Here is a 115,343-nt window from a genome sequence, read left to right as displayed (position 1 = left end):
ATGTACAGGATGGTTTGATGGGTTTTTTGATGGGTTTTTTGACCATGATTGTGAAATACTATAGAAATGTCAAATATCCTGTTAATCCTCTAATCCTGGATATCCTGATTCAGACAAAAATTAAACTCAATATCCATCAATTTAAGAATATGAAATACTATAGAAATGTCAAATATCCTGTTAATCCTCTAATCCTGGATATCCTGATTCAGACAAAAATTAAACTCAATATCCATTAATTTAAGACCGTGAAATACTATCAACAACATCCTAACGCCTTTCCTGTTCAATATCTCCAGGACTTGTGGGGAGAAATCCAAGCTTGTCCCTATTTCGCTATTAATAACCTCAACCGAGATTTTATTAATACTAAAGGCTTTTCTGTGGTATTTCAGCGTCAGGGTTTAGCAGAAGTTGTCCAAAAATTCCCCTATTTTAAGCCTTATTTAGATTTGGCGCTTTTACCCAATTGTAATGCTTTTTATTTGAATCCTTTATTACTCAAAGCAGGTTCTCGCGTTGACCCCCATATTGATCGGTCTTTGCGTTCCTATTGTAAAACCGTTGAACCTCCTGCATTTGTCAGCGTGCTTTATGTGCGCGTACCAGAGGATATGGAGGGGGGTGAATTGGTGCTAAAATCGCAAAAACGCCAAGTTGGACAAGTTAAACCCCAAACCAATTCTTTAATTTACTTTCAGGGTGATTTAACTCATTCTGTGAATGCAGTGACAACTCCTGGAAATCGCTTAAGTCTTGTGTGTGAACAGTATAGTTTGAGTGAGGATGAACTTGAGGAAATACCCCAGTTTACATTAGAGTCCAGGGCGAATCAAGGGAATGGGAAAAAACAAAGGAAGTAAGTTACAATGTTAGGAATTTATATATTGTTTAAGTTATGAAAATCATTTCACTTAGAATCAAGAATAATTTTTTAGGTTGGGATTTTGATGAAGTTGATTTTTCATCAAATTTAACTCTTTTGGTAGGTGTTTCCGGTGCAGGTAAAACTCAAATTCTGCGTGCAATGCTTAATTTGAAAGATATTGCAAATGGAGAAGCAATAAACGGTTTTGAATGGAAAATAAAATTTTGTACAATAAATGGTTCTGAGTTTATTTGGGAAGGTAGGTTTAATACTCTTGAATATGAAACAGATGAGATAATTTTTGTTGAAAAAGAACCACCATCATTACTCTATGAAAAATTGACTTCAAAAAATGATATTCTAATTGAAAGAAGTCAAGAAAAAATAAAATTCAAAAATCAAGAAATGCCTAAACTTTCTTCACATCAATCAATGATATATATCTTAAATGAAGAAAGCCTTATAAAAGAAGCTTATAATGATCTAAATAAAATAGAAGATAGTGACTATACAATAAAAAATCAGATGTTAAATAGATTATTACTAAATGAACCTTTGCAATCTCTACAAGAAAAATATAAAACGTTAGAGGATATAGTAAATAGTAGCGAAAACATTTATGTTAAATTACATTTAGTTTATGCAAAGAAATTAGATGTTTTTAATAAAATTAAATCAATATTTATTGATAATTTTAATCAAGTAGAGGATATGAAAATAGAGATTCTTCATGACACATATGCTCAAATAGATATTTTTTCATACCCGTCTATTTTTATCAAAGAAAAATCTGTAACAAAATGGATTAAAGATAATAGGATGTCTTCAGGTATGTTAAAGACATTTATTCATATTAGTAAAATATATCTTTCAAGTCCAGGAACTGTAATATTAATTGATGAATTTGAAAACAGCTTAGGGATAAATTGTATTGATATATTGACTGATGACTTAATTCATGAAAATAAAAATTTACAATTTATAGCTACCAGCCATCATCCTTATATTATCAATAATATTCCCTATGAATATTGGAAAATAGTTACTCGAAAAGGTGGACACATTAGCATTCGTGATGCGTCAGATTATCATTTAGGGAAATCTAAACAAGAAGCATTTCTTCAACTAACCAAAATTCTGGGAAAACAATCGTAATATGAATTTCTATTTTGTATTTGAGGGTAAAACAGAAGCGATTGTTTATAAAAAGTGGTTATCTGTACTTCTTCCACATTTAACAGAAGTGGATAGTTTTGATGCTGTCAGTCAGAATAACTATTATTATGAAAGTGATATGGGTGTTCCTGACTGTTATCGAGTTGCTGCTAATGCTATTCAAGAAATTAACGAAGTTCCAAAATATGATTATTTGGTGCTATTCACAGACGCAGATAGATTGACGATTTCCGAGAAAAAAGCAGAAGCATTCGAGAAAATTCAACTCAATTTACAAAATAAACCTTTTCAAACTTTACCAGAAAATTGCAAATTAGAAGTTATTATCCAAAAAGTTTGTATTGAAACTTGGTTTTTAGGAAACAAAAATTTCTTTGTTAGGAATCCCCAAAATAATGAACTCTTAAAGAAATACATTAAATATATTCAACAACAAGATCCCCGACTTCTTCAAGAAGTCGGGGATCTATTTATTCTATTTATTGTTACCCTACAGAAATTATCTGTGGCTGAATTGCTACCTTTTCCATAGCTGTGAAAACTTCTTGTCTAGCCCATTTATCTGCTGCCAAAATGTCATCTAAAGAGGGATTTTGTTTGTTATCATTTTGATGGCGATCGCACACAAATTCAATACACCGAGCAATATCCAAATAGTGAATTTTTTCATCTAAAAATAACGCCACAGCTTGTTCATTAGCCGCATTTAACACCGCCGGCATAGAACCACCAGCCCTCCCCGCAGCATAAGCCAAACCCATACAAGGATATTTTTGATGATCTGGTTCACGGAAAGTTAAATCACCGGATTTCACTAAATTCAATCTTTCCCAATTAGTGTAAACGCGCTCCGGCCAAGATAAAGCATAAAGTAAAGGTAAACGCATATCCGGCCAACCCAGTTGAGCCAAAACAGAAGTATCTTGTAATTCTATTAACGAGTGAATAATACTTTGAGGATGAATAACAATTTCGATGTTGTCATAATCTACCCCAAATAAATAATGAGCCTCAATTACCTCCAAACCCTTATTCATCAAAGTTGCCGAATCTACCGTAATTTTTCGCCCCATTGACCAGTTAGGATGTTTAATAGCATCAGCAACCTTTACCTCTGGTAATTTTTCCACAGGCCAATCTCGAAAAGCACCCCCAGAAGCAGTCAGCAATATCTTTCTTAAACCATCTTTAGGAACACCTTGCAAACATTGAAAAATAGCGGAATGTTCGGAATCGGCTGGTAATAGTTTCACTCCGTGTTTTTCCACCAAAGGTAGCACCACAGGAGCGCCAGCAATGATAGTTTCTTTATTTGCTAAAGCAATATCTTTGCCCGCTTCAATAGCTGCAATGGTTGGAAGTAACCCCGCACAACCAACAATACCAGTAACAACCGTCTGAGAATCGCCATAACGAGCAACTTCTATCACTCCCGCCTCCCCAGCCAGTAAAATGGGTTGAGGATTTAAGTCTTTAATGGCTTCTTTAAGTTCCGGTAATTTCTCAGCAGCAGAAATAGCCGCGATTTGGGGACGAAACTGGCGAATTTGCGCCGCGAATAGCTCCACATTCCGTCCAGCAGCCAATCCCACAATGCGGAATTTATCCGGGTGTTCAGAGACGATATCTAAGGTTTGCGTACCAATCGAACCAGTAGAACCAAGCAGAGTAATAGCTTTCACAATTATTTAATAATTAACGCTAATTTTAAATATAAATTGCTTAGGCTACTAATTTCCCGATTTTTTGAGAACAGAATTGATCTCACGATCTATAATCTGAGTACAAGAACCTGGACGCTTATAAACACAAGTTCCTTGCCAACATTTTTGTAAAGTATAATTCTTATATTGAGATGGTATAGATATATCACCAACAACGTAATTAAAACCTGCTTTTAGTGCTGCAAAATCTGCTATCTTCTCAACTGGAAATATAGGAACATGATGATGAAAATATGTATACCCTCCTGATAAAGCCCAATTAATACCCCAAAGACCAAGACCACAAACAGTATTTTCTTTACTTAAGCTTTGTAAGGCTAATAAATTATTAGTTGCAGCATATAAATGGGTGTTTTCTAAGTCAGTACCAAAGGTAGAAAAATTCAAATTATTATAAATATTAAATCGGCTCATGAGAGCAACAGAAGTGGAAGTCCAAAGGGAAAGACAAATTAATATTGCTATAACTATTTTTTGATGTGACTTCCATTTGCGCGACAAATTTAAAACTAATTCTGCTGTGCCTATTCCTGCTAATATCATCAGCATTGATAATGCTGGATAAATGAACCGATATTCTTTATGAGCTAAGAAACTATGAGACAAGATAATAATTAACGCCGACCATGCCAAAATAGGCAGACGACGTGAACCTATCAGCACAAGAATCATAATCGGCAGAAATAGCCAAGACCAACTTTTTAGCAATAAAATTAAATATTCATACCAAGGAGAAACCCCATAAAGTTTACTTTTACCTTCCACAAGGTTCACCCAAATATTTAACCAAAAAGATTGAAAAGGATAGGACCACGTAAAAGCATCAACAGTTCCAAAAATAAGTATAGGAGCAAAAATTCCTCCTAGCATAGGCAACCACTTTTGCTGCCAATCTTTTCTACAAATATAAATGACAACAAAAGCAATGCAAGGTAATAAATGTATTCGTAATGCCAAAGATATTCCCAACAAACATCCTGATAAAAATAGTCTATTCCTGAGTGGAAATGAATTTTTGTTCAACCCTAAATATATTCCTGGTAACAAAAAATGTGTAGCCACGACTTCAGTAAAAGCTTTAGGAGAAAAGTAAATAAGTTCAAACCAGATAGTACAAATACCCGCACAAATTAAAGCTGTAATTGTTCCCCCTACTTTTTTTCCCCATAGATATGCTAATAAAATATTACTCAAAGAAAGTAGAGACAAAAATATATTACTTCCTATTAAGTATCCAGTAGAACCTTCTCCCAGCCATGCTGTTAAACGCATAATACCTGCTAAAATGGCTGGTAATACCCAAGAGCGAATCCCGTCTCGAAATTCCCAGGTAACAATACCATTACCAAAAGCAAGTCGGTGTGCAGGTTCTAGGGTTTGGAAAATTTCATCTGCCCAAAATATATTAGGAAATCTTAAAGCAACACCAACCCGCAATATTAATGCTAGGAGAATTAGGAGGCTTAATAATAGATTATCTAAGTTAAATTTGCGATTCATCTGTTATTCTAACTAAAAGAAGTTATACCAATTTTATCAGAGGCTGCACAGAATCATGAAATCCATGAATTCATCCGAATTTATCTGCGGTCAATAATTATTAAAATCCTATTCCATGCAGTTTCATCTTAATTTGGTAATAAGTAGGTGAACACAATAAAATCAAACTGTATAAAGAAATGTAAAATCGCCCAAACCCTCTTCACTCTTGCCTTTTGCCTTGCCATAACGACAATTTTCAACACCAACCTACTTATTTCCAGAATATTATGAACAGACAACATTTACCCATTTTTTTCTGTTTCTGCTTGCACAAGTTCAAACTTTACTTTATTGTATAAATCTTGTAAAGAAATTTCAAAAGGTATGGTTTCCAGAGATATGTTTCCATCTTCTGCATCATACTCACACAAAGTCCATCTTTTTTTCCCAGTTTTGAAAAATTGTTCTACATGAATGCGGTTTTGATCAATTAATAGATATTCTTGAAAAGTGGGAATTGTTCTGTAAGCTGCAAATTTATCTTCTCTATCATAACTTTTGGTAGATTTGGATAAAACTTCAATAATTACCTGGGGATTTGTGATTGTATCTGTCCGATTATTGAAAAATTCCGGCTCATCTGCAATAATGATCACATCTGGATAAGTGTATATTAGTTTTTGAGGTATCCATAGACGCATATCACTGTTAAAAACCTCATATTTGCCTTGTTGTCTAAAGGCAAAATTCAGCCTAGCGTAAAAATTACCTGTAATCCGGTTATGATTTATAGATGCACCAGCCGTAGGAATTATTTGTCCGTCAATATATTCGCTTTTATACTCAGCAGTGGCTTCTAATTCCAGATATTCTTCTGGGGTGTAATATTGCTTTGCTATTAATTGCATATTTTTGATCAGAAAGCGATGTTCGTTAGTTTAACATATCAGTAATAATTATTGATTAAGTTTTTATCTATTAAGTTTCTAATACTTTTCATCTGTTGCATTAGAGATTCAACCAAAGTATGGTAAATTATAATACGTTAGTAATAGTAAAATTTTTACTAAATAGATCAATAATAGTACGGTATTTCCTATTTTTCTTAAAGTAAAATTTACAAAGATAAAAATATCATAATTAATAATCATGAATAATTCACACAAAACATTATTGAAGTCAATAAAAGATAAGTTTGATCATATATTAATTCCCAGATATTTGGCAATTGGCATTATCTTTGCTATAACAATCAGATTAGTTTGTGTTCCCAATAAATCAGTAGATTATAAATATTTTTTAGATCCTTGGTATGATTTTATCGCGTCTCACGGTGGTTTCAGTGCCTTAAAATATGGCTTCGCTGATTATACACCCTCATATCTTTACTGGCTTTTGATTGCCTCTACTCTGCTTTCTGGATTACCAAAAATTCTGGCAATTAAACTTTTTGCCATGAGTTTTGACTTTATTTGTGCATTTTTTACTTACAAAATTGTCAAGCTTAAATATCCTGTGGGGAGAATGGCAAATTGGGCTTTTTTAGCCGTTATCTTAAGTCCCACCGTAATTTACAATAGTTCCCTTTGGGGACAATGTGATGTTATCTATACCACGGGATTAATTGCTTGTGTTTACTTTTTATCTATTCACAAACAAATTCCTGCATTAATCAGTTTTGGGCTGGCACTTTCATTTAAATTACAAGCAATGTTTTTAGCACCTTTGTTATTAATTTTATTAGTTAAAAAAAGAATATCTTGGTTATACTTACCAATAATTCCTTTAGCCTATCTAGTAGCAATGTTGCCAGCTTGGATTGCTGGTAGACCAATAAAAGAATTACTATTGGTATATTTTGAACAGTCTAATAAATATAAAGAACTAGCTAAAAATGTCCCTAATCTTTATCAATGGATTCCTAATGAGTTTTACAACATTGTTGTGCCTATAGGGTTAATGTTAACTGTAACTGCCATACTTTTATTAGTGTATCTTGTTTATAGAAATAAATTAGAAATTACTCAAGATAGACTGATATATTTAGCTACAATGTCAGTATTTTTTATGCCATATCTTTTGCCAAAAATGCACGAAAGATATTTTTATCCTACAGATATTTTGTCTATTATCTTTGCTTTTTACTTTCCTCAATATCGTTGGGTAGCAATATCGGTGCAACTGGCATCATTTATTAGTTACTTGGGAACTCCTATATATATTCAATTGTTTTCTATTCCTTTAGGTTTTACTCTTTGGTTTATTGTGCGAAATTGTGATATGATCTACCAGAAATCAAAGCCTGATTTTTCCTTAAACATCAATAAATAATAAATTCTAATGTGGAAAAATTAATACCTAAAAATAACATTTCCGTAATTATTAGTATTAGTGCCTTAATTTTATTAGCAGCTAGTATTATTCGGCATGAGTTATTTAATTCATCTGGAGATTTAGCATTTTTTGATCAAACAGTTTACTTAATTAGTCAGGGAAAATTGCCAACTTCCTCTGTACTTGGTTTTCATGTTTTAGCTGATCATGCTGCTTGGATTTTGTATCCTATCGCCTTACTATATAAAATATATCCTCATGTCTATTGGTTGTTTGTAGTTCAGTCTGTTGCTTTGTCTTTAGGTGCTTTTCCTACATATTTACTTGCATTACAAGCAGGGTTGAAAGACAATCAAGCAATAGCAATGGTAGTTGTTTACCTACTATATCCAGTCCTATATAACAGTAATTTGTGTGATTTTCATCCAGATACTCTTGCTGTTCCTGCACTTTTGACAGCAGTTTTAAATGCAAGAAGCAAAAAAGTATTTTGGTTTTGTATAAATGTTTTGGTAGTATTGGGATGTAAAGCTGTACTTTCCTTGACAGTAGCAGCTATGGGTGTTTGGTTGCTACTATTTGAAAAACGGCGTTTGTACGGTTTCATAGCTATTATTAGTGGTTTAGCATGGTTTGTAATTGCTAACAAAATCATTATTCCTTTTTTCGGTAGCGAAGCAGCATTAGTCAGTCGGCATTTTTATCGTTATAGCTATTTAGGAAATTCATTTTCGGAAACATTACAAATTATCTTATTTCAACCAAAAATTATTATTAGCAACATTTTATCGTCTATAAATTTAGAATATTTGTTTTTTCTATTAGCACCTGTAATCTGGGGTTTAATACCTAAATACATGACACCATTAATAGGTGCGATTCCTTGTTTAGCATTAAATATACTTGCTGATCATCCTTCACAAAAAAACGTAATTTTACATTATTCTTTACCAGCAATTCCCTTCATAATGTTAGCATTAATTGCTAGTATTGCAGCAGATAAAGCATGGCTAAAACAAAAAAGAGTAATTTTTTTATGGTCTTTAATTTGGTTTTTGATTTTAGGTAAATGGGGTTTCTTTATTTCCAAATATCTTAATTCTGTAGATAATTGGCAAGCTACTAAAGAAGCAATATCTTTAGTGAAAACTCAAGACAGTGTGTTGACTACAGATGTAATTACTCCACATTTAACCCATAGGCAACAGATTAGTTTTAAATATAAACTCCATGAGTTGAATAATTTTCATTATATATTACTTAATACCCGCCATCCTGGCTGGGGCGCAACAGTAGAAGATTATAATAATTTGACTAAGGAATTAAAAAAGCGTTCTGATTTTAATTTAAAATATCAACGTGATGATGTATATCTCTTCGTATATAAAAAAATGGCATTGCCGATTTGAGGTATGAAGATAATTTTTGATGATTTTACAACCCTTGTAGAGACGTTACATGGAACGTCTCTACAGCTAAATTCATAAGCTGTTGTGCATTTAGTTTGTATAATTCTAGCGGGCAAGATGCTACAAAGTTCGAGTAAATTATGGTTATCAAATTTAGCTGCGTAACAGCTTACTTGGTTTCAGCAACGCCAAAAAAATTACCCACCCCGCCGACGGAATAGGCAATTTTCAAGAATTTAATAACTAAAAAACTTTAGTTAGATTTGGCTTAGACTTAATAGCGACCACCGCCGCCGCCGCCGCCACGGTTGCCACCGCCACCGCTGTAGCCACCACGTCCACCACCACCTGAAGGACCTCTGTCTTCTTTGGGTTTTGCTTTGTTTACTTTCAAATCACGACCCATCCATTCAGCACCATCAAGGGCATCAATAGCAGCCTGTTCTTCAGCATCAGTACCCATTTCCACAAAACCGAAGCCGCGCAAGCGACCTGTCTCACGGTCAGTGGGAAGCTGAACACGTTTCACAGCACCATATTCCGCAAAAACTTGACTCAGCGCATCTTGTGTAACTTCATAAGAGAGGTTACCCACGTAAATTGACATAGAATATTTCCAAAATCATAAGAGTGTAGAGATTTAGATTTCGGAGAAAAGTCTGTAAATACCAAAAGGGAAAGCCTGTCAATACTAACCACAAACATCACTGCCGAATTAATTCCCACTTCTCAATGATTACACAAAAAATCATAATTGTGGGAAGAAGTTAAAAAAATGTTGTAAAAAGTCATATTTGTTGCTTATGATCAGTCCCACCTGTAAGTTATGCCCGTTAATTAACCCTATCCCCTGCATTTCAGCCATGAACCGCTCGATTATATTCGCTTCTCCAGGTATTGACCAATCATTAATTGTTCACTGGCACGGGAAATGATGCTTTGTCGGGTACGATATTTACTACCAATGAGTTTAATCTCTTCCTCAAATACTGAATTATTATATTCAGTTCGCAAACACAGAGTTTGAGGATTTGATAAATAATAATCTGCTGTAACTGGTTTAGAGGTGGCAAAACCACGATCTCTATATAATAAATTCCCCAAAGCCCCGAATAGGGTTAAGCCTTGAGATTCTCGTCTGACTTTAATTATATCAGTGCTTTGCCAAGATACTTCAGCACCACAGGTCAAACTTTGCAAATCTACTAAATTATGGAGTTGGGCTAGTTTTTCCAATTCCTCACACCCCTGTTCTAAAAATCGGATGGTGATTATACTCTCCATTTCCTTGGTTTCTCCCTGGGGTAGGGTGTAGTAACGTCGTTCTGAGTGCCATTCACCTACCGATTCCTCAAAGAATGCGGCAATCTGCCTGTCATCAGCGGTTTTAACCAGTTTGAGGGATGCTTTCACTGTTTACTTTCCTCATTTATCCATAAATTCTTGCTTGATTTTCTATATCTTTCTGTGCTATCTGCTACTAGGCTATGGTAATACATCTGGCTTTACCGGATATAGGTATAAAAGGCAATTATTATTTACTATTCTTAATATAGAAGTGAATCATAGAAAATGCCAGGGGGAAATTCAGATAAGTAGTTGGTTATAGAGAATAGGTGGAAAATTATTGCTATGGAGATTATGCCGGATCATGTCCATTTGTTTTTAAATGTGAAACCAACCGATGATCCATCTAGTATTATGAGGAAAATCAAGGGGAGAGCTTCTCATCATCTCAGGAAAGAATTTCCCGAACTTTTAAAAATACCTACCTTATGGACACCAAGTTATTTTGTGAGTACCGCTGGGAATATTTGCACAGAAACGGTTAAGAAATATATTGAACAGCAGCGCGATTAACGTCAATGCAGGATAAAGGAAAGCAAAGGGTTTTCGGCATTTCCCTTATAATTGGGGAATTGAAATCTATTAATAAATTTGTGCTGTTAATTACGACATCAATTATTTTTCAACTATAAAATGTGTTTCTAAGCGATTCGTAGGTACATATATTTTAAATGATTGTGTAGCTACCGTTTCAAAAATAACTCTCAAAAGTATTTTTTGCCATTTTAGGTATTGATAATGACTTACAACGCAGAGGAAATGCAGCAGATTCTTGAAGTAGCTTTTAGACAAAAACAAAAGGGAGAATATACAAGAGAACAAATTATAGAAATAGCCTCAGAATTAGGTGTTTCTTCAGAGTCGCTACAAGCTGCGGAACAAGAATGGTTAAAAAATAACGTAGAAGTAAAAAAAGAGCAAATGTCTAATAGTCAACAACGGAAAGATTTCAAATCTCATCTACTTGCTTTTCTGGCAATTAATGGTTTTTTGGTGCTGTTAAATCTAGTGGTAAGCCCTGGATATTTCTGGGCTATTTATCCCATACTAGGATGGGGGTTAGGTTTATTACTGCATGGCATAAAGGTTTATATTAGTAATGACTAAAATAGATCCCGAATTCCTTATGAATTCGGGGATCTTATCCCCTTTTAATTTAAGATTTACTAGAGCGCTCTTTTGGGTTTGATAATTACTCAACTATATTCACTATTTGGGAACTAGCTAATGTTGGTGTGGTGAAAATTTGCGAGTATAAGTTTGTAGGTTGTTGACGAGCAACAACTGGTAAAACTTGACGAGCATGAGCCGCAACTGCCACTGTTTTTACATCATAGGTTTGTGTAATCATTTTAGGATAAAAACCAATACCGATGATGGGAACTAATAAGCAAGCGGTGATAAATAATTCACGGGGCTTAATATCAAGAACTACAGCATCTAAATGTAAGTCTTGATGTTGGTTGCCGTAGAAAACTTGACGTAGCATGGACAGTAAATAAATGGGTGTCAAAATCACGCTAACTGCTGATAGAAAGATGACTACAATTTTGAAGCTGGAACTGTAAACATCACTGGTAGCAAGACCTAAGAATACCATCAATTCACCGACGAAACCACTCATTCCGGGTAAAGCCAGAGAAGCCATTGAACCGATAGTAAAGAGAGCGAAAGTTTTGGGCATTACTTTACCCATACCGCCCATTTTATCCATCACTAAGGTGTGAGTACGTTCGTAAGTTACACCGGAAAGGAAGAATAAACTAGCAGCAATTAAACCGTGAGAAACCATTTGTAATACAGCACCGCTGATACCGATTTCTGTATAAGATGCAATGCCAATTAACACAAACCCCATGTGGGCAATTGAAGAGTAAGCCAGACGGCGTTTGAGATTGGTTTGAGCAAAGGCGCAACAAGCACCATAAACAATATTAACTACACCTAAAATCGCTAAAACTGGAGCAAAGGTAACATGAGCATCAGTTAACATTTCTACGTTAAAGCGAATTAAGGCATAACCGCCCATTTTTAACAATACACCTGCCAAGATCATTGAACCGGGTGCGGATGCTTCACCATGAGCATCAGGCAACCATGTATGTAAGGGAAAAATGGGTAGTTTGACACCATAAGCGATTAAGAAACCTGCATAGAGGGCTAATTCTAAGGTTTTGGGATATTCTTTCATTCCCAATTCGGTCATGTTGAAGGTGAAGTTATCACCATAGAAAGCCATTGCAAAACCAGCTACTAGTATAAATATGGATGCTGCGGCGGTATAGATAATAAACTTGGTAGCTGCGTAACGGCGGTTTGTGCCTCCCCAGATGGAAATTAGTAGATAAACAGGTACTAGCTCGATTTCCCACATCAAGAAGAACATTAATAAATCTTGGGCGAGAAATACCCCTAATTGAGCGCTGTACATGATCAACATCAACGCATAAAATAAACGCGGCTTGTTGGTTACTTTCCAAGCCGCGAATACTGCGAGTGTGTTAATGAAGCCTGTGAGAAGTATCAGGGGCATTGATAAACCATCAATGCCTAGAGACCAGTTAAAGCCAATTTGGGGTATCCAAGGATAGCTTTCTGTCATTTGCAGGGCGGAACTTTGAAAGTCGTAATTCTGCCAAAGGGCAAAAATCATGAGTACAAAGTCTAATAATGCCACTCCCAAGCCGTACCAGCGGACGGTTTTACCCTCTTTATCGGGAATAAGAGGAATTGCGAGGGCTGCCACTAAAGGCAGGAAAATTATGGCTGATAACCAAGGAATTTCTATGGCATTCATCACTGTTGACAATGTTTTTTTGGTTTTGCTTTTGTTTACATTATATTAAGGAATCGTTACGTCTGTAAACGATTTCTTATGAAGATTTCCAATTTGGAGGACAGATAGTAATAAATACTTACTAAATTATGCCGCGAGTCCATTCTAAATGTAAATTTTTGCAACGTCAACAAAAAAACAGCGACTAATATCACTGTCTTTAGTTATAATGAGCAGCTTGAGGATAAATTGAATTTTTATCAAAGTTATCTCTGTTTCTTAGACAATACGGTTGACAATCATCCACACTTCTCCATCTGATCTTACGAAAGGGACAGAAATGGTCTTAAAGCCTGTGATGAAAGGTTTGTAGTAAACTTGCCAATACATGGGACTAAGTTCATCGGCACAGGTTTTGAGGAGTTTAATTTCTTTTGCCAGTTCTCCAGCTAGTTCATTAACTCGTTCGGCATGAACTTGAGCAATTTTTTTGGCTTCTTCTAGCTGTTCTTGTTGTTGAGAGATGCGGATAGACATGGGCAAATACCGATTGAGATGAGCTTTCCTTTGTTGTATTTGCTTTTCTAGGTAATATAGGGCATCGTCTATGCCTTTAAGTTCGGCGGACAGTTGGACGTTTTCTCTGGCTTGACGGCGGTAAGCTTCAACTATGGCTAGGGGTGAGTCGTTTTCACCCGATTCTACATGATGATTAGTCAGTGCAGTGCGTTCTTGCTGGAGTGCTTGGATTTGAGATTTCAGTGCTGCTATTTCTGACTGGATTTTTTCCATATCCATATATATATGATGATTGGGGGTAAGTGAAAAAGCTGTTACTTCTTCTGGGCGATCGCTTGACAATCAAAATAGTCACGGCAAGAACAGTACTCTGCTTGCAGCAGTGCTACGCGATCGCATTAAGTTGTTGGCTGAATTTGTTTGTTAGCTTTTGATATTTCTTGCTTCTCAATTTCATGTAACTTTTTGCCGGAAGAATCTTTCCATTCCTTCAATCCGTTTGCACTACGCCCCATTATTACATTTGCTGCTGCTGATGGGCTACTAAACAACCAATCGGATTTAAAAACAAGTTTGTCATCTACTTGAACAGTAATTTCATTCCAAAATTCTTTTTTTGATACATGGTCAACAAGTCTAGAATAAGCATTTTCAGCCTCACCAATGTATATTTTAGCCTTATCAGTCAATGTCTCAGGTTTTCCAAACAATAAGTAGGCATCACACAAACAATGACTTAATCAATTAGGTAAATAATGAATATCAAGAACTTCCTCCAAAGAATAAGGACATTCTGCGGGAAAATTTACAGTAAAACCTGTTTTTTCTTGAACATAACCCAAAGCGTCCTCATAAATAGTTGTAAAAATAGAATTCAAATAATTATATAAATTAGATGTTAATCTATCTTTTAACTGTACTCGAAAACTTCTAATTTCTGAACGCCAATGATTTTTATTTCTGTCATATTCTTGTGTCCAAAACTGCAATAATAAAAGATGTCTAATTACTTGTTCTAGTAGGCTTTTAACTTGATGCTTATCTCTTTTTGCCAATGATTCCAACTCCTCAATTAAATTTTCTAAATCTAACTCATCAAAACGACTTTGTTTTAATAATTTAATAGTTTCTAATAACCATAAATGGTCATCTGTTTCATATATCTGCTGCAAATTAGTAATAACTGTCATAACTTCACCTTTTGTTATTTATAAATTACACATACAATCAATATATATTGTAAGGTGCATCGGACTCGATAATTTAATGTTAATCAACAAAATGAAATGTTTAAAGTAGGGAACACTTCTGTTCCGTTCCCATGACTTACAGCAAATTGTCATCAAACCCGGAACAAGAACCCCACCCCCAACCCCCTCCCGTATCAAAAGCTTATCCTTTTCTTCCCCCCGCAGCGGGGGGATTTAGGGGGGTGCGATGAGGGGGCTAAGATGTACCTTATATGATTGGAAATCGCTGTAAGTCACACTACGTTATCAACTCAAATAGGATTGCTATAGATGTTTGGTGTTGCTGCATTTGTAATTATCTATTACAAAATAACCACCCCTTGGGGATCTATGGGGAGCGATCGCACAATTGAGTCCATACCCATTGCCGTCCAGGTATTTGCCATCGCCGTTTCTACGAATTTGGTATGACTTGTATTAACTAAAGCTAAAAGTGTGGGACCTGCGCCACTAATTACCATGCCATAAGCACCAGCAGCAACAGCCGCCGCATTCACAGCATCATAACCAGGAATCAAGGATTGGCGATAAGGTTGATGTAATTTATCTTGCAAAGCTGCTGTTAACCATTCCTGCCGATTAGTTGCTAAACCGCGTAATAATAAACCTAAATGAGAAATATTGAAAATTGCATCAGCACGACTGACTTCTGTGGGGACAACCTTTCGTGCTTCGGCGGTTGATAATTCAAAATTAGGAATTGCTACAACTGGAACTATATCTCGATGCCAGAGAATATCACAAATTTCCCAACCTTTTTTGCTGGTAGCAGCCAGACGACAGCCACCTAATAACGCTGGTACTACATTATCAGGATGTCCTTCCATGGCGATCGCTAATTCCATCACCTTTAACTCAGACAAAGGCGAACCCGCCAACTCATTAGCCGCAACTAACCCCCCGACAATAGCAGTCGCCGAACTACCTAAACCTCGCGCCAAAGGTACACCCAACTTAATTTCTATTTTCACCGCGGGTGGTGTTTGTTCTATATATTCATATAACTTGATAAAAGCCTGATATAAAAGATTACTCTCATCAGTTTGTACCTTTGCGGCTTCCAAACCAGAGACTTGAATAATTAACTCACCTGCATCAAGAACAGTAAACTTAAATTCGTTATACAGCTTTAAAGCTGCACCTATACAATCAAACCCCGGTCCCAAATTCGCCGTCGTCGCGGGAACTTTAACAGTAATGGTAGAAACTACAGACATTGAAGTTAATTGACAATTCCAATATGAACTACCCCATTTTACTTCCTTATACGAAATTAAGATATGGAATAAGATATCAAGAATTATTAAACGCAGATGAACGCAAATAAACGCAGATAAATTCGGATGAATTGATGGATTTGATGATTCTGTGCAGCTTCACATAAAAATCACAATAACCTAAAGTCTTTGTCTGATTTTCATAAAAGCCGCACCCGTCACTAACGCCGCAAATTGTCCCCAATAACTGACGCTAGAGAAGGAACTACCACCCGCCATATTTAAACTCCCTATGCCATAAAATGACTGCTGGATAAACCACCAAAATAAATATAAAATAGCTGGAACTTCCACAGGGATATACAAAACCAATAAAGTCAAAACCGAATATATTTTTGCCTGGGGAAATTTGATCAGATATGCACCCAAAATAGATGTAATAGCTGCATTAGCACCGATAATTGGCATTGTTAAATCGGGGGATAAAATAATTTGGACTATGCCAGAAAAAAAGCCAGAAGTTAAATAAAGTAGTAAATACTGTTTATGTCCTAAAATACCTTCGACTGTTTTCCCAAATACCCATAAAAACAGCATATTTCCTAAGATTTGGCTAAAACTACCATGCAGAAACAGCGATACAGGTAAAGAAAGTAGCCGCCAAAATACAATTACCCACGCCGCAGAATTGTAAAAAAAAGCGTTAGCAATTGCAATATTTATTTGAGATGGAATAATTCCCCAATTATTAATTAAATCTCCTAATTCATTACTCCATTCTAATTTGATTTCCCAGAAAAATATGACTATATTAATCCCAATTAACCAATAATTAATAATAGGCTTTTGCCAACTGCGAATATTATCATCTATAGGAATCATCTTGATTTTAACATTTGAGCTACTGATTTTTAACCACTAATTAATATTTTTCCCCATCTCCTCATTTTTGTATGGGAAGATTATCATAAATGTAACACAATAGTCAAATAGGCTCAGGAAATGCTAGGAAACACCCTTGTAGGCAGATACCAAATCACCAATTACCTGGGAGGTGGCGGATTTGGTGAAACTTATGTTGCTAATGATACTCAATTACCAGGCTCTCCTCAGTGTGTAGTTAAGAAACTCAAACCTCAGTCTACGGATATTGCCACTTTAGAAATAGCTCGGAGGTTATTTGATACAGAAGCTCAAGTTTTATACAAATTAGGAAATCACGATCGCATTCCCCAACTTTTAGCTTACTTTGAAGAAAATGCCGAATTTTATCTGGTTCAAGAACTAATTATTGGTAATGATCTCAGTCAAGAATTAAAATCTGGTGTCATCTTTACTCAAAATCAGGTAATTTCTCCATTACAAGAAATTTTAGTATGGTATAATTTAGGGAATACACAATATAATTTACAAAAATATCAAGAAGCGATCGCCTCCTATAATAAAGCCATCCGTTATCAACCCAATCATTATCAAAGTTGGTACAGCAAAGGCAATGCCTTGTTAAATTTACAACAATACCCACAGGCGATCGCCTCCTACGACAAAGCCATAGAATATAAACCAGACTACCAACAAGCCATAGAAGCCCGCACCAAAGCCCAAAATACTCCAAAATTCCCCATCAAACTCTAATTCCCCTCAACTCCTTCTCTCTGCGCCTCTGCGTGATAAAAAAATCATCCCATTAACTCAGCAACACCCTGAGACATTGCCAAAATCCAGTAAAATCTAGAATATTATCTCAAAGAAATCTCAAGCCCTTGCAACTTGAGTCAAAATTATGGACGTATTAGAACTAAAACGCGAAATCGAAACATTGTCTAGCCGCCTGGGTAAAACCCAGGACTATCTTTGACGTACCCGCACTCAAAGCTAAAATTCACGACTTAGAACAAATTTCCGCCCAAACAGAATTTTGGGAAGACCAAAACCAGGCACAAAATACCCTGCAAGAACTTAATGATCTAAAATCCCATTTAGATCAATATTACAAGTGGCACACCAACTTAGACGATACCAGGGCAGTTGTTGAGTTATTGGAACTAGAAACCGACACAGCATTATTGCAAGAAGCGGAATCTACCATTACCAAACTCAACCATGAACTAGACCAATGGGAACTACAACAACTCCTTTCCGGCACTTACGACGACAAAGGCGCAGTCCTGACAATTAACGCCGGTGCTGGTGGCACAGACGCACAAGACTGGGCATTTATGCTCATGCGAATGTATACCCGGTGGGCAGAAGATCATGGTTATAAAGTCACCCTAGCGGAAGAATCAGAAGGTGACGAAGCCGGCATTAAATCCGCCACCCTAGAAATTACCGGACGTTATGCCTATGGTTACTTACGTTCCGAAATGGGGACTCACCGTCTCGTCAGAATTTCTCCCTTCAACGCTAACGGCAAACGGCAAACCAGCTTTGCTGGCATCGAAGTCATGCCGCAAATAGATAACACCGTCAAACTAGACATCCCAGAGAAAGATTTAGACATTAGCACCACCCGTTCTGGCGGCAAAGGTGGGCAAAACGTCAACAAAGTAGAAACCGCAGTCCGCATAGTTCACCTCCCCACCGGTCTAGCAGTCCGGTGTACAGAAGAACGTTCCCAACTGCAAAACAAAGAAAAAGCGCTCGCCCGTCTCAAAGCCAAGTTGTTAGTTATTGCCAAAGAACAACGCGCCCAAGAAATTGCCGAAATTCGCGGCGATATGGTCGAAGCTTCCTGGGGTAATCAAATCCGCAACTATGTATTTCATCCTTATCAAATGGTGAAAGACCTCCGCACCAACATCGAAACCACAGCCATTACAGATGTCATGAACGGTGAACTTGATATGTTCATTCAAGCCTATCTTAGACAAGAAAACCAGATAGTTGATGCGTAATCACCAGATCCCCGACTTCTTAGAGAAGTCGGGGATCTTTGTCTTTGCTATATTTCCCTGACACAGGTTACAGTAAGAAAAGAGATGATAATGAATTAATTATGGAAAAGTCCCCTGCCAAAGAACCCCAGCCTAGCTATGTCAAACTCGCCATGCGAAACATGGTTAGAAAAGGCGGCACTTCCCTCAAACACTTTGCGTTAACTGCCGTAGGACTGTTATCTGTCCTCGTGGGTTTGGCATATCTTACTCGCTAAGAGAGGAAAACTTGTGCCGCTACAGGTTGAATTATATTTAGAAAATTGCTTTGATGACTCTTCCCCAATTCCTCTCGAAACTTGGGAAAACTGGTTTTGGCAATGGTTGGAAATTCTTGAGGATTACTTGCCAACTGCACCTAGTTATGAAATCAGTTTGCGTTTGACAACCGACACAGAAATTCAAACCCTTAATTCCCAATATCGCCAACAAGATAAACCTACAGATGTCTTAGCCTTTGCATCTCTAGAAGCAGATTTACCACAAAGCGAAGAAATGCTGGATGCCATGCCCTTGTATCTAGGTGATATAGTTGTCTCTATAGATACAGCACAGCGTCAGGCACAACAGCAGGAACATAGTTTGTCTACAGAGTTGGCTTGGTTAACGGCTCATGGTTTACTACACTTGTTAGGTTGGGATCATCCTGACGAAGAGAGTTTGATAGCAATGTTAAACGAGCAAGTTGTATTACTGAAGAAAATAGGTATTATTATTAACTTAGAGTTTGAGTAGGGAGTAGGGGAGGTAGGGGGGGTAGGGGAGGTAGGGGGGGTAGGGGAGGTAGGGGGAGTAGGGGAGTAGGGGAGTAAAGGAGGTTAGAAAGAAGATGATTGGTAACTTAGAAGAATCAAACTCAATATCAATGGTTAAATCTCATAGAGACTTGGGAATTTATCAAATTGCTTTTGAAGCAGCAATGAAAATTTTTGGGTTATCAAAAAATTTCCCTGTTGAAGAAAAATATTCTCTAACAGATCAAATTCGTCGTTCTTCTCGTTCTGTTTGTGCGAATATAGCAGAAGCTTGGCGTAAACGTCGTTATGAGGCTGCTTTTGTTGCTAAATTAAATAGATTGTGAAGCTTAATCTGCTGAAACTCAGACATGGATAGAATTTACAGTTAAATGTAATTACTTCGATATTGAAACGGGACGTAAACTTTATGGTAATTATAATCAAGTTTTATCTGGTTTAGTGACTATGATCAATAACCCATCACGCTGGTTAATGAACCATAAAAACCATAAAAACCATAAATATTAATCTCCCCCCACATCCCCCACTCCCCCCACATCCCCCACTCCCCCCACTCCCCCCACCTCCCCCACTCTCACCTCTATGCCCCCAAAAGTCTCATCGTCATCAACCAATAATAGCTTACCAACGCTCGTGTCTAAAGATAGGGAACTTTCCTGGCAGATTGCCTCTAATCTATTTGTTAGTTTTAAGTATGCTTGGGCTGGAATTACCTACGCTTTTCAGACTCAAAGGAATTTTCGCATTCATGTAGCTGTCTGCGCTTTAGCTATTGGATTAAGCGTATTTTTGCAGTTAGAAACAGTGCAAATATCTATAATTGCTATTACCAGTGGTTTAGTTTTAACTCTAGAGTTAGTGAATACTGCTATTGAGTCAATTGTAGATTTAACGGTCAAACAGTCTTATCATGAGTTGGCAAAAGTTGCTAAAGACTGTGCTGCTGGTGCTGTACTTGTTTCTGCTTTAGTAGCACTATTGGTTGCTTCTACATTAATATTTCCTCCTCTAGCAACATTAATTCTGTCTACTTTCTAAATGGTAGATTGTGAACAGTAGAGACGTTTTCAGGGAACATCTTTGATATTTTTAAATAAAATTAGGTAAAAATTGTGATATTAGTCATTGATAATTACGATAGTTTTACGTATAATCTAGTACAATACTTGGGGGAATTAGCAGTAGATTTCCCAGTTGCTAAAGACCTACAAGTCGTGCGAAACGATAAGATTACTATAGATGAAATTAGGGCATTGAACCCCGACGCAGTGGTGATTTCCCCTGGACCTGGTCGTCCAGATGATGCGGGAGTTTCCCTCAGTGCGATCGCCCAATTAGGAGATAAACTACCGATTTTAGGCGTGTGCTTAGGACATCAAAGTATTGGTCAGGTTTTCGGTGGTAAAATTGTCTCCGCCCCAGAATTGATGCACGGAAAAACCTCTCAGGTTTCCCACACAGGCATAGGAATTTTTCAAGGTTTAGAAAATCCTTTAACCGCTACCAGATATCATAGTTTAGTGATTGAGCGGGAAACTTGCCCGGAAGTATTGGAAATTACAGCTTGGGTAGAAGATGGCACAATTATGGGCGTGAGACATCGGCAATATCCTCACATTCAAGGAGTCCAATTTCATCCAGAGAGTGTCCTAACTGCCTTGGGTAAGGAATTGCTGAGAAATTTTTTGCGAACTTTGTAAGGCAGTATTCTTGTCAGTAACCCAGCCCTAAAGGGACTGGGCTTGCAAGAGTAATCAAGCAAGCCGTGCTGACCAGACCACCCTGAGTTTACTCTCATGGTAGCCGTTATTTGAGTGAGGACACCCCGGAATGCGTAGCTAGTTCCCTGCTCTGTCATTTGCAATTAAACAGTTTTAAGGTCACTGAAACAGTGTTGCAAGTCTAAAAAGCTCTTATAACTGGTCGTTCGCGCAGCGTGCCGGAGGCATCTAGCTAACATTACCCCAGAAATGGGAGTTGGTTTCCAGATTCCAATCAAAAATCTGGTTTCAATTTTAATATCCACAGCGGTTAAAACCGCACGTGTCGCGGCTGGTGAGCTGCGTCGAACCATCCCTCTCAGCCCTAAAGAGACTGAGTTTCCCACTTACCGCGATATCTTATGAAACGACGACAATTGATAGGCTATGCTGGAGCAGGTTTAATAACGGCTATAGTTACTAATTTAGGTGATCAAGTTCCAGTAAATGCCCAATCTAGTGGTGTATCAATTCAGTGGTTAGGTCATACCTGCTTTTTATTGACCAATGGTAAGGTCAAAATTTTGATTAATCCCTTTAGCAATTTGGGTTGTACAGCTAAATATCGTCTCCCAAATGTTGCATCAGATTTGGTATTAATTAGTAGTCAATTATTGGATGAAGGGGCAATAGATAAAATACCAGGAAATCCCAAATTAGTTTATAAACCCGGTGTCTATGAGTTTCGGGGCGTTAAATTTCAGGGAATTACCACAGACCATGATCGTAAGGGTGGAAAACAATTTGGGCAAAATATAGCCTGGAAATTAAACCAAGGTGGCATTAATCTGCTACATTTGGGGGGTTCTGCTGCACCGATTACCCTAGAACAAAAAATTCTCATGGGTCGTCCTGATGTATTATTTATTCCCGTTGGCGGCAGTGATAAAGCGTATAATCATCAAGAAGCAAAACAGGCAATTGATGTCTTAAATCCTAAGTTAGTTATTCCTACCCATTATCGGACTCAAGCTGCTGAAAGTGGCAAGTGCGACATTACTCCAGTAGATGATTTTCTAACTTTGATGCAGAGTGTGAATATTAATGTCCGCCGCAGTAACAATGATTCTGTATTAGTTGATTCTCAGAGTTTGCCAGAAAAAACGGAAGTTCAACTTTTGAGTTACAAGTTTTGATTCCTTAAGGCGTTGCTGAATCGAGGTATGAAATTTCCAAATTGAACCTTTAAAAATCTTACCTTTGCGTCTACTCTTCGAGATCACGAAGCGTGATTGCGCCTTTGCGTGAGACTAAAATTCATACCCTTAATCAGCAACGCCCTTAATTTATTGTAAATTGGGTTGGCACAAGGAAACCCAACAAATTTCCAACTAAAATTAAGTGAAAAGATGACTTGGTATGGAGCAGATGCAATGATGAGAGTTTGGCTTATATGTTTTTTTATTCTGTTTGCTTTAGCGGAATTTTTTAAGTGGTTACGAGGTTTTTCTGTTCCTGTTCCGTTACCAATATATATTTTAGGTGGGGTATTTTTAGCAGTTGCCTCTAATTATGATAAAATATTTGGCTATTATGTCAGTAATGCTAGTGTAATTACACCTGTGGAAATATCCCAAGAAGTACCTAAGTTAGCATCACCAGTAAACTCAACTCCAATTTCTGAATTAATACCTAGTGCTGTACCTAAATCCGATGTTCAAGAATCTGCCAACAATTGAGTTGCTATATAGGGGGAGTCAGGAGGTAGGGGCGCAGGGCCTGCGCCCAGTCAGGAGTATGGCTAACGCCACGCTGCGCTATCAGGAGTCAGAAAGAAGAAGAAAGAAGAATAAAATTGTTACCGGACTGTAGTCTGCGTCAGTACAATATGTGGATATTGCATCAGAAAATAAATAACTTTGTAAATATAACCCGCATAAAACATAAGATTTTTGTTAAACTTACTGGAAAATCAGAAGTTGAGTAGCTTTTAAGACAGAAAAAAAAAGTAGCAAATACTACGAATTGTATTGAATGAAGACAAATATCGTAGACACAGAGGAATGAAAATAAGTGTTCAGAAAATTGACCATCATTGGGTGTTTAACTCTATTTCTACTGGTAGGGTTGTTAACAGGAAATGCTTGGGCAGAAACCTCAGCAACCGTGCCTAGTCCGGATACAGGTGACACAGCATTTATGCTGATTTCCTCAGCTTTAGTATTGCTAATGACACCGGGATTAGCATTCTTTTATGGTGGGTTTGTGCGATCGCACAATATTCTCAACACATTGATGATGAGTTTTGTGTTGATGGCGATTGTGGGAGTCACCTGGGTTCTTTGGGGTTATAGTCTTTCCTTTGCCCCTGGTTTACCCTTCATTGGTGGTTTACAGTGGCTAGGGTTAAATGGTGTTGGTGTAGAAACCACAGGTTATCTGCAAGGTTCAGCCCCTGCGGAGGTAGTTTCCTATGCGGGGACAATTCCCCACCAAGCATTCATGATCTATCAAGCCATGTTTGCAATTATCACCCCAGCCTTAATTTCGGGAGCGATCGCCGAACGCATGAGTTTCCGTGCCTATTGCCTATTTGTAGTCCTGTGGTCAACCTTTATCTACACACCCCTAGCACACATGGTTTGGGCAAAGGGAGGATTCTTAGGTTTATACGGCGGCATCGGCGCTCTCGACTTTGCTGGTGGTACAGTAGTGCATATTAGTTCCGGTATTTCGGCACTGGTAGCCGCAATTGTCCTCGGTCCGAGAAAAAACTATCCAGATCGTCTTAGCCCTCCCCATAACGTCCCCTTTATATTGTTAGGTGCGGGCTTACTTTGGTTTGGTTGGTTTGGTTTTAATGCTGGTAGTGCCTTATCCGCCGGCACGGTAGCCACAGTCGCCTTTGTTGCTACTAATACATCCGCTGCCGCCGGGGCGTTGATGTGGTTGATTCTAGAAGCTACATTACGGGGAAAACCCACCGCAGTTGGCGCAGCCACAGGTGCAGTCGCCGGTTTAGTGGGAATCACCCCAGGGGCAGGATTTGTCACCCCTGTAGCCGCAATTTTAATTGGTTTCATTACCTCCGTCGTCTGCTTCTATGCTGTCAGTTTCAAGCACAAATTGCGGGTTGATGATGCCCTAGATACCTATCCTGTACATGGTGTTGGAGGTACTATCGGGGCGATTCTAACAGCTATCTTTGCCACAACTGAAGTAAATAGCGGAGGTAAAGATGGGGTACTGCGCGGTAACTTCGGTGAATTGTTTGTGGAACTAGCAGCGATCGCCATAGCCTATATTATTGCTGGTGTAGGAACTTGGATCATTCTGAAAATTATTGCTGCTACAGTTGGTTTACGAGTCCCAGATCAAACCGAAGATCAAGGCTTGGATATCAACGAACATGGGGAAGAAGGTTATAACTCCGAATTTGCAGATCGGATTTCTAACAAGTAAAAGGCAGGGAAGTAGGGGAGAATATTTTTCTTCCCACTGACAACTGACAACTGACAACGAACAACTGACAACGAACAACTGACAACCAAACTCAATACTCGTAATGTTTTTTCGTCGTGTCTAATCGTGTAAAAACTTTTCCCATCTGGGGACTATTCGCACTGTTAACTAATATTATCCTAATGTTAGCGGTCGTCTTATTGATTTGGCGACAGCAAAAGCTAACCCCTGTGTTAGCAACCACAGCTATTCTAGATCCCCCAGAACCAGTTAACCTGAACTGGAAAAATCAATATGTAGCACCAGAATTAGGACCCCGTCATCAACTCAGTTATCCCCAATGGTTGGATATTCTCAAGCAAGAAGCTAAAATAACTGCTAGGAAAAATCCCCAGCGATTAACCATACTAGCGGGAGATTCTCTGAGTTTATGGTTTCCACCGGAGTTATTACCTGAGGATAGAAGCTGGCTAAATCAGGGCATATCCGGGGAAGTTAGCAATGGATTATTGCAAAGATTAGATTTTTTTGATCGCACCAAACCGGAAAATATTTTCATTATGGTGGGCATTAATGATCTAATTCGCGGGTTAGATGATCAGGAAATATTAGCTAATTATCAGCAAATTATCAGTTATTTGCGAAGAAAACACCCCCAAACAGAAATTGTCGTTCAGTCAATTTTGCCCCATGGTGGGGAGGGGATAACTTGGGAAGGAAAAGAAAAACTCCTAGCAATTCCCAATCCTCGGATTCGTAATTTGAATCAGGAACTGAATAATCTCGCTACTGAAAAAGGGGTGAAATATCTGAATTTACATCCCTTATTCACCGATAAACAAGGTAATCTTCGGTCAGATTTTACCACCGATGGTTTGCATCTGAGTCCCCCAGGTTATCTAGTTTGGCGGACTGCCTTACAGATGTATACTAACCAACAAATAACATCCCAAGCAACTAAACCTAAAAATATCAACTCAAAAACTAGGATATAAATCCAAATTTTCCATCTAAATCACCTCGAAACACGAGAAAATCAAAGATAGTAATTATTAGTGGTCAATCTAAAATGGATACAAAAGCTTTTAAACGTAGCCTCCAACATTCAACCAATTACAACCGTAAAGGCTTTGGTCATCAAGAGGAAGTCGCTACCAAGTTACAATCTGAGTTTCAGAGTAACTTAATTCAGGAAATCCGCGATCGCAACTACACCATCAAACGTGGTAATGTCACCATCCAACTAGCACAAGCATTTGGTTTTTGTTGGGGTGTAGAAAGGGCTGTAGCTATGGCTTATGAAACCCGGCAACATTTTCCCACAGAACAGATTTGGATTACCAACGAAATTATTCACAATCCATCTGTGAATAAACGAATGGAAGAAATGCAAGTAGAATTTATTCCCGTTATTGACAAACTGAAAGACTTTTCTGTTGTTAATAGTGGTGACGTAGTAATTTTACCAGCCTTTGGTGCAAGTGTTCAAGAAATGCAAATATTGCATGATAAAGGTTGCCAAATTGTTGATACTACCTGCCCTTGGGTATCCAGAGTATGGAACACCGTAGAAAAGCACAAAAAAGGTGATTATACTTCAATTATTCACGGAAAATACAAGCATGAAGAAACAGTTGCTACCAGTTCCTTTGCTGGGAAATATTTGATTGTTTTAAACATAAAAGAAGCAGAATATGTCATTAATTATATTCTCAACGGTGGCGATCGTGAAGAATTTTTAGCCAAATTTTCCAAAGCCTGTTCAGCAGGATTTGACCCTGATCAAGACTTACAACGAGTAGGAATTGCTAACCAAACAACCATGCTCAAAGGTGAAACCGAACAAATCGGTAAAATGCTGGAGCATACAATGATGCAGAAATATGGACCAACAGAATTGAATCAGCATTTTCAAAATTTCAATACCATCTGTGATGCCACTCAAGAACGTCAAGATGCTATGTTAGAATTAGTCGAAGAAAATGTAGATTTAATCATAGTTATTGGTGGGTTTAACTCATCCAATACTACTCAACTACAACAAATTGCCTTTGATCGAGGTATTCCCTCCTATCACATTGATTGTGGAGAACGGATTCAATCAATTCATAACATTGAACATCGGCAGTTAACAGGAGAATTAGTAATTTCAGAAAATTGGCTACCAGCAGGAGAAATTAAAGTTGGTGTAACTTCTGGTGCTTCAACACCAGATAAGGTAGTTGAAGATATAATTGAGAAAATTTTTACCCTCAAAGCAATAGCATCTGTAGTTTAAAATATACTCAACACGGTTGGGATATGGACTTTTAAGAAATTACGAAAAACCTAGATTTGTAGGGGTAAAGCAAAAGCTGATATGTGTCAACTTAAGCTCAAATACCTACCACATCTCGTTCCTAGTCTCTGACTAGGAATGCAGTTGATGAGGCTCTGCCTCTAATATCAAGGCTAAAATAGCCCCATATCATGCTAACTTAAGGAATCTATAACAATGACTGGTAATACGTTTTTTGATAAACTCCAACCTGCAAGTCAGCAACAGTCTATCGTGTATCTACCCTATATTCAGGGTAATAAGCGGAATTTGTTACCCTATGCCATCACTCTTTATAAAAAACGTGAGTTAGAAGGACACCGCAAAATAGAAGGTAGTGAAAATGTTCCCTTCGTTGCCACTTGGAATGATCCTACCTTACCCTCCGACTTAACCGTTTGCCGGTTACAGTTTGATTCTACGTCTGAATTAACTTATGAAGTCATGATGCCAAGTTTTGAATTTATTAGTTTTTTAATTGAACTAATGGAAAACTATAAGCGGAATAAAATCACGGATTTTTCTAAATCCTTTTACCGCAAATTATTACGTTTAGATGATTGAAGCAAAATAGAACAGCCTTCATGAACCTCTAGATTTTTCCAACATAACTAGCTATTATACGGAAATTTAGGTTTATACGCCTTACACAAATCACTATGAACACACCACTAACAAACCAACCTATCCGCGTTGGAGTCCTGGGTTTTGGCGGACTTGGACAGGCAGCCGCAAAACTCCTTTCCAGCAAACGAGAAATGATTCTTGTTGCCGTCGCAGACCAAAATGGCTACGCCTACTCCACTGAGGGTTTAAACACCCAAGCTTGTATTACAACTTACCAAAATCAAGGTACAATCGGTCATTTAGAAGCATTTGGTACATTAAGCAACAACAGTATTCAGGATTTAATTCAAGTCACTGGTGACACTGTAGATGGTTATTTCCTGGCTTTACCTAACCTCCCCAACGACTTTATCCCCTCTGTTGCCAAAGAATTTATTCAAGCCGGTTGGCAGGGTGTTCTGGTAGATGCCATTAAACGCACCAGTGCAGTCGAACAACTCCTATCCATGAAAGATGAACTGCAAGCCGCTGGAATTACCTACATGACTGGCTGTGGTGCTACTCCTGGGCTATTAACCGCTGCTGCCGCCTTAGCTGCCCAAAGTTATGCGGAAATTCACAATGTGGTGATTACCTTTGGTGTGGGAATTGCTAACTGGGAAGCCTACCGCGCCACTGTTAGGGAAGATATTGGTCATATGCCCGGTTATAGTGTAGAAGCCGCTAGAGCCATGACTGACGCAGAGGTAGAAGCGCTACTTGATCAGACCGATGGGGTGTTAACCTTGGAAAATATGGAACACGCCGATGATGTGATGTTAGAGGTGGCGGGAATTTGTTCACGGGACAGAGTCACGGTTGGCGGTGTAGTTGATACCCGCAACCCCAAAAAGCCCCTAAGTACAAATGTGAAAATCACTGGACGCACTTTTGAGGGAAAAATATCTACTCATACCTTCACCTTAGGGGATGAAACTAGCATGGCAGCCAATGTGTGTGGTCCTGCCTTCGGTTATCTTAAAGCTGCTCAAGAATTGCGTCAACGGGGCATTTCTGGCTTATTTACGGCTGCGGAAATTATGCCTAAGTTTGTCAAGTAGGTGGTTGGTAATTGGTAATTGGTTATTATTTCCATAATCTTTAACTCAATTTGAAGAAAGTTCTGAAGATTGACAACAGCCTTGATTTGTAGCGACTGTCTTGATTGTCAAGCGATCGTTAAGGAAAAATTTAAAGTCTAGGAAAAAAGTCAGAAAATAGAGGAGAAAAACAGAACAGAACAAAACAGGTAAATTATAGATTGCCATAAATTACCAAACTAGATTGGAGGTATAAAAACGACAGTAGAACTTTATGCAGAAATTGGTTGTGAGTCTTGAGAAATAGACCAAGGAAGATGATCTCGAATCATCGCATTTAAAATAACTAACATTTTATGAACGCAAGCAGTAATGGCCAATTTTTTGGGTTTACCACGTTCAACCAAGCGCTCATAAAAAGTTTTGATAACAGGATTATGACGCATGGCAACAACAGCACCCATATAAAGAATGGCACGAACATGGGCGCGACCACCATTAATCATGCGCTTACCTTTGTGCTGACCACTATCATGATTAATTGGTGCAACACCAACTAAGCGAGAGATTTGTTTGGCAGTTAATTGACCTAATTCTGGTAAGTCAGAAACTAAAGTGGTAGAAATTACTTGACCAACGCCAGGAGTAGTTTTGAGTAGATTGACTTTATCAATCCATTGTTGATTATTTTGGGTCAACGTCTCAATTTCTTGATTGAGTTGTTGAAGATGTTGCTCAAGATAATCAATATGGGATTCAATATCTGTCAAAGCTTTACCACGAGCGCGGTCACGGCGATTCTTTTCCGCTGTAGACATTTCTACTAATTGTCTTCGGCGACTAATTAATTCGCCTAATTGACGTGACATTTCACTTTCGATTGCTAACACCTCCGGTTTCATTGCTTCACCGAAATGCGCCAAAATCTGTGCATCAATGGCATCGGTTTTGGCTAACTTACCTGTAGCTTTAGCAAAGTCTCTTCCCTGACGAGGATTGATTAATGCTACTGGTAAAAGAGCCGCTTGCAATTGAATGATTAATTCTGTTTCTAGTCCTCCTGTTGCTTCCAGTACGATTAGGTTTAAATCGTTAGATTGAAGTTGCTTAACTAGATTAGCTATTTCTGTTTCAGTATTAGCAAATTGAAATGCTTTACCCATTGGACGGATATAAACATCAAGTGTTGCTTTACTTACGTCAATGCCTACCCATTGGGAGATATAATCCATTTTTAACTCTCCAATTTCAATTACTTCTTTTTAATTTGTTTTGTTTTTATTCATCCCCTTGATTTCACTCATCCTTGCACGATACGGGCTATATTATCTATGTCTTTGTTCATAGTTTTTACCCCAGGCGACTGTTCGAGTTCTGTCATGGAGATTGTTGTGGTGATCCTTGCTACAAAGCGGTCTTTTCTGACCCAGGTTGGGACGGTCTACCACTTCTTCTAACATACCTCTAAGATACAAGGTTGGGTTGTTCGCGTCAGCGTTGCGGAGCAATGGTACGTATCCCTGACGGGAGGCATTAGCCATAACCCAACGCATTTGTTGGGTTGCGCTGTCGCTTAACCCAACCTTGTATCTTAGAGGTATGTTAGAAGAAGTGGTAGACCGTCCCAACCTGGGTCAGAAAAGACCGCTTTGTAGCAAGGATCACCACAACAATCTCCATGACAGAACTCGAACAGTCGCCTGGGGTAAAAACTATGAACAAAGACATAGATAATATAGCCCGTATCGTGCAAGGATGAGTGAAATCAAGGGGATGAATAAAAACAAAACAAATTAAAAAGAAGTAATTGAAATTGGAGAGTTAAAAATGGATTATATCTCCCAATGGGTAGGCATTGACGTAAGTAAAGCAACACTTGATGTTTATATCCGTCCAATGGGTAAAGCATTTCAATTTGCTAATACTGAAACAGAAATAGCTAATCTAGTTAAGCAACTTCAATCTAACGATTTAAACCTAATCGTACTGGAAGCAACAGGAGGACTAGAAACAGAATTAATCATTCAATTGCAAGCGGCTCTTTTACCAGTAGCATTAATCAATCCTCGTCAGGGAAGAGACTTTGCTAAAGCTACAGGTAAGTTAGCCAAAACCGATGCCATTGATGCACAGATTTTGGCGCATTTCGGTGAAGCAATGAAACCGGAGGTGTTAGCAATCGAAAGTGAAATGTCACGTCAATTAGGCGAATTAATTAGTCGCCGAAGACAATTAGTAGAAATGTCTACAGCGGAAAAGAATCGCCGTGACCGCGCTCGTGGTAAAGCTTTGACAGATATTGAATCCCATATTGATTATCTTGAGCAACATCTTCAACAACTCAATCAAGAAATTGAGACGTTGACCCAAAATAATCAACAATGGATTGATAAAGTCAATCTACTCAAAACTACTCCTGGCGTTGGTCAAGTAATTTCTACCACTTTAGTTTCTGACTTACCAGAATTAGGTCAATTAACTGCCAAACAAATCTCTCGCTTAGTTGGTGTTGCACCAATTAATCATGATAGTGGTCAGCACAAAGGTAAGCGCATGATTAATGGTGGTCGCGCCCATGTTCGTGCCATTCTTTATATGGGTGCTGTTGTTGCCATGCGTCATAATCCTGTTATCAAAACTTTTTATGAGCGCTTGGTTGAACGTGGTAAACCCAAAAAATTGGCCATTACTGCTTGCGTTCATAAAATGTTAGTTATTTTAAATGCGATGATTCGAGATCATCTTCCTTGGTCTATTTCTCAAGACTCACAACCAATTTCTGCATAAAGTTCTACTGTCGTTTTTATACCTCCAATCTAGTTTGGTAATTTATGGCAATCTATAATTTACCTGTTTTGTTCTGTTCTGTTTTTCTCCTCTATTTTCTGACTTTTTTCCTAGACTTTAAATTTTTCCTTAACGATCGCTTGACAATCAAGACAGTCGCTACAAAAAGTGGCAAAGGTAAGTAGTAAGACAGAATTAATTACACAATGTCATTGCGTTAGCGCAGCGTGGCGTTAGCCATATGGAACGAAGTGAAATGAAGCAATCACAACCCTGGCGATTGCTTCCCTTCCCTCGCAATGACTGTAAATATTTTTGTCCAATTACTTATTGCCTGATCAGAAGAGGTTTTAGCAGCTAAATTATGTGATAATAATAACCTAAAGTTATGAATTGATAACGGTGTAGTTAGGCATGGATTATCGGGATGCAGGCGTTGATGTGGAAGCAGGTAGAGCTTTTGTAGATCAAATTCGCAATTTGGTTCACAGCACCTTTAGAAAAGAGGTTTTGGGGGGACTGGGTGGCTTTAGTGGTTGCTTTCAACTGCCTACAGGTTACAAAGAACCAGTTTTGGTTTCGGGAACAGATGGTGTGGGGACAAAGCTGAAAATAGCTCAAATTCTCAACCGTCATGATACTGTGGGCATAGATTTGGTGGGGATGTGCGTTAATGATGTGTTGACATCGGGTGCAGAACCGCTGTTTTTTCTAGATTATGTGGCTACAGGTAAGTTAGATAAGGAACAATTAACTCAGGTGGTAGCGGGGATAGCTACTGGTTGTAAATTGGCGGGTTCGGCTTTGCTGGGGGGAGAAACGGCGGAAATGCCCGGTTTTTACCAGGTTGGTGAATACGACTTGGCTGGTTTTTGCGTGGGAATTGTGGAAAAAAGCCGAATGCTGGATGGTTCTCAGGTGCAGGTGGGTGACGTGGCTATCGGTTTAGCTAGTTCAGGTGTCCATAGTAATGGTTTGAGTTTGGTGAGGAAAATTGTCAGTGATGGTGGTTTTGCTTGGACTGATACCCCAGATTTATTCAATGGTGCATCTATTGGGGAAACTTTGCTTACACCTACACGCATTTATGTAAAATCTGTTTTAGCTGCGTTGCAATCAGGTTTAGAAGTTCATGGCATGGCTCACATTACTGGCGGCGGTTTACCAGAAAATTTACCAAGATGTTTAAGCAAGGGTCAATCAATTAAGATGATTCCTGATGGTTGGACTGTTCCCCCTGTATTCCATTGGTTAGCTGCGGCTGGTTCTGTAGGTGCTGAGGCTATGTATAATACATTCAATATGGGTATTGGCTTTGTGTTATTAGTTCCACCTCAGCAAGCAGAACAGGTAATTACTCATTTTCAATCTCAGGATATCTCTGCTAATGTAATTGGTGAAGTGATCAATGGAGCAGGTGAATTGATCAGTTTGTGGTGACAATGGCGGTAAACATATAGAAACTAAGTAGGTTGGTGTTGAAAATTGTCGTTATGGCAAGGCAAAAGGCACTCATGCAAGAGGCAAGAGTGAAGAGGGTTTGGGCGATTTTACATTTCTTTACACAGTTTGGTTTTATTGTGTTCACCTACTTATACGCAAAATTTATATTCTCTTGATGGAAGTAATCAAAAATACTCATCGCCATCAGCGTTAATATTTGCTAACGTAGTCTTAACATATTGCAAAAATCAATTGGTGCCGTTGAGGAAGTATCTGTGTTTACTGGTTAGTGGTATTGGTTATATCTCGTTTACAAGTGTGGCGTGTTGGTGTTTTGAGAAGAATGTAATTTTTGTGTAGAGGGGTTATGGTTATAAATTTTGCCCGGACTACTGTTTCTAAGGAACTACTAAAGCAAGTATTTCAACGCATTGATGCACAAAGTTGTCCCCAGTTATTTAATTTTCATATGCACACGGTTCACTCCGATGGCAAACTAAAACCGGGTGATTTGATGGGTCAAGCGATCGCAATTGGTTTAAAAGGGTTAGCTATCACTGATCATCATAGTATTAGTGGCTACCAAGCAGCCCTGGTTTGGTTAGAAGATTGGAAATGGCGTAATCCTGATGCTCATGCTCCATATCTGTGGAGTGGTGTAGAAATTAACGCCAATCTGTTGGATAATGAAGTTCACATTTTGGCTTATGCTTTTGAGTTAGAACATCCCAGTATACAGCCATATTTACAAAAAATTCCTAGTACAGGTAAGGCTTATCAAGCAGTTAACATTATTAAAGCTGTTCATGAAGCGGGAGGACTGGCGGTACTTGCTCACCCAGCCCGATATAGGCGATCGCATTTTGACCTCATTCCTGCGGCTGCGGGTGATGGTATTGATGGTGTTGAGACTTTCTACGCTTACAATAACCCCAAACCTTGGAAACCTAGTGTGGTGGAAACTGAGGAAGTTCAACAGTTAGCGGAAAAATTTAATTTATTTAGCACCTGTGGTACTGATTCGCACGGCTTGAATTTGCTGCATAGGTTGTAAATCTGTATTTACCTCTTTTTAACTCCTGGTTTAGGGAGTGGGGGGGTGGGGGGGTAGGGGGAGTGGGGGGGAGTAGGGGTAGAAACAGCTAGATAATTTCTACCCATAACTATCCTTATCTTACTGTTTGTCTAAGTCTTCAATAAGTTGATCAACAAAATCCCTTAACCGTTGCGGCCAGTCAGGGACGGTTTTAATTTTCTCCCTTTGCCCTTTCCGACCTTTAAAACAAATTGGTTGAGCGTCTAACTCAGCTTTGAGGATTTTTTTAGCACCAAGTTTATTATTTTTCTCAAATCTCATTAACATTAACCTTAATCGTTGGTATACTTACTACAATATAACATTGAAAGGTCGAATCAATGCTTTTATCATTCAAAACTGCACTAATTCCAAATAACCGACAGATTACAGCTTTTCGCAAGGCTTCTGGAGTAGCTAGACACGCCTATAACTGGGCAAATGCTCAAGTTATAGATATTTTAGCTACTCGCAAAGAAGGCGAAAAACTTAAATTACCATCAGCGATTGACTTGCATAAAAAGTTAGTCGCCGAGGTTAAATCTGAACACGCTTGGTATTACGAAGTTAACAAAAATGTCCCACAAAAGGCGTTAACTGACTTACGCCAAGCATGGGATAGGTGTTTTTCCAAAACATCGAAACAACCCCGATTCAAGAAAAAAGGACAGCACGATTCTTTTTATTTAGAGTCAGGGACTAAGGCGAAACCGTTAATTAAAAACGATGGTAAAAGAATTAAATTACCGTCAATCGGTTGGGTACGATTAGCCATACCTTTACCAATTACCGCAACTCATAACTGTGTAATTTCCCGACAAGCTGATAGATGGTTTATTTCTGTCAAGTACGAGATTGAAAAACCTCCTATACTTGCAGATAGACCGACCATCGGCGTTGACATTGGAATCAAAGAGTTAGCCGTTTGCAGTAATGGTGAAGTATTCGAGAATCCTAAAGCCTACCGCCGCATGAGTAAACGCATGAAACGCTTACAGCGTAGCGTTAGCCGAAAGGTGAAGGGGTCTAATAATCGCCAGAAAGCTGTAAGAAAATTGGCTAAATTACACGCCAAAGTTTCTAATATTCGCCAGGATTCCATACACAAATTAACCTACTATCTAGCTAAAAACCACAGCGTGATAAAGAGTGCGATTCGTTGTTAGTTGAATCACGGTAATCAGTCCGTACATAAACTAACCAACCTAACCCAATTAAGGAGAAAGGTTGAACTCTCGGTCTGATATGGGTGAAAGTCCCATCTACCAGACTCAGGTATGACTCCCTATCTGCCTACGATGACCCGACTCGATTTCGGGAGGTCGAAGCTAGGAACAGGACGCAATCAGACATCCGTTGTGGGGTGACACTTGGCGTTAATGGGGAGTTCCCACGGTGAAACAGAGCCTAGAAAAGCAACCTACACGCAAGCAGGACACAACTCAAAAACCTGACTTCACTGGAGCGAAATCCCGCCGCATCTTTTTTAAATAGCGGTCAGAGTCCAGGGAATCCAGTGGTTGAAATGGCTACACCTAACGGAACTATTAATCAACCGAGGGAACGAATAAAAACGGATTGAAGGTCTAGGGGCGGTCGAACCCCATAAGTAGGCTGGACGAGCAGCGGAATCCCTTCAATTCGGGTAGGACAGACCGTAATTGGTCTGAGGTGTTCAGAATACACAAATTGGAGCAGAGCATGATTGGACACAGAGAAAACTCTAGTGAATCTTGGAAGACGTTGCCCTGGAAGAAATTCCGCCGTAACCTATTCCGCCTACAAAGACGCGTGTATAAAGCGGTTCAAGTTGGAGATAAGCGGAAAGCGCAGTCACTACAGAAGCTGATTCTGAAATCAACCGCAGCAAGATTACTGGCTATTCGTCAAGTATCACAGCTAAACGCTGGGAAAAAGACCGCAGGAATTGATGGCAAAAAGTCCCTTACCTTTAAGGAACGCTTCGAGCTTAATGAACTGCTAAAAGCATCTGTTAGCAACTGGAAACACCAGGAACTAAGAGAAATACCAATCCCCAAAAAGGACGGTACTATGAGGATGCTGAAAATCCCCACTATTGCAGACAGAGCTTACCAATGCCTTGTCAAATACGCATTAGAACCAGCTTGCGCGTTGCAACTTTCCACGCCAGGAGCTATGGGTTTAGGACGGGTCGTTCAGCGCATGACGCACAGAAATACCTGTACAACAACCTATGCTCTACACGAAAAGGAATAGATAAACGAGTTATAGAACTCGATATCGAAAAATGCTTCGACAGGATAAACCACACCGCCATCATGGATAGACTCATCGCTCCTTATAGCATAAGACAGGGAATATTCCGCTGTCTCAAAGCCGGAGTTAACCCTCAATTCCCAGAACAGGGAACACCTCAAGGCGGGGTAGTAAGTCCACTATTAGCTAACATCGCCTTAAACGGCATCGAAAGTATCCACAGATATAAAGATGCCGGAAACAACGTAATAGAACCATCAGTCCGATATGCGGATGACATGGTGATAATACTTAGACCTCAAGACGATGCTACCGTTATACTTGACAAAATCAGTCAGTTCTTAGCAGAGCGGGGAATGAAAGTCAGTGAGAAAAAGACCAAGCTAACCGCCGCGACAGGTGGGTTTGATTTCCTCGGCTGGCACTTTAAAGTCCAGAAAAACGGGAAGTTTAAATGCGTTCCATCAGTGGATAACTTCAAAGCTTTTCGCAAGAAAGTAAAACACATCGTCAACAACTCGAATTATGGTGCTATCACTAAGGCTGAGAAATTAGCCCCTGTAGTTAGAGGTTGGAGGAACTACCACCGCTTTTGTAAGATGAAAGGGTCACGCAACTCGTTATTCCACATTCAACACAGAGCTTACAGGGTATTCAACAAGGAAACCAAACAGAATCGCTACACTAGCAAGGAATTACTAGATAAAGCGTTTCCATCAGTTCCTTACTCCGAAAACAAATACATCAACGTTAAAGGTGAGAAATCACCCTATGACGGAGATTTGAGTTATTGGAGCGAGCGTAACAGCAAGCTCTATGACAACCATACCTCTAAAGCCCTCAAACGGCAAAGCCATAAATGTGGTCATTGTGGTTTAAAAATGCTCAGTGATGAGAAGGTACATTTACATCATATAGATGGAAACCATAAGAATGGTAAACCTAAAAACCTTCTAGCAATTCATGAAAGCTGCCACGATTATATTCATATCAGCAAAAGCGAAAGCTAAGAACATCGGAAGCTGGGTGCAGTGAAAGTTGCACGCCCAGATTTAACAGAGAGGGGCAGGGAATAATATCCCTCCTCGACTCTACCTAGAGGATTTGCACGTTAAGGCATTTTTGAAGAACCACAAATTAGCGGGTGCTATCGCCGATTGTGGGATGTATGAGTTCAAACGACAGTTAGAGTATAAAACCGAGAAGTTCGGGAGTGAATTAATCCTTGTGGATAGGTTCTTCCCCAGTTCTCAAATATGCTCTAACTGTGGGAATCATCGTCATAAAATGCCATTAAAAAACCGCGTTTATGTTTGTCCTGATTGTGGCTATAAAGCCGATAGGGACTTAAATGCAGCGCGGAACATTGACCGATGGTTTGCGGATATTTTTATCCCTGTAGCGTAGCGGTTCCTTTTAGGAACTACGGTCAGAAACGGTAAGTTCTACCGAGATTGTCTGTCGAGTGGAAAAACCTCTTAGAAGTCATTCTAAGACCACGATGAAGCAGAAAGTAAACACCAAAATTATCGCTGTCCAGATGTGTCTAGATTTTGGTAATTTTGGGTAAGTTTTATAGAACGGAGTGAGAAAGAATTTTTCCAATGACCAATGACTAATGACTAATGACCAATGACTAAAGAACTATTAAAACAAGTAAGAGTAATTGATCCTGTTCAGAAAACTGATACCGTAGGAGATGTATTAATTATTGATGGTTATATCCAAGCTGTCGCTCCGCAAATTACAGATTTTAGTGCCGATACTTCTATTCGTGATTGTCAAGGTTTAATTCTTGGCACTGGATTAGTTGATTTATATAGTCATTCAGGCGAACCTGGATTTGAAGAACGGGAAACTTTAAGTTCTTTCTTACAAGCTGCTAAAGCGGGTGGTTTTACTAGAGTGGGTGTTTTGCCAGATACATCACCACCCATTGATAAACCTGCTTTAGTGGCACAGTTGCAGCAACATAGAGATAGAGCAAAAGCTTCTCCCCATTTGCATATCTGGGGAGCAATTACCTTAGATCTAGCAGGTAAACAATTAACAGAGGTAGCAGATTTAGCCGCAGCAGGGGTTGTGGGTTTTACTGATGCTAAACCTTGGGACAATTTGGGGATAGTCAGACGGGTTTTGGAGTATCTTCAACCCTTTGGTAAACCTGTGGCTTTTTGGCCTTGCGATCGCCATTTGGCAGCTAATGGTAAAATCAGAGACGGTGCGGAAGCCTTGCGAATAGGCTTATCTCCCATTCCAGTTAGTGCGGAAACAACGGCAATTGCCGCATTATTAGAATTAGTCGCGGATATTGGTACACCAGTTCATATTATGCGTGTTTCTACTGCTCGTAGTGTAGAATTAATTGCTAAAGCTAAAGCTCAAGGTCTGCCCATTACCGCTAGTACCACCTGGATGCACGTTTTATTAGATACAACAGCTATTAGAAGCTATCACACATCTTTACATTTAGATCCGCCCTTGGGAAACCACAAAGATATGTTATGCTTACGGGATGCTGTGCGAACTGGGATTATAGATGCGATCGCTATTGATCACGCACCTTATACTTATGAAGAAAAAGTTCAAGCCTTTGGGGAATCACCACCGGGGGCAATTGGTTTAGAATTAGCATTACCCCTACTTTGGCAAAATCTCGTCACCACTGGAGAATTTACAGCTTCAGAATTATGGCGCGTTTTGAGTCATCAACCAGCAGCTTGTTTGCAACAAGAAGTTAAAGCCATTCAAGCCGGGGAAATAGCCGAATTAACTTTATTTAATCCGTTACAAACTTGGCATATAAACAAGGCAAATCTCCAGACACTTGCCTATAATACTCCTTGGTTTGGTCAGGAAGTTACAGGTCGGGTTGTGCAAGTTTGGTGTCATAATAATTTAAAATGAAGCTACGTGAAGTAAGATTTTAAGAATAATTGACCGCAGATAAACGCGGATAAACGCCGATGAATACGGATGATAATTATTCTGAGCAGTTTCATATAAAATTGGTATAATCTATTTTAGTACATCAGAACTATATTAATACTCAATGTCTGATTTAATTCTGTTTTGGCATCGTCGAGATTTACGCATTTCTGATCATACAGGACTAGCTGCGGCTAGAGAAAAAAGTGCGAAGATTGTAGGTGTATTTTGTCTAGATCCCCAAATTCTCCAAGGTGATGATATTGCCCCCGTTAGGGTAGAATATATGATTGGCTGTTTGCAATCTCTCCAAGAAAGATATCAGCAAGCAGGTAGTCAATTATTAATTTTGCAAAATGATCCTGTGATTGCAATTCCCAAATTAGCAACAGCATTAAAAGCAAAAGCCGTATTTTGGAATTGGGATGTTGAACCCTATTCCCAAACACGAGATTTAGCAGTAGTTGAAGCTTTGAAAACTCAAGGAATTGAATTTCTTAACGACAATTGGGATCAGTTATTGCATTCACCAACAGAAATTTTTAGCGGTGCAAAAACTCCCTATACTGTTTATACTCCTTTCTGGAAAAATTGGATTACTAAATCTAAAGCTAAACCAGTTAAAACTTTAGCAAATCTGGAAAATTTAACAGCGGAAGAACAAGAAATTTCTCAACTCACAGGAAATATTAATTTACCTTCTGCCGCAGATTTAGGTTTTATTTGGGATGCACAATTAATAATTTCTCCCGGAGAATTAGCAGCGCAAGAAAAATTAGATAATTTTGCCAAATCTGCTATTAATGAATACCAAGAACAGCGGAATTTCCCCGCAATTGATGGTACATCTCAATTAAGTGCCGCTTTGAAGTTTGGTGTCATTGGTATTAGAACTATTTGGCAAACTACGATAGAAGCACTAGAAAATAGTAACAGTGAAGAAGTAAATGCCAGTATCCAAACATGGCAAAAGGAATTAGCATGGCGGGAATTTTATCAACACGCTATGTACCATTTTCCAGAATTAGCTAAGGGTGCATATAGAGACACTTTTAAAACTTTCCCTTGGCAAAATAACGAAAAGTATTTTCAAGCTTGGTGTGAAGGAAAAACAGGCTATCCTATAGTAGATGCCGCCATGCGTCAATTAAATGAAACTGGCTGGATGCACAACAGATGTAGAATGATTGTTGCCAGTTTTTTGACTAAAGATCTAATTATTAACCCCCAATGGGGAGAAAAATATTTTATGCAGAAACTCATTGATGGTGATTTATCTGCTAATAATGGAGGCTGGCAATGGAGCGCTTCTAGTGGTATGGACCCTCAGCCATTACGGATTTTTAACCCTGCCAGTCAAACCCAAAAATTTGATGCCGAAGCAGAATATATTCGTCAGTGGATACCTGAATTGCGTTATGTATCTCCAGAATACTTGGTAACTGGGAAAATTCCCCCGTTAGATTTTTATGGAACAAATTATCCCCAGCCAATTGTTGATCATAAACAACAGCAAGCTTTGTTTAAGCAATTATATCAACAACAAAAGACTATTGTCTAAAGCGGCGGCGGCGGGTAAGATAAGGTGAGCATAGCGGTCTCTTTTATGGTGATTGAGGATTGGTGATAACAAAACCCTTACGGGATAAGGGTTATAAACAATTATTTCCATATTTTCAATGAAATGCCTACACAATAGGGCTTTCAATGATTTTGAACCAGGTTTTCCATAAAAATAACCGAAGAACCATATCTATTTGTTTCCTGTTTCCTATTCCTAATAACCAATGACCAATAACCAATAACCAATAACCAATAACCAATTTGCTAAAGTGGCTTATTCATTCCACCAACTATACTTAAAATTTAATCATCCTGAAACCGGAGTGGTTTAAGCAATGTGTGGAATAGTCGGATATATAGGCACTCAGGCAGCGACAGATATTTTACTGGCTGGATTAGAGAAATTAGAATATAGAGGTTACGATTCGGCAGGAATTGCCACTATTTTGGAAGGTGACGTGCATTGTGTGCGGGCTAAGGGTAAATTACTCAATTTGCGTTCTAAACTGGAACAAATCGAAAATCCCGCCCAAATAGGGATTGGTCACACACGCTGGGCAACTCATGGTAAACCGGAAGAGTACAATGCCCATCCTCATTTAGATACGGCGTTGCGGATAGCTGTGGTGCAAAATGGGATTATTGAGAATTATCGAGAGTTGCGGGAACACCTGAAGGCACTAGGACATGAATTTCGCTCAGAAACAGATACAGAGGTAATTCCTCATTTGATTGCTGAGTGTTTAAAGCATACTCCTGAAAATCCTAATTCCCCTTCGATGTTTTTAGACGCGGTGCGAAAAGCTGTAAGTAAATTAGAGGGGGCTTATGCTGTTGCGGCTATTTCTGCTGATTACCCTGATGAGTTGATTGTAGTTCGTCAACAAGCGCCTTTAGTGATTGGGTTTGGACAGGGTGAGTTTTTCTGTGCTTCCGATACGCCGGCGATTGTTCCTTACACCCGCGCTGTGTTGTCCCTAGAGAACGGCGAAATTGCTCGGTTGACTCCTTTAGGAGTGGAAGTCTATAACTTTGCGGGAAATCGCTTGAAAAAGCATCCTCGGACTCTGAACTGGAATCCCATTATGGTGGAAAAACAGGGATTCAAACATTTTATGCTCAAGGAAATCTATGAGCAACCGGGGGTGGTGCGGGATTGTTTAGAGGCTTATTTCTCAAGGTTCGAGAATGGACAAATTACTGCGGAATCACCGGTGAAATTGGATTTACCAGCGGAATTCTACACAGATTTAGAACAAATTCAAATTGTTGCCTGTGGTACAAGTTGGCACGCGGCGTTGGTGGGTAAATATTTATTAGAACAGTTGGCAGGAATTCCAACTCAGGTACAATATGCTTCAGAGTTTCGATATGCGCCTTCACCGTTAACTGCTAATACTCTGACTATTGGGGTGACACAATCTGGGGAAACTGCTGATACGTTGGCGGCTTTGGCGATGGAAAAAGAACGCCGACAGGGGAAAGAATCTAAGTATCAAGCGCGACTTTTGGGGATTACTAATCGCCCAGAAAGTAGTTTGGGTAATATGGTGGCGAATATTATCAATACTCATGGGGGAATTGAAATTGGTGTAGCGGCGACAAAAACTTTTATAGCGCAATTGATGGCGTTTTATGCTTTGGCGTTAGATTTGGCTTATCGTCGTCAGGAGATTAGTGATTCGAGATTTGAGGAAATTCTCACGGGTTTACGGCAGTTACCAGGGGAAATTGAAGCGATTTTGGAAACTCAAGAACGTTATATTGAACATTTGGTACATGATTTTTCAGAAACAAAAGATTTTATCTTTATTGGGAGAGGAATTAATTTTCCGATTGCGTTAGAAGGGGCTTTAAAATTAAAGGAAATTAGCTATATTCATGCCGAAGGCTATCCAGCGGGAGAAATGAAACATGGACCAATTGCGTTGTTAGATGCGAAAGTTCCGGTGGTGGCGATCGCTGTTCCTGGTAATGTATATGAAAAGGTAATTTCTAATGCCCAAGAAGCTAAAGCCAGAGATTCCCGTTTAATTGGTGTAACTTCTGTAAAAGATGGAGAAGCGGCGGAAATCTTTAATGATTTAATTCCGGTTTCGGAGGTTGAAGAAATTCTTTCACCAATTCTCACGGTGATTCCATTACAGTTGTTAGCTTATCACATTGCGGCGCGGCGTGGTTTGGATGTGGATCAGCCAAGGAATTTGGCGAAGTCGGTAACAGTTGAATAATTGATATTTTGTAGGGGTTTAGCAATGCTAAACCCTGATATTTTGACAATTGCAAAATTTTCCTTCCCCATAGCTTCTTAATTTTGACTTCCCATATAATACCAGCATATTTATTGACAAAATCATCAAATCGCGTATAATTAGTAATATTTATTTTAAACTATATTTTTTACCGTCAGTTATGAAACTTAAACCAATTTTGCAAATACTTTCAGGACTCACCATCACCCCCATGATCGCCTTAGCTGTACATCAACCCAGCTATGCAGGGGAAAAATATGACTGCGATACCAGCACTAAAGACCCTATCACCTATGTTCGCACAAATCGCGGACGTGAACCAATGCTACTTTGGCAAAGTAACTATTTTCGCACAATATCTAAACAAGAACGCTGTCGCATCGTTAGCGATAGATTACAGAGATACGATGATAATAAAATGATACCGTATCTCACATCTAGAAAAAACATAAATGGATATCCCGTGCTGTGTATAGTTGATAGAGTGCGTGGTAACTGCCTCAAGGAAGATGTAGTTGTTACTCTTCAACCTGGTACTGATTCTGGAAGAGTTTTGAGACAGATAAAATATTTCCGTCGAGGTGCTGCTGGTGCAAGACCTGTACCCTTGAGTGGTAGTAAAACTATGTTCTATGAAGATGGTGATTTTTACATTAACCTGAATGAAATTTTAGAAGAAGAAAATTAAGACAGTGATAAACAAATAGTTGAGTCCAACTTTTCAATGATTCGCAAATGTCTACTGTCAGGAATCCATTCTGGACTCCTACTGTTCACCTGTCTGGGAGGAATAGCTGTTTCTCTCCCAGCAGAAGCACCAATGTTATTACCCTCATTATCTTTTAATCGGGTTTCAGTTGAACCAATAAAGCAAATAGCAAAATCAATCACTGTTAAAATTCTGTCAAAAGGGTTTTTGGGAACAGGAACACTCATCAATAAACAAGGGAAAATTTATACTGTAATTACTAATGATCATGTATTAAACGCTGCTGAACCTCCTTATCAAATTCAAACTCCTGATGGTAGAATTTATGAAGCTAAAGTTTCCCAATTGGTGAAATTTGGAGATGATGATTTAGGCTTATTACAGTTTAATTCTGATCAAGTTTATGAAATTGCATCTGTGGGAAATTCATCTGCATTAACAGTAGGAGATGAAGTTTTTGCGAGTGGCTTTACCAGCGAAAATAAAGAGATGATTTTTACTAATGGTAATTTATCCCTATTACTTGATAAACCTTTAGAGGGAGGCTATCAAATCGGATATATCAATGATATTTATAAAGGTATGAGTGGGGGTCCATTATTGAATATTCAAGGTGAGTTGGTTGGTATTAATGGCTTACACAAAAATCCTTTATGGGAAGCACCTGATTTATATATTGATGGTTCACAACCTTGTAAACCTTTACAGGATATGATAATTCGTTCTAGTTGGGCTATCCCGATAGAAACTGTAGGGCGACTTGCTCCTAAATTGGTACAATTAAAACTACCTCAGTTGTTTATTTCACCATTAGAATCGGAGAGGTATATTGATTATACAGCTTTGCAAATGCAGGTTGAAGCGGCGGCGGCTAAAAGTTGTAATATAAAATTGTGAGAATTAGGATTTACAGGATTGATGTTTTTTGTGATTTCTTGATTTCTGTTGAATTTTTAATTGTCTGATAGCGTAGCGTGGCGCAAGCCATATCAGGATTTTCAGGATTAGAGGATTTGCAGGATTGATGTTTTTTTTGATTTCTTGATTTCTGTTGAATTTTTAATTGTCTGATAGCGTAGCGTGGCGCAAGCCATATCAGGATTTTCAGGATTAGAGGATTTGCAGGATTGATGTTTTTTTTGATTTCTTGATTTCTGTTGAATTTTTAATTGTCTGATAGCGTAGCGTGGCGCAAGCCATATCAGGATTTTCAGGATTAGAGGATTTGCAGGATTGATGTTTTTTTTGATTTCTTGATTTCTGTTGAATTTTTAATTGTCTGATAGCGTAGCGTGGCGCAAGCCATATCAGGATTTTCAGGATTAGAGGATTTGCAGGATTGATGTTTTTTTTGATTTCTTGATTTCTGTTGAATTTTTAATTGTCTGATAGCGTAGCGTGGCGCAAGCCATATCAGGATTTTCAGGATTAGAGGATTTGCAGGATTGATGTTTTTTTTGATTTCTTGATTTCTGTTGAATTTTTAATTGTCTGATAGCGTAGCGTGGCGCAAGCCATATCAGGATTTTCAGGATTAGAGGATTTGCAGGATTGATGTTTTTTTGATTTCTTGATTTCTGTTGAATTTTTAATTGTCTGATAGCGTAGCGTGGCGCAAGCCATATCAGGATTTTCAGGATTAGAGGATTTACAGGATTGATGTTTTTTTTGATTTCTTGATTTCTGTTGAATTTTTAATTGTCTGATAGCGTAGCGTGGCGCAAGCCATATCAGGATTTTCAGGATTAGAGGATTTACAGGATTGATGTTTTTTTTGATTTCTTGATTTCTGTTGAATTTTTAATTGTCTGATAGCGTAGCGTGGCGCAAGCCATATCAGGATTTTCAGGATTAGAGGATTTACAGGATTGATGTTTTTTTTGATTTCTTGATTTCTGTTGAATTTTTAATTGTCTGATAGCGTAGCGTGGCGCAAGCCATATCAGGATTTCCAGGATTAGAGGATTTACAGGATGATATAAAAAATCATTAATTTCTTTCCTATCTCTTGTCTCAATCAGGATTTACTGCATTATTTTTGATTTTGATAAGCGGTATACACTTGAATGAGATACAGTCATAAGCCCCCTCCTCGCTTGCGGGGAGGGGGTTGGGGGTGGGGTTCTTGTATTTGACTCAACCAATAACCGTTATATCCGTTCTAATTTTCAATTTTATTCATTCTCAAATACTATACTATAAATCATGAATCTGTAGATAATTAAATCCTGTTCATCCTCAAATCCTGAAAATCCTGATTCAGACAGTTTAATAAATAAAATCCCAAATTGCAAACAATGAAATTTACCGATAGACTAACTGCGGCTGTAATGAGTTCTGTAATTATAGTAGTACAAGCACCATCAGCTAATGCTTTAGAAGAAAGTGCTATTAATAAGATTGCTAAACAAATTACCGTGCGGATTGATGGTAAAATCAAAGAATTTGAGGGAACATCCAATGGTTCTGGAGTAATTGTTGAAAAACAAGGTAATACATATACGGTGCTAACAAATTGGCACGTTGTCCAAATTCCTGGAGAATATACTATTACTACATTTAATGGTGATACTTATCAAATTAATTCTACTACAATTAAACAATTAGGAAATTTAGATTTAGCAATAGTGCAGTTTTCTAGTAATAAAAATTATGATAAAGCAAAATTAGGAAATTCTAGTCAACTGACAGAAACATCAAGAGTTTATGCTGCGGGGTGGGCTGCACCTGATGAAATATGTTTAGAATCATGCTATCGTTTTGTTGATGGGAAAATTACGAGTGTTCTGAGAACTTATAAAGATGGATATGGTTTAATTTATAGTAATAATATCGCCCCAGGAATGAGTGGCGGTTCTGTTCTCAATCAGGATGGGGTTTTAGTGGGAATTAATGGCCGTGCATCTACAAATTCTGAGAAGGGTACTACATCTTTTGCGGCTATTCCCATTAATGAATATAAGAAGTATCAGAATATTGCTACCACACCTCAACCAACTCCTACACCTACGCCACCGCGTCCTACACCTCAACCAAAACCTACAGCAATTTCCACACCTTCACCAAATATTAACAATAATACACCTACTGATTTTACTCTTGCCCAAACCCTGACAGGTCATTCTGGCTCGGTTTATTCTGTAGCCATAAGTCCAGACAGGAGAACTTTAGCTAGTGGTAGTGGGGACGATACCATCAAAATCTGGAATCTAGCCACAGGTGAACTAATCCGCACTTTATCTGGTCATTCTGACTGGGTTAGTTCTGTAGCCATAAATCCAGACGGGAGGACTTTAGCTAGTGGTAGTGGGGACAATACTATCAAAATTTGGAATCTAGCCACAGGTGAACAAATCCGCACCTTATCTGGTCATTCTGACCGGGTTCGTTCTGTAGCCATAAATCCAGACGGGAGGACTTTAGCCAGTGGTAGTTGGGACAAAACTAAAAATATCAAAATCTGGAATCTAGTCACAGGTAAACTAATCCGCACTTTATCTGGTCATTCTGAATCGGTTAATTCTGTAGCCATAAGTCCAGACGGGAGAACTTTAGCTAGTGGTAGTTGGGACGGAACTATCAAAATATGGAATCTAGCCACAGGTAAACTAATCCGCACTTTATCTGGTTATTACACGGTTTGGTCTGTAGCCATAAGTCCAGACGGGAGGACTTTAGCTAGTGCTAGTAAAGACAAAACTACAACTATCAAAATATGGAATCTAGTCACAGGTAAACTAATCCGCACTTTATCTGGTCATTCTGAATCGGTTAATTCTGTAGCCATAAGTCCAGACGGGAGGACTTTAGCCAGTGTTAGTGACGACACAACTATCAAAATCTGGAATCTAGCCACAGGTGAACTAATCCGCACTTTATCTGGTCATTCTCAAGTGGTTAAATCTGTAGTCTTTAGTCCAGACGGGAAGACTTTAGTTAGTGGTAGTGGGGACAATACTATCAAAATCTGGCGGGTATCTGGGCGTTAATTTGTCTGAATCAGGATTTACAGGATTTAAGGATTTACAGGATTTATGAGATGTTGTTGGTAAATTAATCAGTGGATTTATGTTAATTCGAGAAAGATAATAAAGAATGAGAATATAGAATGACATTTAAAGAACAACTGGTTACAGAAATTGAATCAATGACGGAAGAAGAAATAGCAGAAGTTCTGATGATGGTTAAAAATATGAAAATAAAAAAAGCAAAAACTCCTCAACGTCAAGGTTCAGGTAAATCACTTTTACGTCATGTTGGTAAGTGGCAAGGTGATGATCTTAAAGATTGTTTACAAGCAGTGTATGATTCACGTGGTTTAGCTGAATTTTAATTATATAATATATTAACAATTGGTGATAAAATCTCTATTTTCATCCTGTAAATCCTTAAATCCTGGACATCCTGATTCAGACAATTAAATTAATTCACCCAATTAATAACTTTTATCACTGCAACCAATTCTCCAAACTCAAACCCTCAACTCTTGTTAAATCACTATCATTAGAAACAACCGTTAAACCTTTAATCATTGCAGTTGCAGCAATTAAAACATCTTCAGTTTGAATTGGTAAACCCTTTAATCTTAAATTCGCATGAATTTCCGCAGCTTTTTCTAAAATTGCCAAATCATCTAAGAAAATAATAGGATAGTTTTGGCAAAATTTGTTAAATCTTTCTCTTTGTTTGGGAGCATCAACCGCTAAAAATCCTCTTCTCATTTCAAAATAGGTAATGCAGCTAATAGATATACTTTTTCTTTGAGCTTTAATATCTTCAATTCTTTCAGTAACTTGCAGATTCCTCCTAATAGCAAAGGAAACTATATTTGTATCTAACAAATAATTCATAAATTACCTATTTTCGTTTAACTGCGTCATCAAAAATAGCCATTTGTTCAGGAGTAAAATCATCCCCTATTTTTGATAATATTTCTACTGACATTATTCCATCACAATGTTTTTTTAATTCACTATCTGACATATTATTAAATTCTTCAAATGCTAGATTTTTCTGAAAAAGTTTAACCAAATGCTTGACTATTTCTGAATAATCAAGATCCTCTTTAAATAAAGGATATTCTTCTATTAAAAGAGATACCACTTGCTCAATTCTTTTAATTATTGATTCTTGTTTAATATCACTTGATAACATAATCATTACCTCTAATCTTAACTATTTTAACAGTATATCATATATCGTCACTCATAATCAACCTACTATTAGCATCCTGTAGTCAGAATCAGGATGTACAGGATGATGAAATAAAAGCAATTTTGACGCTGCTGATAGCTGTAAAAATTCGTGAAAAGGGGATGTCATATTAATTACCTTCTTTAATCTCAAAAGAATCAATCATCTTTTCCACCACAGGCCAGGATTGATCATATTCCTGTTCTGGGGCTTTATATATAATATAGTAGGCTTTCTTTAAATTCATAGTCCCACGTTCCAGCACCTTTAATGTACAGCCCTTTTCTTTACGGGTATGAGTAATCTGATATGCGTCAGAATTGCTTAATTTTGGTTCTTCATTAGCTTTTTCTAATGTATTCAATTCATCCTGAATAATTGTTTTGGTAACTATTCTTTTATAGTCTTCTAAAGATACAGCTTTACCTAAATCAGCAATATTCACACTAACTTCTAAAGGACAATTATCTGGTTCAGATTTATCATTGCGAGAAAATTTAACTTTCTCTTGTTCATCTGTTTGTCCAGGTGTTGCTGTCCATTTGTCAGAATATTGGATGACAAAACTCATGTATTTTTCTGGGTGAGTGTAAGATTTAGTTAATTCTTCTTTCCCAGATTTTAATGAAGATACAACTTTAAAACCAATAAATGCAAAAGCTAATGATGTAGCAATTCCAGCAATGATGACGAATTTACCCGATAGCAGACTTCGTTCTATAACTTTATTACTTTCATCTTTTTCAGGTGTAATTTCTATTGTATACACTGATGAAATTGTTCGTATTGTATTTTTGAAGTTATTTAATCTTTTTTCACTTTCTTGAGGAATCAATTCCAAGAAAAGTTTTCTCAAGGGTTGAATATTGGTTTCTGGATTGCTAATTACTAGATTAGAAATACTACCACTAGAACTATTAGGAATTTTTTCAGTAGACTTTATCGGTTCTATAGATTTTAATGCTTTTAACGCATCTGCGGCTGTGTTATAGCGAGTTTTTTGATAATCATGATGTACCATTTTATCAATGATACCAATTAGTTTTTGGGTAAATTGTTCATCTAATTGAGATTCTGCAAGCAAATGTCGCCATGTAATTTGACCATCATCTTCAAACTTAATACTATTATTATCATATTGCCCTAAATTTGGACAAACACCTGTTAAGGCTTGAATACCAATCATCCCTACAGCAAAAACATCAGTATTATACCTGTAAATACCATCAATACGTTCGTGTGGCATATATTCATTAGTGCCAATAACTCGACTTAGTAGATGATTTTCCATATTATTCATGTCTTTAACTGTACCAAAATCAATCAAAACGAGTTGTTGATCACTTTTTCTTCTGATTAAATTTGCTGGTGTGACATCACGGTGAACTAAATGTTTCTCCTCCTGGATAAATTCCAAAATTTCCAAAATATCATGGAGTATTTGCCAAACTTTACTACTGTCGAGTTTCTTCGTAGGTGGGAGTTCTTTAGTTAGTTGTTCACCCTCTATATATTCTTCGACTAAATAAAAATCTTGTTTGACTATTAGTAATAATCTGTAATTGATGACAAAATAATCTTTTAATTTGGGAATTTGGGAATGTTCTAGTTTATTGAGATGTTCTGCTTCTCGTTTAAATAATCTTTTTCTTTCTTCAAAATCATCTCTATTTGAGTTTTGTTTAGGCTTGAGGAGTTTGACAACATATTTCTGATTTTTATTAGAAATATCTTCAGCTAAATAGATTTCACCAAAACCACCTTCATTTAATTTGTCGAGGATTTGATATTCCCCCTTTTGACCTTTGAGGACTTGACCAATTAAGTTTTTGTTATTAAAGGTTGATATCATAATATAATTTCCAGTTAAAAATGTAGGATTTACTGAAATATGGCTATTTTTTACTTTACCTGTCAGTATGTATTTAGACAAGTTTTATTATTGACTATATGATTAAATTTACTTATGGGTTGCCAGTAGCGTTGCTGGGTGCGGCTGTGGTGGTGGTTCAGTCACAAAGGGTGGCAGCTTCTATTCCTCAGCAAGTTCGGGATATTGCTGATAAAATAACAGTTCGCATTGATGGGGCTAATACTGGTTCGGGAATTATTATTAAAGGTGAAGGAAATACTTACACTGTTCTCACTTGTTGGCACGTAGTAGACAAGAAAGGAAATTATACGGTGAGGACTGGAGATGGTAAAACCTACCAAGTTAATTACAGCACGGTTAAACGAATTGGTAATATAGATTTGGCAGAATTCCAGTTTACCAGTAATGAAAATTATCGTCCTGTGGAGATTGGTAATTCTAGTCAAGTAACTGCTGGAAGTACGGTTTATGCCTTTGGTTGGGCTGCACCTGACCAAGTAAGTAAGGGACGGGAATATGTGCCTTTAGAGACGACTGCCAGGGTTGTGATTCAGCCGGTGAGTGAGTATGCTTTGGTTTTAAATAATATTATTGTGAAACCGGGAATGAGTGGGGGTCCGATTTTAGATGAACAGGGTCGTTTGATTGGGGTTACAGGACTATCTACATTTGATGCGAGATTAGAAACAAGGGATTTTTTAGGGATTCCCATTAATACGTATAAACAGCTTGCTGGTAGTGGAATATCTCGGAAACCAGAGGAAATAATTACCGAAACTAAAAAACCGCGAGAAATACGTAATAATACACTTACTGATTTTACTCTTGCCCAAACCCTTACAGGTCATTCTGACGCGGTTAATTCTGTAGCTATAAGTCCAGACGGGAAGACCTTAGCTAGTGGTAGTTGGGATAATACTATCAAAATCTGGAATCTAGCCACAGGTCAACTAATCCGCACTTTATCTGGTCATGATAGCTTTGTTAAGTCTGTAGCCATAAGTCCAGATGGTAGGACTTTAGCTAGTGGTAGTGAGGACAATACTATCAAAATCTGGAATCTAGCCACAGGTAAACTAATCCGTACTTTATCTGGTCATTCTGACGCGGTTTTTTCTGTAGCCATAAGTCCAGACGGGAAGACCTTAGCTAGTGGTAGTAGGGACGGTAGTGACTATACTAAAAATAGGGATGGTAGTGACAATTACGATTCTCCATCCAAAACTATCAAAATCTGGAATCTAGCCACAGGTGAACTAATCCGCAGCTTATCTGATTATTTTAGCTTTGTTACATCTGTAGCCATAAGTCCAGACGGTAGGACTTTAGCTAGTGGTAGTGCGGACAAAACTATCAAAATCTGGAACCTAGCCACAGGTGAACTAATCCGCACCTTATCTGGTCATTCTAACTGGGTTTATTCTGTAGCTATAAGTCCAGACGGGAAGACCTTAGCTAGTGGTAGTTCAGACAAAACTATCAAAATCTGGAACCTAGCCACAGGTGAACTAATCCGCACTTTATCTGGTCATTCTAACCCGGTTTTGTCTGTAGCCATAAGTCCAGACGCGAAGACCTTAGCTAGTAGTTCAGACAAAACTATCAAAATCTGGAATCTGGCAACAGGTGAACTAATCCGCACTTTATCTGGTCATTCTAAAACCGTTGGGTCTGTAGCCATAAGTCCAGACGGGAGGACTTTAGCTAGTGGTAGTTGGGACAATACTATCAAAATCTGGCGGGTGTCTGGGCGTTAATTTGTCTGAATCAGGATTTACAGGATTAAAGGATTTACAGGATGAAATGAAAAATCAGAAAACTTCAGTCATAACTAAACATAATTAGACAATTTTATTTACTATTAATTATCCGCTTATAAACTTCCCCAACTAACCAATCTGCAACCACCTTCTGAAAATCACGATCATTCATATAACGGGCAAAAATCGCTTCATTTTGATCAACTCTCTCCACAAACAGAGATTCTAACATCTGACTAAAAAGCAACCCAAACTTATCAGCAGAATTTACCCGTGCAGCTTGTTGTAATTCATCGGAATTTGCAGCAGTTTCTACAATTTGATCGAAAAATAATTGATCAGCTTGGTTAAAATCAGTACCAAAACGATTATTAATAATATCAATTAGCTGTGATAATTTAACAGTGGTTTCTCTAGCAATACCTGTTCCAATATCCTTTGGTCCATCCAGAGGATGAGCATTACTTTTCCTTAACTCTATTGAACCTTCACTAATTTTCTGGAGACGGTAATACTCTAGCTGGACTTCGCTATCAAAATCATACTGCGCTTCCTGGGGACGACGTGGCAATTTAGATGATAGATAACGCAAAAAAATGTAAAGTCGTTCTAAATCAGAATCTTGGTAGGGTATAATCTGACTCAAAAAACTGTACAAATTCCGAAAAGCTGTGAGTTTTTTCCGCCAAACTTTCGCTTCCTCTGGTTTCTCATGATCGAAAATACGGAAGCGGTCAACTGCTGGATCAAGTGCTGCATTCATCCCTTGATGATCAGCCGGACTTTGACGCTGTTTTGGTTTAAAATAAATTTCGCAAAACCTTTCTACTTCTTCATGCAGATATATTCCTAAAGCCTCAAGTTCGCTTTGGAGTTGGTACAGTTGTTGAGGATCTGCTTCTATTCCTAATTCTGCTCCTTCATAAAACTGCTGAAATGCTTGGCGAATTTCTTCGCAGTCGTTCACAAAGTCTAAGACAAATGTATCTTCTTTCCTGGGATGGATACGATTAAGTCGAGAAAGGGTTTGTACTGCTTGAATACCTGACAGTCGCCTATCAATATACATAGTATGTAGCAAAGGTTGATCAAAACCAGTTTGATATTTTTCCGCTACGAGTAAAACCTGATATTCATTACTAGCAAATTGTTCTGGCAATTCTTTCTCTCGAATGCCTTGATTCATTTCCTCTTCACTGTAGGTTTTGTCTTTAATTTTGTCGTCTGTGACTACACCAGAAAAAGCTACCAGCGTTTTGATCGCATAGCCTTTTTCTTGGATGTATTTATCAAAACTCTGTTTGTAGCGCACTGCTTCTAAGCGAGAGCTAGTTACTACCATTGCTTTGGCTCTACCACCAATTTTATGCCGGGTAAAGGTGTTGAAGTGTTCCACCATTATTTCTGTCTTCTGGGCAATATTATGGGGGTGTAGACGCATAAAACGAGCTAGGGAACGGGCGGCGTTTTTGCGTTCTACATTGGGATCGTTGTTACTGGCTTTAATCAGGTTGTAGTAAACTTTATAGGTGGTGTAATTCCGCAAAACATCTAGGATAAAACCTTCTTCTATGGCTTGACGCATGGTGTAGCGATGAAAAGGCTCTCCTTGACGACCAAAGAATTTGAGAGTTTCATGTTTTGGTGTGGCGGTAAAAGCAAAGAAACTCAAGTTTGATTGATGGGAACGTTTAACTAAATTGCGGAAAAGTTCTTCTAAATGTTCTAGTCCTTCTTCTTGGGCGCGGTTACGTGCTTCTGCTTGCAATGCTTGTCCGCCTAATACCCCTTTTAACTCGGTGACGGTTTCCCCAGATTGGGAACTGTGTGCTTCATCTATGATGACTGCAAAGCGACGGGTAGGCAAAATACCGCTACTTTCTTCGTTGCGTTCTTCTGCTAGTTTGATTAATTGGCGTGTGACAAAGGGGAATTTCTGTAAAGTGGTGATAATGATGGGAACGGCACTTTCTAAGGCTTGCGCTAACTGTCGGGAGTTATCATCAATTTTTTCTACAACCCCTTGACGGTGTTCAAATTGATAAATAGTGTCTTGTAATTGCTGGTCAAGGACGCGGCGATCGCTAATTACTATGACACTATCAAAAATTCGCTGGTTTTGGTCGTTGTATAAAGATGCAAGGCGATGAGTCAGCCAACCTATGGTGTTACTTTTACCGCTTCCGGCTGAATGTTCAATTAAATAATTTTGTCCTACACCTTCACCCCTAGCCGCATCTACGAGTAAGCGCACAGCCTGAAGTTGATGATAGCGGGGAAATATCATGGTTTCTTTTTTGAATTTGCGCCCATCATCGTCTCGTTTTTCTTCTGTTTGCAAATGTAGAAACCGAGCTAGGAGATCAAGTAAACTATCCCGTTGTAAGACTTCTTCCCACAGGTAAGCTGTGCGGTAATTACGTCCTGCTGTGTCTGGTGGATTACCTGCCCCGCCATCGTATCCTTGATTAAAGGGCAAAAAGTGGGTAGCTTCTGCCGCTAGGCGTGTTGTCATCCAAACTTCTTCGGTATCAACTGCGAAATGTACTAAGGTGCGGCGTTTAAACTCAAAGATGGTTTCTCTAGGGTCACGGTCTTGACGGTATTGCTGTTTGGCGTTTTCTACTGTTTGCCCTGTCAGTGGATTCTTTAACTCTAGGGTGATAACTGGAATACCATTAAGACTCAGGGTAATGTCAAGCGATCGCTTTTTTTCCCGTTCACTGTATTCTAGTTGTCGGGTGATACCCACACAATTGGCAGCATAACGGGTTTCTAAGTCTGAGTTGAGTTTGTGAGCAGCTTTGAAGTAAGCTATCCGCAGGGTGCGACCGTAGCATTTAAACCCATGACGTAGGGTATGTAGTAAGCCGTAGTTGTCCAGCCATTTACACAGGTCTGTTAGCACTTGTTCACCTGTTTTTTCTTTGTGCAGTGCTTCTAGTTTTTTCCACTCTTTGGGTTGAGTTTGTTGGATAAATGCGATCGCTATATTGGGAAATAGGGCGCGAGTGCGATCGAATTTATCTGTAATTTTCACATAGCCATGACTGAGAAGGTGATTTTCAATCACGCTTTCAAATGCTGTTTCACCATCTCTGCCTATATTCATTTGCGCCTTTTCTAATTTTAAATTTTATTTTTTGTTTTTAGATGCAGCAATATACTCCAGTCTTTTAATATGTATTTCTAATGCTTGAATTAACACAAAACAGAAAGGTTCTAATCTACCTTCCTGTTGAGATTGTAGCTTTCTCAATCTGGTGCGTGCATCTTTAATAGGAAGATTATTTTTCAAACCGAGAGTGCCTTGAATTGCTGCTTTACGCAGCTTTTTAAGTTCATCATCCTTTAGTCCCAACTTATCAATAGTAGTTTCTGCTGCTTTATCTCCCGGTTTATGTTTTATCTCTCCCTTTAAATTGAATAAGAAACGATTTTCACAGGACTGATCTAAAGGAGATACAAATAAGGCTTGTTCTCCTGTTATGTAATTAGGCCAATTTCCTTTCTGTTCCCCAGCAAAAGGAGTTTTGTGTTTAGCGTTCGGACCTGGATAGGAAACAACCATATTAGTATATGAGACTGTTTCCTCGGCACTACAATAGTCCTGAGCTTTTACATGATCAATATGACAATCACATTTATCATATGTTGTTCCGTTTACTTCTAATTCTTCATAGCCCTTGATACGAATACCACTATAGGCACATAGCCAACCTTGTTCTTCGACTAATGACTCAGTGACAGCTTTTGTGACATCTTTATCTTGACGCATTAAATCATAGTTAAAGTTAATATCATTGGCGTTACGTATACGCCACTCGATCAATTCACGGGGTTCATTATTTTTCTTAATCCATCTCATATTTATATATCTACATCCTCTGCTAAAGCTTCAAGGTTATTAATACTTGCTTCCAGACGAACTACTTCACCGTCATATCCCTGAATCATGTCTTTCAACTGTTCCAGCCTATTGCGAGCCAGTTCAAGTTCACCTTCTTCAAGGGCATCTTCTACAAGGTTGATTTGAGCTTGGGTAGTTGCATTACGTGATTTAGTTCCCATTAATTCCTCAAGAATCCAATTTGAAGCCAAACCAAATCCTTGAAGTCCTTTTTCAAGTAGAACAATTCCGTTATCTTCTTTTCTGATTAAGGTTAAACCTGGTGGCTTGACTTCGCCTATAATTAGTGGTGAATGGGTTGTAGCAATAAATTGACAATTAGGAAATGTTTGGGTTAATTGGTCTACAATTGTGCGTTGCCAGCGTGGGTGTAGGTGCAAATCAATTTCATCAATTAAAACAACAGCTTTCCCATTCTCTAGCGGATCTTCTAAATTGGGATTTGCTTGACAAAGCCTTCTTGCTAGGTCTAGTACCAAGGCCAACAGTCCACGCTCACCGTCTGAAAGTTGGGTAACATTAATTGTGACTCCATCTTTGTCTAGGATTAGTGTAGTCTTAGTCTTGAGTTGGGAATCATCCCATTTCATTACCCAAATTAACGAGATTGCAAGATTTTTAAACCCATTTAAAATAGCTAATATGCAAAAATAGGATACTTTCTTCGGTTGAGGAGCAGCGGATAGACTAGTACACCCGGTTAAAAACTTTATTACAACGTTTTTCATAATTTCAAGACGTTGCTTTGCCAATGTTCTGTCCTCACCTAAAAGAGCATCCTGTACCAACCACCATTCTGCAAATTCGCGGAGACGTAGCATTCTATGAATTAATGCCTCAGCAAAAGCAGCAGACTGATTACCTGCGCTATTTTTCTTATTCAGCACTTTTTCAACAGGTACAGAGCGTCGCGTAGAAAAATAAACTACCAGTGGTTGTTCATCAGCATTTTTTAAAGGGTAAAGAATATTCTCATTATCTGGCTTAAACTCAACTTTATGACTTTTACCCCTGGTAACATTACAGATAAAAGGAATGTCAAACGCTTGAAATTTAATCTTAACAGCAAGTTGATCTCGCCCCATCATGATGTCATCAACCTCAAAATTGAGGCGTTTATCTTGATAGGCAGTAAAGTTAGGTAATACTCTTGACAGTGCAATCCGCAAAGCATCAAGTACACTAGATTTGCCTACACCGTTGATACCAACGAGTAGATTCATACCCGGTTGAAACTCAAAGGTTACTTGCTCAAAAGCACGAAATTGAGTGAGAGTAAGAGATTTAATTTGCATTTTTATAATACTGTCACAGTAATCTGTTCAGTAATTGCTCTATAATCAGTACAGCATTTTGCTGACTTTAATAGTTTACATCTATTGCAGCATATTGGGATCATGTATCAATTAAATTTTTCTTTTCTTAAAAAATTGATTCATTAAATGAAGTGAAAAATAAACATTGACTAATATTGACTAAGTATATTAGGCTGCTACTTTAATTTGTCCGGTAACTGCTGCTGTAATTAGTGCGGTGCGTCGTTCTTGTAAATAATTGATAGTCTTTAAAGCAACCTGAGATAACGTATCAATCGTACTTATTTTTTCTTTAATAAATGAAACGATCTTAATTTGTTCCTCAATTGGAGGTATAGGAATTAATAATTCACGAATATCACTTTGTGTAATATTGTTTGCTAGTCCTTCTGCACCACTCACAAACTGTAAAATTTGCTGTCGAATAATTAATGACCCCATTGTGATGACAAAAAAGTTAGCATCACAAATTTCAGTATTAAGCCTAAGCCTAAAAATTTTGTCTGACAGCAACAATCTTTCATTAGGTTGATTTTCTACAAGTGCTACTGAACCTATTAAGTCTGTAGATCCACTTGCACGAGACATCAGAATATCATCTTTTTTTACCTCAATTTCTAAAGGTATCTCAATTTCAGGAGGCAGAGTTTTGTTTTCTTGAGGATTAAAAATACCACCATTGACACATCCTGTTTTTAATACTCCCCATTCTCCTTCCTGTGCTGGAAAGTTATAACATTGTGGTGAAAAGCCAGTATCAATACCATGTATCAAAAACTTGATTCTTTTAATATTCCAATGTTTTGGAATATGTCCAATCCATTCAACACCAGAATCACGCATAGGAATATCAGGATTTAACCCACAAGTGATAACATTAGTAATTAAGGATTGACGCTTTTCTGTCAGTAAATCAAGCAGATGCTCTTTGGCTGAGATGAGTGTGTCTATTTTAGCAGTTTCATGATCAAGGTAATTTGCGATCGCACGTTGTTTAGATAGTGACGGACAAGGTATATAGTGCGATTTAATTTTTTCTGCATTCAAATTGGGTTGACCACCACCGCTTGCAAGACTCAATAGATAGTCTCTTGATGCTTGAAGAGTATATGAGACATATCTGGGTTCAAAGCAAATCGGTTGTGCTAATGCACAGACAGCCTGATTAACGCAAGCGGGTATACCAAGAATTGCTACCCGTCCTATAGTTGCACCGTACATTGCAATTAATACTGTGTTTTCAGGGAAGATTTTTAAAGCTGAAAATTCTGCTATTGCTAGTTCACTGACTGTTTGTGTTGTAGACGTAATAAAATTTTCCCGAAGTTCAGATGTAGTGACCCAAGGGACAGAACCACCGAAGTATTCCTCTTGTCCTGTAGGTGGTGTTGTTCCACTCCCGATCAAATTAAATCCATACTTAATGGGTATGAATTGCCAATTTTCGGGTATGTCACCCCAGTAATCTACTGAACGAAGTTGTGTAGCATTCAAATTATCACCTCATGAAGCAAACGCATAAACTCTTCTTCCATTTGCTTAATATCAGCATCAATTTCAGCTAAAGGTCGAGGAGGAGTATATTGATAAAAATACCGATTAAAATTAATCTCATAAGCACTGCGAATTTTATCACCATCTGCCCACGCATCACCTACTTGCGGCTCAACCTCACGGTGAAAATATCCCACAATTTCATCAGTTAAAGACACATTTTCAAAATCCCGTAGTTGCGTATCTGGCTCATACATACGCTCTAATTTGCCTTTAGCATCCCGAAACCAACCCCAAACACGCGCATTAGGTTCATCAGTCGCTTTACGTTCCTTGAGAATAACCCTCTCGGCTTCTACATTACGCTCTGTAAAAACATCCCGAAACAGCTTGATTTCTGCTTTTTTCCACTTGTTACCACGCTGCTTAATTAAACCATTCATCAGTTTATCAAACTCACTCCAATTAGGACGGGGTTCTCTTCCTAATTCTCTATCTATCGCTTGCACATCATCTAACAGATGAGGAACAGCATCTAAAAATCTGCTTTTGCGTTCTACATCCATTTGATAAAGCAAACGTAGCGGTCTTTCAATGGGAACACGATTATAACCAAAATCCTCATTATCGAAAATCTTGGAAAACTCATTTTCCTCAAAGTTTCCATACAGCTTGACAATATTACCGATTTGATCGGGTTCTCCTGCTTCTTTCTCACCTATCTTGCGGCGTTTATTTCCCAAACTGCGACGCATTTGTACATAAAAATTCCGAGCATCAATCAACTGAATTTTTCTCTTCCGATCTGACTGTTTCCGATTAGTAACAATCCAAATATAAGTACCAATTCCAGTATTGTAAAACATCTGCTCTGGCAAAGCTATAATCGCTTCTAACCAGTCATTTTCAATCACCCATTTACGAATTTCACTTTCACCACTACCCGCACCACCAGTAAACAAAGGTGAACCATTGAAAACAATTGCCAAACGTGAGCCATTTTTCCCCGCTTCTGGTTGATATGGCTCAAACTTACTAATCATGTGCTGTAAGAATAGCAAAGAACCATCATTAACTCGTGGTGTACCTGCGCCAAACCTACCAGCAGAACCAAATTTTTCGTGTTCCCTTTGTACTTCTTTTTGTTGTCTTTTCCAGTCCACACCAAAGGGGGGATTAGCTAAAAAATAATCAAAATACTCACCATCATACTGATCGTTAATTAATGAATCACCATAACGAATATCACTTTTTTCATTACTTTTTAATAACAAATCTGAAGCAGCAATAGCATAAGCACGAGGGTTAAAATCCTGCCCAAATACCCACAATTTTGCAGTTTCATGGTGTTTATATAAATAATTTTGTGCCTCTGCCAGCATTCCACCAGTACCACAAGTTGGATCAAGGAGTTTGCGAATAATCCCCGGTTGAGTCAAAATATCATCATCAGGATCAAATAAAATATCTACCATCAAGCGAATTACTTCTCTTGGTGTAAAGTGATCACCTGCTGTTTCATTAGCTGCTTCATTAAATCTGCGGATTAAATCTTCAAATAACAACCCCATCCCGATATTATCAACAGCATCAGGATGGAGATTAACATCACAAAATTTAGAAACAACGAGATAGAGAATATTAGCCTCGCGCATCTTCTCAATTTCGGCAGGAAACTCAAACCGCTCAAAAATCTCGTAAACGTTTTTTGAGAAACCTTTAATATAGCTAATTAGATGTTGATCTATATTGTCAGGATCACCTTTAAGCTGTTGAAAATCGAGTTCTGAACGGTTATGAAAACGCTGCCCAGCAACCTTGTTCAGCATTCTATCCAGGGCATTATCCTTCAGTCTACCATTGTCCCATTTTTTACACTCTGCTAATACTTGGGGTTTAGTTGAAGCAAGCACACAGTCAAAACGACGCAGCACCGTCATTGGTAACATTACACGCTCGTATTGCGGTGGGCGATATGGCCCCCGTAACAAGTCAGCAATTTGCCAAATGAAGTTGGAGAGTTGGTGATGGTCTGTCATGTGCGTCTGTTAGTGATCTGCCTATTATATCCACATTTCAGGTAAGCGGAACGTAATACTAAAACAGATTGCACAGGCAAAGTCACCTTGTCAACAGTCGGAGATGGTGGGATAGGAACTTTTGGAATTCTGAATCTGGTATTATTAGTTTTTTGATGCCGCTAAAGGCTTGTAGTGTAAGGCTTTAAGAAATTTTCCAACTTTTTTATTTGTAAATCACATTTAACTTGGTCAAATTTTCCAACTTTATTTTTGTTATGGCGTTCAGCCGTTAACGTAACAATAAGGGTTTTGAGCTTATAAATTTTCCAACTTTTTTATATTTCTACATCCTTTAGGCAAACTACGTTGTAGAGACATTTCCTGAAAAATCTCTACAACAGCATTAAACCATCCTGTAATTGATGAGATTGCTTTACCGTTCTATAAGTAATTAGACAAAAATATTTACAGTCATTGCGAGGGAAGGGAAGCAATCACAACCCTGGCGATTGCTTCATTTCACTTCGTTCCATTCCCAATGACATTGTGTAATTAATTCTGTCTGACTACTTATATCGAAGTTAAGGTAATTCACATTGATTTAATATCAAGACTTACGCAAAATATTCCTCAAACCCTCATTTCTCTGTGTTCTCTGTGTTCTCTGTGGTTCGTTATTCCGTGACTCGTGCATAAGTCCTAAATAAGTAATTAGACAAAAATATTTACAGTCATTGAGAGGGAAGGGAAGCAATCACAACCCTGGCGATTGCTTCATTTCACTTCGTTCCATTCCCAATGACATTGTGTAATTAATTCTGTCTCACTAAATATCACTAAAATTAATAACATTGACAGGTCACATATCACTTTTTTGTTAATTTGTCAATAGAAAATTTTTGCGATCGCTCAAATTAGATCACTTCTGAGCAAATTCATGGCTAAAATTGTCGAGGGAATAGCTATGAATTTTGTAAAGTTTTGTATTAGCCTGGGAAATTAATTTCTGAAACTACTGTCAATAAAGGGTTTGAGACTAGCATCTTCTGGAAGACCTAAAATTGACAATAATATCCTAATTATGAAATTCTCTGAAATTATAGCAAATCGCTGAAAGTATAGCAACCTCGTTGATAAATAGAAAAGATTCTCAACTAATTCTTAAGGAAATATAAAGGCAAGTTGCTAAAAGTTATAAATATCAAAAGTATTATTGATTTTCTATAATTTAAGCTTATCACATAGCCATGATGAATAATATATCTGATAAATAAGTAGGTGAACCGAAAAATTTAAAGGTATGTGAAGAAAAGTAAAATCGCCCAAAACTCTCTTCCTGTTCCCTGTTCCCAGTTAAGAGTTCCCTGACAATTTTTAACGCCAACCTACTTAGCATCTAGGATAAAACTAATAGCATACTATTAGATTATAACTGTGCGATAGCGAAGCACTGCTGCAAGTAGTTCGCTCCTTCAGTACACAAACCCTAAATTTATCCAGATTAGCAGCTTTCAAAATTACACAATGTCGTTGCGTTAGCGTTGCGTTAGCCATATGGAACGAAGTAAAATGAAGCAATTCCAAGGGTTATGATTGCTTCCCTTCCCTCGCAATGACTGTAAATATTTTTGTCCAATTACTTATAGGGGAAATAATTGGTTTATTTATCGGAATTAAACCAATAAGCAAGCCTAATGATATGTACTTCTGCCATACTTGACGATAAGCGTGGAAGATGATACAAGATTGTATGAGGGAAAAATTTTGACTACATCAGTCACTTTTATCTAGTTTGGTTGTCTGTAAATTTATTTAACGGTTTTATATAAGCAATAAAACTAGATAGAAGGCAGAAAAATTCAAATTTTGATCCTGATAGTAAGGGAACACCAAAAAATAAATTACCCAATTTTGTGGGACAGTCCGGATGCCCATCCTTGATGATTAGAGGGCTTTTCGTCCCGCACTACAAGAAATTTTTGGTATTACTTTAATTGGCAGTCCCTAAGTCAAAATTAATATTTAACAAAAATTTACACAATGTCTAACCGAAAAGGTTATGTAGTACCCAATGTGCATTCCCTAATAGGGGCTGAACAGCCTTCTAAAACTAGTGATAGTTTACGTCATAAGCTAACTACTTTGTCTGTGATCACTGAGTTTTTTCCTCCAGACTATGCGGCGACAGGACAGTTAATTGAAGAGCTAGTCAAACAGTTGGAGAAACAAGGAATTAACATTAAAGTATTCACTGGACAACCAGGATATGCTTTTAATACCGCTCAAGCCCCAGCCTTAGAACAATTAGGCCATGTTCGTGTTCAAAGATCCCGATCTACTCAGATATGGTCTAATAGGATTCGCGGAAAAGCTGTTAATGGTGTTTTATTTACATTGCGGGCTTTTTTGCATATGATCAGGAATGCTGGTAAAAATGATGTGTTTTTATTAACTTCAGCACCTCCTTTTTTATCAATAGCCGGATATTTAACTCATTTGTTCTTAAAATCTGCCTATGTATGTTTAATATATGATTTGTATCCAGATATTGCGATCGCTTTAGGAGTAGTATCTCATAAGCACTGGTTAGCCAAGGTTTGGTGGGCAATCAATCGCCAGATTTGGCAAAAATCAACAGGAATTATTGTCCTGAGTCCTGCTATGAAAGAGAGAGTCGTAGCCATCTGTCCAGAAGTAGCTGATAAGGTGTCTGTAATTCACAATTGGGGAGATCCTGAGTTAATTGTCCCGATTGCCAAAGAAAAAAATTGGTTTGCTAAACAACATAACTTGGATAGCATATTTACAATTCTTTATTCTGGCAATATGGGTAGGTGTCATGATACAGACACCATTTTGGCAACTGCTAAACAATTGCAAGATGAAGAAATTCAGTTCGTTTGTATTGGTGGTGGACCCAAACGGGAAAGTTTTATTCAAGATGTCAAGCGGTTAGGATTAAAAAACTTTCTTTTTCTCCCCTATCAAGAAAAAAGTGTGCTACCGTATTCCCTGACAGCTTGTGATTTGTCATTAGTGAGTGTACAATTAGGTCTCGAAAGTTTAGTTGCACCTAGCAAACTCTATCCAGCCTTAGCTGCCGGAAGACCAATAGCCGCTATTTGCCCAAAAGATTCCTACCTGCGACAGTTAATAACAGATGGTCAGTTTGGTATCAGCATTGACAATGGAGATAGTGATAGTTTATCTAAATTTATTCTCAACTTAAAGAGCGATCGCCAACTTGCAGAAAAAATGGGTAATGCCTCCCGTGAATATTTGCAGTCAAACTTTACGCCAGAAATCATCGCTAAACAATATATCAATGTCCTAGAAAAATCTATAATTTGAAACCTCACTCCAGCCTAATCGGCATCAGTGTGTGAATAAATTCAGTAAATTTCAGACAACTCAGTTAACAAAATTTAATACCTCAGACAACGTTGAATCAGGAGTTGGGCTTTGATGGTCTTTTTGATCTAAGTCCCTCCCTTACAACCTTCTTACGATCTATTGTTTAGTTAGTGATCCGGAGGCCTAAGTGCAGAAAAGGTGTGAGCGAAATCGGAAACGTTCCCAACGGAGAGCCATTTATTGTCCCATACATAGTTGTTACATAGATAGTGTTAGCCAAAAACACGGACTATTTGCCGAACAAGCCGGACAACTACAAGAACGCGGTATAGCCCGACGAGAAGCAATGATGTTAGTAGCAGCTAAAACTACAGTTTCTTTACAGGGTGAGTGGTTAGAGGCTTTTTGGTGCGAAGAATGCCAAGAAACAAAATGGTATCATGTGCGTAAGCATGAATCAAAATATGAGATATCTCTTGCCCCAGCCGAACTTTGGCAGCAAGCAACAGGTGTCATTCATCCCCATCGCAATCCTTCTGTGGGAGAATTTACCTATAGGCAATCCCGAATGCTTGGTGGTAACAGTGTTAAAGACTTTTGGGTAATGAACTGACATGAAAAAAGCTCTCATTTGTGGAGTATCTGGACAAGACGGATCTTATTTAGCACAATTGCTGCTCAATCGAGGCTATACAGTTTGTGGAACATCCAGAGATGCCCAAATATCACCTTTCCAGAACTTAGTTCACTTGGGTATTAAAGATCAAGTAAAGCTGGAGTCAATGTCCTTAACTGACTTCCGCAGCGTCTTACAGGTACTCACAAAAATCCAACCAGATGAAGTCTATAATTTAGCAGGACAAACTTCCGTAGGTTTATCTTTTGGACAACCTGTAGAAACTTTAGAAAGTATAGCCACAGGGACACTAAACTTATTAGAAGCTATTCGCTTTTTAGGCGCAACCATTAAAGTTTACAATGCAGGTTCGAGTGAATGCTTTGGTGATACTGGCAATGTAGCAGCAGAAGAAAATACTGCATTTCGCCCCAGAAGTCCTTATGCTGTAGCTAAATCTGCTGCTTTTTGGGAAGTAGCTAACTACCGAGAAGCTTACGGTTTATTTGCCTGTTCAGGAATATTATTTAATCATGAATCTCCCCTGCGTCCAGAAAGATTTGTCACTCAAAAAATTATTGCTACTGCCTGTCGGATTGCCCAAGGTAGTCAAGAAAAATTATATTTAGGCAATATGTCAATTCAGCGGGACTGGGGTTGGGCGCAGGAATATGTGGAAGCCATGTATTTAATGTTGCAGCAAGATCAACCTGATGATTATGTAATTGCAACGGGAGAAAGCACTTCCTTAGAAGATTTTGTCGCAGCAGCATTTACATCCGTAAATTTAGAGTGGCGTGATCATGTGGTGGTTGATAGTAGCCTATTCAGACCTACAGATTTGGCATTCGGTAAAGGTAATCCCCGTAAAGCCAAAATCCAATTAGGATGGGAAGCTAAATATAAGATGGCAGATGTGGTGCAAATGATGGTAAATACGAGGTTAGCTAGGTCAAAATAAGATCCCCGACTTCTGAGAGAAGTCGGGGATCTGAAACTCCAGGGTGGCGCTAATTGAGATATACTTTGTTGATCTTGAAAGCTTGGGGATTGTAACTTTATTATAAGATAAACAATTAAAGGGAAAAAATGAGCGAAAATTATCGAGCGAACTGCTTGCAGCAGCGTTTCGCTATCGCCCTTGAAGAATATAGACTATTAATTTTTATTTAGTGAATTGATTTGTGTATTAGCGATTTATAATCGCCGATAGCGTAGCTAAACTCATAGATAATCATCCAAAGCATCAGGAGAACAAATCCATGGCAGCAATTACAGCCCGCGAACTAGAGTTGCAAATGCCCGATGCCAGTAAACTTTTAAGTGATGAACCAGAAATGGAAAGCTCCCTGCACTATATGCAACTGTTATTGCTAGTCACCTGCCTAGAATGGGCATGGCAAGAGCGGGATGATTTTTTCATTGGTGCAAACCTGACCATTTACTTCAGTCGCCAACAACTCAAAAATCGTGACTTTCGAGGTCCAGATTTTTTCCTCGTCAAAAACACCACCAGAGAACCACGCAACTCATGGGTGGTCTGGGAAGAAGACGGACGTTATCCCGACCTGATTATTGAATTACTGTCCGACTCCACCGCCAATGTAGATCGCACCACCAAACTAGACTTATACGCAGAGAGATTTCATACCCCTGAATACTTTTATTTTTCACCAGAAACCTTAGAATTTGCAGGCTTTAGACTAGAGTTTAATAAATATCGCCCCATCACGCCCAACGCCCAAGGATGGCTATGGAGTGAAGCCCTGGGCTTTTTCCTGGGTATTCACAATGGCCAATTGCGTTACTTCTCCTTAGAAGGCGCTATCATCCCTACTCCCCAAGAATCCGCCAAAGATGAAATGCTCAAAGCCAACCAAGCAATTCAAATAGCAAAACAAGAATCCCAAAGGGCTGAACAAGAATCCCAAAGGGCTGAACAAGAATCTCAAAGGGCTGAACAAGAATCCCAAAGGGCTGAACAAGAATCCCAAAGGGCTGAACAAGAATCTCAAAGGGCTGAACAAGAATCCCAAAGGGCTGAACAAGAATCCCAAAGGGCTGAACAAGAATCCAAAGGGCTGAACAAGAATCCCAAAGGGCTGAACAAGAATCCCAAAGGGCTGAACAAGCTAACACGGAATTGTATGAATTAAAGCAAAAAATGCGATCGCTGGGTATTTCTCTTGACTAAGGGACTTCCAATTAAAAAAATACCCAAAAATTTCTTGTGGTGCGGGACGAATTGCCCGCTAATCATCAAGGACGGGCAGATAAGAGTTACAAAAAATAGATTCGATATTGTCCGAGAGTGACAGAACCGGGATAGTATTGAACAGTGAGTTGGGCTTTGATGGTCTTTTTGATCTCAGTCACTCCCATAAGCGTAAGCGTGCCGCAAAACGTAGGGAAGTGTGTGAAGTATATCACACAGATAGTTGAATCTTGGCAACAGCGATTAAATACAGGAGATAATTAACAATGTATCAAAGTGATGTGTATAGCAAACCTAGCTATGAGCCATTACCTCCTCACCAAACACTGCCAACGATGTATGATTTACCTAGCGAAGATCCAGAGGAACCAGGGTTGCCAGACGAATTTCACCTGTTACAACCAGAATTGCTGCGTAGTACCTTTCGTCCGCCTTCTTATGCAGAAGATAATGTATTTACAGGTAGTGACTTAAATTTATACTACGACAGCAAGCATACACAATGGTATAAAAGACCAGATTGGTTTGCAGTTTTGGGGGTATCCCGTTTTTATGAACAAACAGAACTAAGATTAAGTTATGTTACTTGGTATGAAGGAACATATCCCTTTGTGGTAGTAGAATTAATATCTCCAGGAACAGAGAACGAAGACTTAGGGAGAAATTTACGGGAAGTTAATCAACCACCTAATAAATGGACGGTATATGAGCAAATTCTCAGAATCCCTTATTATTTTGTCTATAACCATACTGACGAGATTCACTGTTATGGTTTGGTAATGAACCGTTATCAACCCCTCTCTATTAATGGATTAGGGGTATGGCTAGAAGAAGCTGAATTGGGTTTAGGGTTATGGGAGGGAGAATATCAAGGTCTAACTAGACAGTGGTTACGTTGGTATGATCAAGAGAATAATTGGTTGCCTACACCAGAAGAACGAGAAAAGCAACGGGCAGATTTAGCTGAAGCAGAATTAGCTAAACTAAGACAGTTAATAGCAGAACAAGGAATTAATCTGTAAGCAAAATTAAGGTTATAAGAAATGGCTTATAGTGACTTTACTCTAGACAGAATCACTAAAATATTTGGCATTAATATTGAAGAAAGAACAAATTTTTTCACCGCTTTCGACCAGTTAACAGTTGATGCTTTTTTTATCAAATACTTACAAAATAATATTCCCTTAGCTCAAGCAATTAGTACAGAGAAAGCCAAATCAGAAATGATTATTGCGCCTGTTTTAATTGAAGTAAGAAGATTATTAGATAATAAAATTAGTTTATTCTCAGGAATTGATTTTAATGTGAATATTGAGCAGGGTTTAAATGGGTTTTGCGATTTCTTAATCGGTCTATCATCTCAACAGTTATATGTAACATCTCCTGTGATTGCTTTGGTGGAGGCGAAAAATGATAATCTTAAACAAGGATTCGCTCAATGTATTGCAGAGATGATTGCTGCTGCTCAATTAAATCAATCGGAGGGAAATAATGTTGAAAATATTTATGGTTGTGTTACCAATGGCAATCAATGGGTATTCTTGCAATTAACTGGTAATCTAGTGATAGTTGATTTAGATGAGTATTATATAAATCAACCAGAAAAAATTATTAGTGTATTCGTGAGTCTAATTAAGTCAGAGTTAGAGTTAAGTAGGTGAACACAATAAAACCAATCTATGTAAAGAAAAGTAAAATCACCCAAACCCTATTCGCTCTAAGGAAATGAACGAAAAATACAATAGTGCCAAAGAATGGCGTAAAGCAAATTACCGAAAACTAAAACAATATCGTGGAGAATGGATTATTTACACTAAGGATGGTGTAATAGCTCATCACCAAGATTATAGAATCATGACACAGCAAATTGACCTTCAGAACTTAAAATCTTCTGACTACATCACTGAGCGGATCTACGAGAACGAATTTGTTGAGCCAGTGAAGTTTTTCCCAGTGCGTTTTAGAACAGTCAAAAAACATGATTGGCAGCCAAAATACGAAGTCTGTCTAACTTTTCAAAATTCTAAAATCCTGGAAATGCTTGTAGATTCTGGTTCGGATATTAGCCTAATTACATTTTATTTAGGCACAGACTTAGGATATGCCCTCTCTCAAGGAGAAGTTCTGAGTAATGGAGAAGGAGTAGGGGGGAGTGTACAATATGTACTCCGACAAGTTGAAATGCAGATTGATGATTATACCTTTTCTGCTCCTGTTGCCTGGTTACAAAGTGAGGATTGCCAAGAAGTTTTATTGGGTAGAGAAGTCGTTTTTGATTTATTTGATATTGAATTTAAACAAGCTGAAGAGAAAATCCTATTCAAATATAGAGGATAACTACTGGTAACTTATAAAAGAAGTGTGTTATGAGTTGTCCTGACTCCCCAGTATCGTGCACAGGCAATTATTAATAGTGCGGAAACAGAGGAAGAATTTCGGCGACTCTTGGATTTAGTAGAAGCTATACTTGTGAATAAATTCCCACAACTTGGTACAAAGGAGATTTTGCAAATGCTAAACCTGAAAACAGTAGATGTAACCCAAACACGGTTTTAAGCTGTTGTGCATTTAGTTTGCGATCGCTAATTGATAAAATCTCAAATTAGTCAGTGGAGAAATTCTTTAGCCTTCACTATATAAATAAAATAAGAACATCAGATCCCCGACTTCTCTAAGAAGTCGGGGATCTGAAACTGTTGATAAGCTGTTGTGCATTTAGTTTGTATAATTCTAGCGGGCAAGATGCCCGCACTACAAAGTTCAAGTAAATTATGGTTATCAAATTTAGCTGCGTAACAGCTTATTGAAAGCGATCGCTAATTGATGAAATCTCAAATTGGTCGTTGTTTATGATAAAATAAGTAACTCAGGGGAAAAAATGAGTGAAAATTGTCGAGCGAACTGCTTGCAGCAGCGTTTCGCTATCGCCCTTGAAGAATATAGACTATTAATTTTTATTGAGTCCACGTAAGTAGACTTGATTTGTGTATTAGCGATTTATAATCGCCGATAGCGTAGCTAAACTCATAGATAATCATCCAAAGCATCAGGAGAACAAATCCATGGCAGCAATTACAGCCCGCGAACTAGAGTTGCAAATGCCCGATGCCAGTAAACTTTTAAGTGATGAACCAGAAATGGAAAGCTCCCTGCACTATATGCAACTGTTATTGCTAGTCACCTGCCTAGAATGGGCATGGCAAGAGCGGGATGATTTTTTCATTGGTGCAAACCTGACCATTTACTTCAGTCGCCAACAACTCAAAAATCGTGACTTTCGAGGTCCAGATTTTTTCCTCGTCAAAAACACCACCAGAGAACCACGCAACTCATGGGTGGTCTGGGAAGAAGACGGACGTTATCCCGACCTGATTATTGAATTACTGTCCGACTCCACCGCCAATGTAGATCGCACCACCAAACTAGACTTATACGCAGAGAGATTTCATACCCCTGAATACTTTTATTTTTCACCAGAAACCTTAGAATTTGCAGGCTTTAGACTAGAGTTTAATAAATATCGCCCCATCACGCCCAACGCCCAAGGATGGCTATGGAGTGAAGCCCTGGGCTTTTTCCTGGGTATTCACAATGGCCAATTGCGTTACTTCTCCTTAGAAGGCGCTATCATCCCTACTCCCCAGGAAGCCGCCAAAGATGAAATGCTCAAAGCCAACCAAGCAATTCAAATAGCAAAACAAGAATCCCAAAGGGCTGAACAAGAATCCCAAAGGGCTGAACAAGAATCCCAAAGGGCTGAACAAGAATCTCAAAGGGCTGAACAAGAATCTCAAAGGGCTGAACAAGCTAACACGGAATTGTATGAATTAAAGCAAAAAATGCGATCGCTTGGTATTTCTCTTGACTAAGCCTTGATCAATAGACATCGCCAAAAAAAAGCCTTCACTCTATAAATGAAATAAGAACATCAGATCCCCGACTTCTTTAAGAAGTCGGGGATAAGTAATTGGACAAAAATATTTACAGTCATTGCGAGCGAAGGGAAGCAATCACAACCCTGGCGATTGCTTCATTTCACTTCGTTCCATTTGCAATGACATTGTGTAACTAATTCTGTCTCACTACTTATGAAACTGTTGATTTTGAAGGCGATAGCGAAGCGCTGCTGCAAGCAGTTCGCTTAGTTAAATGAAACTCTTTAGCAGGTATCAATTATTCAGAGGAGTTAAGCAAAGTGTACTGACAATAAAGATGACAATCCATTAGGGACTTCCAATTAAAAAAATACCCAAAAATTTCTTGTGGTGCGGGACGAATTGCCCGCTAATAATCAAGGACGGGCAGGATGCCCATTTCACAAAATTGGGTAATTTATTTTTTGGTGTTCCCTTAGAGAACGGCGATCGCAAACCTTGATAAAATCAGAGTTACAAAAAATAGATTCGATTATTGTTGTCCGAGAGTGACAGAACCGGGATAGTATTGAACAGTGAGTTGGGCTTTGATGGTCTTTTTGATCTCAGTCCCTCCGATGCAACCTTCGTATGATCAATTGTTTAGTTAGTGATCAGGAGGACGAAGTGCAGAGAAGGTGTGAGCGAAATCGGAAATGTCGTGAAAATGATGGTAAATGCCAGATGAAAGAAACTACTTTACAGCCAGAATTAATAATTGAAGCAGGACGCGCGGAAAAGCAATATTGGCAAGATTTATGGCGATATAGAGAGTTATTTTACTTCTTAGCATGGCGAGATATTTTAGTTAGATATAAACAAACAGCCATTGGGATTGTTTGGGCGCTAATTCGTCCTTTTTTGACAATGGTAGTTTTTACAGTAGTATTTGGACAATTAGCAAAATTACCATCAGAAGGTGCGCCCTATCCAATTCTTGTATTTTCCGCCATGTTACCTTGGCAATTCTTTTCCAATTCCCTTTCAGAGTGTAGTAATAGTTTAATTAGTAATGCCAATTTATTATCAAAAGTCTATTTTCCTAGATTGGTAGTACCCACTAGCGCGGTAGTAGTTAGCTTTGTGGATTTTATGATTTCTGGGATAATTTTATTGGCTTTAATGGCTTGGTATAACTTTATTCCCACTTGGCGAATTTTCACCTTACCCTTATTTATCGGTGTCGCCTTTGCAGCTTCAATGGGTGCGGGTTTGTGGTTAGCTTCCTTGAATGTGCAATATCGAGATTTCCGGTTTATTGTGCCATTTATAGTCCAGTTTGGTTTATATATCTCACCTGTAGGATTTAGTAGCACTATTGTTCCTGAAAAGTGGCGGTTTCTCTACTCCTTAAATCCAATGGTGGGAGTAGTTGATGGTTTTAGATGGGCAATTTTGGGCGGTAATTCCCAGTTATATTTACCAGGTTTTATGCTTTCTATGGCTCTAGTCGTTTTACTATTAGTGAGTGGAATTTGGTATTTTCGGAAGATGGAACGAACTTTTGCAGATGTGATTTAAGATCAAATTCTCAAGTATACTAAACACGGTTGAGAGATGGACTTTTGTAAAATCACGAAAAACCCTGATTTGTAGGGGTAAAGCAAGAGCTTCATTGGTGTCAACTTAAGCTCAAATCCATACCACATCTCGTTCCTAGTCTCTGACTAGGAATGCAGTTGATGAGGCTCTGCCTCTAATATCATTGAAGGCAGAGCCTTCTAGAATTCATTCCCAGTCAGAGACTGGGAATGAGATGAAAAACCCTGATTTGTAGGGGTAAAGCAAGAGCTTCATTGGTGTCAACTTAAGCCCTGGCGAATGGAATTCACGGCTACACAAACAAAGTCCGCCTGCGCGGACTAAGGAAAAATCAAGGATTGAAACCCACGCAGGTGGGTTTTGCCTGTGTAGACGCGGTTTCTAACCGCCCGTTTTACGTTAAGTTGACACCATTAAGCACTGCTAAACCCCTACGCATCTGGGTTCTTTGTCATTTGGCAAAAGTTTAGATATTACCCGTGTTTAGTATATTATTCCGATTTAACAAAAATGCGTGAACATTATCCTGACTGGGATATTACAATTTCCTTAGAAGAAACAATTAAGCAGATAGTTGAATCTTGGCAATAGCGATTAAGTACAGGAGATAATTAACAATGTATCAAAGTGATGTGTATAGCAAACCCAGCTATGAGCCATTACCTCCTCAACAAACACTGCCAACGATGTATGATTTACCTAGCGAAGATCCAGAGGAGCCAGGGTTGCCAGACGAATTTCACCTGTTACAACCAGAATTGCTGCGTAGTACCTTTCGTCCGCCTTCTTATGCAGAAGATAATGTATTCACAGGTAGTGACTTAAATTTATACTATGACAGCAAGCATACACAATGGTATAAACGCCCTGATTGGTTTGCAGTTTTGGGGGTATCCCGTTTTTATGAACAAACAGAACTAAGATTGAGCTATGTTACTTGGTATGAAGGAACATATCCCTTTGTGGTAGTAGAATTAATATCTCCAGGAACAGAAAACGAAGACTTAGGGAGAAATTTACGGGAAGTTAATCAACCTCCTAATAAATGGACGGTATATGAGCAAATTCTCAGAATCCCCTATTATTTTGTCTATAACCGTTATACTGACGAGTTTCACTGTTATGGTTTGGTAATGAACCGTTATCAACCCCTCTCTATTAATGGATTAGGGGTATGGTTAGAAGAAGCTGAATTGGGTTTAGGATTATGGGAGGGAGAATATCAAGGACTAACTAGACAGTGGTTACGTTGGTATGATCAAGAAAATAATTGGTTGCCTACACCAGAAGAACGAGAAAAACAACGGGCTGAACAGGAAAAGCAACGGGCTGAACAGGAAAAGCAACGGGCAGATTCTGCTGAATTAGAAGTAGCTAAATTACGACAATTGTTATGGGAACAAGGTATCAGCTTACCTAATGATCAATAAGCTGTTGTGCATTTAGTTTGTATAATTCTAGCGGGCAAGATGCCCGCACTACAAAGTTCAAGTAAATTATGGTTATTAAATTTGCGTTCCTTAGCCAGTCAAGATATAACTTTAATAACGTTTAAGGGTTTTATTTAATGCTTGTTTTTGATCCTGCAACAATGAATGTTACTCGATTTACTCTTGCCATAGGCCTTGTAAATGGGGGTTACTATGAAATGGCAAGGGCAGAAATTTTGAGTCAAATAGGACGAGACTTTGGTCAGTTATCAGCAGAACAGACAAAACAGATTGAGAAATTACCAGTACCTCAATTAAAATCTCTAGCAGAAGCTCTATTAGATTTTGACGGATTGGCAGATTTAGAGGTCTGGTTAGCGGAGGTGTGAGAAAAACCGCATTGGTGATCATATTTGCTAAGTAATTGGACAAAAATATTTACAGTCATTGCGAGCGAAGAGAAGCAATCACAACCCTTGGAATTGCTTCATTTCACTTCGTTCCATTCCCAATGACATTGTGTAATTAATTCTGTCTCACTACTTATTACAATTTCCGGCGTTGCTGAATCGAGGTATGAAATTTCCAAATTGAACCTTTAAAAATCAAACCTCAGTGCTTCTACTCTTCGAGATCACGAAGCGTGATTGCGCCTTTGCGTGAGACTAAAATTCATACCCTTAATCAGCAACGCCCTAGAATAGAAAAGTTATTTTTTGTCTAAATTCTCTCTCTCAGGGATCACCAAAAAATAAATTACCCAATTTTGTGGGATGGGCATCCTGCCTGTCCTTGGTAATTAGTATAATTAATCTATAGTTGAATCTTGGCAACAGCGATTAAGTACAGGAGATAATTAACAATGTATCAAAGTGATGTGTATAGCAAACCCAGCTATGAGCCATTACCTCCTCACCAAACACTGCCAACGATGTATGATTTACCTAGCGAAGATCCAGAGGAGCCAGGGTTGCCAGACGAATTTCACCTGTTACAACCAGAATTATTGCGTAGTACCTTTCGACCGCCTTCTTATGCAGAAGATAATGTATTCACAGGTAGTGACTTAAATTTATACTATGACAGCAAGCATACACAATGGTATAAACGCCCTGATTGGTTTGCAGTTTTGGGGGTATCCCGTTTTTATGAACAAACAGAACTAAGATTGAGCTATGTTACTTGGTATGAAGGAACATATCCCTTTGTGGTAGTAGAATTAATATCTCCAGGAACAGAAAACGAAGACTTAGGGAGAAATTTACGGGAAGTTAATCAACCTCCTAATAAATGGACGGTATATGAGCAAATTCTCAGAATCCCTTATTATTTTGTCTATAACCGTTATACTGACGAGTTTCACTGTTATGGTTTGGTAATGAACCGTTATCAACCCCTCTCTATTAATGGATTAGGGGTATGGTTAGAAGAAGCTGAATTGGGTTTAGGATTATGGGAGGGAGAATATCAAGGACTAACTAGACAGTGGTTACGTTGGTATGATAAAGAAAATAATTGGTTGCCTACACCAGAAGAACGAGAAAAACAACGGGCTGAACAGGAAAAGCACCGGGCAGAACAGGAAAAGCAACGGGCAGAACTAGAAAAACAACGGGCTGAACAGGAAAAGCACCGGGCAGATTCTGCTGAATTAGAAGTAGCTAAATTACGACAATTGTTATGGGAACAAGGTATCAGCTTACCTAATGATCAATAGAGTTGAAAAATTGTCCAGTCTGAAAGTCATTATTACAAAAGAAGGGAACTCTTAACTGGGAACTCTTAACTGGGAGCAAATAAGAAACACTCATTTGCACCAGTTTAGAGCTTCAGTCAAAAAAAGGATGTTTTTAAAAGATGCGTAGCACGAAAAAAACAGTGTCATTATTTCAATCTCATGTTTTTAAACATGAGTTTTTCCTGTTCCCTGTTGCCCGTTCCCTCTGAATAATTTTATGTCTAAATCACCTCTCTACGAAACAGATTTCATGGATTGGTTAACTCAACAAAAATTAGCCTTAGCCAGTCGAGATATCACAGCTTTGGATTGGGAGAACTTGGCAGAAGAGTTAGATGCTATGGGTATTAGTGAAAAAAATGAGTTAAAAAATCGGTTAATAATTTTATTAACTCATTTGCTAAAATGGCAATACCAATCTTCTAAGGAATGTCAGTAACCCAGCCCTAAAGGGACTGGGCTTGCAAGAGTAATCAAGCAAGCCGTACTGACCAGACCACCCTGAGTTTACTCTCATGGTAGCCGTTATTTGAGTCACGACACCCCGGAATGCGTTGCTAGTTCCCTGCTCTGTCATTTGCAATTAAACAGTTTTAAGGTCACTGAAACAGTGTTGCAAGTCTAAAAAGCTCTTATAACTGGTCGTTCGCGCAGCGTGCCGGAGGCATCTAGCTAACATTACCCCAGAAATGGGAGTTGGTTTCCAGGTTCCAATCAAAAATCTGGTTTTAATTTTAATATCCACAGCGGTTAAAACCGCTCGTGTCGTTTCCCTCTCAGGTCTAAAGACGCGCTCGTTTCCCACTTACCGGGTATTCTTATGAATTAAATAAAGTGCAAAAGTAGGGTGTGTTAGTTAAGTAGCGAGCAAGATGCTCGCATTACTTCAGGTTTCAAAATGGATGAGGTTTAATTAACTATGTGTTATAGCGGTATGCACTTGAATGAGATACAGTCATAAGCCCCCTCCTCGCTTGCGGGGAGGGGGTTGGGGGTGGGGTTCTTGTATTTCACTCAACCAATAACCGCTATATTCTATCATTCATCCATTAGAGAACAGCGATCGCAAACCTTGATAAAATCAGAGTTACAAAAAATAGATTCGATTATTGTTGTCCGAGAGTGACAGAACCGGGATAGTATTGAACAGTGAGTTGGGCTTTGATGGTCTTTTTGATCTTGGTCCCTCCATGCAACCTTTTGAGGATCTCTATTAAGATCTTGATCAAGAGGCAAAAGTACAGAAAAGATCTGACCAAAATCTGGAACTTTTTCCAAAAGACATCTAATAAGTAGTGAGACAGAATTAATTACACAATGTCATTGCGTGGCGTTAGCAATAGGGAACAAAGTGAAATGAAGCAATCGCCAGGGTTGTGATTGCTTCCCTTCGCTCGCAATGACTGTAAATATTTTTGTCCAATTACTTATTGTCAGCAATTAGGCGATTAAAGAAATAAATATAATGGCAACTGAAATATATAATCTGATCATGCCCAGATCCCCGACTTTCCTATGCTTATTCAGTTAAGAGAGTATGGTAAGGTTAAAATAGGTTGGGTTAAGCGACAGCGCAACCCAAGGCTCATGTCGGGTTTCATGCTATTGCTTCGCGTTCACGCAGTGTCCCGCAGGGATACATTTACGTTCCACAACCTAACCTACAAATCAAGGCTTTTTCTAATTTGGACAAGGTATTGTGTTAACAATCAATATTTAAACTGTAGCTGAGTAAGTAAAATGCAACCCACACAAGCAAATTACCAGATTTATGAACAAGATTATCCTGAATGGTTGGATATTACCCTTAACCAACTGCAAAATCGGGATTTAGAAAATCTTGACTGGGAACACTTAATTGAGGAAATTACTGCATTGGGAAACGAACAAAGGCGTAAAGTAGAAAGTTATTTGAGACAACTTATTAAACACTTACTTCTTTATCAATATTGGGAAAGTGAGAAATCCTATTGTGCCAAAGGATGGATTGAAGAAATTGATAATTTTAGGTCTGAATTAGATTTATTATTGGAGTCTAAAGTTCTTTATAATCATTGTACAAAAATCCTAGATAAGATTTACATTAAAGCTAGAAACAATGCTATTCGTAAATCTGAACTATCTCCAGCAATCTTCCCTGAAAATTGTCTTTATTCTTTAACAGAAATTCTCAATCCTGAATGGTTGCCATCATAAAAAGAATATTACTAATAAATTATGTCAGATACAGTTATTCGCGTTGAAAATTTTTGCATTTTATTTAATCCACCGTATATACTTAAATGAATTAGAACCTCCAGCAAATGCCTCAATTAGTCTGAAGTTGTTAAAACTGATTGTTACTCCTGCGCTTATTTGTTGGCTTCCACACCCACCCAGAAATGATAGCGCAGCGTGGCGTAAGCCATATTTCCGGGCTAATAAGTAAAATTTACTTTAGTAAACTGGGGATTTTTAGTCATCTTCAGATGACTTTTGCTATTAGACTGGGAATTCATTCCCAGGCGGGCTATGGGTTTTACGTTAAGTTGACACCATTAAGCTTTTGCTTTACCCCTACGTTTAGAATCAAACAATCAAGCCGTTTTGAGTATACTAATTAAATCTGTGTTATTCTATCATTCATCCATTAGAGAACAGCGATCGCAAACCTGTATAAAATCAGAATTACAAAAAATAGATTCGATTATTGTTGTGCGAGAGTGACAGAACCGGGATAGTATTGAACAATGAGTGGGCTTTGATGGTCTTTTTGATCTTAGTCCCTCCATGCAACCTTTTGAGGATCTCTTTTGAGATATTGATCAGGAGGCCAAAGTAAAGAAAAGATATAAAAGATTAAGTTTTATTCAAGCCTTTGCTAATTTATATTACGATATTGGGACTATAGAACTTGGAGGCAAAAATGCAATCTATTGATCAATTACCAGTAAAAAATACACCTCAAATCATTTCTGTCGTTATTGAAAGTAATGATGATGGTTACTTAGCAATGATACCGGGTATTCAAGGAGCTTTTGCAGAGGGAGATACACCCCAAGAGGCTATATTTAACTGTACTGATGTTTTAAAAATGATTATGGAGTATAAGCAAGAACAAAATGAGAACTTAAATTTAGGCTCAATTGAACTTTCAGCTAATACAGGTTGGGCTTTTACTATTCCTATTAAACTGTAATTGTTAGATAACAAAGTGGTTCTTTGGTACTTTTTATGGAGAACCCATTTCAAAATCATTGAAAGCCTTATTGTATTAGCATTTTACTGAAAATATTAGACATTATAGTTTATACCTGATTTAGGTCAAAAATTAGGACAAAATGCTAAACAGAAAGTCATAAGTAGTCGGACAAAATTACAGCGGTTTCCGCTCTTATGAGGTACAAAGTTGAATCATGAAACTCTTGTAGTGCGGGCATCTAGTTAGTAGATGGCAATGGTGCAAAGCGCGTTGTCTCAGCGATGGTCAGTATGTTAGCTTAGTGAGTCAAACTAGCGATCGCAAAACATATATGTTCTTGCTTTACCCCACCCAGAGCATCAAATAATTAAGTCGTATTAAGTATAATTACTATGAAAACCGATAAATGGTTTTACGAATTATTTTTGTCCCAACCAGGGATGCTGGCAGAATTGATGCCAGGAATTGAAGAAAACTGGGAGTTCATTTATAATGCTCCTGTTGTTAAGGAGAAAGAGTTTCGACTGGATGGAGTCTTTACGCCAGTATCAAATAACCCAATGATACCGATGGTGTTTGCTGAGGCACAAATGCAGTCCGATTCAGGATTCTATGGACGGTATTTTTCCCAATTGTTTGTCCATATTAATCAATATACAGTGAAACAAGACTGGCGGGGACTGTTGATTTTACGCGATCGCAATCAAGGATTAGGCTGGGAAGTTCCCTACGCAGAGTTATTGGAAAGACGGGTTACTCAGCTATATTTGAGTGATCTGCAGGACCAGCAAGAACTAACCCCGAATTTGATGCTTTTGCAGTTGGTGGTGACAGAAAAAGACAAAAGTGCCGTAATTGGTAGAAAGCTATTGCAGGAAGCCGACACAACAGGCGAGTTTCAAAGGCGATTGAGTTTAATCGAGACTATACTGGCTAATAAGTTCCCTGAGTTAACTAAGGAGATCATCATGAATATGCTAGACCTAGAAATTGTGGATATTACCCAATCCCGTTTTTACCAAGAGATTATTGTCGAAGGTCTTCAGGAAGGTCGCCAAAAGGGTCTTCAGGAAGGTCGCCAAAAGGGTCTTCAGGAAGGTCTTCAGGAAGGTCTTCAAAAGGGTCTTCAGGAAGGTGAGGCTAATTTAGTTATTCGTCAACTAAGGCGACGACTGGGGGAATTACCAGAGAGCCAATGTTCACAAATCAAGAGTTTTCCTGTATCACAGTTGGAGGACTTAGGAGAAGCGCTGTTGGATTTTCAGGGTATTGACGATTTGGATGACTGGCTACAAAAATATACTAAATTAAGTTAATTTATAAGTATCTGCCTTAACGATACAGAGATCCCCGACTTCTTCGAGAAGTCGGGGATCTGAAACCCTCACGGTCTGCAAATCAAATATGGTTGCTATATACATGGAACAACTCAATTGAATTCACAATCATTACGCTAGAGGGTGGTTGAAAAATTCTGATTAAGACAATTACAACATTAACCAACAAACAAATGAGCAATTACATCCTGTACATCTAGAGTTTTTTTGTCAGAATCAGGATAACCAGGATTAAAGGATTTACAGGATGTTATTTAATAATTGTTGGTGGAAATTTGGGGATTATTTTGTTTATTCTGATTAAGACAATTACAACATTAACCACCAACAAACAAATGAGCAATTACATCCTGTACATCCTCAAATCCTGGATATCCTGATTCTGACAAAAATTATCCGCGTTCATCTGCGTTTATCTGCGTTCACCTCTTAGATGATTTGGGCAGAAGTGTTAAATCAGGAAATATAATCAAAGGGATTATTTAATATGGCTAAACGTGAAGATTATCAACTAAGGGGTAAAGCAAAAGCTGATATACCAATATGGCAGCGATCGCCGAATTAGATGAAACAATAACCACCGCTAAACAAGCAGGTTTACCCCCCAAATACTACAATCTTTTATTAGGGAAAAAAATCAAAGTAGATGTTCAAGCGGGAACACCAGTAAAGTGGGAATTGTTAATGTAATAATGTAAGTTGCTAGTTAGGTAACGCCACGCTATGCGTTTAATAGCTTTTAGATTTTTGTTTAGGAGTTGGGCTTTGATGGTCTTATAGATCTCAGTCCCTCCCCAGAAGCCCTTCTTGTGAACTGTGTTGGGAGCATATTCAAGATGGCTGATTGCGGGAGGAGTGTGTCATGGGATGGAATCTTAAATTTATAGATCAGACAAATGACCAAGAAAAAAGCAGATATTGGCGGTAAACGCCTAATTAGTTTAGCACCTGAGCAATGGGTACGTTGGTTAACTAATAACCCTGATTTAACAGTCAAAGAGATTATTAGTTCCGATTTTCAATGGGTAGCAAGAGAAAATGATGTATTAATTAAAGTCTCTAGTCCCAAGGACGGAGAATTTTTAATTCTAAATGAGTTACAATTGCGTTACAACAAGCAAGTACCCGTAAGAATTTATGCTTATACAGCCTTAGCCAAAGAAAACTATAATTTACCGGTTTATCCCGTATTGCTTAACATTCTACCTAATTCTCAAACAGAAATAATTCCTAACTGCTATGAAACGGAATTTATGGGAATTAAAACTTATCAAAACTATCATGTTATTAATCTGTGGGAATTAGATGTTAATTTAGTTTTTGAGCATAACTTATCAAGTTTATTGCCTTTTGTGCCAATATTAAAAGGAGGAGGAAATGAGAGTATTGTCAGGCAAGCAGTAATTGAATTACGAGCCAATGAAACTTTAACGGATTTAGAGCCATTATTATCATTTTTTGCGGGTTTTGTCCTGGATATACCCTTAGTTCAACAAATAATGAGGTGGGATATGACCATATTGAGAGAGTCTCCTTGGTATCAACAAATCTTAAAAGAGGGTTTGGAGACAGGAGAAAAACAAGGTTTACAGCAAGGTTTGCAGCAAGAAAGTCGTAAATTGGTATGGAAATTAATTGACCGTCGTTTTGGGACTTTATCATCTGATTTTAGCCTCAAAATTAATCGCTTATCAGTTACTCAACTAGAAGAACTAGCAACAGAGTTACTCGATCTCACTGAGATAAATCAACTAGAAAATTGGTTGCAACAAAATTCAGAGTCTGGAAACATTCCTCTCAGCTAGTACACTAGGGCGTAAATAGCATGACCATTAAAAGCTCCAAAAATTTGATTAGACATCTCCAAAAAAGATTGTAGAGGCGTTCCATGGAACGTCTCTACAGGGTTTTCAGGTCAAGCATCTTTAATTTTTGGAGATGTCTATTGATTACAAGGCTTGAAAATGGTTTATTCACTTACGCCGTGCTGTACTAGTAATGTAAGTTGCTAGTTAGGTAAATTGTTAGAATCACGTGGTTATCGAGTTTCGACTACGCTCAACTACCGCGACTTGTACTGAGCGCAGTCTAGATCAACCAGTACAGGCGATCGCTAATTGATGAAATCTCAAATTAGTCCTTGGGGAAATTCTTTAACCTTGACTCTATAAATAAAATAAGAAAATCAGATCCCCGACTTCTTAGAGAAGTCGGGGATCTGAAAGATATTGAAGGCGATAGCGAAGCGCTGCTGCAAGCAGTTCGCTTGGTTAAATAAAACTCTTTCGCAGGTATCAATTATTCAGAGGAGTTAAGCAAAATGTACTGGCAATAAAGATGACATTTGAATCAGAATCTCTGAACTTAACGAACTATACTAAATACGGGTGAGATTTAAACTTTTGCCAAATGACAAAGAACCCAGATGTGTAGGGGTAAAGCAAGAGCTTCATAGGTGTCAACTTAGGCTACAGATGGCTTATTTGTTGGCTTCCACACCCACCCAGAAATGATAGCGCAGCGTGGCGTAAGCCATATTTCCGGGCTAATAAGTAAAATTTACTTTAGTAAACTGGGGATTTTTAGTCATCTTCAGATGACTTTTGCTATTAGACTGGGAATTCATTCCCAGGCGGGCTATGGGTTTTACGTTAAGTTGATACTAATGAAGCTCTTGCTTTACCCCTACGTTTAGAATCAAACAATCAAGCCGTTTTGAGTATACTAATTAAATTTGTGTTATTCTATTATTCATCCCTTAGAAAACGGCGATCGCAAACCTGTATAAAATCAGAATTACAAAAAATAGATTCGATTATCTACACCAGAAGAACGAGAAAAGCAACGGGCAGAACAGGAAAAGCAACGGGCAGATTCTGCTGAATTAGAAGTAGCTAAATTACAACAATTGTTATGGGAACAAGGTATCAGCTTACCTAATGATCAATAGACATCTCCAGAAAAGAATGTAGAGCCGAGAATCCCTACCCATGGAACGTCTCTACAAGGGTTGTAAGTCACGCATATTTAATTTTCACCAGATGTCTAATAGGGTTGAAAAATTGTCCATTACAAAGGTAATCATTACTAATTTTATGTCTAAATCACCTCTTTACGAAACAGATTTCATGGATTGGTTAACTCAACAAAAATTAGCCTTAGCTAGTCGAGATATCACAGCTTTGGATTGGGAGAACTTGGCAGAAGAGTTAGATAGTATGGGTATTAGTGAAAAAAATGAGTTAAAAAATCGGTTAATAATTTTATTAACTCATTTACTCAAATGGCAATACCAATCTTCTAAACGTTCTATTAGTTGGTTTACCACCATTGCTAACCAAAGAGATGATTTACAAGATCTACTCAATGAAAAACCAAGTTTAAAACAATATATTCCTGATATTTTACCTAAATCTTATCGAAATGCGAGAAGAGAAGCATCGGCAGAAACAGGTTTAGTATTAAGTACGTTTTCAGAATTTTGTCCTTATGATATACAAGAAATATTAAATCCTGAGTTCTTGTGTAACACTACAGATGATTTTGAGAGAGCGATTGATTAGAGATTGTTAGCTATATTTTTCTCATGATGACTAAAACTTTACCCATAAAAGATTGAGATAACATCAAAATAGCTCAATTAACCAACCTATCCATTTAATTAACTCGCAAATTTTAAAACCTAGATTAAAAGTATATTAAAAATGTCTGATACAGTTATTCGTGTTGAAAATCTCGGTAAAAAATATATTAAGCTGTTGTGCATTTAGTTTGTATAATTCTAGGGGGCAAGATGCCCGCACTACAAAGTTCAAGTAAATTATGGTTATCAACTTTAGCTGCGTAACAGCTTATTGGACATCAGCAGCAGTAACGCTACACAGCACTGCGAGATGTGATTACTAATAAAGTTAAGTCTATTGGTAGTTTAATCAATCCTCAAGCTAAAGCCGAAAATCCTGCTTTTGATGAAAATATGAAATTACTTAATTGAGCTTGCGAAAATCGCTAGATGGCTTATTTGTTTGGCTCACAGACCCGCCTGGAACTGAAGTTCCAGGCTAATAGCTAAAGTTTACTAAAGTAAACTAAAGAAGTTCAAAAATTTTCTAGTTCTTTTAGTTTGAATTTGATTTATCACAATTTTACTGGGGAAATTCTTTAACCTTCACTCTATAAATAAAATAAGAAAATCAGATCCCCGACTTCTTAGAGAAGTCGGGGATCTGAAAGATATTGAAGGCGATCGCTAATTTATGAAATCTCAAATTGGTCGTTGTTTATGATAAAATAAGCAATTCAGGGAAAAAATGAGCGAAAATTGTCGAGCGAACTGCTTGCAGCAGCGTTTCGCTATCGCCATTTAAAGAATATACTTTAAAAATGCAAGCAATAAGATATATAAAACTATACCAACAGGTCAGGCGATCGCTCCCCTCGGATTAGACATCGCAACTGAGTATACAATGTGATTATAGCTTCTAAATCAACCAGTACAGGCGAACTGCTTGCAGCAGCGCTTCGCTATCGCTCAAAGACTTAAAAACCATCCCTGAATATTCATTTAGTCTATCAAATACCTTTTTGTCGTCTAGGGTGGCGGTAATTGAGATATACTTTGTTTATCTCTAAAGCGATCGCTAATTATGAAATCTCAAATTGGTCGTTGGGGAAATTCTTTAGCCTTGAGAATCCCCAAGTATATTGCAGATGAATTGGCTTTATCAATCAATGATGAAGTTGACTGCCGTATTGAGCAAGGGCAACTCATGGTAAGACCAGTTCAAAAATTTCCCAAATACACCCTTTCACAACTCCTTAGCCAAGATTTAGAGCCAGAAGCGGAGATTGACTGGGGTAAACCAACAGGTAATGAAGAATGGTAGATTACGTCCCCCGTTATGGGGATCTTGTCTGGCTAAACTTTGATCCCCAATCAGGTCACGAGCAAATGGGGCAACGTCCCGCACTAGTGTTAAGTCATACAGAGTTTAACCAGCAACGAGGTTTTATTTTTGTTTGTCCTATCAGTAATACTAAGCGTAAAAATCCTTTCTACGTTGAGATTCCAGATGATCAACCTATTAAAGGCGTAGTGATGTGCGATCAGCTGCGTTCATTGGATTATCGCTCAAGAAAGGCAAAACTGATCTGTATTTGCCCTGAATGGTTATTAGCAGAAGTGCTTGGTCGCATTCATCCTATTCTTTTTTAGGATCTGAAACTGTTGATCTTGAAAGCGATCGCTCTTCTTTATGAAATCTCAAATTAGTCCTTAGGAATTGTAACGTTATTTTAAGATGAACAATTAAGGGGAAAAATGAGCGAAAATAAATTATCGAGCGAACTGCTTGCAGCAGCGTTTCGCTATCGCCCTTAAAGAATATACTTTAGAAATGCAAGCAAAAAGATATAGCAGTATGCACTTGCATGAGATACATCATAGCCCCCTCATCGCACCCCCCTAAATCCCCCCGCAGCGGGGGGAAGAAAAGGATAAGCTTTTGATACTGGAGGGGGTTGGGGGTGGGGTTCTTGTATCTCACCCAATCGAGAACCGCTATATATAGAACTATACCAACAGGTCAGGCGATCGCTTCCCTTGGAGTAGGCATCGCAACTGGGTATACAATGTGATTATAGCCTCTAATTCAACCAGTACAGGCGATCGCTAATTTATAAAATCTCAAATTAGTCACTGGGGAAATTCTTTAACCTTCACTCTATAAATAAAATAAGAACATCAGATCCCCGACTTCTTAGAGGGTGTTTGAGAAGTTTTTAATGTATAAACAAACCCCTCTCCAAACCTCTCCCCGAAGCGGGGAGAGGCTTTGAAAACCCCCTTCCCTCGTAGGGAAGGGGGCAGGGGGGTTAGGTTTTTGGAGATTATCGGTTTCATCTAATACTTTTAAAACATCCTCTTAGAGAAGTCGGGGATCTGAAAGATATTGAAGGTGATAGCGAAGCGCTGCTGCAAGCAGTTCGCTTGGTTAAATGAAACTATTATACTCAAAACGGCTAGAAGCTGGACTTTTTTATTCATACAAAGAACAAGGTTCAAATTAGTTATATAAATGAAAACAGATAAATTATTTTACAGAATTTTCTTAAATCAACCAGATTTAATAGCAGAATTAATTCCTGGTATTCCTAGTGATTGTGAATTTGAGTATAGCGCACCTGTACTCAAAGAAAAAGAAACTAGGTTAGATGGGTTATTAACACCGATTAGTAATAATTCTGATGTACCGCTAATATTTCTCGAAGCACAAATGCAGCGAGATATAAAATTTTATAATCGCTATTTTCGGGGAATATTTAGCTATATTGACCAATATGAAATTAGCGAAAATTGGCGCGGATTACTAATTTTACTGAATAAACGTTTGGAATTAGGTTCAGAACTTCCACACAGAAACTTACTTAATAGTCAAGTAGAAAGGTTATATCTAGAAGATTTATTACATCAAGATGATTTAAGTCCTAATTTAGCTCTACTAAGATTAATAGTAACGCCTAAAGACCAAGCAGGATTAGCAGCTAGGCAAATTTTAAACAGTGTCAGCACAGAAGCAGAATTTCAGCTAAAATTAGATTTAGTAGAGTCCATACTAGTCAACAAATTTACACAACTAACCCTAGAGGAGATTCAAAAAATGCTTAATCTCAAAGAGGCTGATATTACGCAAACACGGTTTTATCAAGAGGTGTTAGAAATTGGTGAGAAAAAAGGTTTACAACAAGGTTTACAACAAGGTGTGCAGCAAGGTTTACAACAAGGTGTGCAGCAAGGTTTACAACAAGGTGTGCAGCAAGGAGAAGCAAATCTAACTATACGCCAGTTAAAACGCCGTTGTGGTAATTTAACTGCTATTCAAGAGCAAAAGGTGCGATCGCTCTCCATTTCTCAACTAGAATCATTAGGAGAGGCATTATTAGATTTTCAAAATATGTCAGATTTGGAAAATTGGTTACAAGATAATCGCCGTTGATCTTGAAAGCGATCGCTAATTGATGAAATCTCAAATTAGTCACTGGGGAAATTCTTTAACCTTCACCCTATAAATAAAATAAGAACATAAGATCCCCGACTTCTTTAAGAAGTCGGGGATCTGAAAGATATTGAAGGCGATAGCGAAGCGCTGCTGCAAGCAGTTCGCTTGGTTAAATGAAACTATTATACTCAAAACGGCTAGAAGCTGGACTTTTTTATTCATACAAAGAACAAGGTTCAAATTAGTTATATAAATGAAAACAGATAAATTATTTTACAGAATTTTCTTAAATCAACCAGATTTAATAGCAGAATTAATTCCTGGTATTCCTAGTGATTGTGAATTTGAGTATAGCGCACCTGTACTCAAAGAAAAAGAAACTAGGTTAGATGGGTTATTAACACCGATTAGTAATAATTCTGATGTACCGCTAATATTTCTCGAAGCACAAATGCAGCGAGATACAAAATTTTATAATCGCTATTTTCGGGGAATATTTAGCTATATTGACCAATATGAAATTAGCGAAAATTGGCGCGGATTACTAATTTTACTGAATAAACGTTTGGAATTAGGTTCAGAACTTCCACACAGAAACTTACTTAATAGTCAAGTAGAAAGGTTATATCTAGAAGATTTATTACATCAAGATAATTTAAGTCCTAATTTAGCTCTACTAAGATTAATAGTAACGCCTAAAGACCAAGCAGGATTAGCAGCTAGGCAAATTTTAAACAGTGTCAGCACAGAAGCAGAATTTCAGCTAAAATTAGATTTAGTAGAGTCCATACTAGTCAACAAATTTACACAACTAACCCTAGAGGAGATTCAAAAAATGCTTAATCTCAAAGAGGCTGATATTACGCAAACCCGGTTTTATCAAGAGGTGTTAGAAATTGGTGAGAAAAAAGGTTTACAACAAGGAGAAGCAAATCTGACTATACGCCAGTTAAAACGCCGTTGTGGTAATTTAACTCCTATTCAAGAGGAAAAAGTGCGATCGCTCACCATTCCTGAATTAGAATCTTTAGGAGAGGCATTATTAGATTTTCAAAATATGTCAGATTTGGAAAATTGGTTACAAGATAATCGCCGTTGATCTTGAAAGCGATCGCTAATTTATAAAATCTCAAATTAGTCACTGGGGAAATTCTTTAACCTTCACTCTATAAATAAAATAAGAACATAAGATCCCCGACTTCTCTAAGAAGTCGGGGATCTGAAACTGTTGATCTTGAAAGCGATCGCTAATTGATGAAATCTCAAATTAGTCATTGGGGAAATTCTTTAACCTTCACTCTATAAATAAAATAAGAACATAAGATCCCCGACTTCTCTAAGAGGATGTTTGAAAAGTTTTTAATGTATAAATAAACCCCTCTCCAAACCTCTCCCCGACGCGGGGAGAGGCTTTGAAACCCCCATTCCCTCGCAGGGAAAGGGGGCTGGGGGGTTAGGTTTTTGGAAATTATTGGTTTCATCTAATACTTTTCAAACAACCTCTAAGAAGTCGGGGATCTGAAACTGTTGATCTTGAAAGCGATCGCTAATTGATGAAATCTCAAATTGGTCGTTGTTTATGATAAAATAAACAATCTAGGGGAAAAATGAGTGAAAATTGTCGAGCGAACTGCTTGCAGCAGCGTTTCGCTATCGCCCTTAAAGAATATACTTGAGAAATGCCAGCAAAATGTAACTATTGAGGGTTTGAGTTTAGCAATACAAGACTTAATTGGCGATCGCCCCCATCGGGAAACCATGAGTAAAAAAGGACAGCAGTTAGTAGATGGCAATGGTGCAAAGCGCGTTGTCTCAGCGATGGTCAGTATGTTAGCTTAGTGAGTCAAACTAGCGATCGCAAAACATATATGTTCTTGCTTTACCCCACCCAGAGCATCAAATAATTAAGTCGTGTTAAATATAATTACTATGAAAACCGATAAATGGTTTTACGAATTATTTTTGTCCCAACCAGGGATGCTGGCAGAATTGATGCCAGGCATTGAAGAAAACTGGGAGTTCGTTTATAATGCTCCTGTTGTTAAGGAGAAAGAGTTTCGACTGGATGGAGTCTTTACGCCAGTATCAAATAACCCAATGATACCGATGGTGTTTGCTGAGGCACAAATGCAGTCCGATTCAGGATTCTATGGACGGTATTTTTCCCAATTGTTTGTCCATATTAATCAATATACAGTTAAACAAGACTGGCGGGGACTGTTGATTTTACGCGATCGCAGTCAAGGATTAGGCTGGGAAGTTCCCTACACAGAATTATTGGAAAGACGGGTCACTCAGCTATATTTGAGTGATCTGCGGGATCAGCAAGAACTAACCCCGAATTTGATGCTCTTACAATTGCTGGTGACAGAAAAAGACAAAAGTGCGGTAATTGGTAGAAAGCTATTGCAGGAAGCCGACACAAGAGGCGAGTTTCAAAGGCGATTGAGTTTAATTGAGACTATACTGGCTAATAAGTTCCCTGAGTTAACGAAGGAGATCATCATGAATATGCTAGACCTAGAAATTGTGGATATTACCCAATCCCGTTTTTACCAAGAGATTATTGTCGAAGGTCTTCAGGAAGGTGAGGCTAATTTAGTTATTCGTCAACTAAGGCGACGACTGGGGGAATTACCAGAGAGTCAATGTTCACAAATCAAGAGTTTTCCTGTATCACAGTTGGAAGACTTAGGAGAAGCGTTGTTGGATTTTCAGAGTATTGATGATTTGGATGACTGGCTACAAAAATATACTAAATTAAGTTAATTTATAGTGACCTGCCTTAACGATACAGAGATCCCCGAATTCTCAAAGAAGTCGGGGATCTGAAACTCTAGGGTGGCGGCAATCAATCGAGATATACTTTGTTGATCTTGCTTGAAAGCGATAGCGAAGCGCTGCTGCAAGCAGTTCGCTTGGTTAAATGAAACTCTTTAGCAGGTATCAATTATTCAGAGGAGTTAAGCAAAATGTACTGGCAATAAAGATGACATTTGAATCAGAATCTCTAAACTTAACGAACTATACTAAACACGGGTGAGATTTAAACTTTTGCCAAATGACAAAGAACCCAAACGTGTAGGGGTTTAGCACTGCTAAACCCCTACGTTTAGAATCAAACAATCAAGCCGTTTTGAGTATACTAATTAAATTTGTGTTATTCTACTATTCATCCCTTAGAGAATGGCGATCGCAAACCTGTATAAAATCAGAGTTACAAAAAATAGATTCGATTATTGTTGTCTGAGGGTGACAGAACCGGATAGTATTGAACAGTGAGTTGGGCTTTGATGGTCTTTTTGATCTCAGTCCCTCCATGTAACCTTTTGAGGATCTCTTTTGAGATCTTGATCAAGAGGCAAAAGTACAGGAAAGATCTGACCAAAATCTGGAACTTTTTCCACAAGACATCTAATATTGTCAGCAATTAGGCGATTAAAGAAATAAATATAATTGGAAGATTTTCAGGTGAGAAAACCAAGTACATTGTCTAATAAATTTTTGTTCACCTACTTAGTGAAGACTCCTTCATTCAGTCAAGAAGTTAAAAAATTTAGTTGGGTGAGATCATTAAAATTTTATGCTAGAAAATAAAACAATTTTAATTACGGGTGGAACAGGGTCTTTTGGCAAAGTATTTGTCAGAAATATCCTAGAACGTTATCCAAATATCCCTCGTTTGGTTATTTTTAGTCGGGATGAACTCAAGCAGTTTGAAATGGCTCAAGAATTTCGAGATCAAGACTTTCCAGGGCTGCGCTATTTTTTGGGTGATGTCCGGGATCAAAATCGCCTAAGAAGGGCTTTAGAAGGAATTGATATTGTCGTTCATGCAGCCGCATTGAAGCAAGTTCCAGCAGCGGAATACAACCCCATGGAATTTATTCATACAAATGTCCTTGGTGCAGAGAATGTAATTCAGGCTTGCTTAGATACTGATGTCAAGCGAGTGGTGGCTTTGTCTACCGATAAAGCAGCAGCACCAATTAATTTGTACGGGGCAACCAAACTATGTTCAGATAAATTATTTATTGCAGCCAATAATATTAAGGGTAAACGAGAACTGAGTTTAAGTGCGGTGCGATATGGCAACGTTATGGGTTCTCGTGGTTCAGTAATTCCTTTTTTCCTCAACAAGCGCCATGAAGGGGTGATTCCAATTACTGATCCAAACATGACACGGTTTAATATCATGCTGCAAGAGGGGGTGGAAATGGTGCTGTGGACGATTGAGAATGGTGTGGGAGGGGAGATATTTGTGCCAAAGATTCCTTCCTACCGAATTACTGATGTAGCCAAGGCTATTGCCCCAAATTGTGAACATCGGATTGTTGGTATCCGTCCTGGGGAGAAAGTCCATGAAGAAATGATTACCAGTGCTGATTCCTTGACAACGGTGGATTTGGGCAAGTATTATGCAATTTTGCCCATAACTAACAGTTATAACGTGAAATCATATTGCGATCGCATGAACGCCACCCCAGTAAAACCAGGATTTAATTATAATTCCGGTGAAAATGATCAGTTTATGACCGTAGAAGAGATTCGGGAGTCAATTCAAACTCATGTAGATCCAAATTTCCATGTGTAATATAAGTAGTGGGACACAATTAATTACACAATGTCATTGCGTTAGCGTTGCGTGGCGTTAGCCATATGGAACGAAGTGAAATGAAGCAATTCCAAGGGTTGTGATTGCTTCCCTTCCCTCGCAATGACTGTAAATATTTTTGTCCAATTACTTATCAACACCGGGCTTGTTTAAAAAATTTAATTTTATTAGCTAAGTAGTGAAACAAAATTAATTACACAATATCATTGCGTAAGCGTTGCGTGGCGTTAGCCATATGGAACGAAGTGAAATGAGGCAATTCCAAGGGTTGTGATTGCTTCCCTTCCCTCGCAATGACTGTAAATATTTTTGTCCAATTACTTATCAACACCGGGCTTGTTTAAAAAATTTAATTTTATTGTGGTTTATTGTGGCATTTATCAATCTCCTGAGAAAAACTCAAACAAAATGGCTAACCCCATTTAAAATCTTCAGTACCCCGTCCTACCAGCAAATTGGGTTAACAATAAACCGGAACAAAAAGTTACTACTTTTGTCCTTTACCAGTAACCTACTAGCTGCTTCTTTAGAAACCGCCACCTTGGGGGTAATTTTTTTGGCGCTAGGGGTTCTAGAGTCTCATAAACTCCCTCACTTACCCAACCAAATAGCGTCCACATTTCCCTGGTTAGCTCAAAAATGGACTGGGGACAGCCAAACAATTTTTTTAGTCCTCATTGCCTTAGCAGTAGGGTTGCAATTAACACGCAGCCTCATGGACTATGTGAGTAAAGTAGCTACTGGAGATTTGACAGCCCGGATTCAAGCCCAGATGACAGAAACAATCTTTGCCCGGATTATTAGTCTGAGCTTTCCCTGTGCCAGTCGCTATAAAGTGGGAGACTTAAGTACCCATGTTAGTCAAGCTGGTAGCACAATTGACCTACAAATGAGGGATTGGAATCTGCTGCTGACGGGAGTGTTTTTAGTCCTAGCCTACTCAGTCACAGTCCTAGCAATTTCCGTGCCTCTGTCGGCAGTTGCAGTGTTATTGTTTATGGTTTTGATGTTTGTTCAACGCTGGTTACTGCCCCGCATTAGTGCCACCTCAGTGAAACTTTCCTATGCCCAGGTAGATGTTTCTAAAGACATGGTGGAAAATATCCAAGCCCTGCGAGTGGTCCATACCTTTGGTCGTCAAGCCGAGACAATTGAACGAGTAAGATCCCTACAGCAGGAAGTTGTAGGGATCTTACAGCACCAAGTGCGGTTAATATCCATTATCGCTCCTCTGAATAATGGCTTGACGATTTTAGTGGTTGCTGTTTTGTTGACAGCGGGTTCACTGCTCCTGCGGCGAGAGCAGTCGGCAGTATTACCTTCCCTAGCTACCTTTATTTTGGCATTAAATCGCCTGTCCATGCAGACGCAGTTAATAGCCGTAACAATGCAGCGGATGGCGGAAAGATCAGGACAGATGTTACGAATAGATGAAATTTTATACACAAAAGATAAAGAGTTTACTCGTTCGGGCGGCGCGGAATTTACCGGACTTAAATCCGCTATCAGCTTTACTGAAGTATCCCTCCACTATGATGGAACTACCACCCCATCCTTGGTGAATGTGTCATTTAAATTACCAAGAAATTCAGTCACAGCCTTGGTGGGGGAGTCTGGGGCTGGTAAGTCCTCCATCGCGGATTTGCTGATTGGCCTATATGAACCAACAACAGGGCAAGTCTTAGTAGACGGATTGGCTTTACAATCCTATAGCTTAGAAAGCTGGCGCAAGGGACTGGGAGTGGTTGGTCAGGATACCTTTATTTTTAACCAGAGTATCTTAGAAAATATCCGCTACGGATTGCCCCAAGCAACAGCAGATGAAGTGCGAGATGCTGCTCATTTAGCTCAAGCTGATGGGTTTATCTCCTCTCTCCCCCAAGGTTATGATACGGTAGTAGGGGAGCGGGGCTATCGGCTTTCAGGTGGGCAAAGACAACGGATAGCACTGGCACGGGCAATTTTAATGCAGCCGGAGATCTTGATTTTAGATGAGGCTACCAGTGCTTTAGATAGTCAGTCAGAACGCTTGGTACAGGAAGCATTAAATCAGTTTGAGCGCGATCGCACTGTGTTAGTTATTGCTCACCGTCTTTCTACCATTGTCCGTGCCGACCAAATTATAGTCCTAGAAAAAGGACAAGTGCTGGAACAGGGCAATCACCAGGAGTTATTGCAACTAGATGGGAAATATGCCCACTATTGGGCGCTGCAATCAGGAGAGAAATAAAGCAATAAGTAATTAAAAAAAATACCCAAAAATTTCTTGTGGTGCGGGCATCTTGCCTGCAAATCATCAAGGACAGGCCTGCTAATCATCAAGGACAGTCCTGCTAATTATCAAGGACAGTCCAAAATACCCAAAAATTTCTTGTGGTGCGGGCATCTTGCCTGCAAATCATCAAGGACAGGCCTGCTAATCATCAAGGACAGTCCTGCTAATCATCAAGGACAGTCCTGCTAATCATCAAGGACAGTCCTGCTAATTATCAAGGACAAGCCTGCTAATTATCAAGGACAGTCCTGCTAATTATCAAGGACAGGCAGGATGCCTGTCCCACAAAATTGGGTAACTTATTTCTTGGTGTTCCCTTGGTAACAGTAAAATTACTTATGGATATCACAAAACGTCAATATTAGTTTCTAGGGTTGATTTTTAACATCTTTCTAAGTTTTCAGTTTTATGAACTATATTCCCTACGGACGGCAAAATATTAATCAGCAAGATATTGATGCCGTGGTCAGCGTTTTACAGTCAGATTGGTTAACCCAAGGACCAGCGATCGCTCGATTTGAAAACTTAGTAGCTGAATACTGTGGGGTAAAATATGCAGTGGCGGTGGCTAGTGCTACAGCGGGGTTACATATTGCCTGTTTAGCTGCGGGATTAAGTTCTGGTGATAGACTGTGGACTGTACCTAATACCTTTGTAGCTTCTGCAAACTGTGGTTTGTACTGTGGTGCAGAAGTGGATTTTGTGGATATTGATCCTCAAACCTATAATCTCAGTATTCCCGCCCTAGCTGACAAATTAGCCCTAGCAGCAGAACGGGGGAAATTACCTCAAGTTGTGGTTCCAGTCCATTTTGCTGGGCAATCCTGCGACATGAAAGCGATCGCTCAGTTGTCACAAAAGTATGGCTTTCAGGTGATTGAAGACGCAGCCCATGGTATAGGTGGCCGTTATGGCGATCGCCCCATTGGTTGTTGTCAGTTTTCTGATTTGACTGTATTTAGTTTCCACCCAGTTAAAATCATCACCACTGCCGAAGGAGGCATGATTTTAACCAATCGTCAAGACCTCTATGAAAAGTTGATCCGGCTGCGGAGTCATGGTATTACCCGCGATCCTCGCTTTATTCAGGGAGATTCCCCAGGACCTTGGTACTATCAGCAGTTGGAGTTGGGTTATCATTACCGGATGACTGATTTACAAGCCGCTTTGGGTGCAAGTCAGATGGAAAGGTTGGATACCTTCGTCAAGGGTCGTCATGAGTTGGTAGCAAGATATAATATTGGCTTGCAAGATTTACCTGTTACTAGACCCTATCAACATCCTGATACCTATTCCAGTTGGCATTTATACGTAATTCGGTTACAACGCCATTCCATCAATCGCTCCCATCGAGAAGTATTTGAGGCACTCAGAACCGCAGGAATTGGAGTCAATGTACATTATATTCCTGTTCACACCCAGCCCTATTATCAGCAGTTGGGATTTAAGCAGGGTGATTTTCCTGAGTCTGAATCTTATTATCAGGAGGCGATTAGTTTGCCGCTTTATTATGATTTAACTGAAGACAATCAAAATTATGTTATTAAGACGTTAGGGGAGATTTTACAATAGGAAGATAATAAGTAATTGGACAAAAATATTTACAGTCATTGCGAGCGAAGGGAAGCAATCACAACCATTGGAATTGCTTCATTTCACTTCGTTCCCTATGGCTAACGCCACGCTGCGCTAACGCAATGACATTGTGTAATTAATTCTGCCTCACTACTTATCAACAGACATCTTGACCTGATGGAGAGTCAACATGAGTGACACATTGTATGAATCTGACTTTTATAGCTGGGCGCATCAACAATCAGATTTACTGCGTCAGGAGAAATTTGAGCAGTTAGACTTATCTCATCTGATCGAGGAGCTAACAGATTTGGGTAATCGTCATTACGATCAGTTAGAGTCAAGGTTGATGCAATTAGTGGCGCATCTGCTCAAATGGCAGGTGCAACACTGGCGACGTTCTAACAGTTGGCGAGCGACAATTCGCCTACAGCGAACATCAATTGACAAGTTGCTGCGTCGTAATCCTGGGTTAAAGTCCCGTCTCAATGAAGCCTTAGTAGAAAGTTGGTCTGAAGCTAGAGATTTAGCGATCGCAGAAACTGATTTACCCGATGAAAATTTCCCTGAAACTTGTCCTTTTAAACTAGATGAGATTATCAATCCAGATTTCTGGCCAGCCCCTTAAATTTTTGATAGAAGACTTAGATATTTTCAAATGAACATTGCAGTTATTCCAGCAAGGGGAGGAAGTAAACGTATTCCTCGCAAAAATATTAAAAACTTTTTTGGTAAGCCAATGATCGCATGGTCAATTGAGACGGCGATCGCTTCTGGACTATTTGACCAGATTATTGTTTCGACCGATGATCAGGAGATCGCCGAAGTCGCCAGAAATTACGGAGCCGAAGTTCCATTTTTACGTCCCGCAGATCTGTCCAATGACTATGCAGGAACAACTGAGGTAATTGCCCATACAACTCAATGGCTGATTGATCAAGGTTTATCTATTTCTGCTGTCTGTTGTATTTATGCGACCGCTCCTTTTGTGCAAGTCAAAGATTTGACAAGAGGTTTGCAGGCTTTAGAGTCTGGTTGTTGGAGTTATGCTTTTTCAGTAACAGATTTTGCTGCACCTATTTTTCGAGCATTTACGGAAAATCCTGATGGTGGGATTGAGATGGTTTTCCCAGAACACTTTTTAACGCGATCGCAAGAATTGCCCAGAGCGCTCCATGATGCAGGACAATTTTATTGGGGACAGCCATCGGCTTGGTTAGAGGGTAAACGTATTTTCGATCGTCATTCCCTACCGATTATCATCCCTAGATGGCGTGTACAAGATATTGATAGTGAAGAGGATTGGATACGTGCAGAAATGCTCGCGCCCATGATCATGAATATCATAAAATAATTTGTAAGGACAATAAATCTATGTCATTCAATAGCTCACAAGAACAATTTTGGGCGACAACATACGCCAAAGATTACATAAAAAAAAACCAAGAGTTTGATCATAATCTTGGTGCTGAAGCATGGAGAAAAATACTTGCGAATGTTGATGGAGAGATCAACACATTTTTAGAATGTGGTTGTAACATTGGTCGAAATATCGAGCAGATCAATCGGATTCTGCCTAATGCTGAACCTTCAATTATTGAAATTAGTGAACCTGCCTTTAACTTTGTCTGTTCTCGCTATAAATTCGCCCATGCTTTTAACGGAGCAATCTTAGAGTCATTCTTTGATAATAATTCCTTTGATCTAGTATTTACAATGGGAGTACTAATACATATTAATCCTGATCAACTACTTGCACATATGGAAAAAATGTTTCGATATTCATCGAAGTATATTTTGATGGGTGAATACTTTAATCGCACACCAATATCAATTGAGTATCAGGGCGAAAAAGATAAATTATTTAAGCGTGACTGGGGGAAGCTCTTTATTGAGAACTTTGATGTAAATTTGCTTGATTATGGATTTCTTTGGGGACATATTTATGATTCTGCTGGTTTTGATGATATAAATTGGTGGTTGTTTGAGAAAAAATAATTTATTAAAAATAACTCAATCAATAATTTTTAGTTAAAAGAGTATAAGTCAAACTAATCTGTTTGGAATCAACGTATGAAGTACTGCCAGAAATGCCTTCAACCCAATACAAGACCTAATACTGTTTTTACGTCTGAGGGAATTTGTCCAGCTTGTAACTATTATGAAGCATCACAAGAAATAGATTGGCAGGAACGATATGAAATACTTTTAAATATCTTTAAAAATAACCCTAAAAAGAAAGGGCAGTATCACGATTGTATCATTGGTGTTAGTGGAGGAAAAGATAGTACTCGCCAAGCACTATTTTTAAGAGATAAACTCGACATCAATCCATTGCTAGTATGTTTAAGCTATCCACCTGAACAAGTTACTGAACGCGGAGTTGACAACCTCTCTAATTTGATAAATCTTGGCTTTGATACGGTTATTAGCGCACCTGCGCCAAAAACTTGGCGAGAGCTTAAAAAAGGGGGTTTCCATAGATTTACAAACTCATTTCGTTCAACAGAAATGGCTCTTTTTTCTTCTGTCCCGCAAATTGCAATTAAATATGGAATTAATTTAATTATGTGGGGAGAGAATCCAGGGTTACAACTTGGGGATATGAAGACATTAGGACGTACAGGTTACGATGGTAACAATCTTCGTTATATGAATACTCTTTCTAGTGGGCTTGAATGGATGATGGAATTTGGTTTTTTAGAGAAAGAACTTCTACCTTATATATATCCTCATGTTTCTGATTTTGATAAATATAATTTACAAATTGTCTATCTAGGATGGTTTTTAGGAGATTGGTCACTTGTAAATAATGCGGCTTATTCCTGTGGAAATGGACTCGAAATACGTTCCGATGGTGTAGAAAAAACTGGCGATCTGTATGGAGTGACGGCTCTTGATGAAGATTTTACACCAGTAAATCAGTTAATCAAATACTATAAGTATGGTTTTGGTCGAGTAACTGACTATGTAAATGAAGAAATTCGGCTGGGTAGAATTAGTCGTGAAAATGCTATCAAGTTGGTAGAGAAATATGATGATGCTTATGACGAGAAATACATTAAGGAGTATTGCAACTACTTAAGGATTTCAGTACTTGAATTTTGGCAGAAAGTTCACGCTTCTCTCAATCGAGATTTGTTTAAATTAGAAGAGAATGGAACAATTAGTCGTAAGTTTAAGGTAGGCGTGGGACTGTGAGTAATCTTATAGTTGGAATTGTTGATTATGGTATGGGTAATCACGCATCTGTGATGCATAGCCTCAAAAGTATGGGCTTTAAAGTGCGAATTAGTGCTGATCCGCAAGTTTTAGATAATACTAACATCTTGATTCTGCCTGGGGTGGGTGCTTTCCCTTCGGCAATGCAAGCACTGCGCGATCGCGGACTAGTGAATTATCTGCAAAAGCAAGCTGAGATGGAACGTCCAATGATTGGCATTTGTTTGGGTATGCAGTTACTAACAACTGCTTCCTATGAATTTGAGTACACATTGGGTTTGGATTTGATTGAGGGTGAGATTGTCCCCCTTACAGGGTCAAAATGGCATATTGGCTGGAATGAAATTAAATGTTCGCAACAGGATTCACCCCTTGAGTCCAGTAATCATCAAGCTTTTTATTTTAATCATTCATTTACCTATCAAGGAGCAGATAAATATAAAATAGCGATCGCCCAACATAATCAAGCGATCGCCGCCGTAATCCGCAATGGTAATATAGTCGGACTACAGTTCCATCCAGAAAAAAGTCAAGACCCTGGAAGAGAGCTATTTAAAAATTTGATTATGGGGCTTGCTAATGCTAAAAAAACGTTTGATCGGAGTTGTCACGGTTAAAGATGGTTGGGCAGTACAGTCCTTTGGCTATCAGCGCTACTTACCATTGGGCAAGCCAGAATGTCTTATTAAAAATCTTGATCGCTGGGGTGCTGATGAGATTTTGATACAGGTTATTGATCGTTCTAACCAAAAAATCGAACCTGATTTTCCTTTACTAGAAAGTATCGGTAAACTTGGTTTATCAACTCCCTTGATCTATGGCGGTGGGATTCGTAATGTTGCTGATGGTGTTAAGGTAATCCAATATGGAGCCGATCGCCTTGTTGTGGATGCGCTGTTGCATGATGATTTGCAAGAGGTACAGTTTCTATCAGAAAGACTGGGAGCGCAAGCGGTAATTGCCTCTGTGCCTCTATCTTGGCAAGATGGTAGATTAGAGTGGTTTGACTATCGCACTCAAACTAAAATGGCGATCACCAATCAACTTTTGACAACCGTTCAGTCAGGAATAATTTCAGAAATACTCATTTCAGACTGGTTTCATGAGGGGCAAGTCAATAGTTTTGAGGCAAATTTGGTTAAAAATTTTCCATTCCAGAATATTCCCATAATTGCCTTTGGCGGTTTAAGTGAGCCGGCGCAAATAGGAAAACTATTAGTTGAGCCAAATATTGTGGCGATCGCCATTGGTAACTTTTTGAATTATCAAGAACAAGCTATCCAAAAATATAAACAAGCAATCGCCTTTGAACAGTTTCGCAGTCCCACTTATGCCTCCAAATATTCTCTATCAACCAATGCCTGAAATCAACTCTAAAATGTACTTCTGTAAGCGATGCCTTTACTCAACAGCACATCCTCTAGGACTAACTCTAGATGCCGAGGGGATTTGCTCTGGATGTCGCATTCATGAGGAGAAAGATACACTGGATTGGGATGAGCGTTGGCATCTGCTAGAGCGACAGATAGAACCATATCGCAACCATGATGGAAAGAACTATGACTGCATTGTGCCTGTTAGTGGCGCTCAAGATTCTTACTACATAGTCCATTTAGTCAAAGAACGTTTGGGATTAAACCCTCTTTTAGTTACCTACAATAAATATTTCAACACTCCATTAGGCATCCGTAATTTAGCCAATCTACGAATTAAATTTAATTGCGATATTCTCTACCAGAATGTTAATCCTGATTCTGTCAAGAAAATAACCCGCACCACATTAAGACGCTTTGGTAGTATCTATTGGCCAATCTTGGCAGGACAAACCGTTTTCCCTGTCCAGACGGCAGTGCGTTATCAAATCCCCTTGATCATTTGGGGCGCACATCAGGGACTAGAGCAAGTTGGTATGTTCTCCCACACCCACGCAGTAGAGATGACGCGGCGCTATCGTCAAGATCATGATTTGATGGGGCATGAAGCTGATGATCTTCTGTCTATTTTTGACGTTCTCAAAGAAAAGGATATTTGGCAATATCGCTATCCCAGTGATCAAGATATTTATACTATTGGTGTACGCGGTATATACCTCGGCAACTATGTCCGATGGGACCCCAAAGCGCAGCATGAACAAATGATGCGTGAATATGATTACCAAACTGCTTCTTTTAATCGAACTTTTGATTGCTATGATTATGTTGACTGCTTCAATTACATGGATCTTCATGATCTATTAAAACTATATAAACATGGTTATTCTAAAGTCACCGATCATGCTTGCCGTGAGATTAGATTTGGGCGGATATCTCGTGATCAAGGTTTAGCCCTTGTGCGTAAACATGAACTAGCGTCCTTGGCTTACATTGATCAATTTTGTGAATGGCTAGGTATTACAAAGCGATCGCTCCAATTTATGATCGATCAACATCGTAATCCCCAATTTTGGCATCAGATTGAACCTAATAAATGGAAATTTAACGGTTGGAGTGTGCAGAATAACTATAATCAGTTAATTGAAGACGATTTGATGAAATTGCCAAACATTTTTGAAGCTAATAGCTTGCTTGAATATAATCGAGAGGCTCAGTACATCACAATTGGCAAAGGTTATCCATGAGTCGGCTGGGATACAACATTTTTGTTTTATCGTAGGGATAACATCAAGGTCAATCCTGAAGAAATGAAAAATATGGTATCCAATTTGTCTGGTTTTGGTATCTTCTGTGAAGAAATACAAAAACTAATTATCCGTGCTGACGCATCTACCCAAATGGGTACGGGTCATGTCATGCGCTGTTTAGCACTTGCCCAGGCTTGGCAAACTGATGGTGGACGAGTGTACTTCTGTACCCACAAAGATTTCCCCGTCACCCTCGCCCAAAGACTGGCAACTGAGGGCATAAATAGGCTGGAAATCTCACCATTACCCGGATCTTTGGCAGATGCCCTAGAGACCATTACCTGTTGTCAAAATTATCATAGCCCCTGGTTAGTTCTCGATGGTTATCACTTTCATGCTAGTTATCAACAAACAATTAAAGCGGCTGGATTACAATTATTGGTAATAGATGATTATGGACACGCTGATAGTTATTGTGCTGACTTGATATTAAATCAAAATATTGATGCTGATGCTAGTCTCTATCCCCGCATCAACCCAAAAACCCAATTTCTGTTAGGGTGTGAATACACCTTGTTGCGGCGTGAATTTTGGTCATGGCGCGATCATGCTAGATATCAACTAAGGAAATCGCCTCCTGGTTCATCCTTGCGAATCTTAGTTACTCTAGGTGGTAGCGATCCTGATAATGTGACACGGAAAGTCATTCAAGCTTTACAACTAGTAAACAGTGATAATTTAGAAGTTATTGTTGTTGTCGGTGGTAGCAACCCGCACTATGAGAAATTACAGACTGAAGTTGCAAAATCCAGAATGTTAATTACTTTACAACAAAATGTCACTAATATGCCTGAGTTGATGGCTTGGGCAGACATAGCGATCGCCGCAGGTGGCTCAACTAATTGGGAATTAGCATTTATGGGCTTGCCTAGTATTGTAATCACAGTGGCGGATAATCAAAAAGACATTACGGCAAAATTAGATCGACAAGGTGTAATTATTAATCTAGGTTGGCATGAGGATGTAACTATTGAGGGTTTGAGTTTAGCAATACAAGACTTAATTGGCGATCGCCCCCATCGGGAAACCATGAGTAAAAAAGGACAGCAGTTAGTAGATGGCAATGGTGCAAAGCGCGTTGTCTCAGCGATGGTCAGTATGTTAGCTTAGTGAGTCAAACTAGCGATCGCAAAACATATAAGTAATTGGACAAAAACATTTACAGTCATTGCGACCGAAGGGAAGCAATCGCAACCCTGGCAATTGCTTCACTTCTTTCCATTGGCAATGACATTGTGTAATTAATTCTGTCTCACTACTTAGCGATCGCAAAACATATATGTTCTTGCTTTACCCCCACCCAGGGCATCAAATAATTAAGGCTCGGAAGTTCCCTATTAATTAGATGATCCAATCTTGTATTATTAGCGGGCAAGATGCCCGCATCACAATAAATTTTAGGATATTTTTTAAATTTAGATATCTCTTAGTCATCTTCAGATGACTTCTGCTATGAGACTGGGAATTCATTCCCAGTTGGGTTATGGGTTAGATGATCTAATCTTGTATTATTAGCAGGCAAGATGCCCGCACCACAATAAATTTTAGGATATTTTTTAAATTTAGATATCTCTTAGTCATCTTCAGATGACTTCTGCTATGAGACTGGGAATTCATTCCCAGTTGGGTTATGGCCCACATTCCGCACCCTGAACTGTCACATATCAAAAAAGCCTAGCGAGTAGTACATAATAACTAAAAATCATTCGAAGGGTAAGAGGCTTAATGATAGTAAGTAGCATTAAGCTGGGCATGGAGTGAGAAAGTGGAACTTCGTAACGGGACTGAAAGAAAGAGAAAATTCGATATGATTAAAAAATTAATTGTTCACAAAAGCAAGAAATGAGAGAATCACAATAGAACAAGTAGAGGAATCTGTTGTGAAATTAAAACCCCAAGAAATAGAAATTCAAAACATAGATCATCTAGGGATAGTAGCAGGGATGATAGATTCAATCGGAATAGTAGAAATAATAAATGAATTAATAGGAGTTGAAAAAGACGAGAAAGTAAGTGCAGGTCAAGTAGTAAAAGCCATGATAATAAACGGGTTAGGATTTGTATCGAAACCCTTATATATGTTTCCCCAATATTTTGAAACAATCGCCTGTGAACATCTAATAGGAGCAGGAGTAAAACCAGAATATCTCAACGACGATAAACTGGGGAGAGTTATGGATAAACTATTTATCAAAGGATTGGATACACTATTTTTTATCATAGCCTTAAAAGCAGCACAAAAATTTGGAGTATCACTGTCAACGTCGCATTTAGACTCATCATCAATACACGTGCATGGGCAATATAATACAAGTTTACCAGAAGTAATATTTGAGAATCAAAAAGTAGGAAATAACCAAGAATTAGAAGAATTAGCAGTAAAATCACCAAAAGAGATAACCATCACCTACGGTTATTCCCGTGACCATAGACCAGATTTAAAACAATTCATCATAGAAATGATATGTTCAGGAGATGGAGACATACCAATATTTTTAAAACTAGCATCAGGAAACCAAACAGATTCATCATGCTTTGGTCAAATAGCAGTAGAATATCAAAAACAATTAGAAGTTAATAGTCTCATCGTTGCTGACGCTGCTTTATATACAGAATCAAACCTGAAAATGATGTCAGAATTACGTTGGTTATGTCGAGTACCATTAAGCATAAAAGCAGCAAAATCATTAATATCAACATTACCAGAATCAGAATTTATTGATAGTACAATACCAGGATATAAATTAGCATCAAAAACCGAAAATTATGCAGGGATAGAACAAAGATGGTTAGTAGTGCAAAGTCAAGAAAGAAGAGAATCAGACCTGCGTAAGCTCAGACAAAAAATTACCAAAGCAGAATCAAAAGCTGTGAAAGATTTGAAAAAGTTATCACAAGAGAGATTTGCTTGTGAGGCTGATGCTATCAAGGCATTATCAAAATTATCAAAACAATTCAAATATCATCAAATTAACGAAATTTTGGTTACTCAAATCAAATTTAAGACAAAAGATTCTTCAGAAGAAATATCTTACCAAATATCAGCTACAGTTTCCGAAAATGAAAGTAAAATTAATACAGAATTGCTGAGTGCAGGACGTTTTATTATTGCTACGAATGTTTTAGATTCAAATGAACTTAGCAATGATTCCATGCTGAGTGAATATAAAGCTCAACAGTCTTGTGAGCGGGGGTTCGGTTTTCTTAAAGACCCATTATTTTTTGCAGACAGTATTTTTCTCAAAAGTCCTGAGAGAATAGAGTCTCTGGGAATGATTATGGGTTTATGTCTACTGGTTTATACTTTGGCTCAACGTCAAATTAGAAATGCTCTGAAAGATTCTAAATCAACAATTAAAAATCAATTAGGTAAAGCAACTGACCGTCCTACTTTACGCTGGATTTTTCAATGCTTTCAGTGTATTCATTTAGTTGAATATAACAACGAACAACACGTCTCTAATTGGACTCAAGATAGGGATTTTATTCTGAATCTTTTACCAGATGATTGTTTTCATTACTATCAATTAGCCACTTAATTCTTCTCTCCATTAATTTAATTAATATCAGATTTAGGAGCTAATCTGTTTGATTTATTGCTCTATTTTACTATGTCTATAATTTCGTTTTTTACTTCAATTTATTAGTCTAACTTATAATCTGTATCTTGAATATCTTCATTTATTTATCTTTTTCTCCCTCTGGGTGGTGTTCATTCTTGTTGCTCCTTATTGACAATGGGTTTTGATGCCATTTTTGGTGTTTTTCTTTTTTGCCAATGTATTTTCTCGATAATATGTTATTTTTTATTCTCAATTTTATTTCTTGCCTATGTAATTCCACTCCTGTGACAGTTGGGGTGCGGAATGTGGGTTATGGGTTAACAGGATTTTATGGACATACAGTTAAACAAGACTGGCGGGGACTGTTGATTTTACGCGATCGCAATCAAGGATTAGGCTGGGAAGTTCCCTACACAGAATTATTGGAAAAACGGGTGACTCAGCTATATTTGAGTGATCTGCAGGACCAGCAAGAACTAACCCCGAATTTGATGCTTTTGCAGTTGGTGGTGACAGAAAAAGACAAAAGTGCCGTAATTGGTAGAAAGCTATTGCAGGAAGCCGACACAACAGGCGAGTTTCAAAGGCGATTGAGTTTAATCGAGACTATACTGGCTAATAAGTTCCCTGAGTTAACTAAGGAGATCATCATGAATATGCTAGACCTAGAAATTGTGGATATTACCCAATCCCGTTTTTACCAAGAGATTATTGTCGAAGGTCTTCAGGAAGGTCGCCAAAAGGGTCTTCAGGAAGGTCTTCAAAAGGGTCTTCAGGAAGGTGAGGCTAATTTAGTTATTCGTCAACTAAGACGACGACTGGGGGAATTACCAGAGAGCCAATGTTCACAAATCAAGAGTTTTCCTGTATCACAGTTGGAGTCATTAGGAGAAGCGCTGTTGGATTTTCAGGGTATTGACGATTTGGATGACTGGCTACAAAAATATACTGAATTAAGTTAATTTATAAGTATCTGCCTTAACGATACAGAGATCCCCGACTTCTCGAAGAAGTCGGGGATCTGAAACCCTCACGGTCTGCAAATCAAATATGGTTGCTATATACATGGAACAACTCAATTGAATTCACAATCATTACGCTAGAGGGTGGTTGAAAAATTCTGATTAAGACAATTACAACATTAACCAACAAACAAATGAGCAATTACATCCTGTACATCTAGAGTTTTTTTGTCAGAATCAGGATAACCAGGATTAAAGGATTTACAGGATGTTATTTAATAATTGTTGGTGGAAATTTGGGGATTATTTTGTTTATTCTGATTAAGACAATTACAACATTAACCACCAACAAACAAATGAGCAATTACATCCTGTACATCCTCAAATCCTGGATATCCTGATTCTGACAAAAATTATCCGCGTTCATCTGCGTTTATCTGCGTTCACCTCTTAGATGATTTGGGCAGAAGTATTAAATCAGGAAATATAATCAAAGGGATTATTTAATATGGCTAAACGTGAAGATTATCAACTAAGACCTCTACAAGAATCTGATTTGGAAATGGTATTAAGTTGGCGTAATTCAGAGAGAGTCAGAGCTAATATGTATACAGATCATATTATCAGTCTTGAAGAACATCAAACTTGGTTTAAAAAAATAAAAGATGAGCCAACCGTTGACTATTTAATCTGTGAATTTCAAAATCATCCTATTGGGTTGGTTAACTTTATAAATATAGATAAAAATAATAATAAGTGTTACTGGGGATTTTATTTGGGGGAAACTGCAACTCCTTTAGGTGGTGGAGGTGCTTTAAGTTTTATTAGTATGGAATATATTTTTGAAATTGTTGATATTAGAAAAGTTTGTAGTGAAGTTTTAAGTTTTAACAATAAGTCTTTAAAACTTCATAAAAAATTCTCCTTCCAAGAAGAAGGATGTTTTAAGAAACACATCTATAAGAATCTTGAATATCAAGATGTTATTTGTTTAGCCTTATTTCAAGAAAATTGGTTACATAATAAAAATGATATAGCTAAAATCGTATTTAGGAATAAATAATGTGATTAATAATTATGTTGTAGTTTTTGTAGTCAGATGTAAACTAATACATCAATAACTTATCTCAGATAGCAGAGTGATCATGAAGACAATAGAGATTCAAGATAGAAAAATTGGTAACAATCATCCCCCATTTATCATTGCCGAAATGTCAGGGAATCATAACCAATCCTTAGAAAGAGCCTTGGAAATTGTCGAAATAGCTGCCAAAACAGGAGTTCACGCCCTCAAAATCCAAACTTATACAGCAGATACCATGACCCTCGACTTAGATCGAGACGAGTTTTTTATTAATGATCCTAAAAGCTTGTGGTATGGTAAATCTTTATTTGAACTTTATCAACAAGCATATACCCCTTGGGAATGGCATAAACCAATATTCGATCGCTGTCGGGAATTAGGTATCATCGGGTTTAGCACACCCTTTGACTTTACCGCAGTAGATTTCCTAGAATCCCTAGATGTTCCCTTTTACAAAATAGCCTCCTTTGAAAACACCGATTTACCACTAATTCGCAAAGTTGCCAGTACAGGAAAGCCTATCATCATTTCCACCGGTATGGCAGCGATCGCCGAATTAGATGAAACAATAACCACCGCCAAACAAGCAGGTTGTCAAAACCTAATTTTACTTAAATGTACCAGCAGTTACCCATCAACACCCAAAGACACAAACTTACTCACCATTCCCCACCTCAGAGATTTATTTGATGATATCCAGGTTGGCTTATCCGATCATACCCTGGGAATTGGTGTAGCCGTTGCCAGTGTAGCATTAGGTGCTACAGTAATCGAAAAACATTTCACACTTAACCGCGCCGATGGTGGTGTAGATGCGGCTTTTTCAATGGAACCGCAAGAAATGAAACAATTAGTTATAGAAACAGAAAGAGCATGGCAAGCTATGGGTAAAATTAGCTATGGAGTCACCGCAGCCGAACAGAAATCTTTAATATTTAGGCGCAGTCTTTACATAGCCCAAAATATGCAATCAGGTGATATACTAACCCCAGACAATTTAAGAGCTATTCGTCCCGGACAAGGTTTACCCCCCAAATACTACAATCTTTTATTAGGGAAAAAAATCAAAGTAGATGTTCAAGCGGGAACACCAGTAAAGTGGGAATTGTTAATGTAATAATGTAAGTTGCTAGTTAGGTAACGCCACGCTATGCGTTTAATAGCTTTTAGATTTTTGTTTAGGAGTTGGGCTTTGATGGTCTTATAGATCTCAGTCCCTCCCCAGAAGCCCTTCTTGTGAACTGTGTTGGGAGCATATTCAAGATGGCTGATTGCGGGAGGAGTGTGTCATGGGATGGAATCTTAAATTTATAGATCAGACAAATGACCAAGAAAAAAGCAGATATTGGCGGTAAACGCCTAATTAGTTTAGCACCTGAGCAATGGGTACGTTGGTTAACTAATAACCCTGATTTAACAGTCAAAGAGATTATTAGTTCCGATTTTCAATGGGTAGCAAGAGAAAATGATGTATTAATTAAAGTCTCTAGTCCCAAGGACGGAGAATTTTTAATTCTAAATGAGTTACAATTGCGTTACAACAAGCAAGTACCCGTAAGAATTTATGCTTATACAGCCTTAGCCAAAGAAAACTATAATTTACCGGTTTATCCCGTATTGCTTAACATTCTACCTAATTCTCAAACAGAAATAATTCCTAACTGCTATGAAACGGAATTTATGGGAATTAAAACTTATCAAAACTATCATGTTATTAATCTGTGGGAATTAGATGTTAATTTAGTTTTTGAGCATAACTTATCAAGTTTATTGCCTTTTGTGCCAATATTAAAAGGAGGAGGAAATGAGAGTATTGTCAGGCAAGCAGTAATTGAATTACGAGCTAATGAAACTTTAACAGATTTAGAGCCATTATTATCATTTTTTGCGGGTTTTGTCCTGGATATACCCTTAGTTCAACAAATAATGAGGTGGGATATGACCATATTGAGAGAGTCTCCTTGGTATCAACAAATCTTAAAAGAAGGTTTGCAGCAAGGTTTGCAGCAAGAAAGTTGTAAATTGGTATGGAAATTAATTGACCGTCGTTTTGGGACTTTATCATCTGATTTCAGCCTCAAAATTAATCGCTTATCAATTACTCAACTAGAAGAACTAGCAACAGAGTTACTCGATCTCACTGAGATAAATCAACTAGAAAATTGGTTGCAACAAAATTCAGAGTCTGGAAACATTCCTCTCAGCTAGTACACTAGGGCGTAAATAGCATGACCATTAAAAGCTCCAAAAATTTGATTAGACATCTCCAAAAAAGATTGTAGAGACGTTCCATGGAACGTCTCTACAGGGTTTTCAGATCAAGCATCTTTAATTTTTGGAGATGTCTATTGATTACAAGGCTTGAAAATGGTTTATTCACTTACGCCGTGCTGTACTAGTTAGGTAAATTGTCAGAATCAGGTGGTTATCGAGGGAAGTCAAGATAATGTCCACCGATTAAAGGATGAACAGGATGAAACCAGAGCTTTTATTACCAATTACCTATTACCAGCCTCAACGAGATAACTAGCAACTTGAGTTAATAATTGAACTCGCACGCCATAGAAGTATCTTTTCGTCTGTGTGCTTTCATATAAGTGCAAGCTTTACTATGATTGCCACTAAAAAACATCGCTGCACACACAGCCGTTGTGATAATTTCTGCATCACTCACAATTCTACGACTATCTTCATCATGCCCAATCACTTTCAACAAGTCATCTGTGATAGCATAAATGGCAATTATTTCATTTAACATACACCCCTCCTCTTTTTCTTCCTAGAGGGAATTTTATTGCTTCTCTAAATTTTTAATTCCTAAATTTGCTTTAGTATCTGCGGAATGTGGGTTCCAAGTTAATTGATAGTGTATCAGAAGGTATTATGAAACTAGATTTTGAATATCACAGTGAGACCAGGGCAATATTTTTCCTAAATACCTTATTAAGTGGTTTATTTTGCCTTTATCTTGTGGTTGGATTGATAAATTATATCCAAAGAGCAAATGGTGGAGTGTTTATTACCCAATATTTTCTTATTATAATAGGATTATTATTTTTTATCACTGAAACTATTTTCTTCAATAGACGGTATGAATTTGTTTATCAAGTAACTGGGATTTTATTATTAGGATTTATTCTCTCTATGCTAGAGAACAATATCCCGTTACTAAGAGCAGCTTCAGTTAACTTATTATCACAGACTGGTGTAGCTTTATTTTTACTACGAAGACCCTTAGCAGGTTTTGTATTACCATTCACTTATTTATTATTTGGATTTGTGGTTGCTTTCTTTACATATTACTTTTACAATCGAATAGACCCTAATGCAATCTTTTTATATGCAAGTCGCAATACAGTTTCTTGGCTATTGATTGTTTACTCTGCAATTATTTATATAGTTAGTGACAAAGCACGTTTAAAAATACCAGTTTTACCTGCGATAATGACTGTCATTTTCTCAGTTATGTCATACGGTAGGTCTGGTATTATCTCTAGCTTTATTTTACTCATTGGCATCTTGTTATTAACTTTCTATGAAAACAAGAAAAATGCTAAATTCTATATTTTTATCACTTTTATCGGTATTTTATTCATGTTTTTTCTTATTAACAGAAGCGATATTGTGAACACAATATATGATATTAGTCGTTATTTCAATCGTCTAGAGACCCGCGGGTTATCGGATCGTGATGGTCGAGAGTATATATTGAGTAATTACATTATTCAAATGAATATGACAAGATTTCTTTTTGGAACAGATCCAAGATATGATTTAAGTATTATTAATTTTAAGTTAAATTATCACAACTCGTTCATAAACTTACATGCTTATTCTGGAATGGCAGGCATTATATTTGTATTTTTAATGCTACGGGCTGTGGTTAAACTGTTTAATCGTAATAAATTACTCTGGTTAATTTTGATCACACTTATTTTAAGATCGTTCACGGATAATTTACTTTTTGTGACCCAACAATATGATTTTATAGTATATTATATTACCATTTATGCTTTTATTTGTGATCATCATAAAAATACTGGAATAACAAAACATTGAGGAAAAATAATGAAGCCATCAGTTTACGATAAATGCGGCAATCAGCTAAAAATAGAAAAAAAGTTTGAACCACTTTGCATACTATTTATAGATTCTTCTGGGTTCAGGGAGGATTATGCTCGCATATATGATGAAATTTATAAAGAGCTTAGTATCAATAATATATCGATACTAACAATTCTTGGACCAGGCTCAACCAAGGCAGAAGAATCACGGTTCAAGTCATACTATCCAACTCGAATAGAAGAATTAACGAAAGGCAAACAAACTTGGAGAATGAAGTATTTAAGACATTTCATTGCCCAAATGATCAAGAGAAAAGTCCCGTTATCTAAAAGGCGACCGTGGACTTGGTATAAATTTTACACAACATTTTCAGCAATGGTGAGCTTTTTTGAAGATTCTCAACCAAGACTAGTAATATCAATAAAATATGATTCCTGTTATGCCTTTGTTGTGGCGGCGAACAGTCTACGCGTACCTACCTTGGCTATCCAGCACGGCGATTATTACTTGGATACCGACGTAGATTACGGCGATGGCAGTTCATCACGACGATTTCATGAGTGGCCAGCCTCTATACTTTTAGTCTGGAATCAGTCAACGGTTGAGTTCTGCCAGAGAAAATTTGGTAACCAGCATACTTATAGATCATTAAACGCCCCTTTGTGGCATGCAAGATATCATTCAAAGACAACCTGTTCTACAGATAAAATTATTATATATGAATCTGATCTGTCTCTCTGGTCAAACTCATTAATAAACTCTATTATCAATAGTTTTGGAACACAGCAGGTTAAAGTTAAACCACATCCCTATTATGTATCTAAAATTGTTTCAAGAGCCGCATTAGAATTTCCAGAGTTATTGGTGTCTCAACCACTATGGGAAAGCGTTCCAAAAATAGGAATTTCATTCAGTTCAACAGTTACTGACGAATTAATCTTTAACGATTGCGTCTGTGTGACGATTGCCAGGAAAGAGGATATTGGGGTGAGGTTTCCATACACTGGCACGTTTTCACTGGATGACGATTATATCAATCGTATTCTCCTTCTTTTGCAAGAACTTTATACATCGAAAAGCAAATATCAGCAGATATTGACAGCACAAAAGGAAGAAAGAAAGGATTTTGTTTCCTCAATTATGCCAGTAGCTAAAGGCATAGCAAAAGTTTGTGAAGAATACATCACAAAAAAGTGATTTGGTTAACTTATTTTAAGATAGCCCAACTTAAATAATTTGAATGATTGGCGGCATCTCTTATCAGCTTTATCCCCAGAGATGTTATAAAATTATCATTCTTGCAATTTCTCTTTGATCCATCTTCGTTTAATAACTCAGTAATATAATGCTAAATATGAAACAAGTAGTAGACTATGATCATAGCAAAAACACTCACAGTAATGCCGGTGCTGAAAAAGGGTTTAACCTTATATTCGGTGATTATTTACCAACACCAAGTAGCCTAATAGACATAGGATGTGGAGCTGGTTTTTGGCTAGCCGCGGCCGCAGCACATGGAGTACCAAAAATTCAAGGTGTTGATGGAATACAAGCAGAACATCTTATGATTGGTGAGGAATATATATTTATTACTGATTTATCTGAGGATTATTCTATTTCCCATTTGTTTTCTGAAAAATATAGCGTCGCTTTATGCCTTGAAGTCGCTGAACACTTAGACGAAAGGGATGCAACTAATTTCATTAAAAACCTAGTTGACCTATCCGATACTATAGTATTTTCTGCTGCTATCCCCGGACAACCTGGTCAACATCATGTGAATTTGCAGTGGCCTGCCTATTGGCAGGCTAAGTTTAATGAGTATGGCTTTTTTTGTGATGATTCCATCCGATGGAAAATTTGGAATGAGTTAGACATTGAGCCTTGGTATAGAAATAACATATTTATTGCGCGTAAATGTCAAATTAAAGCTGGAAAAGAGCCCCGATTGCTTCCAGTGATTCATCCACAAATGATGCAATATCTGGTTCCCACTTATTACCAAAAAATGTTGAATGAAAGAGGTATTTCAATTAGATCTGCTACGAGAATGTTTTTGAATATTTGTTCTAGCTTAATTAATAGAAAGTAATGCAAGCAAATCAACTAAGTGATTCTACGTCAAGCTCTGTGAGCCTTAAATCTGGGGTCAGTGTGATTATTTGTTGTTACAATTCAGCAACTCGCATTCAGAAAACTTTACAACACTTAGCCCTGCAAATTCTTGATGACCAAATTTCGTGTGAAATTATTGTGGTCAACAATGCAAGTACCGACAATCTAGATATAGTTGTTAAGGATACTTGGTTGAGTTGTGGTAGTCCTTTCCCTCTAAAAGTAATTTTTGAACCAACACCGGGGTTAGCGTATGCTCGTCGCAGCGGAGTCTTATCAGCCAGTTATACTTACGGAGTTTTCTGCGATGATGACAACTGGTTATCCCCAGATTACTTGATAAAGGTTGTTAAGATTTTTAATACTAAGCCACAGATGGGATTAATCGGTGGCTGCAGTACTCCCGTGTTAGAAGATAATGGGCCTGCTTGGTTCTATACCAAGTCTTCTGCCTTCGCCGTTGGTATCCAAGCACCTGAAACCGGAGATATAACTGATCGTGGCTTTGTATGGGGTGCTGGTATGTCCTTTAGAGTTCAAGTGTTAAAATCTATCTACGAGGCGGGCATAAAGCCATTAGTAAGTGGCAGAAAGGGGGATGTCCTGACATCCGGAGACGATGGAGAGATTAGTGCTTGGTATATATTCTCAGGCTATCACATATGGTATGACTCAGAGATGAGGTTTCAACACTTTATTCCTAAAACTCGATTAAGTGATGAATACTACCAGAAGTTTTTCCAAAGAAAATATCCCACTCTTTGGCAAACTTATGGGAGATATCTAACTGTTCGGTATTTTCTAGTGTACCCACGTCAAAGCATTGCTGATCTTGCTAAAGGTTTCGTCCGATATTTGCTATCTGTAGTTATTCTTTTGACACAACCTCAAGATATCCTCACTGTAATTCAAGTTGAACGAAAAGTTAAGCGATCGCTCAAGAACCAAAAATAGATTCAGTCCAAGAAATAACATCTATAAAACGAATAGATTCCATTGCCTGTTTTACGAGACTTGTGGCATTCTTTTCTATCACACTTTCTGCATGAAGGAAATCCTTAGCTTATCTGTCAAAAATAACACACTACGGCAGCACTGTATTTTATTTTTGTAAATGATTGTGCTGTCGGGTTGGGGTTATTCTTATTTGTTATTCTTTGGGACAAATTATTTCACTTTTTCTTGGACTCTTCGTTAATTATTAAACCATTAGTTTTAGTTCAGTTAGCAATGTTTGGATGCCTTTTTATCAGTGAAGGTAATTTTATAACTTTATTTGTATATTTGGTAATAACATTTGTAATAACTATAGCAGGAGAAATAATTTCCCTGAAATTAATACTATCTTCAAAATGAACAATAGCCAGAGAAATAATAAG

Annotated in this window: 100 protein-coding genes and 4 pseudogenes (1 of these 104 running past the window's edge); 82 read left to right on the top strand and 22 right to left on the bottom strand. The window is 38.2% G+C overall.

Annotated elements, in window-relative coordinates; all coding sequences use genetic code 11:
• The 4 genes in view from NG743_RS17595 to NG743_RS17580 are tightly spaced (at most 35 nt apart) and all read left to right on the top strand, a layout consistent with a single transcriptional unit that may run on beyond the window.
• Positions 1 to 239, top strand: partial view of a hypothetical protein gene (locus NG743_RS17595; protein ID WP_257120567.1) — the 3' portion only. It extends 37 nt beyond the left edge of the window; 239 of the gene's 276 nt are visible here — the last part of the coding sequence; its start codon lies beyond the left edge, outside the window; its stop codon occupies positions 237 to 239.
• A gap of 9 nt (positions 240 to 248) precedes the next feature.
• Entirely contained in the window at positions 249 to 863 is a 615-nt protein-coding gene (locus NG743_RS17590; RefSeq protein ID WP_027402498.1) for a 2OG-Fe(II) oxygenase, read from the top strand.
• A 35-nt stretch (positions 864 to 898) separates the two neighbouring features.
• Positions 899 to 2,023: an AAA family ATPase gene (locus NG743_RS17585; protein ID WP_257120566.1), complete on the top strand. Its 1,125-nt coding sequence runs from the start codon at positions 899 to 901 to the stop codon at positions 2,021 to 2,023.
• A gap of 1 nt (position 2,024) precedes the next feature.
• Positions 2,025 to 2,576 (top strand): hypothetical protein, encoded by a 552-nt coding sequence (locus tag NG743_RS17580; RefSeq protein ID WP_257120565.1) that lies wholly within the window; start codon positions 2,025 to 2,027, stop codon positions 2,574 to 2,576.
• On the opposite strand, the gene NG743_RS17575 is transcribed toward NG743_RS17580, so the two are convergent.
• From NG743_RS17575 to NG743_RS17565, 3 genes are all read right to left on the bottom strand, one after another.
• Entirely contained in the window at positions 2,530 to 3,726 is a 1,197-nt protein-coding gene (locus NG743_RS17575) for a 1-deoxy-D-xylulose-5-phosphate reductoisomerase (protein ID WP_039204531.1), read from the bottom strand. The two genes, NG743_RS17580 and NG743_RS17575, sit on opposite strands and share 47 nt — an antisense overlap.
• Before the next feature lie 48 nt (positions 3,727 to 3,774).
• Positions 3,775 to 5,268: a glycosyltransferase family protein gene (locus NG743_RS17570; RefSeq protein WP_193963879.1), complete on the bottom strand. Its 1,494-nt coding sequence runs from the start codon at positions 5,266 to 5,268 to the stop codon at positions 3,775 to 3,777.
• 284 nt (positions 5,269 to 5,552) lie between these two features.
• On the bottom strand, positions 5,553 to 6,158 hold the full coding sequence (locus NG743_RS17565) for a Uma2 family endonuclease (RefSeq protein WP_257120564.1): 606 nt from the start codon (positions 6,156 to 6,158) through the stop codon (positions 5,553 to 5,555).
• A 241-nt stretch (positions 6,159 to 6,399) separates the two neighbouring features.
• Between NG743_RS17565 and NG743_RS17560 the strand changes: the two genes are divergently transcribed.
• Together NG743_RS17560 and NG743_RS17555 are read left to right on the top strand one after the other, a co-directional pair.
• Positions 6,400 to 7,581 (top strand): putative hexosyltransferase, encoded by a 1,182-nt coding sequence (locus NG743_RS17560; protein WP_027402504.1) that lies wholly within the window; start codon positions 6,400 to 6,402, stop codon positions 7,579 to 7,581.
• An 11-nt stretch (positions 7,582 to 7,592) separates the two neighbouring features.
• Complete coding sequence (locus tag NG743_RS17555; protein ID WP_027402505.1) at positions 7,593 to 8,993, top strand: DUF2079 domain-containing protein; 1,401 nt, start codon at positions 7,593 to 7,595, stop codon at positions 8,991 to 8,993.
• 274 nt (positions 8,994 to 9,267) lie between these two features.
• On the opposite strand, the gene rbp is transcribed toward NG743_RS17555, so the two are convergent.
• Together rbp and NG743_RS17545 are read right to left on the bottom strand one after the other, a co-directional pair.
• Positions 9,268 to 9,600, bottom strand: coding sequence for an RNA-binding regulator (gene rbp, locus NG743_RS17550; protein ID WP_027402506.1), 333 nt, complete (start codon positions 9,598 to 9,600; stop codon positions 9,268 to 9,270).
• Between the two features lie 269 nt (positions 9,601 to 9,869).
• Entirely contained in the window at positions 9,870 to 10,406 is a 537-nt protein-coding gene (locus tag NG743_RS17545) for a phycobiliprotein lyase (RefSeq protein WP_027402507.1), read from the bottom strand.
• Between the two features lie 207 nt (positions 10,407 to 10,613).
• Between NG743_RS17545 and tnpA the strand changes: the two are divergent.
• Positions 10,614 to 10,853, top strand: a pseudogene (gene tnpA, locus NG743_RS17540) (IS200/IS605 family transposase); the annotation flags it as partial.
• 225 nt (positions 10,854 to 11,078) lie between these two features.
• On the top strand, positions 11,079 to 11,447 hold the full coding sequence (locus tag NG743_RS17535; protein WP_193963379.1) for a 2TM domain-containing protein: 369 nt from the start codon (positions 11,079 to 11,081) through the stop codon (positions 11,445 to 11,447).
• 85 nt (positions 11,448 to 11,532) lie between these two features.
• On the opposite strand, the gene NG743_RS17530 is transcribed toward NG743_RS17535, so the two are convergent.
• The 6 genes from NG743_RS17530 to NG743_RS17505 form a co-directional block, all read right to left on the bottom strand.
• Positions 11,533 to 13,137, bottom strand: a complete 1,605-nt coding sequence (locus NG743_RS17530) for an NAD(P)H-quinone oxidoreductase subunit 4 (protein WP_027402509.1) — start codon at positions 13,135 to 13,137, stop codon at positions 11,533 to 11,535.
• A gap of 258 nt (positions 13,138 to 13,395) precedes the next feature.
• On the bottom strand, positions 13,396 to 13,908 hold the full coding sequence (locus tag NG743_RS17525; RefSeq protein ID WP_027402510.1) for a hypothetical protein: 513 nt from the start codon (positions 13,906 to 13,908) through the stop codon (positions 13,396 to 13,398).
• Between the two features lie 125 nt (positions 13,909 to 14,033).
• Positions 14,034 to 14,324: a DUF4357 domain-containing protein gene (locus NG743_RS17520; protein ID WP_199308423.1), complete on the bottom strand. Its 291-nt coding sequence runs from the start codon at positions 14,322 to 14,324 to the stop codon at positions 14,034 to 14,036.
• 51 nt (positions 14,325 to 14,375) lie between these two features.
• The gene (locus NG743_RS17515; protein WP_053538169.1) at positions 14,376 to 14,825 is read right to left on the bottom strand and encodes a DUF29 domain-containing protein; all 450 of its coding nucleotides are present in this window, start codon (positions 14,823 to 14,825) and stop codon (positions 14,376 to 14,378) included.
• Positions 14,826 to 15,187: 362 nt separating this feature from the next.
• Complete coding sequence (thrB, locus tag NG743_RS17510; RefSeq protein ID WP_257120562.1) at positions 15,188 to 16,102, bottom strand: homoserine kinase; 915 nt, start codon at positions 16,100 to 16,102, stop codon at positions 15,188 to 15,190.
• 180 nt (positions 16,103 to 16,282) lie between these two features.
• Positions 16,283 to 16,984 (bottom strand): rhomboid family intramembrane serine protease, encoded by a 702-nt coding sequence (locus NG743_RS17505; protein ID WP_193963373.1) that lies wholly within the window; start codon positions 16,982 to 16,984, stop codon positions 16,283 to 16,285.
• Positions 16,985 to 17,104: 120 nt separating this feature from the next.
• Between NG743_RS17505 and NG743_RS27060 the strand changes: the two genes are divergently transcribed.
• The 14 genes and pseudogenes from NG743_RS27060 (at position 17,105) to bioU (ending at position 28,942) form a co-directional block, all read left to right on the top strand.
• On the top strand, positions 17,105 to 17,737 hold the full coding sequence (locus NG743_RS27060; protein ID WP_442548596.1) for a tetratricopeptide repeat protein: 633 nt from the start codon (positions 17,105 to 17,107) through the stop codon (positions 17,735 to 17,737).
• A gap of 148 nt (positions 17,738 to 17,885) precedes the next feature.
• Positions 17,886 to 18,999, top strand: a protein-coding gene (gene prfB / locus NG743_RS17490) for a peptide chain release factor 2 (RefSeq protein ID WP_152540445.1) whose coding sequence is annotated in 2 segments (ribosomal slippage) — positions 17,886 to 17,957 and positions 17,959 to 18,999 — 1,113 coding nt in all. Because the reading frame shifts where the segments join, the coding sequence is not laid out codon by codon here.
• A 101-nt stretch (positions 19,000 to 19,100) separates the two neighbouring features.
• A complete protein-coding gene (locus NG743_RS17485) occupies positions 19,101 to 19,256 on the top strand; it encodes a DUF3285 domain-containing protein (RefSeq protein WP_071992792.1) in 156 nt (51 codons plus the stop codon).
• A gap of 13 nt (positions 19,257 to 19,269) precedes the next feature.
• Entirely contained in the window at positions 19,270 to 19,773 is a 504-nt protein-coding gene (gene ybeY / locus NG743_RS17480; RefSeq protein ID WP_257120559.1) for an rRNA maturation RNase YbeY, read from the top strand.
• Between the two features lie 94 nt (positions 19,774 to 19,867).
• Positions 19,868 to 20,303, top strand: a pseudogene (locus NG743_RS17475) (four helix bundle protein).
• Between the two features lie 75 nt (positions 20,304 to 20,378).
• Positions 20,379 to 20,834 (top strand): diacylglycerol kinase family protein, encoded by a 456-nt coding sequence (locus NG743_RS17470; RefSeq protein WP_027402516.1) that lies wholly within the window; start codon positions 20,379 to 20,381, stop codon positions 20,832 to 20,834.
• 74 nt (positions 20,835 to 20,908) lie between these two features.
• The gene (locus NG743_RS17465) at positions 20,909 to 21,496 is read left to right on the top strand and encodes an anthranilate synthase component II (protein WP_027402517.1); all 588 of its coding nucleotides are present in this window, start codon (positions 20,909 to 20,911) and stop codon (positions 21,494 to 21,496) included.
• Positions 21,497 to 21,918: 422 nt separating this feature from the next.
• The gene (locus tag NG743_RS17460) at positions 21,919 to 22,692 is read left to right on the top strand and encodes an MBL fold metallo-hydrolase (RefSeq protein WP_257120557.1); all 774 of its coding nucleotides are present in this window, start codon (positions 21,919 to 21,921) and stop codon (positions 22,690 to 22,692) included.
• A gap of 240 nt (positions 22,693 to 22,932) precedes the next feature.
• Positions 22,933 to 23,235: a hypothetical protein gene (locus NG743_RS17455; protein ID WP_027402519.1), complete on the top strand. Its 303-nt coding sequence runs from the start codon at positions 22,933 to 22,935 to the stop codon at positions 23,233 to 23,235.
• Between the two features lie 334 nt (positions 23,236 to 23,569).
• The gene (locus NG743_RS17450; protein WP_027402520.1) at positions 23,570 to 24,958 is read left to right on the top strand and encodes an ammonium transporter; all 1,389 of its coding nucleotides are present in this window, start codon (positions 23,570 to 23,572) and stop codon (positions 24,956 to 24,958) included.
• 182 nt (positions 24,959 to 25,140) lie between these two features.
• Complete coding sequence (locus NG743_RS17445; RefSeq protein WP_228043887.1) at positions 25,141 to 25,953, top strand: SGNH/GDSL hydrolase family protein; 813 nt, start codon at positions 25,141 to 25,143, stop codon at positions 25,951 to 25,953.
• Positions 25,954 to 26,027: 74 nt separating this feature from the next.
• Positions 26,028 to 27,236, top strand: a complete 1,209-nt coding sequence (locus NG743_RS17440; RefSeq protein ID WP_027402522.1) for a 4-hydroxy-3-methylbut-2-enyl diphosphate reductase — start codon at positions 26,028 to 26,030, stop codon at positions 27,234 to 27,236.
• Positions 27,237 to 27,452: 216 nt separating this feature from the next.
• Entirely contained in the window at positions 27,453 to 27,839 is a 387-nt protein-coding gene (ebsA, locus tag NG743_RS17435; RefSeq protein ID WP_027402523.1) for a type IV pilus biogenesis protein EbsA, read from the top strand.
• Positions 27,840 to 27,934: 95 nt separating this feature from the next.
• A complete protein-coding gene (gene bioU / locus NG743_RS17430) occupies positions 27,935 to 28,942 on the top strand; it encodes a (S)-8-amino-7-oxononanoate synthase BioU (RefSeq protein ID WP_027402524.1) in 1,008 nt (335 codons plus the stop codon).
• A gap of 251 nt (positions 28,943 to 29,193) precedes the next feature.
• Here bioU and NG743_RS17425 read toward each other — a convergent pair whose 3' ends face one another.
• On the bottom strand, positions 29,194 to 30,153 hold the full coding sequence (locus tag NG743_RS17425; RefSeq protein WP_193965010.1) for an IS110 family RNA-guided transposase: 960 nt from the start codon (positions 30,151 to 30,153) through the stop codon (positions 29,194 to 29,196).
• 595 nt (positions 30,154 to 30,748) lie between these two features.
• On the opposite strand from NG743_RS17425, the gene NG743_RS17420 reads away from it, so the two are divergent.
• The 3 genes from NG743_RS17420 (at position 30,749) to NG743_RS17410 (ending at position 34,205) form a co-directional block, all read left to right on the top strand.
• Positions 30,749 to 31,708, top strand: coding sequence for an IS110 family RNA-guided transposase (locus tag NG743_RS17420; RefSeq protein ID WP_193965010.1), 960 nt, complete (start codon positions 30,749 to 30,751; stop codon positions 31,706 to 31,708).
• Positions 31,709 to 32,122: 414 nt separating this feature from the next.
• The gene (gene purM, locus NG743_RS17415) at positions 32,123 to 33,148 is read left to right on the top strand and encodes a phosphoribosylformylglycinamidine cyclo-ligase (protein ID WP_027402525.1); all 1,026 of its coding nucleotides are present in this window, start codon (positions 32,123 to 32,125) and stop codon (positions 33,146 to 33,148) included.
• A 370-nt stretch (positions 33,149 to 33,518) separates the two neighbouring features.
• A complete protein-coding gene (locus NG743_RS17410; RefSeq protein ID WP_027402526.1) occupies positions 33,519 to 34,205 on the top strand; it encodes a PHP domain-containing protein in 687 nt (228 codons plus the stop codon).
• Positions 34,206 to 34,325: 120 nt separating this feature from the next.
• Here NG743_RS17410 and NG743_RS17405 read toward each other — a convergent pair whose 3' ends face one another.
• The gene (locus NG743_RS17405; RefSeq protein ID WP_306459798.1) at positions 34,326 to 34,514 is read right to left on the bottom strand and encodes a hypothetical protein; all 189 of its coding nucleotides are present in this window, start codon (positions 34,512 to 34,514) and stop codon (positions 34,326 to 34,328) included.
• Between the two features lie 53 nt (positions 34,515 to 34,567).
• On the opposite strand from NG743_RS17405, the gene NG743_RS17400 reads away from it, so the two are divergent.
• From NG743_RS17400 to NG743_RS17355, 10 genes and pseudogenes are all read left to right on the top strand, one after another.
• Positions 34,568 to 35,392: an RNA-guided endonuclease InsQ/TnpB family protein gene (locus NG743_RS17400; protein ID WP_257120556.1), complete on the top strand. Its 825-nt coding sequence runs from the start codon at positions 34,568 to 34,570 to the stop codon at positions 35,390 to 35,392.
• A 535-nt stretch (positions 35,393 to 35,927) separates the two neighbouring features.
• Positions 35,928 to 37,474 (top strand): annotated as a pseudogene (locus NG743_RS17395) (group II intron reverse transcriptase/maturase).
• Positions 37,475 to 37,586: 112 nt separating this feature from the next.
• Positions 37,587 to 37,871 (top strand): RNA-guided endonuclease InsQ/TnpB family protein, encoded by a 285-nt coding sequence (locus NG743_RS17390; protein ID WP_233455509.1) that lies wholly within the window; start codon positions 37,587 to 37,589, stop codon positions 37,869 to 37,871.
• Positions 37,872 to 38,096: 225 nt separating this feature from the next.
• Complete coding sequence (locus NG743_RS17385) at positions 38,097 to 39,371, top strand: dihydroorotase (RefSeq protein ID WP_027402527.1); 1,275 nt, start codon at positions 38,097 to 38,099, stop codon at positions 39,369 to 39,371.
• A gap of 145 nt (positions 39,372 to 39,516) precedes the next feature.
• Positions 39,517 to 40,953: an FAD-binding domain-containing protein gene (locus NG743_RS17380; RefSeq protein ID WP_027402528.1), complete on the top strand. Its 1,437-nt coding sequence runs from the start codon at positions 39,517 to 39,519 to the stop codon at positions 40,951 to 40,953.
• 337 nt (positions 40,954 to 41,290) lie between these two features.
• A complete protein-coding gene (glmS, locus tag NG743_RS17375; protein ID WP_027402529.1) occupies positions 41,291 to 43,186 on the top strand; it encodes a glutamine--fructose-6-phosphate transaminase (isomerizing) in 1,896 nt (631 codons plus the stop codon).
• 181 nt (positions 43,187 to 43,367) lie between these two features.
• Positions 43,368 to 43,895 (top strand): COP23 domain-containing protein, encoded by a 528-nt coding sequence (locus tag NG743_RS17370; RefSeq protein ID WP_257120555.1) that lies wholly within the window; start codon positions 43,368 to 43,370, stop codon positions 43,893 to 43,895.
• A gap of 36 nt (positions 43,896 to 43,931) precedes the next feature.
• On the top strand, positions 43,932 to 44,813 hold the full coding sequence (locus NG743_RS17365) for a S1 family peptidase (RefSeq protein ID WP_257120554.1): 882 nt from the start codon (positions 43,932 to 43,934) through the stop codon (positions 44,811 to 44,813).
• Positions 44,814 to 46,213: 1,400 nt separating this feature from the next.
• Entirely contained in the window at positions 46,214 to 47,905 is a 1,692-nt protein-coding gene (locus NG743_RS17360) for a trypsin-like peptidase domain-containing protein (protein WP_257120553.1), read from the top strand.
• A gap of 119 nt (positions 47,906 to 48,024) precedes the next feature.
• A complete protein-coding gene (locus tag NG743_RS17355) occupies positions 48,025 to 48,249 on the top strand; it encodes a hypothetical protein (RefSeq protein ID WP_257120552.1) in 225 nt (74 codons plus the stop codon).
• 115 nt (positions 48,250 to 48,364) lie between these two features.
• Here NG743_RS17355 and NG743_RS17350 read toward each other — a convergent pair whose 3' ends face one another.
• The 3 genes from NG743_RS17350 to NG743_RS17340 form a co-directional block, all read right to left on the bottom strand.
• Positions 48,365 to 48,766: a type II toxin-antitoxin system VapC family toxin gene (locus NG743_RS17350; protein ID WP_257120550.1), complete on the bottom strand. Its 402-nt coding sequence runs from the start codon at positions 48,764 to 48,766 to the stop codon at positions 48,365 to 48,367.
• A 7-nt stretch (positions 48,767 to 48,773) separates the two neighbouring features.
• Complete coding sequence (locus NG743_RS17345; protein ID WP_096670183.1) at positions 48,774 to 49,070, bottom strand: hypothetical protein; 297 nt, start codon at positions 49,068 to 49,070, stop codon at positions 48,774 to 48,776.
• A 169-nt stretch (positions 49,071 to 49,239) separates the two neighbouring features.
• Positions 49,240 to 50,961, bottom strand: a complete 1,722-nt coding sequence (locus NG743_RS17340; protein WP_257120549.1) for a serine/threonine-protein kinase — start codon at positions 50,959 to 50,961, stop codon at positions 49,240 to 49,242.
• 98 nt (positions 50,962 to 51,059) lie between these two features.
• Here NG743_RS17340 and NG743_RS17335 point away from each other — a divergent pair, with 98 nt between their 5' ends.
• Positions 51,060 to 52,739: a WD40 domain-containing protein gene (locus NG743_RS17335; protein ID WP_257120548.1), complete on the top strand. Its 1,680-nt coding sequence runs from the start codon at positions 51,060 to 51,062 to the stop codon at positions 52,737 to 52,739.
• Positions 52,740 to 52,833: 94 nt separating this feature from the next.
• Here the strand turns inward: NG743_RS17335 and NG743_RS17330 are convergent, their stop codons facing one another.
• The 5 genes from NG743_RS17330 to NG743_RS17310 all read right to left on the bottom strand — a co-directional run bounded on the left by NG743_RS17330 (position 52,834) and on the right by NG743_RS17310 (position 61,501).
• Entirely contained in the window at positions 52,834 to 55,854 is a 3,021-nt protein-coding gene (locus tag NG743_RS17330; protein WP_257120547.1) for a type I restriction endonuclease subunit R, read from the bottom strand.
• A 24-nt stretch (positions 55,855 to 55,878) separates the two neighbouring features.
• Entirely contained in the window at positions 55,879 to 56,610 is a 732-nt protein-coding gene (locus NG743_RS17325; protein WP_257120546.1) for an HNH endonuclease family protein, read from the bottom strand.
• A 2-nt stretch (positions 56,611 to 56,612) separates the two neighbouring features.
• Positions 56,613 to 57,947, bottom strand: coding sequence for an AAA family ATPase (locus tag NG743_RS17320; protein WP_257120545.1), 1,335 nt, complete (start codon positions 57,945 to 57,947; stop codon positions 56,613 to 56,615).
• A 189-nt stretch (positions 57,948 to 58,136) separates the two neighbouring features.
• Entirely contained in the window at positions 58,137 to 59,462 is a 1,326-nt protein-coding gene (locus NG743_RS17315) for a restriction endonuclease subunit S (RefSeq protein WP_257120543.1), read from the bottom strand.
• Positions 59,459 to 61,501, bottom strand: a complete 2,043-nt coding sequence (locus NG743_RS17310; protein ID WP_257120542.1) for a type I restriction-modification system subunit M — start codon at positions 61,499 to 61,501, stop codon at positions 59,459 to 59,461. The genes NG743_RS17315 and NG743_RS17310 overlap by 4 nt, the downstream gene beginning before the upstream one ends.
• A gap of 2,022 nt (positions 61,502 to 63,523) precedes the next feature.
• Here NG743_RS17310 and NG743_RS17305 point away from each other — a divergent pair.
• From NG743_RS17305 to NG743_RS17100, 42 genes are all read left to right on the top strand, one after another.
• A complete protein-coding gene (locus NG743_RS17305) occupies positions 63,524 to 64,834 on the top strand; it encodes a glycosyltransferase family 4 protein (protein ID WP_257120541.1) in 1,311 nt (436 codons plus the stop codon).
• A gap of 190 nt (positions 64,835 to 65,024) precedes the next feature.
• On the top strand, positions 65,025 to 65,450 hold the full coding sequence (locus NG743_RS17300) for a hypothetical protein (protein WP_027402531.1): 426 nt from the start codon (positions 65,025 to 65,027) through the stop codon (positions 65,448 to 65,450).
• 1 nt (position 65,451) lies between these two features.
• A complete protein-coding gene (locus NG743_RS17295; RefSeq protein WP_027402532.1) occupies positions 65,452 to 66,414 on the top strand; it encodes a GDP-mannose 4,6-dehydratase in 963 nt (320 codons plus the stop codon).
• Positions 66,415 to 66,715: 301 nt separating this feature from the next.
• Complete coding sequence (locus tag NG743_RS17290) at positions 66,716 to 67,609, top strand: Uma2 family endonuclease (protein ID WP_257120539.1); 894 nt, start codon at positions 66,716 to 66,718, stop codon at positions 67,607 to 67,609.
• A gap of 325 nt (positions 67,610 to 67,934) precedes the next feature.
• A complete protein-coding gene (locus tag NG743_RS17285; RefSeq protein ID WP_257120538.1) occupies positions 67,935 to 68,690 on the top strand; it encodes a Uma2 family endonuclease in 756 nt (251 codons plus the stop codon).
• 21 nt (positions 68,691 to 68,711) lie between these two features.
• A complete protein-coding gene (locus NG743_RS17280; protein ID WP_027402535.1) occupies positions 68,712 to 69,329 on the top strand; it encodes a hypothetical protein in 618 nt (205 codons plus the stop codon).
• Between the two features lie 64 nt (positions 69,330 to 69,393).
• The gene (locus NG743_RS17275) at positions 69,394 to 70,005 is read left to right on the top strand and encodes a retropepsin-like aspartic protease (RefSeq protein ID WP_027402536.1); all 612 of its coding nucleotides are present in this window, start codon (positions 69,394 to 69,396) and stop codon (positions 70,003 to 70,005) included.
• Positions 70,006 to 70,113: 108 nt separating this feature from the next.
• Positions 70,114 to 70,224 (top strand): hypothetical protein, encoded by a 111-nt coding sequence (locus NG743_RS26945; protein ID WP_371316427.1) that lies wholly within the window; start codon positions 70,114 to 70,116, stop codon positions 70,222 to 70,224.
• Positions 70,225 to 70,730: 506 nt separating this feature from the next.
• Positions 70,731 to 71,537: a Uma2 family endonuclease gene (locus NG743_RS17270; RefSeq protein ID WP_193962825.1), complete on the top strand. Its 807-nt coding sequence runs from the start codon at positions 70,731 to 70,733 to the stop codon at positions 71,535 to 71,537.
• Positions 71,538 to 72,266: 729 nt separating this feature from the next.
• Positions 72,267 to 73,103, top strand: coding sequence for an ABC transporter permease (locus NG743_RS17265; RefSeq protein ID WP_257120537.1), 837 nt, complete (start codon positions 72,267 to 72,269; stop codon positions 73,101 to 73,103).
• A gap of 638 nt (positions 73,104 to 73,741) precedes the next feature.
• Positions 73,742 to 74,554: a Uma2 family endonuclease gene (locus tag NG743_RS17260; protein ID WP_257120536.1), complete on the top strand. Its 813-nt coding sequence runs from the start codon at positions 73,742 to 73,744 to the stop codon at positions 74,552 to 74,554.
• A gap of 218 nt (positions 74,555 to 74,772) precedes the next feature.
• Complete coding sequence (locus NG743_RS17255; protein WP_160170625.1) at positions 74,773 to 74,943, top strand: DUF4351 domain-containing protein; 171 nt, start codon at positions 74,773 to 74,775, stop codon at positions 74,941 to 74,943.
• A 473-nt stretch (positions 74,944 to 75,416) separates the two neighbouring features.
• Positions 75,417 to 76,271 carry a Uma2 family endonuclease gene (locus NG743_RS17250; protein WP_257120535.1) on the top strand — a complete coding sequence of 285 codons (855 nt, stop codon included), beginning with the start codon at positions 75,417 to 75,419 and terminating at the stop codon, positions 76,269 to 76,271.
• 238 nt (positions 76,272 to 76,509) lie between these two features.
• Positions 76,510 to 76,731: a DUF29 domain-containing protein gene (locus tag NG743_RS17245; RefSeq protein ID WP_228043794.1), complete on the top strand. Its 222-nt coding sequence runs from the start codon at positions 76,510 to 76,512 to the stop codon at positions 76,729 to 76,731.
• Positions 76,732 to 78,032: 1,301 nt separating this feature from the next.
• On the top strand, positions 78,033 to 78,488 hold the full coding sequence (locus NG743_RS17240) for a DUF29 domain-containing protein (RefSeq protein WP_027402542.1): 456 nt from the start codon (positions 78,033 to 78,035) through the stop codon (positions 78,486 to 78,488).
• Positions 78,489 to 79,197: 709 nt separating this feature from the next.
• Entirely contained in the window at positions 79,198 to 79,470 is a 273-nt protein-coding gene (locus NG743_RS17235) for a type II toxin-antitoxin system HicB family antitoxin (protein ID WP_193962821.1), read from the top strand.
• Between the two features lie 395 nt (positions 79,471 to 79,865).
• Positions 79,866 to 80,789, top strand: a complete 924-nt coding sequence (locus NG743_RS17230; RefSeq protein WP_257120534.1) for a DUF2887 domain-containing protein — start codon at positions 79,866 to 79,868, stop codon at positions 80,787 to 80,789.
• Between the two features lie 564 nt (positions 80,790 to 81,353).
• The gene (locus NG743_RS17225; RefSeq protein WP_152540446.1) at positions 81,354 to 81,500 is read left to right on the top strand and encodes an SAF domain-containing protein; all 147 of its coding nucleotides are present in this window, start codon (positions 81,354 to 81,356) and stop codon (positions 81,498 to 81,500) included.
• 206 nt (positions 81,501 to 81,706) lie between these two features.
• Positions 81,707 to 82,615: a DUF4351 domain-containing protein gene (locus NG743_RS17220; RefSeq protein ID WP_193964719.1), complete on the top strand. Its 909-nt coding sequence runs from the start codon at positions 81,707 to 81,709 to the stop codon at positions 82,613 to 82,615.
• Positions 82,616 to 83,905: 1,290 nt separating this feature from the next.
• On the top strand, positions 83,906 to 84,373 hold the full coding sequence (locus NG743_RS17215) for a DUF29 domain-containing protein (RefSeq protein WP_027402545.1): 468 nt from the start codon (positions 83,906 to 83,908) through the stop codon (positions 84,371 to 84,373).
• A gap of 1,083 nt (positions 84,374 to 85,456) precedes the next feature.
• The gene (locus NG743_RS17205; RefSeq protein WP_027402546.1) at positions 85,457 to 85,696 is read left to right on the top strand and encodes an AbrB/MazE/SpoVT family DNA-binding domain-containing protein; all 240 of its coding nucleotides are present in this window, start codon (positions 85,457 to 85,459) and stop codon (positions 85,694 to 85,696) included.
• A complete protein-coding gene (locus tag NG743_RS17200) occupies positions 85,690 to 86,025 on the top strand; it encodes a type II toxin-antitoxin system PemK/MazF family toxin (RefSeq protein ID WP_039201266.1) in 336 nt (111 codons plus the stop codon). Before NG743_RS17205 ends, NG743_RS17200 begins: the two co-directional genes overlap by 7 nt.
• Positions 86,026 to 86,887: 862 nt before the next feature.
• Positions 86,888 to 87,805 (top strand): DUF2887 domain-containing protein, encoded by a 918-nt coding sequence (locus NG743_RS17195; protein ID WP_257120533.1) that lies wholly within the window; start codon positions 86,888 to 86,890, stop codon positions 87,803 to 87,805.
• Between the two features lie 256 nt (positions 87,806 to 88,061).
• Positions 88,062 to 88,907: a DUF2887 domain-containing protein gene (locus tag NG743_RS17190; RefSeq protein ID WP_257120532.1), complete on the top strand. Its 846-nt coding sequence runs from the start codon at positions 88,062 to 88,064 to the stop codon at positions 88,905 to 88,907.
• Between the two features lie 512 nt (positions 88,908 to 89,419).
• Positions 89,420 to 89,647: a hypothetical protein gene (locus NG743_RS17185; protein ID WP_152608969.1), complete on the top strand. Its 228-nt coding sequence runs from the start codon at positions 89,420 to 89,422 to the stop codon at positions 89,645 to 89,647.
• A gap of 90 nt (positions 89,648 to 89,737) precedes the next feature.
• Entirely contained in the window at positions 89,738 to 90,577 is an 840-nt protein-coding gene (locus tag NG743_RS17180; RefSeq protein ID WP_027402547.1) for a DUF2887 domain-containing protein, read from the top strand.
• Positions 90,578 to 91,391: 814 nt separating this feature from the next.
• Positions 91,392 to 92,402, top strand: a complete 1,011-nt coding sequence (pseB, locus tag NG743_RS17175; RefSeq protein WP_257120531.1) for a UDP-N-acetylglucosamine 4,6-dehydratase (inverting) — start codon at positions 91,392 to 91,394, stop codon at positions 92,400 to 92,402.
• A gap of 514 nt (positions 92,403 to 92,916) precedes the next feature.
• On the top strand, positions 92,917 to 94,653 hold the full coding sequence (locus tag NG743_RS17170) for an ABC transporter ATP-binding protein (protein ID WP_257120529.1): 1,737 nt from the start codon (positions 92,917 to 92,919) through the stop codon (positions 94,651 to 94,653).
• 453 nt (positions 94,654 to 95,106) lie between these two features.
• Complete coding sequence (gene pseC / locus NG743_RS17165) at positions 95,107 to 96,270, top strand: UDP-4-amino-4,6-dideoxy-N-acetyl-beta-L-altrosamine transaminase (protein ID WP_257120527.1); 1,164 nt, start codon at positions 95,107 to 95,109, stop codon at positions 96,268 to 96,270.
• Positions 96,271 to 96,463: 193 nt separating this feature from the next.
• A complete protein-coding gene (locus NG743_RS17160) occupies positions 96,464 to 96,901 on the top strand; it encodes a DUF29 domain-containing protein (RefSeq protein ID WP_257120526.1) in 438 nt (145 codons plus the stop codon).
• Between the two features lie 30 nt (positions 96,902 to 96,931).
• The gene (gene pseF, locus NG743_RS17155) at positions 96,932 to 97,627 is read left to right on the top strand and encodes a pseudaminic acid cytidylyltransferase (protein ID WP_257120525.1); all 696 of its coding nucleotides are present in this window, start codon (positions 96,932 to 96,934) and stop codon (positions 97,625 to 97,627) included.
• A 20-nt stretch (positions 97,628 to 97,647) separates the two neighbouring features.
• Positions 97,648 to 98,271, top strand: coding sequence for a pseudaminic acid biosynthesis-associated methylase (locus tag NG743_RS17150; protein ID WP_257120524.1), 624 nt, complete (start codon positions 97,648 to 97,650; stop codon positions 98,269 to 98,271).
• 75 nt (positions 98,272 to 98,346) lie between these two features.
• Positions 98,347 to 99,474, top strand: coding sequence for an N-acetyl sugar amidotransferase (locus NG743_RS17145; RefSeq protein ID WP_257120523.1), 1,128 nt, complete (start codon positions 98,347 to 98,349; stop codon positions 99,472 to 99,474).
• Positions 99,471 to 100,112, top strand: a complete 642-nt coding sequence (gene hisH, locus NG743_RS17140; RefSeq protein ID WP_257120522.1) for an imidazole glycerol phosphate synthase subunit HisH — start codon at positions 99,471 to 99,473, stop codon at positions 100,110 to 100,112. Before NG743_RS17145 ends, hisH begins: the two co-directional genes overlap by 4 nt.
• Positions 100,075 to 100,860 (top strand): HisA/HisF-related TIM barrel protein, encoded by a 786-nt coding sequence (locus tag NG743_RS17135; RefSeq protein ID WP_257120521.1) that lies wholly within the window; start codon positions 100,075 to 100,077, stop codon positions 100,858 to 100,860. The genes hisH and NG743_RS17135 overlap by 38 nt, the downstream gene beginning before the upstream one ends.
• Positions 100,853 to 102,112, top strand: coding sequence for an N-acetyl sugar amidotransferase (locus tag NG743_RS17130; protein WP_257120520.1), 1,260 nt, complete (start codon positions 100,853 to 100,855; stop codon positions 102,110 to 102,112). Before NG743_RS17135 ends, NG743_RS17130 begins: the two co-directional genes overlap by 8 nt.
• A 72-nt stretch (positions 102,113 to 102,184) precedes the next feature.
• Positions 102,185 to 103,285: a UDP-2,4-diacetamido-2,4,6-trideoxy-beta-L-altropyranose hydrolase gene (gene pseG / locus NG743_RS17125; RefSeq protein WP_257120519.1), complete on the top strand. Its 1,101-nt coding sequence runs from the start codon at positions 102,185 to 102,187 to the stop codon at positions 103,283 to 103,285.
• 833 nt (positions 103,286 to 104,118) lie between these two features.
• Positions 104,119 to 105,714, top strand: a complete 1,596-nt coding sequence (locus NG743_RS17120; RefSeq protein WP_257122116.1) for an IS1634 family transposase — start codon at positions 104,119 to 104,121, stop codon at positions 105,712 to 105,714.
• Positions 105,715 to 105,953: 239 nt separating this feature from the next.
• Positions 105,954 to 106,700, top strand: coding sequence for a DUF4351 domain-containing protein (locus NG743_RS17115; RefSeq protein WP_257120518.1), 747 nt, complete (start codon positions 105,954 to 105,956; stop codon positions 106,698 to 106,700).
• A gap of 508 nt (positions 106,701 to 107,208) precedes the next feature.
• Positions 107,209 to 107,763 carry a UDP-4-amino-4,6-dideoxy-N-acetyl-beta-L-altrosamine N-acetyltransferase gene (gene pseH, locus NG743_RS17110; protein WP_257120517.1) on the top strand — a complete coding sequence of 185 codons (555 nt, stop codon included), beginning with the start codon at positions 107,209 to 107,211 and terminating at the stop codon, positions 107,761 to 107,763.
• 82 nt (positions 107,764 to 107,845) lie between these two features.
• A complete protein-coding gene (pseI, locus tag NG743_RS17105) occupies positions 107,846 to 108,901 on the top strand; it encodes a pseudaminic acid synthase (protein ID WP_053538104.1) in 1,056 nt (351 codons plus the stop codon).
• A gap of 206 nt (positions 108,902 to 109,107) precedes the next feature.
• Complete coding sequence (locus NG743_RS17100) at positions 109,108 to 109,992, top strand: DUF4351 domain-containing protein (RefSeq protein WP_257120516.1); 885 nt, start codon at positions 109,108 to 109,110, stop codon at positions 109,990 to 109,992.
• 370 nt (positions 109,993 to 110,362) lie between these two features.
• Here the strand turns inward: NG743_RS17100 and NG743_RS17095 are convergent.
• Positions 110,363 to 110,542 (bottom strand): annotated as a pseudogene (locus tag NG743_RS17095) (IS982 family transposase); the annotation flags it as partial.
• A 125-nt stretch (positions 110,543 to 110,667) separates the two neighbouring features.
• Here NG743_RS17095 and NG743_RS17090 point away from each other — a divergent pair.
• From NG743_RS17090 to NG743_RS17075, 4 genes are all read left to right on the top strand, one after another.
• Positions 110,668 to 111,843: a hypothetical protein gene (locus tag NG743_RS17090; protein ID WP_257120514.1), complete on the top strand. Its 1,176-nt coding sequence runs from the start codon at positions 110,668 to 110,670 to the stop codon at positions 111,841 to 111,843.
• A gap of 9 nt (positions 111,844 to 111,852) precedes the next feature.
• Entirely contained in the window at positions 111,853 to 113,046 is a 1,194-nt protein-coding gene (locus NG743_RS17085) for a hypothetical protein (protein WP_257120513.1), read from the top strand.
• Between the two features lie 157 nt (positions 113,047 to 113,203).
• Positions 113,204 to 113,941, top strand: a complete 738-nt coding sequence (locus NG743_RS17080) for a methyltransferase domain-containing protein (protein WP_257120512.1) — start codon at positions 113,204 to 113,206, stop codon at positions 113,939 to 113,941.
• Between the two features lie 62 nt (positions 113,942 to 114,003).
• Complete coding sequence (locus NG743_RS17075; RefSeq protein ID WP_257120511.1) at positions 114,004 to 114,918, top strand: glycosyltransferase; 915 nt, start codon at positions 114,004 to 114,006, stop codon at positions 114,916 to 114,918.
• Positions 114,919 to 115,343 lie beyond the last annotated feature (425 nt).

Origin of the sequence: Dolichospermum heterosporum TAC447, assembly GCF_024584745.1 — a bacterium.
GTDB classification, from domain to species: Bacteria; Cyanobacteriota; Cyanobacteriia; order Cyanobacteriales; family Nostocaceae; genus Dolichospermum; species Dolichospermum heterosporum.
The sequence above is the reverse complement of the archived record's forward strand: the minus strand, read 5'-3'. Positions and strand labels throughout refer to the sequence as shown.

What these genes read in the sequence shown, in the direction of transcription:
- purM (WP_027402525.1), top strand. Translation starts at nt 32,123, where the DNA reads ATGGATTATCGGGATGCAGGCGTTGATGTGGAAGCAGGTAGAGCTTTT.
- pseB (WP_257120531.1), top strand. Translation starts at nt 91,392, where the DNA reads ATGCTAGAAAATAAAACAATTTTAATTACGGGTGGAACAGGGTCTTTT.
- NG743_RS17250 (WP_257120535.1), top strand. Translation starts at nt 75,417, where the DNA reads ATGTATCAAAGTGATGTGTATAGCAAACCCAGCTATGAGCCATTACCT.
- NG743_RS17305 (WP_257120541.1), top strand. Translation starts at nt 63,524, where the DNA reads ATGTCTAACCGAAAAGGTTATGTAGTACCCAATGTGCATTCCCTAATA.
- NG743_RS17220 (WP_193964719.1), top strand. Translation starts at nt 81,707, where the DNA reads ATGACCAAGAAAAAAGCAGATATTGGCGGTAAACGCCTAATTAGTTTA.
- NG743_RS17585 (WP_257120566.1), top strand. Translation starts at nt 899, where the DNA reads ATGAAAATCATTTCACTTAGAATCAAGAATAATTTTTTAGGTTGGGAT.
- NG743_RS17245 (WP_228043794.1), top strand. Translation starts at nt 76,510, where the DNA reads ATGTCTAAATCACCTCTCTACGAAACAGATTTCATGGATTGGTTAACT.
- NG743_RS17135 (WP_257120521.1), top strand. Translation starts at nt 100,075, where the DNA reads ATGCTAAAAAAACGTTTGATCGGAGTTGTCACGGTTAAAGATGGTTGG.
- NG743_RS17260 (WP_257120536.1), top strand. Translation starts at nt 73,742, where the DNA reads ATGTATCAAAGTGATGTGTATAGCAAACCCAGCTATGAGCCATTACCT.
- NG743_RS17485 (WP_071992792.1), top strand. Translation starts at nt 19,101, where the DNA reads ATGGAAAAGTCCCCTGCCAAAGAACCCCAGCCTAGCTATGTCAAACTC.
- NG743_RS17160 (WP_257120526.1), top strand. Translation starts at nt 96,464, where the DNA reads ATGAGTGACACATTGTATGAATCTGACTTTTATAGCTGGGCGCATCAA.
- NG743_RS17370 (WP_257120555.1), top strand. Translation starts at nt 43,368, where the DNA reads ATGAAACTTAAACCAATTTTGCAAATACTTTCAGGACTCACCATCACC.
- NG743_RS17255 (WP_160170625.1), top strand. Translation starts at nt 74,773, where the DNA reads ATGGCAAGGGCAGAAATTTTGAGTCAAATAGGACGAGACTTTGGTCAG.
- pseG (WP_257120519.1), top strand. Translation starts at nt 102,185, where the DNA reads ATGGTATCCAATTTGTCTGGTTTTGGTATCTTCTGTGAAGAAATACAA.
- NG743_RS17325 (WP_257120546.1), bottom strand. Translation starts at nt 56,610, where the DNA reads ATGAGATGGATTAAGAAAAATAATGAACCCCGTGAATTGATCGAGTGG.
- pseH (WP_257120517.1), top strand. Translation starts at nt 107,209, where the DNA reads ATGGCTAAACGTGAAGATTATCAACTAAGACCTCTACAAGAATCTGAT.
- NG743_RS17535 (WP_193963379.1), top strand. Translation starts at nt 11,079, where the DNA reads ATGACTTACAACGCAGAGGAAATGCAGCAGATTCTTGAAGTAGCTTTT.
- NG743_RS17330 (WP_257120547.1), bottom strand. Translation starts at nt 55,854, where the DNA reads ATGAATATAGGCAGAGATGGTGAAACAGCATTTGAAAGCGTGATTGAA.
- NG743_RS17410 (WP_027402526.1), top strand. Translation starts at nt 33,519, where the DNA reads ATGGTTATAAATTTTGCCCGGACTACTGTTTCTAAGGAACTACTAAAG.
- NG743_RS17360 (WP_257120553.1), top strand. Translation starts at nt 46,214, where the DNA reads ATGAAATTTACCGATAGACTAACTGCGGCTGTAATGAGTTCTGTAATT.
- NG743_RS17090 (WP_257120514.1), top strand. Translation starts at nt 110,668, where the DNA reads ATGAAACTAGATTTTGAATATCACAGTGAGACCAGGGCAATATTTTTC.
- NG743_RS17380 (WP_027402528.1), top strand. Translation starts at nt 39,517, where the DNA reads ATGTCTGATTTAATTCTGTTTTGGCATCGTCGAGATTTACGCATTTCT.
- NG743_RS17130 (WP_257120520.1), top strand. Translation starts at nt 100,853, where the DNA reads ATGCCTGAAATCAACTCTAAAATGTACTTCTGTAAGCGATGCCTTTAC.
- pseF (WP_257120525.1), top strand. Translation starts at nt 96,932, where the DNA reads ATGAACATTGCAGTTATTCCAGCAAGGGGAGGAAGTAAACGTATTCCT.
- NG743_RS17275 (WP_027402536.1), top strand. Translation starts at nt 69,394, where the DNA reads ATGAACGAAAAATACAATAGTGCCAAAGAATGGCGTAAAGCAAATTAC.
- NG743_RS17405 (WP_306459798.1), bottom strand. Translation starts at nt 34,514, where the DNA reads ATGTTAATGAGATTTGAGAAAAATAATAAACTTGGTGCTAAAAAAATC.
- NG743_RS17215 (WP_027402545.1), top strand. Translation starts at nt 83,906, where the DNA reads ATGTCTAAATCACCTCTTTACGAAACAGATTTCATGGATTGGTTAACT.
- NG743_RS17515 (WP_053538169.1), bottom strand. Translation starts at nt 14,825, where the DNA reads ATGACAGTTATTACTAATTTGCAGCAGATATATGAAACAGATGACCAT.
- NG743_RS17530 (WP_027402509.1), bottom strand. Translation starts at nt 13,137, where the DNA reads ATGAATGCCATAGAAATTCCTTGGTTATCAGCCATAATTTTCCTGCCT.
- NG743_RS17240 (WP_027402542.1), top strand. Translation starts at nt 78,033, where the DNA reads ATGCAACCCACACAAGCAAATTACCAGATTTATGAACAAGATTATCCT.
- NG743_RS17120 (WP_257122116.1), top strand. Translation starts at nt 104,119, where the DNA reads ATGATAGATTCAATCGGAATAGTAGAAATAATAAATGAATTAATAGGA.
- NG743_RS17180 (WP_027402547.1), top strand. Translation starts at nt 89,738, where the DNA reads ATGAAAACCGATAAATGGTTTTACGAATTATTTTTGTCCCAACCAGGG.
- NG743_RS17565 (WP_257120564.1), bottom strand. Translation starts at nt 6,158, where the DNA reads ATGCAATTAATAGCAAAGCAATATTACACCCCAGAAGAATATCTGGAA.
- NG743_RS17385 (WP_027402527.1), top strand. Translation starts at nt 38,097, where the DNA reads ATGACTAAAGAACTATTAAAACAAGTAAGAGTAATTGATCCTGTTCAG.
- NG743_RS17455 (WP_027402519.1), top strand. Translation starts at nt 22,933, where the DNA reads ATGAGAGTTTGGCTTATATGTTTTTTTATTCTGTTTGCTTTAGCGGAA.
- NG743_RS17100 (WP_257120516.1), top strand. Translation starts at nt 109,108, where the DNA reads ATGACCAAGAAAAAAGCAGATATTGGCGGTAAACGCCTAATTAGTTTA.
- NG743_RS17335 (WP_257120548.1), top strand. Translation starts at nt 51,060, where the DNA reads ATGATTAAATTTACTTATGGGTTGCCAGTAGCGTTGCTGGGTGCGGCT.
- rbp (WP_027402506.1), bottom strand. Translation starts at nt 9,600, where the DNA reads ATGTCAATTTACGTGGGTAACCTCTCTTATGAAGTTACACAAGATGCG.
- NG743_RS17085 (WP_257120513.1), top strand. Translation starts at nt 111,853, where the DNA reads ATGAAGCCATCAGTTTACGATAAATGCGGCAATCAGCTAAAAATAGAA.
- NG743_RS17425 (WP_193965010.1), bottom strand. Translation starts at nt 30,153, where the DNA reads ATGGATTATATCTCCCAATGGGTAGGCATTGACGTAAGTAAAGCAACA.
- NG743_RS17205 (WP_027402546.1), top strand. Translation starts at nt 85,457, where the DNA reads ATGAAATCTCAAATTGGTCGTTGGGGAAATTCTTTAGCCTTGAGAATC.
- NG743_RS17320 (WP_257120545.1), bottom strand. Translation starts at nt 57,947, where the DNA reads ATGCAAATTAAATCTCTTACTCTCACTCAATTTCGTGCTTTTGAGCAA.
- NG743_RS17195 (WP_257120533.1), top strand. Translation starts at nt 86,888, where the DNA reads ATGAAAACAGATAAATTATTTTACAGAATTTTCTTAAATCAACCAGAT.
- NG743_RS17525 (WP_027402510.1), bottom strand. Translation starts at nt 13,908, where the DNA reads ATGGAAAAAATCCAGTCAGAAATAGCAGCACTGAAATCTCAAATCCAA.
- NG743_RS17355 (WP_257120552.1), top strand. Translation starts at nt 48,025, where the DNA reads ATGACATTTAAAGAACAACTGGTTACAGAAATTGAATCAATGACGGAA.
- bioU (WP_027402524.1), top strand. Translation starts at nt 27,935, where the DNA reads ATGAACACACCACTAACAAACCAACCTATCCGCGTTGGAGTCCTGGGT.
- NG743_RS17265 (WP_257120537.1), top strand. Translation starts at nt 72,267, where the DNA reads ATGAAAGAAACTACTTTACAGCCAGAATTAATAATTGAAGCAGGACGC.
- NG743_RS17290 (WP_257120539.1), top strand. Translation starts at nt 66,716, where the DNA reads ATGGCAGCAATTACAGCCCGCGAACTAGAGTTGCAAATGCCCGATGCC.
- NG743_RS17225 (WP_152540446.1), top strand. Translation starts at nt 81,354, where the DNA reads ATGGCAGCGATCGCCGAATTAGATGAAACAATAACCACCGCTAAACAA.
- NG743_RS17350 (WP_257120550.1), bottom strand. Translation starts at nt 48,766, where the DNA reads ATGAATTATTTGTTAGATACAAATATAGTTTCCTTTGCTATTAGGAGG.
- NG743_RS17080 (WP_257120512.1), top strand. Translation starts at nt 113,204, where the DNA reads ATGAAACAAGTAGTAGACTATGATCATAGCAAAAACACTCACAGTAAT.
- thrB (WP_257120562.1), bottom strand. Translation starts at nt 16,102, where the DNA reads ATGTCTGTAGTTTCTACCATTACTGTTAAAGTTCCCGCGACGACGGCG.
- NG743_RS17190 (WP_257120532.1), top strand. Translation starts at nt 88,062, where the DNA reads ATGAAAACAGATAAATTATTTTACAGAATTTTCTTAAATCAACCAGAT.
- NG743_RS17505 (WP_193963373.1), bottom strand. Translation starts at nt 16,984, where the DNA reads ATGATTCCTATAGATGATAATATTCGCAGTTGGCAAAAGCCTATTATT.
- glmS (WP_027402529.1), top strand. Translation starts at nt 41,291, where the DNA reads ATGTGTGGAATAGTCGGATATATAGGCACTCAGGCAGCGACAGATATT.
- NG743_RS17570 (WP_193963879.1), bottom strand. Translation starts at nt 5,268, where the DNA reads ATGAATCGCAAATTTAACTTAGATAATCTATTATTAAGCCTCCTAATT.
- NG743_RS17310 (WP_257120542.1), bottom strand. Translation starts at nt 61,501, where the DNA reads ATGACAGACCATCACCAACTCTCCAACTTCATTTGGCAAATTGCTGAC.
- NG743_RS17285 (WP_257120538.1), top strand. Translation starts at nt 67,935, where the DNA reads ATGTATCAAAGTGATGTGTATAGCAAACCTAGCTATGAGCCATTACCT.
- NG743_RS17560 (WP_027402504.1), top strand. Translation starts at nt 6,400, where the DNA reads ATGAATAATTCACACAAAACATTATTGAAGTCAATAAAAGATAAGTTT.
- NG743_RS17440 (WP_027402522.1), top strand. Translation starts at nt 26,028, where the DNA reads ATGGATACAAAAGCTTTTAAACGTAGCCTCCAACATTCAACCAATTAC.
- NG743_RS17235 (WP_193962821.1), top strand. Translation starts at nt 79,198, where the DNA reads ATGCAATCTATTGATCAATTACCAGTAAAAAATACACCTCAAATCATT.
- NG743_RS17400 (WP_257120556.1), top strand. Translation starts at nt 34,568, where the DNA reads ATGCTTTTATCATTCAAAACTGCACTAATTCCAAATAACCGACAGATT.
- NG743_RS17345 (WP_096670183.1), bottom strand. Translation starts at nt 49,070, where the DNA reads ATGTTATCAAGTGATATTAAACAAGAATCAATAATTAAAAGAATTGAG.
- NG743_RS17460 (WP_257120557.1), top strand. Translation starts at nt 21,919, where the DNA reads ATGAAACGACGACAATTGATAGGCTATGCTGGAGCAGGTTTAATAACG.
- pseC (WP_257120527.1), top strand. Translation starts at nt 95,107, where the DNA reads ATGAACTATATTCCCTACGGACGGCAAAATATTAATCAGCAAGATATT.
- NG743_RS17470 (WP_027402516.1), top strand. Translation starts at nt 20,379, where the DNA reads ATGCCCCCAAAAGTCTCATCGTCATCAACCAATAATAGCTTACCAACG.
- NG743_RS17365 (WP_257120554.1), top strand. Translation starts at nt 43,932, where the DNA reads ATGATTCGCAAATGTCTACTGTCAGGAATCCATTCTGGACTCCTACTG.
- NG743_RS17420 (WP_193965010.1), top strand. Translation starts at nt 30,749, where the DNA reads ATGGATTATATCTCCCAATGGGTAGGCATTGACGTAAGTAAAGCAACA.
- NG743_RS17445 (WP_228043887.1), top strand. Translation starts at nt 25,141, where the DNA reads ATGTTAGCGGTCGTCTTATTGATTTGGCGACAGCAAAAGCTAACCCCT.
- NG743_RS17270 (WP_193962825.1), top strand. Translation starts at nt 70,731, where the DNA reads ATGGCAGCAATTACAGCCCGCGAACTAGAGTTGCAAATGCCCGATGCC.
- NG743_RS17145 (WP_257120523.1), top strand. Translation starts at nt 98,347, where the DNA reads ATGAAGTACTGCCAGAAATGCCTTCAACCCAATACAAGACCTAATACT.
- NG743_RS17295 (WP_027402532.1), top strand. Translation starts at nt 65,452, where the DNA reads ATGAAAAAAGCTCTCATTTGTGGAGTATCTGGACAAGACGGATCTTAT.
- pseI (WP_053538104.1), top strand. Translation starts at nt 107,846, where the DNA reads ATGAAGACAATAGAGATTCAAGATAGAAAAATTGGTAACAATCATCCC.
- NG743_RS17230 (WP_257120534.1), top strand. Translation starts at nt 79,866, where the DNA reads ATGAAAACCGATAAATGGTTTTACGAATTATTTTTGTCCCAACCAGGG.
- NG743_RS17200 (WP_039201266.1), top strand. Translation starts at nt 85,690, where the DNA reads ATGGTAGATTACGTCCCCCGTTATGGGGATCTTGTCTGGCTAAACTTT.
- NG743_RS17580 (WP_257120565.1), top strand. Translation starts at nt 2,025, where the DNA reads ATGAATTTCTATTTTGTATTTGAGGGTAAAACAGAAGCGATTGTTTAT.
- NG743_RS17115 (WP_257120518.1), top strand. Translation starts at nt 105,954, where the DNA reads ATGTATTTTCTCGATAATATGTTATTTTTTATTCTCAATTTTATTTCT.
- NG743_RS17150 (WP_257120524.1), top strand. Translation starts at nt 97,648, where the DNA reads ATGTCATTCAATAGCTCACAAGAACAATTTTGGGCGACAACATACGCC.
- NG743_RS17280 (WP_027402535.1), top strand. Translation starts at nt 68,712, where the DNA reads ATGGCTTATAGTGACTTTACTCTAGACAGAATCACTAAAATATTTGGC.
- ebsA (WP_027402523.1), top strand. Translation starts at nt 27,453, where the DNA reads ATGACTGGTAATACGTTTTTTGATAAACTCCAACCTGCAAGTCAGCAA.
- NG743_RS17340 (WP_257120549.1), bottom strand. Translation starts at nt 50,961, where the DNA reads ATGATATCAACCTTTAATAACAAAAACTTAATTGGTCAAGTCCTCAAA.
- NG743_RS27060 (WP_442548596.1), top strand. Translation starts at nt 17,105, where the DNA reads ATGCTAGGAAACACCCTTGTAGGCAGATACCAAATCACCAATTACCTG.